Here is a 113,945-nt window from a genome sequence, read left to right on the forward strand (position 1 = left end):
ACTAAATCATCACAATCGCGCAGCGCCGCCTGATGAGAGATGGTGGCGGGAAATTTAAAGCAGAAGCGGAAATCGTCATGCGTCATGTCGCGCCAGCGCTGCACCACCTCAGGTTTGGGCAGCGCATACAGCGTTGTATTTCCTTCTACACAGCCAAACAGACGCGCATAATCCTCCAGCGTATTCAGACCAAACTGTTTCCACTGCGGATGATGCCATTGCGGTAAACCAATACGAAGCGTCAAAACGGACTCCGGATGCAGGTTAAAAGATAAAGCAGACAAAGGATAACGGGCAAATGCCGATGAATTAGCCGCTTTGCAGCGGCTCTACTTATCCTGTCTGGCTTTTTCCATTATAATAGCTGCCTTTTTTGCGGCAGCATCTTCAGAGGTTACGCGCCCTGATGCTGTCTGGCAGCAGCGGCGAAGTTAAAAGGATACGTTATGCGTACAGAATATTGCGGACAGCTCAACCTGTCTCATGTGGGTCAGCAAGTTACTCTCTGCGGCTGGGTTAATCGCCGTCGCGATCTCGGCAGCCTGATTTTTATCGATATGCGTGACCGCGAAGGGATCGCTCAGGTGTTTTTTGATGCCGATCATCAGGAGGCTTTCCAGCTGGCGTCTGAGCTGCGCAACGAATTCTGCATCCAGATCACCGGTACGGTGCGCGCGCGTGAAGAGAAAAACCGCAACAGCGATATGGCGACCGGCGATATCGAAGTGTTTGCGCACGCGCTGACCATCATTAATCGCGCGGAACCGCTGCCGCTGGACTCCAACCAGGTTAACAGCGAAGAAGCGCGTCTGACCTATCGTTACCTTGACCTGCGTCGTCCGGAAATGGCACAGCGCCTGAAAACGCGTGCAAAAATCACCAGCTTTGTTCGCCGCTTTATGGACAGCGAAGGTTTCCTGGACATTGAAACGCCGATGCTGACCAAAGCGACACCGGAAGGTGCGCGCGACTATCTGGTGCCAAGCCGCGTGCACAAAGGTAAGTTCTATGCGCTGCCACAGTCCCCGCAGCTGTTTAAACAGCTGCTGATGATGTCCGGCTTTGATCGCTACTACCAGATTGTAAAATGCTTCCGCGATGAAGATCTGCGCGCCGATCGTCAGCCTGAATTTACGCAAATCGACGTTGAAACCTCCTTTATGAGCGCTGAAGAAGTGCGGGAGAAGATGGAGCGGCTGATCCGCGAACTCTGGCTTGATGTCAAAGGCGTTGATCTTGGTGACTTCCCGCTGATGACGTTTGCGGAAGCGATGAACCGCTACGGCTCAGATAAACCCGATCTGCGTAACCCGATGGAGCTGGTAGACGTTGCCGATCTGCTGAAAGACGTAGAGTTTAAGGTGTTCTCCGGTCCGGCGAACGACGCCAAAGGACGGGTCGCCGCGCTGCGCGTACCGGGTGGTGCGACGCTGACGCGTAAGCAGATTGATGAATATACGAAGTTTGTTGAGATTTATGGCGCGCGTGGCCTGGCATGGATGAAAATCAACGCCCGCGCCAGTGGCGCTGAAGGCGTGCAGAGTCCGGTGGCAAAATTCCTGACGCCAGAGATCGTGGAAGCGATTCTGGACCGCACTGCGGCACAGGATGGCGATCTGATCTTCTTTGGTGCCGATCGCGCTAAAGTTGTGGCAGATGCGCTGGGTGCACTGCGCCTGAAGGCAGGCCGCGATCTGCAGATCACCGATGAGAAAGCCTGGGCACCGCTCTGGGTCATCGATTTTCCGATGTTTGAAGAGGATGACGAAGGCGGGCTGGCAGCGATGCACCATCCGTTTACCTCGCCGAAATCGCTTACGGCTGAACAGCTGGCAGCTGACCCGACGCAGGCAGTGGCTAACGCCTACGACATGGTGATCAATGGCTACGAAGTGGGCGGCGGCTCCGTGCGTATCCACAACGGCACAATGCAGCAGACCGTGTTCAGCATCCTGGGCATTACTGCGGAAGAACAGCAGGAGAAGTTTGGCTTCCTGCTGAATGCGCTCAAATATGGTACGCCGCCACACGCCGGTCTGGCGTTTGGTCTTGATCGTCTGACTATGCTGCTCACCGGCACCGATAATATTCGTGACGTGATCGCTTTCCCGAAAACCACGGCGGCAGCCTGTATGATGACGGAAGCACCGAGCCATGCAAATCCAGCTGCCCTGAGCGATCTGGGCATCCAGATTGTGGCGAAGAAAGAAAAGCCAGAGCAGCAGTAATGGGCTATAAACATCCGGTATCGGTGCTGGTGGTCATATTTGCGCGAGATACCGGCCGGGTGTTGATGCTGCAGCGGCGCGATGATCCCTGCTTCTGGCAGTCGGTCACCGGCAGTCTGGAGCCGGGTGAGAGTCCGGCTCAGGCTGCGGCACGTGAAGTGGCGGAAGAGCTGGCAATTGATATCTGCGCCGAAGGGCTGCGGCTTGATGACTGTCAGCGGCAGATTGAATTTGAGATCTTTCCCCATTTTCGTCACCGCTATGCGCCAGAAGTCACGCATAACCGCGAGCACTGGTTCCGGCTGGCGCTGCCGGCAGAACGGATGCCGCTGCTGAGTGAGCACCTGGCTGCCCGCTGGCTGATGCCAGAAGAGGCCGCAGTGTTGACCAAATCCTGGAGCAATCGTCAGGCGATTGAAGAGTTTATCTGAATGACCGCCGCCGCGTGTTTTCCGGTGGCGACCAGGGTAAATTCCACACATTCGACGAAGCGTATGTCCTTCGTCCAACTATCGTGTGCTGTTTAATCAAACCGCACCGCTAATATTGAGCAGTCAGGCATTATCGGCGCAGCGTGATTGTTCGCCGGCGTCGCCACCGCAGCGTATTGCAGTGGGTGGATGGCGCTGCCGGGGACAAGAGCGCAAGCCAGATAGCCTGCATCCTGTAAAAGATCGGAGAAAATGTAAGATGGCTGGTCACAGTAAATGGGCGAACACAAAACATCGCAAGGCAGCGCAGGACGCCAAGCGCGGTAAAATCTTCACTAAAATCATTCGCGAGCTGGTCACTGCTGCGAAACTCGGCGGCGGTGATGCGGGCTCCAACCCGCGTCTGCGCGCAGCGATGGATAAAGCGCTCTCCAATAACATGACGCGCGATACCATGAACCGCGCCATTGCCCGCGGCGTTGGCGGTGAAGATGATTCCAACATGGAAACCATCATTTATGAAGGCTACGGTCCGGGTGGCTCTGCGGTAATGATCGAATGCCTGAGTGACAACCGTAATCGTACCGTGGGTGAAGTGCGCCACGCCTTTACTAAAACCGGCGGTAACCTGGGCACTGACGGCTCGGTCTCCTATCTGTTCAGCAAAAAAGGAGTGATCTCCTTTGCGCCAGGTCAGGATGAAGACGCAGTGATGGAAGCGGCGCTGGAAGCGGGTGCGGAAGACGTGGTGAGCTATGATGACGGTGCCATTGATGTCTTCACTGCCTGGGAAGAGCTGGGCAGCGTGCGCGATGCGCTGGAAGCAGGTGGCCTGAAAGCTGACAGCGCTGAAGTCTCCATGATCCCGTCAACCAAAGCGGAACTGGATGCGGAAACCGCGCCAAAACTGCTGCGGCTGATCGATATGCTGGAAGATTGCGACGACGTGCAGGAGGTGTATCACAACGGTGAGATCTCTGACGAGGTGGCGGAAACGCTGTAATGGCGTGGTTATCTTTCCGGCAACCGGAGGTGCGTTGTGGCGATTATTCTCGGGATTGACCCCGGCTCGCGCATTACCGGTTACGGCGTGATCCGCCAGACCGGGCGTCAGCTGAGCTACCTTGGCAGCGGCTGTATCCGCACTAACGTGACCGATCTGCCGGGACGCTTAAAGCTGATTTACGCCGGCGTCTGCGAAATCATTACGCAGTTTTCGCCTGACTACTTTGCGATTGAGCAGGTGTTCATGGCGAAAAATGCCGACTCAGCACTGAAACTTGGCCAGGCCCGCGGCGCAGCGATTGTGGCCGCGGTCAATGCCGATTTGCCGGTGTTTGAATATGCGGCGCGGCAGGTCAAACAGACCGTTACCGGAACCGGCGGGGCGGAAAAGAGCCAGGTGCAGCATATGGTCCGTACGCTGCTGAAACTGCCGGCTAATCCGCAGGCGGATGCAGCGGATGCGCTGGCTATCGCCATCACCCACTGTCACGTAAGCCAGAATGCGGCGCGCATGAGCGACAGCAAACTGGTGATGACGCGCGGGCGGCTGCGCTCGGGGTAAACTGCCATCAGACGTGCTAACAGGCTGGATATGCATCCAGCCTTTTTTATGTTATACATAGCCGCTATCACACGGCCAGCGGCTGCGCTGGCCTCAGGGAATACCCTGAACCGCTTACTCACAGATTAAGGAATTGCTCAGGTGATTGGTCGTTTACGAGGCAACATTCTGGAAAAACAGCCGCCGCTGGTGCTGCTTGAAGCACACGGCGTTGGCTATGAAGTGCATATGCCTATGACCTGCTTCTACGAGCTGCCGGACATCGCCCAGGAAGCGGTCATTTTTACCCATTTTGTGGTTCGTGAAGATGCCCAGCTGCTGTTTGGTTTCAACAGCAAGCAGGAGCGCGCGCTGTTTCGCGAGCTGATTAAAGTCAATGGCGTTGGCCCCAAGCTGGCGCTGGCGATCCTTTCAGGCATGTCAGCGCAGCAGTTTGTTACTGCCGTTGAGCGTGAAGAGGTCGCTTCGCTGGTGAAGCTGCCGGGTGTCGGCAAGAAAACCGCTGAGCGTCTGGTGGTTGAAATGAAAGATCGCTTCAAAGGCATGCATGGCGATCTCTTCGGCGGCGACTCTGCCTTCACGCTGACCACGCCAGCTGCCGCGCCGGAGGGCAATGACGCCGAAGCGGAAGCCGTTGCTGCTCTGGTGGCGCTGGGATATAAACCGCAGGAAGCCAGCCGCATGATCAGCAAGGTGGGCAAACCTGACGCAGACTGCGAAACCCTGATCCGCGAAGCGCTGCGTGCAGCTATCTGAGGTAATACATGATTGAAGCCGATCGCCTGGTCTCGGGCAGTTCATATAATGAAGAAGAGAGCCTGGATCGTGCTATTCGCCCGAAGCTGCTCGCGGAATATGTCGGTCAGCCGCAGGTGCGCGAACAGATGGAGATCTTCATTCAGGCGGCAAAGCTGCGCGGCGATGCACTTGATCATCTGCTGATTTTCGGCCCGCCGGGGCTGGGGAAAACCACGCTGGCGAATATCGTGGCGAATGAGATGGGCGTGAATCTGCGCACCACCTCAGGACCGGTGCTGGAGAAAGCAGGCGATCTGGCGGCCATGCTCACTAACCTTGAACCGCATGACGTACTGTTTATCGATGAGATCCACCGTCTCTCCCCGGTAGTGGAAGAGGTGCTCTATCCGGCGATGGAAGATTATCAGCTGGATATTATGATCGGTGAGGGGCCGGCCGCCCGCTCGATCAAGCTCGATCTGCCGCCGTTTACCCTGATTGGTGCCACAACGCGCGCGGGGTCGCTGACCTCACCGCTGCGCGATCGTTTCGGCATTGTTCAGCGGCTTGAGTTCTACAATGTGCCGGATCTGCAGCATATTGTCAGCCGCAGCGCGGCCTGTCTCGGCCTGACGCTGAGCGAAGAGGGCGCGCTGGAAGTGGCCCGTCGCGCACGCGGAACCCCGCGTATTGCCAATCGCCTGCTGCGACGCGTGCGTGATTTTGCCGATGTCCGCGCCGCAGGTAACATGAGCGGTGACGTGGCGGCCAGCGCGCTGGATATGCTGAACGTCGATACGCAGGGTTTTGATTACATGGACCGCAAGCTGCTGCTGGCGATTATCGACAAATTTATGGGCGGTCCGGTGGGGCTGGATAATCTGGCGGCGGCAATAGGCGAAGAGCGCGAAACGATTGAAGATGTTATAGAGCCTTTCCTGATCCAGCAGGGCTTTATTCAGCGTACGCCGCGCGGACGCATGGCAACGCAGCACGCTTACCGGCACTTTGATATCGTGCGCGAAGAGTAGTTTTCAGCACGCTGGCAGACAAAAACGGGCACCTCAGGTGCCCGTTTTGCATGGCTGAACGGATAACTCAGACAGCCGGTTTTTTTATCATGCTCAGTATAAACAGCACGGCGGCGCAGAGCACCACAGAAGGGCCGGCAGGGGTATCATAAGTGGCAGAGAACGTCAGGCCACCGGTTACCGCAATCAGCCCGGCAAGGGTCGCGTAGCCTGCCATCTGCTCCGGGGAGCGGGAAAAGCGGCGCGCGGTTGCAGCAGGAATGATCAGCAGCGAGGTAATGATCAGCGCGCCGACAAACTTCATTGCGACGCCAATCGTCAGGGCGGTTACCAGCATCAGCATCAGCCGCGTACGCTGAATATTAACGCCGTCCACCTGAGCCAGCTCCGGACTGATAGTCATAGAGAGCAGGGCGCGCCACTGCCAGGCCATCACTGCCAGCACCACAGCCACGCCGCCGCTCATCAGCCAGAGATCGTCCGGCGTAATGGCCAGCAGATCGCCAAACAGATAGGCCATCAGGTCAACGCGCACACCCTGCATCAGGCTGACCACGACCAGCCCAAGCGAAAGCGCGCTGTGCGCCATGATCCCTAATAGCGTATCAATGGCCAGATGCGGACGACGTTCGAGCCAGACCAGGCCGAGTGCCAGGCAGATCGTGACCAGGATAACAGCGTAGTAGGGGTTAACATTCAGCAGCAGGCCAAAAGCCACGCCCAGCAATGAGGCGTGTGCCAGGGTATCGCCGAAATATGACATGCGACGCCAGACCACAAACGAGCCGAGCGGTCCGGCTGCCAGCGCCAGCAGTGCGCCGCCGAGCCAGCCGGGAAGTAACAGTTCAATCATGACGGGCTGTTTCCTTTGCGTAAAACGATACGTCCCTGTAAATCGTGACGATGGTTGTGCTGATGGCGGTAAATGGCCAGCTGCTGTGCGCCGCGCGGACCAAACATGGCAATAAACTCAGGATGCTGTGACACCGCTTCCGGCGTACCAGAGCAGCAGATATGGTGATTAAGGCACAGCACTTCGTCAGTTTTCGCCATCACCAGATGCAAATCGTGCGACACCATCAGGACACCACAGTTAAGTTCGCGTCGCAGCTGATCGATCAGATCGTAAAGCGCCACCTGACCATTTACATCAACGCCCTGGGTGGGTTCATCCAGCACCAGCAGCTGCGGCTGGTTCAGCAGAGCACGCGCCAGCAGTACGCGCTGCGTTTCACCGCCTGAAAGTTTCTGCAGCGGTGCCTGCAGCAAGTGCCCGGCCTGCACCCGTTTAAGCGCGGGCAGAATATCGGCACGCTTGCTGCCGCGCGTAAGACGCATAAAGCGTTCCACAGTGACCGGCAGCGTGGGATCGATATGCAACTTTTGCGGCACATAGCCAATACGCAGTGCCGGCGCACGCTGCACGCTGCCCCGGTCCGGTGTAAGCAAGCCTAAAACCGTACGCACCAGCGTTGATTTACCGGCACCGTTAGGACCCAGCAGCGTCAGAATTTTGCCAGGCTGAAGCGTCAGCGAGATGCCCGCCAGCACAGTGCGCTGGGCAAAGGTCACTGAAATATTGTCAAGTGTAACAAGAGAAGACATGTTATTTACGGGTTGCATTGAAATTAGAATGTTATAATATCACATTCCATCACACAGTCACGATGGAATGACGCATTATGTTACACAATAAGCAGCGCCTGTTTTTTACCCTTTCTGCCGCCACCCTTTTATCCTCGCTGGCGCTTCCGGCGCACTCAGCGGTCGTCGCCTCAATCAAACCGTTAGGATTTATCGCAGCGGCGATTTCAGAAGGCATTACGCCTGTTGAAGTATTGCTGCCGGATGGTGCATCAGAACATGATTATTCATTGCGCCCTTCTGATGTAAAACGCATTAAAAACGCGGACTTAGTTATCTGGATTGGGCCTGAAATGGAGGCTTTCCTGACTAAGCCGGCCGCCGCTCTGCCCGCCAGTAAAAACCTGGAAATTGCCGCATTGCCGGCGGTCAAATCTCAGCTGATTCGGGGCGGAGAAGATGAGGATGAGCATGAAGAAAGCCACGCCTCAGATAAGTCTGAAGAACAGGACTCCTCTCATACTCACCATCATCACGGTGAATATAACATGCACCTGTGGATGTCACCGAAGATTGCGCAGGAATCCGCTGTTGCAATCCACGGAAAATTATTGGAACTTATGCCCGAAAGCAAAGCCAAACTTGACGCCAATCTGCAGCAGTTTGAAGCAGCACTGGCCGAGACGGACAAACACATTGGCGCGCAGCTTGCGCCGGTGCGGAACAAGGGTTATTTCGTTTTTCACGACGCGTATAGCTATTTTGAGAAACACTACGGGTTGTCCCCCGCGGGACATTTTACCGTCAATCCTGAAATCCAGCCTGGCGCTCAGCGTTTACATCAAATACGAACACAGTTGGTTGAGCAAAAAGCCGTATGCGTTTTTGCTGAGCCACAATTCAGGCCGGCGGTCATCGATGCCGTGTCACGTGGCACCAGCGTACGAAAAGGCACGCTGGATCCATTAGGCATGGGGATCAGCTTAACCAAAGACAGTTATGTGAAATTCCTCTCACAGCTGTCAAGCCAGTATGCGAGCTGCCTGAATGGAGCATAGAGGAAAAGATAAAAGTGCAGCAGATAGCCCGCTCTGTCGCCCTCGCATTTAATAATTTGCCGCGCCCCCACCGCGTTATGCTGGGGTCATTAACCGTCGTCACACTGGCCGTCGCTGTCTGGCGGCCGTATGTTTATCATCCCCGTGACGTTGCGCCGGTTGTCAAAGAGATTGCGCTGGATAAAAACCCGCTGCGCACTTTGCTGCCGGAAGCCAGCGAGCCTATTGATCAAACCACGGCTGAACCTGAAGAGGATTTGCCGGCGGACGACATCGACAAAGATGTGCCTGATAATCCCGATCAGCATGATTATACCATTTCATCTGGCGATACTTTAAGCAGCGCACTGAATCAGTATGGCATCGATCTCAGTGATATCACCGCGCTGGTCGCCAGTGATAAAGCGCTGCGCAATCTGCAGGTGGGCCAGCAGCTGAGCTGGACGCTGGATGCAGAAGGGCAGCTGCAGGCATTTAGCTGGGAAATTAACCGTCGCGAAACCCGCACCTATGCGCGTCAGCCAAATGGCAGCTTCAGCATGCAGCAGGAGATGCAGAAAGGTGAATGGCAGAATAGCGTGCTGAAGGGGGAAGTGCGCGGCAGCTTTGCTGCCAGTGCGCAGCGAGCCGGCCTGAGCAGCGCTGAAACCAGCAATGTCATCAAAGCGATGCAGTGGCAAATGGATTTCCGCAAGCTGCGCTCGGGTGATGAATTCAGCGTGCTGATGTCGCGTGAGATGCTGGATGGCAAAAGCGCACAGAGCCAGCTCCTGGGCGTGCGTCTTCGCAGTGGCGGTAAAGATTATTACGCTTTCCGTGCCGAAGACGGCAAGTTCTACGATCGCAGCGGTTCAGGTCTGGCGCGAGGCTTTATGCGCTTTCCAACGGTTAAGCAGTATCGTGTCTCCTCAAACTTCAACCCGCGCCGCCTTAATCCGGTAACCGGCCGCATCTCACCCCATAAAGGTGTCGACTTTGCACTGCCGGTGGGAACGCCGGTGCTGGCAGTCGGCGACGGTGAGGTGGTAGTGGCTAAAAACGGCGGCGCCGCTGGCAACTACGTGGCGATTCGTCACGGCCGGCAGTATATGACGCGCTATATGCACCTCAGCCGCGCACTGGTGAAGCCCGGGCAGAAAGTCAAACGTGGCGATCGCATCGCGCTTTCGGGTAATACCGGGCGCTCAACCGGTCCTCACCTGCATTATGAAGTGTGGATTAATAATCAGGCCGTTAACCCGCTGACGGCGAAAATGCCGCGTATGGAAGGGTTGACCGGAAAAGATCGCAGCACGTATCTTGCGCAGGTGAAAACCTGGCTGCCTCAGCTGGCGCTTTAGACACCCGGCAGATGCCTGAAAGTAAAACCGACGATTAATGCGTCGGTTTTTTGCTTTCAGGCGCGTGAAGATTGCAAAAATAGCTGCCGTCACTATTATTGAGCCGTCATTGTCAGAGGCGAGTGCATGGAAACCCGAAAAAAAAATAACAGCGAGTTTATTCCCGTTTTTCAACGTTCTTTTTTAAAACCTAAATACTGGGGAAGCTGGCTGGCAGTTGGTGCGCTGGCGGGTATGGCAATGCTGCCACCACGCCTGCGTGACCCGGTGCTGGGTGGCTTAGGCACCTTTGCCGGTAAGCTGGCAAAAAGTGCGCGGCGTCGTGCGCTGATCAATCTCTATTACTGCTTGCCGGAACTGAGTGAAGCGCAGCGCGAAGAGATTGCTGACCGCATGTTTGCCACTGCGCCGCAGGCGATGGCCATGATGGCAGAACTCGGTATGCGTAATCCGGAGCGGGTGCGCCAGCGGGTCGAGTGGCACGGCCGTGAAATCATTACTGAGTTGCAGAACAACAAAGAGAATGTGATCTTCCTGGTGCCGCACGGCTGGGCCGTGGATATTCCCGCCATGCTGCTGGCCTCAGAAGGGCAGATGATGGCAGCGATGTTCCACAATCAGAGCGATCCGCTGATGGATTATCTATGGAACACCGTACGCCGCCGGTTTGGTGGTCGTATGCATGCGCGCAACGACGGAATTAAACCCTTTATTGCCTCCGTACGTCAGGGCTACTACGGCTACTATCTGCCGGATCAGGATCACGGTGCTGAGCACAGCGAATTTGTCGATTTCTTTGCAACCTACAAAGCGACGCTGCCGGCAGTGGGACGGCTGATGAAAGTCTGCCGGGCGCGGGTAGTGCCGCTGTTTCCGGTATACAACAGTAAAACGCACCGTCTGGAGATCTACGTACGACCGCCGATGGACGATCTCATGGATGCGGATGACACCACGCTGGCACGGCGCATGAATGAAGAAGTGGAGATTTTTGTGCGGCCGCATCCGGAGCAATATACCTGGATCCTGAAGCTGCTGAAAACGCGTAAAGAAGGCGATATTGAGCCTTACCGGCGCAAAGATCTCTATCCGCGTAAATAGTGCTGCGTGCTGCCGCTACCCTTTGTGCATAGCGGCAGCGCGATTTATGCCATCTCTTCGACCTTGCTGAGCCGCTTGCGCTCACGCAGAAACAGCGTAACCAGCGCAAACCACAGCAAACCTGCAATAAAGTTCAGCGTACTGAACCACGGTGTACCGCCGTGAAAATAGCCCGCTTTCGCCAGTTCAATGCCCGCCGCCAGCGTCAGGATGCTGATCATGCCCAGCATGGCAGCAATACTGCCTTTGCCTTCACTGCTGGCGTAAAGCGTCAGGCGATAGAGACCAGCGTTAACCATGCCAGCCCCGAACGCGTAGAGACTGAGCCCGGCCGTTAACAGCAGGTAAGTGTGGCTGTTCATCAGGTTTGCAATCAGCGCTATGCTCAGTCCGATCAGAATAGGCCAGGCGGCAAATTTCACCGGCTGTTCAATCGGCACGCGACCCGCCAGCTTGCCCAGCGTCAGATTGCCGGCAATCATGGCCAGAAATACCGGCAGCTGGAGCAGGGCGTAGTGCAGGCGTGACAGGCCTTCATCGTGCATCAGGATCACCGGTGACAGCGCGACCCACGTCAGAATGGGGATAAACACCAGCCCGATAGCAAAAGAGCCGTACATCACCTGCTTATCACGGGCCAGCCGGCCATAGCCGCGTGCCAGCACTGGCAGCGCCACTGAACGACTGCGATCGCCAGCCGTCTCCGGCATGATGCGCCACAGCAAAATGAACGCTACCACGCTGCAGATCGCAAACAGCCAGAACATACTGCGCCAGCTGCCTGCGGTCAGCCACGCTGCTCCCGCCAGTGGACCGGCCAGCGGCGCCAGCAGCGCCACATTGGCCATCAGTGCCATCACCCGCACCGCGAGCGCCTCTTCAAACGCTTCCTGGACCGCCGCATAGCTGACGGCGCCAATAAAGCAAAGGCTGATACCCTGAATGAAGCGCAGCGTGACAAACTGTTCAATCGTGCTGACCCAGGTGGTAAGGATGCAGGCCAGCACAAAAAACAGGATGCCGGAGAGCAGCACCGGGCGCCGGCCATACTTATCGGAGAGCGGACCCAGCAGCCACTGCAGCACCACGCCGCCCATCAGATAGGCGGTAAGCGAAGTAGAGACCCACTGCGGACCGACGGCAAACTCCTCCGTGACCAGCAGCATGCCGGGCTGGATCATGTCATGCGCGATATAAGTGGCGAATTCAAACAGAACCAGCGCCAGTGGAAAAAGCAGCGTGCGTCCGGTTAACCGGGCAATAGGTTGGTAGCGGGCCATCAAGCCTCCCTGAAAATGCAAAATAAAACGCGACCGCCAGAGCAGTCGCGTTTGTCCATTTTTACAGCCGCTACGCGTAACGCGTCAGCGTTAGTCGACGCGCAGCACGCGGCTGGTGTTAGTGGTACCGGTAGCACCCATTACATCGCCCTGCGTGACAATCACCAGGTCACCAGAGACAAGGAAACCTTTATCACGCAGCAGATTTACTGCGTCATGGGCAGCAGCCACACCGTCATTGTTGCTGTCAAAATAGACGGGTGTCACGCCGCGATAGAGTGCGGTCAGGTTCAGCGTGCGTTCATGGCGCGACATCGCAAAAATCGGCAGGCCTGACGTGATACGCGACGTCATCAGCGCAGTACGGCCTGATTCTGTCATGGTAATAATGGCAGAAACACCCTGCAGATGGTTTGCCGCATACATGGCGGACATCGCAATGGCTTCTTCGACGTTATCAAACTGTACGTCCAGACGATGTTTAGAGACGTTTACGCTGGGGATCTTTTCAGCGCCGAGGCAGACCTTCGCCATCGCAGACACGGTCTCTGCCGGATATTGCCCGGCTGCGGTTTCCGCTGACAGCATGACGGCGTCAGTACCATCCAGCACGGCGTTAGCCACATCCATGACTTCCGCACGGGTTGGCATCGGATTGGTGATCATCGATTCCATCATCTGCGTCGCGGTAATGATGGTGCGGTTCAGCTGACGGGCGCGACGGATCAGCGCTTTCTGAATACCAACCAGTTCCGGATCGCCAATTTCAACGCCCAGATCGCCGCGTGCTACCATGACGACGTCAGAGGCGAGAATAATATCATCCATTGCTTCCTGTGTCGCAACCGCTTCTGCACGCTCTACTTTTGCCACCAGCTTGGCATCACAGCCGGCATCGCGAGCCAGACGACGGGCGTAGTTCATGTCTTCGCCATTGCGCGGGAATGACACCGCCAGATAATCAACGCCGATTTTTGCCGCCGTCACGATATCCAGCTTATCTTTCTCGGTCAGGGCTTCAGCAGAGAGGCCGCCGCCCAGCTTGTTAATACCTTTATTATTTGAGAGCGGACCACCGACGGTGACCTCAGTGAAGACTTTTACATCCTGTACGTCCAGCACCTTCAGCTGCACGCGACCATCGTCGAGCAGCAGGATATCGCCCGGCACAACATCTTCCGGCAGTCCTTTGTAATCGATGCCGACTTTCTCTTTATCGCCTTCACCTTTGCTCAGGTTGGCGTCCAGCAGAAAGCGATCGCCAACGCTGAGAAACACTTTTCCTTCTTTAAACGTAGAGACGCGGATTTTTGGTCCCTGCAGGTCGCCGAGGATCGCGACGTGACGACCCAGCTTGGCGGCTATCTGACGTACGCGATCGGCGCGCTGCTGGTGATCTTCTGGCGTGCCGTGAGAGAAGTTAAGGCGAACCACGTTAGCGCCTGCCGCGATGATTTTTTCAAGGTTATTGTCGCGATCTGTAGCCGGGCCGAGGGTGGTAACAATCTTGGTTCTTCTGAGACGACGTGACGGGGATTTTGAGATGAAAGCTGTAGGGCTGGTCATTCGGTGATCCTTTTATTCTATCTGATTGATGGGCATTAAATTTAAAATGCGCATGTCTCTGTTTGGCTAGTGATACTGCTTCCAGGGTGTTGACGCAAAAGGGCTTAACGTATTAACGCCAGGTAAACGCTTACACCTAAGGTACACCAAATGTCTGACCCTGTTAAGATAGGTCTGCTTTGTCAGCGTGCGGAATGGTTCAACCCGACAACAGCGGAGCGCTGAACCCCAACTTTTACCCTTCAGCGATTTCCTCATGCGTAATAAAACAGCAGTGTGTCACAGTAAATGGGCGTCTGAACAGCACGATTCTGACATGAAAGCGCTTACATCGCTGCTTTACAGGGTTTCAGCTTACTCAAAGCCAGGCTCTGTAATAATGCAGTCGCGCAGCGGCAGATAAGTGCGACGGTGAATTCTTTGTCATACTTCTGCAGACACCAGTCAGTGGTTTTCGATGTAAACCCTGTCAACGTGGCGCAAGGCAGTCAGTCATGCGATATCGCCATGAACACCGGGACACTGGCTTGTCCTGGCGCGGCGAAAAAAGTACATTGTGCCGTAAGAACATGACAATAAAGGTCCGGGATGGTGAGGATGCACATCCGGGAGATCCTGCAACGAGGAGAGGAAAATGGCGGTAACACAAACAGCCCAGGCATGCGATCTGGTGATTTTCGGTGCCAAAGGCGATCTTGCACGCCGTAAACTGTTGCCTTCGCTGTATCAGCTGGAGAAAGCTGGTCAGATCCACGAAACCACCCGCATCATCGGGGTAGGCCGTGCAGAGTGGGATAAAGCAGCCTATACCAAAGTGGTGCGCGAGGCGCTGGAAACCTTCATGAAGGAAAAAATCGACGAAGCGCTGTGGGATAAGCTCAGCGGTCGTCTCGATTTCTGTAACCTCGATGTGAATGATACGTCGCATTTTACCAAACTGGGCAAAATGCTTGATCAAAAAGAGCGCGTGACCATCAACTACTTTGCCATGCCGCCGAGCACCTTTGGGGCAATCTGTGAAGGTCTGGGTGCGGCGAAGCTGAACGCAAAACCTGCCCGCGTGGTAATGGAAAAGCCGCTGGGCACCTCGCTGGAAACCTCACGCGAAATCAACGATAGCGTGGGTAAATTCTTTGATGAGAGCCAGGTATTCCGTATTGACCACTATCTGGGTAAAGAGACAGTACTGAACCTGCTGGCGCTGCGCTTTGCTAACTCAATCTTTGTGAATAACTGGGATAACCGCACCATCGACCACGTGCAGATCACCGTGGCTGAAGAGGTGGGCATTGAAGGCCGCTGGGGTTACTTTGATAAAGCGGGCCAGATGCGCGATATGATTCAGAATCACCTGCTGCAGGTGCTGACCATGATTGCCATGTCACCGCCCTCCGATCTCACTGCGGATGCCATTCGCGATGAAAAAGTAAAAGTGCTGCGTTCACTGCGCCGGATTGATCAAACCAACGTGCGTGAAAAAACCGTACGCGGTCAGTACACAGCAGGTTTCGTGCAGGGTAAAAAAGTACCGGGCTATCTGGAAGAAGAGGGCGCCAATAAGCAGAGCGCAACCGAGACTTTCGTTGCTATCCGGGTAGATATCGATAACTGGCGCTGGGCGGGGGTCCCGTTTTATCTGCGCACCGGCAAGCGCCTGCCTTCTAAATGCTCTGAGGTTGTCGTCTATTTCAAGAATCCGGAGATGAACCTGTTTAAAGACTCCTATTCTGAACTGCCGCAGAACAAACTCACTATTCGTCTGCAGCCGGATGAAGGCGTGGATATCGAAATTCTTAACAAAGTGCCAGGGCTGGACCACAAGCATAAGCTACAGACCACCAAGCTGGATCTGAGCTATTCGGAAACGTTCAACCAGTCACATCTGGCAGATGCCTATGAACGCCTGCTGCTGGAATCGATGCGCGGCATTCAGGCGCTGTTTGTACGCCGCGATGAGGTAGAAGCCGCCTGGACCTGGGTAGACTCCATTATCGAAGCCTGGAACGCGGATGGCGACGCCTCTAAACCGTATCAGGCGGGCACCTGGGGACCGGTGGCCTCCGTTGCCATGATCACCCGTGACGGCCGTTCATGGAATGAATTTAGCGAGTAATCGCTCGCTGCATTAAGCCGATTTTCATGATCAGCTGATACCCCTGCAATGCAGGGGTATTTTTTTGCGCCGCATGCAGTAATGCCTGTCAGTGACGGGCAGGTACCACAGAAGCATTGCCACAGGGGGCGTCATAGACGCAGAGCAGCGTTATCTTGTATGGTAGAGCGCTAATGACGCTAACGCAGCCGGCGGGGCTGCGGTGACAGGAAAACCGCATGAAAAACTGGAAGATAAGTGCAGAGCAGGTGCTGAGCACCGGGCCGGTCGTGCCGGTTATTGTCGTGAACCAGCCTGAACACGCTGTGCCGATGGCAAAAGCGCTGGTCGCTGGCGGGATCCGGGTGCTGGAAGTAACGCTGCGTACGCCGGTCGCGATGGATGCGCTGCGCGCCATTATTTGTGAAGTACCGGAAGCGATTGTGGGCGCCGGTACGGTTATCAATACGCAGCAGCTGAAAGAGGTCACGGACGCGGGCGCGCAGTTTGTGATAAGCCCGGGGCTGACTGAATCGCTGCTCAGAGCCGCCACAGAGGGGCCGGTACCGCTGATCCCGGGGATCAGCACCGTATCAGAGCTGATGATGGGTATGGATCATGGCCTGCGTGAGTTCAAGTTCTTTCCGGCTGAAGCTAACGGCGGCGTCAGGGCGCTTTCCGCGCTCGCCGGACCCTTTCCGCAGGTACGGTTTTGTCCAACCGGCGGCATTTCACCGGCAAACTATCGTGACTATCTGGCGCTGAAAAGCGTGCTTTGCATTGGCGGATCGTGGCTGGTGCCGGATGACGCGCTTCAGCAGGGCGACTGGGCGCGGATTACGCAGCTGGCGCGTGACGCAATCGCAGGTGCGCGGTAGCCCCGGATGCAGTATCTGGCAGCAGGCATATGGCCTGCTGCCAGCGCTGTCAGCCTTCGGCGGTTATCGCTGCCGCACTGGCGACGGCGCGCGCCACCGCCTCTTCCGTGCTCTCTCCGGTTGCCAGCGCGACGCCCAAACGGCGCTGGCCGCTGATTACCGGTTTACCAAACAGGCGAAGCTGCAGACCTGCGCCCAGCGCGGCATCAACGTGTGCAAAGCGCACATCCTGACTCTCCAGCCGGGGCAGGATCACGGCCGATGCCGCCGGGCCATACTGGCGGATGCTGCCGACTGGCAGGCCGAGAAACGCGCGCACGTGCAGAGCGAACTCAGAGAGATCCTGAGAAATAAGCGTCACCATGCCGGTATCGTGCGGGCGCGGCGACACTTCGCTGAACACCACGTCATCACCACACACAAACAGCTCAACGCCAAACAGGCCATATCCGCCCAGCGCGTTTACCACGCTGGCGGCGATCTCCTGCGCCCGCGCGAGAGCAGCGGGGCTCATCTGCTGCGGCTGCCAGGATTCGCGGTAATCGCCATCCTCCTGCCGGTGTCCAATCGGCGCGCAGAAGTGGATACCGTCAACGGCGCTGACCGTCAGCAGCGTAATTTCAAAATCAAATCTGACCACGCCTTCAACAATGACCCGACCCGCGCCGGCCCGGCCGCCCTGCTGGGCATAGTCCCACGCCTGCTGCAGTGCGTCCGCGCTGCGAATAAAGCTCTGACCTTTGCCGGATGAACTCATCACCGGCTTAACGATGCAGGGAAACCCTATCGCTTCCGCTGCAGCAAAAAAGTGCGCCTGGCTGTCGGCAAACTGATAGCGTGAGGTGGGCAGGTTCAGTTCTTCAGCGGCCAGGCGACGGATCCCCTCCCGGTTCATGGTCAGGCGTGCGGCGCGTGCGGTCGGCACCACTTTCTGCCCCCGGGCTTCAAGCTCAACCAGCGTATCGGTGGCAATCGCTTCAATTTCCGGCACTACATAGTGCGGCTGTTCACGGGCGATCAGATCAGCCAGCGCCTCGCCATCCAGCATATTGATTACGTGGCTGCGATGCGCAACCTGCATCGCCGGCGCGTCGGCATAGCGATCGACGGCGATCACTTCCACACCCAAACGCTGGCACTCCAGCGCCACCTCTTTACCCAGCTCACCTGAACCCAGCAGCATAACGCGCGTGGCCCCGTGGCGCAGCGCCGTTCCGAGAGTTGTCATACCTGTCACCTTAGCAGTCAAAAAAAGCGCCAGCAGTATATACGAAAACGTTTGCGTCCTCACGTTTCGCGTTCGTAAAGATTTTCCGTACTTTGCCCGCTCTGACATTTTCTGACGCAGGTTGCGCCAGGATAAAACGGACTAACTTAAACGGGAGTTAAACAATGAATCAGTGGCTGCAGCAGCTTCAGACGGTTCTGGCAAAAAAAGAGGGCGACAGAAAAGCGTCCGGGCTGGGTGACCTCCTGGGACCTGGCGCACTGGGCGGGCTGGCAGGCCTGCTGGCGGGCAGCAAATCGTCACGTAAGCTACTGACCAAATTTGGCGGCAAGGCGCTGCTGCTGGGCGGCGGTGCGGCGGCCGGTGCGCTGTTATGGAATAAATATAAAGATCGTATTCGCACCGCGTATCAGCCTGCATCCGGCACTGACGGGCAGCAGACGCCGCCTGACCAGCGTGCAGAGCGACTTATCACTGCGCTGGTCTTTGCCGCGAAAAGCGATGGCCATATCGATGAGGCTGAACAGGCTGCGATCGAGAAAAATATTCAGCAGGCGGGCTACGGCGCGCAGGCAGAGCGGGTGATTAAGCAGGCAATCGCGCGCCCGCTCGATCCACAGTGGCTCGCGGCCGGGGTAAAAAATGAAGAGGAGGCGCTGGAACTCTACGTGCTCAGCTGCGCTGCTATTGATGTTGACCATTTTATGGAGCGCAGCTATCTCGCCGCGCTGGGTGATGCGCTGGCTATTCCGCAGGATGTGCGTGACGGGGTGCAGCGGGATATCGCTGCAGAATCTGCTGGCTGACAGGCTTAATGCCGCTGCGTCTGCGCCAGCTCTGGCATTCCCGCCTGATTGGTGCCACGCTTGCATAAAACGATTTCTCAGGGAGAAACCGCGTTATGAAACAGCCGCAGGCAAAAAAAATTCCACATGTCATGACGTTGCATGGCGAAACACGCACTGATGATTATTTCTGGCTGCGCGATGACGATCGTGAAGACCCCAGTGTGCTGTCCTATCTGCAGGAGGAGAACCGCTACGGCAGGGCAATGATGGCGTCTCAAAATGCACTGCAGGATAAGGTGCTGAAAGAGATTGTTGATCGTATTCCGGGCCAGGATTACTCCGTGCCTTATACGAAAAATGGCTTTCGCTATCAGCGCCGCTATGAAGCCGGCAACGAATATGCAGCCTTCTATCGTCAGCCGGTTGAAAGCGGAGCGGAGGCAGCCTGGCAGCTGCTGCTTGACGGTAACATGCGCGCCGCGCACAGTGACTTTTACACCATGGGATCGCTGGATATCAGCCCTGATAATCAGGTTATGGCGCTGGCAGAAGATTTTTTATCGCGCCGCCAGTATGGTATTCGCTTTCGTAATCTGCAGAGCGGCAGCTGGTATCCTGAAGTACTGCATAACGCGTCATCCAGCGTCGCGTGGGCAAACGACTCGCGTACGCTTTACTATGTGCGCAAACATCCCAAAACGCTGCTGGCTTACCAGATATGGCGCCATGAACTGGGCCATCCGCAGAGTGACGACCAGCTGGTGTATGAAGAGAAGGATGAGAGCTTCCATCTCAGCGTACATAAAACCACGTCAGAGCACTTTATACTTATTGCGCTGTTCAGTACCACCACCAGTGAGATCCTGCTGCTGGATGCAGAATATCCTGATGCGCAGCCCCAGGTGTTCTGCCCGCGCCGGCGCGATCACGAGTACAGCATCGATCACTACAATCACAATTTTTATATCCGCTCAAACCGCGACGGCAAAAACTTCGGTCTCTATCGCAGCGCCTGGCTGGCGGAGCAGCGCTGGGAAACCCTCATCCCTGCCCGCGAACATGTGGTGCTGGAAGACTTCCAGCTGTTTCGCAGCTGGCTGGTGGTGGAAGAGCGTCAGCGCGGCGTCAGCACGTTGCGGCAGATCAACCGGGCCAGCGGCGAGAGCTATGGTATCGCGTTTGACGATCCCGCCTATGTGACCTGGCTGGCGTTTAATCCCACGCCGGAGAGCGATACGCTGCGCTACGGTTACTCCTCGATGACCACTCCCGATACGCTGTTTGAGCTGAATATGGAGACCGGAGAGCGGCGGATCCTCAAACAGACGCCGATACCGGGATTTGATCCGGATGAGTATAAAAGTGAGCACCAGTGGATCAAAACGCGCGACGGCACCGAAGTGCCGGTATCGCTGGTTTATCACCGTAACTATTTCCAGCGCGGTAAAAATCCGCTGCTGGTCTATGGCTATGGCGCCTACGGCAGCACGATGGAAGCGGGTTTCAGTGCCAGTCGCGTCAGCCTGCTGCAGCGCGGTTTTATCTATGCCATTGTGCACGTACGTGGAGGAGGCGAGCTGGGGCAGCAGTGGTATGACAGTGGTCGTCTGATGCATAAGATGAACAGCTTCACTGATTTTATCGATGTGACGCAGGGGCTGGTGGCCAAAGGCTATGGCGATCCGCAGCGGCTCTATGCCATGGGCGGTAGCGCTGGCGGGCTGCTGATGGGCGCGGTTGTCAATATGGCGCCGGATCTGTTCCACGGCGTGGTGGCGCAGGTGCCGTTTGTGGATGTGGTGACCACCATGCTGGATCCGACCATTCCGTTAACCACCGGTGAGTATGATGAGTGGGGTAACCCGGAACAGCCCGACGCTTATCACTATATCAGTCGTTACAGTCCGTACGATAATGTGACCGCGCAGGCGTATCCGCATCTGCTGGTCACTACCGGACTGCACGACTCGCAGGTGCAGTACTGGGAACCTGCCAAATGGGTAGCAAAACTGCGCGAACATAAAACCAGCGACACGCTGTTACTGCTCTGTACCGACATGGACTCCGGCCACGGCGGTAAATCAGGACGCTTTAAATCCTATGAGGGTGTTGCGCAGGAGTTTACGTTCCTGATTGCGCTGGCGCAGGGCAGCCTGCCGGATCGGATTGATTACTGATCGTCTTTGACATATTTGCGCAGCGCCTGCCGCAGCGGCGGGCGCAGGTCGCGTACATTTTCCAGTACCCAGCGCAGATAGCCCGGATCGCGGCGTGCAATCGCGCTGATACTCTGCCCGCGGTATTTACCAAACGGGAAGAGATCGCCGGACACCGCAGCCGGTTCGGTGCGGCTGACCATCTCTGCCGGACTCCAGCCGGAAATCTCCATAATACGGATCAGCAGTGCGGCGGTGACATAGCAGTCATAAAGTGCGCGGTGTGCATGCAGGTCAGCAGGCGGCGTCACCTCAAGTTTCAGGCTGTGCCGCAGCGCCTGATTACCATACTTAATACCGGGCCACAGTTTGCGCGCCAGCGTCATGGTGCAGATCCATTCGCCGGGCATGGCGGGCAGCATGCGGCGGTCAAAGCTGGCGTTATGCGCCACATAGTGCAGACTGCCGTGATAGCGGCTGATGATCGCTTCTATCGGAGGTTTATCTGCCACCATGGCTTCAGTAATGCGGTGCACCATCATTGCCTGCCGGCTGATAGGGCGATCCGGACAGACCAGATCGCTCATCGGATTAACAATCTGCCCGTCAATGACATCCACTGAGGCGACTTCAACCACGCCGCCCTGCAGGCCGCAGGTTTCTGTATCTATCACGCGTAACATAAATTATTTCTGCTTAGGTTCGTAGGGCAGGCGGGAAAGGCTGAGCGAAGCCTGACGATAGTGCATCAGGCGCTGGCGGAACCAGTCGCGCATCGCTTCCGGCTGCTCGCGCTCAACCATCTCCGCCACGACCGGCATATTGTAGCGCTCTTTAAACGCGACGCCTGCTGCCGCCAGCTCAACGTTGACTTTGTCTTTCTCTTCCTGCGACAGCTGTGCAAGATTATAACGCATGCTTTTCTCCTGATAATCAGCGGCAAAAATAATAGTTTCATGCAGCAGGATCAAGGGCAACCGGATCGCACTGCAGGTCTCGACACGCTGAATCCGGCGGCGTATCCTGCTGCCACATCAGCGGCAGCGCCGGAAAACCCGCCGGGTAGTCCGTTAGTCTGCCGTGTCAGTAAAGATGAAATGAGGTCAATATTTTGCTGAAAAAAGTGATCCCAGCCTGCATGCTGCTGGCGCTCTGCAGCCAGGCGCTGGCGGGTGAAATTATTACGGTCAGTCGTTTTGAAATTGGTAAGGCAAAGTGGCCCTTCACGCGTGAAGAAGTCATGCTGACCTGTGAAAAAGATGGCGCGCTGTTTGCTATCAATCCCAGCACGCTGCTGCAGTACCCGCTGAATGAAAAAGCGCTGGCGCGCGCCGATGCCGGGCAGGGCACGCTGCAGTCGATTAGTACTATTCTGGCAGATGATAAAGCGCACCCTGGCAGCAAAATGTCACTACAGCCGATTATCGATCGTGCGCAGCAGCTGTGCGCTAATTAAAAGAGGGCTGACGCTGCAGCTCAAAAGCGTTGCGTGCGTCTGGTAGTGCCAGCGCGATCACAGAGTTGGCAGCTTTCCGGCTCACGTCAGGCAGCTTGCTGGACAATGTTCGCCGTTGAACTACCTTTAAATGGCAAGGCACCTCGCCTGCAAAAATGCCAACTTTTAGCGCACGGCTCACTACGAGCCATTTCCCTGGACCCGATACAGGAATCGTATTGGGTCTTTTTTTAATTGTTTGTTTTTAAAGGTTATTTTTAGCCTTATGTGAAAGCAGCCGCCGTGTGTCCGAAAGTTTTATATCCGGCTTAAACCATCACATATTCCTGCCCGCGTGAATCCGGATATTTTTGACCCTCAACATGTTCTGCTTCTGTCTATGCGCCTGGATGGCATCCGGAAATAAGCATCCGGCTTTCTTCAACCCCGGCGGACTGAAGAGTAAACGCTGTTGTCAGACGCGTTATTCACGGTCTTTTTCAGTGATATCAGCCAGGCTGACACTGGCTGCTTCCGGTGGCAGCAATAAGGGCAGGGCCAGTATATGTCCTGTTTTACTCTGAATGACGAAAAGGTGATTTACCTGACTTCGCTGAAAGTCATTCTGGAAATATCCTCCCTTCTCCGGCCGGTCAGCGTTCGCCAGCCACGCCCCTATGTGAAGTGCGATAGCTTTCAGAGCAGGGAAGCTTTCAGGCGTTATCCTTAACCGCAGGGACAGGCATACGCGTTGATTCAGCCGGTTCCGCTTCAGCACATCTTCACTTCTTCCGCGACAGCCTCTCTGAAAACATGCATGAGCAGCGAGCATAACGCGGCCGCTATCATCAGCTTGTGTGCTTCTCATCGCTGTAACTCATTATTCTGCACTATGCTTATCCCTGACGATTTGCGCTGTATTGAGTGCCCACAGGGTATAAAATCAAAGCCAGCACCTTATAACTAACGTGAAAATAGAATCATGGAGGGCAATCCAGCGTGAGTATGGATAACTCAAACCAAAAAAATAAGGCAGTAATACATCTTGGCGCTGAGCAGATTGTCATAGAGCGCAGATACCGCGCCCTTGGCACCATAAATGATGCCTTAATTGCAGTATGGTTTCTGATTGGCAGCATCTTTTTCTTTTACGATTCACTTATGACAGATGGCACCTGGCTTTTTGTGGCCGGCAGCCTTCAGTTGCTTCTGCGCCCGGTGATAACGCTTGCTGAGCTAATACACGTGAAAAGGTCTTATAACAGGCAGCGGAACTAAATAACATTATCGTTAGCCCCGCCCCCCCATCCACGGGGTGCCTGCCTGCTTTGTCTCTGCTGGTGTAATAAGCGCACAGTGCGTGCGTTCCCATCCGGTGTGCAGCAGCGGTTCAGGCGGTAAAGTAAACTATCAAAGGCAAAAGTACTTCTGTATGCTCTGTATCTCCGATAGACAGGGTAGATTTTCTTTTGCCCCAAATTAGCTTTAGGCTATTCTGATTTCCCTGCTTTTACTAAACGTGTTAAAAAAATAAACCCAGGTTTACATTTATGATATATGACTGCTTTTTATACTATGACGAAGATATGCTGCTGGAGTTAAGACTTAACACTCTTTATGACTATGTTGATAAATTTGTGATAGTAGAGTCGTTGTATACCTTTACGGGTGTTCGGAGAGAAAAGCTTCATTTTAATATAGAAAAATTTAGCCGATTCAAAGATAAAATAATTTATGTTGTCAATGATGCGGTTCCAAAAATCCATCATCAAAGTTTCCATTCGAATGGCTCATTCGTAGAAGCTGGCACTTCCGATCCGTGGGAGAACGAAACTACTGCACGTAACGCCATTATGAAAGGATTAACTGAAGCCGACAATCAGGACATAATTATGGTGTCAGATGTCGATGAAATACCACGTCCTTCTGCATTGCAGTGCTTCAGCCATCGGCATCTTTGTACTGTGCTTCATCAAAATTTTTACAACTATAAATTTAATGTGCAGGTACTGAATGAGGATGGCTCTCCGCGCCTCTGTACACTTCCCAAAATGACAACGCTGAAAAACCTGAAAGGTTTTTTTCGTAGCCAGCCAGACATGCTGCGTAATGTAAAGCGTAAAGGAACACCTGTTCGTGATAGCTGGTGGCGCTGGCAGCTGCTTAAAATTTTTACACGTACAGTGAGTGATGCAGGCTGGCACTTTTCCTGGGTCATGACTGATGAACGCATCAGTGAAAAGATGTCTACTATTTCGCATACCGAGCATAATGTTCCGGAGTTCAATAACCCGGACCATATACGACGCTGTGTTGAGCAAAACGTTGATATCTGGAATCGCTCACGAAAAATGGTTGTCAGGCCAGTAACTTCAGCTTATATGCCTGAATGGTTAGTGCTGAACCAGAAGCGGTTTATGGATTATATAAAGCCTGTCTGACGCAAAATGAAAAAGCCTGGAAACTTGCGAACTGAGGTAAACAGGCTATGCTTAAAGCGTACTATCTCAATGCGCCGCATCTAACGACGGACTGTTTGTTAATCACTGACGATCAACAGGCGCACCAATTCAGGGCTCTGCTTTGGCAGGGCCTTTCCTTTACTAGCTGCTGACTGAAAAGTGCAGTCAGCAGCCGGCAAGACTCTCACTCCAGCAGATAAATACCCGCAACGAGTGTGCCAACAGAAATAATGTGCAGTAGCTCAGTCATGGTTCGCCCTCCTGGATATGTACAGATGAAGTCAAGGACGGATATCACAGTTCGTCAAATTTAATCATTGTGGGTGATTATTTTAAAGCAGCGTAATGACTGTGCGTTTTGTCTGAATTCAGCATTGCGCCGGTTATCTTAGCAAGCCGCTAACTGATTAAGTTCAGAGAATAAAGTGAGTTTTGTTTAGCGTGTGTGCTGAATAGCATTGCTCCCGCTACCCGTTTTTAGGTCTGTTTGCTCTTAAAAATGCAGCAAAACTCTTTTTTTGTACTATATTGTTATGGCAAAGGGTGAGTTTTGTAAAAAACAACGCTGCATCCTCAATAACAAACAGACAGGCCGCGAAAGGCCGTTTTAAACTAAAGGATATAAAAATTATTTCAGTTTCAATCTCTATGCGTTGCCCTCACTGCCTGGGCTCGCAGTATCGTAAATCCGCCTTTGACGTTTCTGAGAAGAATCCGGCGGGTGCTAAGTGCATATTCTGTAAAACAGCGATGATTGCCCTTAACCCGGCGGCGATGAACACGTTAGCTAAGCTTAAAATGAATAACGAAGTGCTTCACAGATAACGGATCTCTGTCATGCAAAAGGCCACCTTCGGGTGGCCTTTTTTATGCTGGTGTACTGCGGTAAGCCCAATCAAGACTACAAAATAATCCAGTGCCGGGCAGGCGTTCAGGCCTCAGGCTGTCCTGCCGGGCCCTTACTCATCGGTCCCCCGGGCACCGGACGCTCCATCGGCGGAGCGGGGCGGCCATCAGGACCAATCGGACGTTCCGGTTGCTGACAACCTACCAGCATCAGCAGGCTGGCAGAGATAATCATGCCACTAAAAAACAGCTTCATTCATACACTCCCTGATTAACAGGCAACCTGGCGTTGCACATTAACTCTGGCTGATAAAATGCAATCTGTCGTTAGCGCCTGGCTTAATTTCACTGCCCGGTAAAACCGATCAGGCCCGGATTTCTTGTCTCAGGCGTTGCCGTGCATGGCGTCATCGCTTCTGTTGCCTATACTTAGGTTCTTAATGACAGGAGGCAAGCATGTTCAAACATAACAGTAATGAAGAGCGCAAACATGAGGGTGATGTAGCCAAAGGATTGCCTGAAGCGGCACCCTCTGCCGGAAACGCGTATGAAGAGGACGATCATCCGGTTCAGGACGCACCAGACGAGCATGGCGAAATTCCCCGTACGCGTGATAGTAGTGAAGATGAAAAGAAAGATCCCTGGGAAGATAAAGGGAAATAACGCGTAGACGCCAAATAAGCAGGGTGTGACATTTATCTTTTTTTCTGCGGCTGGCGCACATATCCCTCAGGCCGCCGCAGTATGTCAGACAGGTAAGCCTATACTGAAAATACCCAACCCAGGGTCAGGAGGTAAATATGTCAGAACGTCCAGATGATCTTCAGCCTATCCCCGATGATGGACAGGCACCCGGTGCAGATGAGGATTTGCCCATGGATGATGGCGCAGTGCCCAATGATGACGCCATTCCTGCGGGTGATACGCGCAGAATTTAATCGGGATACATTTACCACTCAGTTGACCCCGTCTGGCCTGGCGCTGCACGGGGTTTTTTATGAATAGGGTCAACAGGCTGGACTGCTTATCCGTAAAGAGTAAAGCCGCGCCATACAGCCTGAAATGATATAAAATGCATCTGGCTTTTTATATTTCAGGACAAATTAGTAATGGCAGATACACACTATTTACTCTGGGTGATGACAGGGACGCTAACGATTCTCAGCCTGTTTATTGGCGCCATTGTCGGACAGGCGAAAACCCGCCGGCTGGGTATGATGACCTTTACCGGTCTCTGGGCATTTTTTATGCTGGCCATATTTCTGATCACCCGTTAACCCACTATCAGCAGATGCACCAGCCGGGCCAGCGACTCCAGCAGCAACAGGCTGCCGGCCACCAGCACAATCAACACCATGATAAACTGCTTACGGCCTTTCATGCTGTGCTCTCCACGGGCAACGCCATACCGGCATTACACTATGCCGGTTAGGGTAAACTGGCGTTAAACCATCAGAATATGAGCCGCAGCCTGCTAACGAAATAGCCGGCCGTCACGTACCAGCTCGCGCGGATAGCTGTTTTTAATGCGGTTGCCCACTTTTTTAGCCAGCCCAAGGGGCTGCTGCTGCCAGGTGACGATCACCTCATCCCGGGCAGGTAGCGTCTCCGGATGAATATCCTGCCCGCGATACCAGCTCTCCGCCTCTGTTTCATTCAGCGCAAACGTCAGCGCTTCGTCAGGCTGCACCAGCGCCATGACCGCTTCGTGCTGCCAGCGGTAGCCTTTGGGAAAGGTTTCAGCCAGTTTCAGGCCGATGCGTGAAAAACGCACCTTATTCAGCCACTGCTCTGCGCTGGCCGGAAACAGCCACAGCTCTTTGTCCCGCTGCCAGAGTGTCAGGTTCTCATCCCACTGCAGGCCCACCTTAGCGGCCGCCTGCATCACCTCTGCGCTGAATTTACGGCTGGCGGGCGTAAACGGCAGCTTGCCGAGTTTATAGCCTGGCGCCGGCAGGGCCGGCACGCTGGCGGTTTTACGCAGACGCGCAACAAAGAATCCTTCGCTGTCAAAGCAGTGCGGAAAGACGTGCAGATAGCCTTCCGGCGTCAGGGCCGCCTCTGCGCCGGCAAACAAATCCTGCAGCGGCAGGATCTCTGTGGCGTCAGGATAGCGTGCCAGTAACCAGGCTATTACCTGCTGATTCTCAATTGTGTTGAGGGTACAGGTTGAGTAGATCAGCACGCCGCCGGGCCTGAGCGCGTGAAAAGCGCTGTCGATGAGATCGCGCTGGGTAGCCGCAATCGCCTCTGTGCTGGCCAGCGTCCAGTTGCGCAGTGCATCTGCATCTTTACGCACGACGCCTTCACCAGAGCAGGGTGCATCGAGCAGGATGGCGTCAAACTGTTCCGGCAGCGCTGCGCCAAACACCCGGCCATCGAAATGCGTCAGCGCCACGTTGCTGACGCCGCAGCGGCTGATATTGGCATGCAGCACTTTGACCCGGCTGGCGGAGTATTCATTGGCAAGGATCGCGCCGCGATTATGCATCAGCGCCGCCAGTTGCGTGGTTTTGGACCCTGGTGCGGCCGCCATATCCATGACCTGCTGTGCTTCCGGCGCGGCAGCAAACAGCGCCGTAACCGGCAGCATAGAACTCGCTTCCTGAATGTAGAACAGACCGCTGAGATGTTCCGCTACGCTGCCAAGCGGCAGGCTCTCATCATCGCGCTCGATCCAGAATCCTTCTGCGCACCAGGGTACCGGCGTCAGACGCCAGCCGTAATGTGCCGTGCGGGCAAGAAAATCAGCCACGCTGATTTTCAGCGTGTTAACACGCAGGCTTTTGCGCAGCGGCTGCTGGCTGATGGCGAGAAAGCGTTGCAGTTCAGCTTCGTCGGTGAGACTGGCACGCATAAGGGTGATGAACTCTTCAGGAAAACGACTGGACACAACAATTTACCGCGCTAAAAAATGATGCGCGCAGTGTAACACGCGCAAAGAGAACGGGCAGCCTGCTGGCTGCCCGGTTGGTTAACGGGGGGCCGGGATTGCCGTACCCCATTCACGCCACGCTTTCGGCGCCTCATCCTGCAGCAGGAAGTGCTTGTTGGCGCCTGCCTGCGGTGCCAGCGGTACGGTAGGCGGAGTAGCGAACTGAATGCCACCGCGAATAAACTGCTGGAAGGTGCCGGTTTTCACCACGCCGCCAATCAGGCCAAAATCGAGGTTATAGCCGGATGCCAGCCAGAACACCGAATTATTCCGCACCAGGTGCTGATACTTTTTACTGATGCGCAGCGCAATCTGCACCCGATCGGCCATATTACCCAGCGAGGTGCCGGTGACCGTACCGACCTCAACGCCACGGAACAGCACCGGCGTGCCCAGCGAGAGCGAGCCTGCCTCGGCGGCATCGACATAAATGTTCAGGCCGTTCAGGTAACGCGAGTCAGTGATCGTGCTTTCCTGCAGTTCAAAGCTGCGCGCCATCGCACCTTTGCCGGGATCAACGTTCACATAAGGCTGCAGAATTGTCTCCAGATGGTTGACGCCTGCTGCAGAAATTTCCGGCGATACCACTGAGAAACGGCTGCCCGTGCGGGCAAAGTCCTGCACATATTCCGGATAGAGCACAGCTTTGGCGACCACCTGATTGTTATCCTGACTCAGCGCCAGCGATTCTACCTGACCGACATTGATACCGAGATAGCGAACCGGCATGCCTGCCGCCAGCTTGCTGCCGTCATAAGTGTGCAGGGTAATCTGGCTGCCCACGGCGCGCGCTGCGGTTTCTGACGCGTACAGCACGCGCTTAACGCCTTTTTTCGCCTGCGCACCGGTCAGATTGTCAAAACTGATTGCTCCTTTCAGCGCCCGGTTAATTGGCGACGCCTGTACGGTCAGACCGCTACCGTTAAGCTGCACTTTGGCACCGCCTTCAGCCCAGAATACGCTTTCGCTGGTCAGCAGCTTGCGATACTGCGGCTGAATATGCACTGAGATATCAAACGCGTCTGCACGCGGCACCACATCGACCACTTCACCGACTTCAAACTTGCGGTAGAGCACCACCGAACCCGCCTGGACATCTGGCAGGCTGGTTGCCGTCAGCGTAAGGGTGGCTGGCGGCTGGTCGCCGGTGATCCCTTCCGCCGCCCGCTCGGCGTCTGCATAGAGCGGATAGCGGCTGGAGGCTTTACCTTTAGCGCCGGGATCGAGTCGAATACCGCCATCCACCCATTCACGTGCGCTGGCACCCAGCACCTGCATGCCGTCGAGGCCAAATTTCACGTTCAGGCGGCTGTTGACAATAAACTTACTGTCAGCGTGCACCAGCTGGCGATATTCAGGGTTAATCGCGACGACAAAATTGATGCCGTTTTCATCCAGTTTGCGTGAGATCACCTGACCAATCTTCATGCCATAGATCACGACCGGCTGGCCGGCATCAATACCGTAGGTTTCCGGCGCGCTGAGCTGTACGGTCAGGACATCCGGTTTCTGCAGCAGCGTTTCACTGGCGGGCAGCACGCTGAAATGGTCCTGCGGCTCGCCGTCGCCGGGCACCAGCTCCAGCGTGTTACCGGTGAGCAGGCTGCTCAGGCTGGTGTCAGTGAGGCTGAGTTTCGGTGCGCGCATCTCAATACGTGTACCGCTGCGCATCAGGCCGGTAACTGACGGATCAATGGTCAGTTCCCCCGAAACTTTACCACCAGGCAACAGCGTAAGTTTGGTCAGTGTGCCTACTTCCAGCCCCTGATAAATCAAAGGCGTACTGTTGGCTTTAAGGTTGTTACCATCAGGCAGTTCAAGATTAATCAGCACGCCGCGCTGGCTGTGTGCAAGATCCGGATAGAGCTGATAGTTCTGCTCGCTCTCAGCCGGGTCGCCTTTTTCCGGGGAATCAAAGGCGATAGCGCCGTTCACCAGCGCGGCCAGGCTCTCAAGCTTCACTTTTGCACCGCTCAGGCTGACATCGGCATCAATACCGGAAACGTTCCAGAAGCGGCTCTGCTTTTTGATCAGGTTGATAAAACGCCGCTCAATCAGCACATCAATCGTGACGCCATCGGTATTGCCATTAAGGCTGTAATCATAGACGTGTCCCACCGGAATCTTGCGGTAGTAGACCAGCGAGCCGGTATTAAGCGAACCCAGGTCAGGCGCATGCAGATGGATGAGCAGCTCGCCGGTATTGACCCGGTATTTGGGCTGCGTATCAAGCGCGGTGAAATGGTCGCGCTCTTTGCCATCGCCAGGCATCATACCGATGTAGTTACCGCCCACGAGCGCATCCAGTCCGGAGACGCCAGCGAGAGAAGCTTTTGGCGTCACCAGCCAGAATTGCGTATTTTCACGCAGTGCATCACGCATATCGCTTTTGATACTCGCTTTGATGCGAATGCTGCGGTAATCATCGCTCAGCTCAATGCCCTGCACGGTACCGACTTCCACACCCTGATAGCGAATCGGCGTGCGGCCCGGCACAATGCCGTCTGCCGTCTGGAAGTTGATGGTAATCGTTGTCCCGCGCTCCTGATAGTTGGTCCACAAAAGCCAGCTGGCAATCAGCAGGGCGATAATGGGCAAAAGCCAGAATGGCGACAACTTACGTTTATTACGTACGGTTGCGCTAGTCGGTGTAGTCGGCGTTTCCTGTTGCATGTGCATCCCAGATCAGGCGGCTATCCAGCCACTCAACAGCCATAATAGTCAGGATTACCGCTGCGCCGAAGTAAAACGCGGCAGGTCCCATGGTAAAAGCCAGTAGCTGATCGCGATTGACCAGCGACATCGTTAAAGCAATAACAAACAGATCCAGCATCGACCAGCGTCCTACCCAGGTCACCACGCGCAGCAGCCGGATGCGGGTTTTCAGCCCCTGCTCACATTTGAAGTGAATGCTGAGCAGCAGCGTCAGCATTACCAGTACTTTTGTGAAAGGCACCAGAATACTGGCGATAAACACCACCGCCGCGATGGGGATATTGCCCGAGCCGAGCCCAAGAATACCGGAAAAAATAGTGTCTTCGCGCCGCGAGCCGTTTACAAATACCACGGAAATTGGCAGCAGATTGGCGGGGATCAGCATGACAATTGATGCGATTAATGCCGCCCAGGACTTTTGCAGGCTGTGGCGGCGGCGAAAATCAAGCGGCGTATGACAACGCGTACAGCGGCCGCGCGCATCGGGCATCCCGGTGTGGTGACAGTTCAGACAGACCTGCCAGCGCTCCGGCGGTGCAGTGGGCGTGTCCTGCGGATAGTAATGCTCCCAGAGTTCTTCCACGTTAAGATGAATAATGGTGAGCAGGCTCAGTACGGTTAAGGCCACGTAAGCGGCCAGTCCATAGCCCAGCGCCAGCGAGGCGTAATCCTGAACTTTGATCGAGGCTACGCCAATGCCGACCAGATAAATATCCAGCATCACCCACTCCTTTAGCCGCTCAAGCATCAGCAGCACCGGGCGCAGATTCATGCCCAGCCGGTTGCCGATCCACAGGTAGCTGATGCCGGCAACCAGCGTAACCGGAGCACCAATGGTGCAAAAAGCGACCATAGCGGCCGTAAGCACGTTGCCCTGTTGCGCCATCTGCAATACGCCTTCCAGCAGACTGGCGTTAATGCGCATGCCAAGCAGACGAATTTCAACCAGCGGCAGGCTGAAAGCAAAAGGCATCAGCACCAGCATTGTGACTGCCATTGCGGTCAGACGCCGCATTGACCAGTCGCGGCCGTTCTGGATTTTGGCATGACAGCGCGGGCAATAGGCAGTTTGATGCGATTTCACATCCGGTAAGGAAAAAAGGGTATCGCATTGGGGGCAACGCTGATAACGTGCGTGGGGCAAGCTCTGGCTGATAGCGTGAATTTTCATAAGTGACGCGAGTGGCCCATCATTCGTTACGGTTGCCGGCAGTCTGAACAGAACATGCAGCCTGCACTATCTTGTGGTACGAGATCAGTCTCAATCATAGCGTGCTAAGGGTATAGCAACTTATTCAATGATTCACCTTGTTGGGCTGGATTATTAGTGCTTATTTTAACGACTGAGGGAAAACTGACACCTCTCAGTGATGAATTATGGTTGATCAATGAACAAAAAAGCCTTTTACGAGGATCTAAATCGTGATGCCCGGGCGCTGCTGGCGGGCGAAACTTCTTTCCTGGCCGCGCTGGCTAACTGCAGTGCGCTGCTGTTTGAGCGTCTGGAAGGGGTTAACTGGGCAGGCTTTTACCTGCTGACGGAAGAGAATACGCTGGTACTGGGTCCGTTCCAGGGCAAAATTGCCTGCGTGCGCATTCCGGTGGGTAAAGGGGTGTGCGGCACGGCAATGGCAGAAGGGCGTGTCCAGCGCGTGGATGATGTGCACGCGTTCCCTGGCCATATCGCCTGTGATGCCGCCAGCAACGCAGAAATCGTGATTCCTCTGAAAGTGAAGGGTCTTCTGGCAGGCGTTCTTGATATCGACAGTACACTTCATTCCCGCTTTGATAGTGAGGATGAAGCAGGGCTGGTAGCCCTTGCCGACGGGCTGTGTGAGGTGCTGGCGAACAGCAACATCGAAAAATTTATTGCGCTGTCGCATAGCTAATCGTCTGGATTGCATGGCATTTGGCGATGTTGTCATTATAATGTCGCCTGTTCATGCCCTCTCTGGTCGGCAAATCCGTTGTAATCAGGAAATTTCATGGAAAATCAACCTAAGTTGAATAGCAGTAAAGAAGTCATCGCCTTTCTGGCGGAACGTTTTCCGCACTGCTTTAGCGCCGAAGGTGAAGCGCGTCCGCTCAAAATCGGTATCTTTCAGGATCTGGTCGAGCGCGTTCAGGGCGAAAATAGTCCGAGCAAAACGCAGCTGCGTTCAGCTCTGCGTCTTTATACCTCCAGCTGGCGTTATCTTTACGGTATCAAAGCAGGTGCAACACGTGTGGATCTTGATGGCAACGCCTGTGGCGTGCTGGATGAGCAGCACGTAGAGCATGCGCGTAAGCAGCTGGAAGAGGCAAAGGCACGCGTTCAGGCGCAGCGTGAGCAGCAGCGGGCGAAAAAGCGCGAAGCGGGAGAAGAGAGTGCAGAGCGTCGTCCGCGTAAGCCAGCACCGCGTAAAGCGGCTGAAGGCGATGCGCCGCGTAAGCCACGCCCTCAGACGCCACGCACCGGTGCTGCAGAACGCAACGCCGCGCCACGTCCGCCGCGGGCAAAACCCGTTACCGACACCTCAGCTTTGCAGCCAGGTCAGACTATTAAAGTCACAGCAGGCAAAAGTGCTATGGACGCTACCATTCTTGAAATTACTAAAGATGGCGTTCGGGTACAGCTTGCTTCCGGCCTGGCAATGATTGTGCGCGCAGAACACTTGCAGTTCTGAAACGGAGGCCCGACCCTGGCATGAACAGCTTTTTTAAGATCGGTATGATCGCGGGCCTGCTGCTGGCAGGCCCGTCCGTTGCCGCAGATAACATTACGCGTGCAGACCAGATCCCGCAGTTACACGAAGAAGCCCAGCATCCCACCGTCAGCGAGCGGGTTACATCGCGCTTTACCCGCTCTCACTACCGCCAGTTCGATCTGAATCAGGACTTCTCAGCAAAAATTTTTGATCGCTATCTGAATCTGCTGGATTACAGCCATAATGTGCTGCTGGCATCTGACGTTGCGCAATATGCGGATAAAAAAACCACGCTCGGCGATGAGCTGCGCAGCGGTAAGCTGAACCTGTTTTACGATCTTTATAACCTGGCGCAAAAACGCCGTTTTGAGCGCTATCAATACGCGCTAACGGTACTGGATCGTCCGCTGAATTTCAGCGGCAATGATTCCATTGATATTGACCGCGCAAAGGCGCCCTGGCCAAAAAGCACCGCAGAGCTGAACGCGCTCTGGGATGCCAAAGTGAAATATGATGAGCTCAGCCTGAAGCTGGCGGGCAAAGATGACAAAGAGATCCGTGAAACGCTGACTAAGCGTTATAACTTTGCCATCCGCCGCCTGGCTCAGAGCAACAGCGAAGATGTATTCCAGCTGGCAATGACCGCCTTTGCTCATGAGATCGACCCCCACACCAACTACCTCTCCCCGCGCAATACTGAACAGTTCAACACTGAGATGAGCCTGTCGCTTGAGGGGATTGGCGCCGTGCTGCAGATGGATGATGACTATACGGTTATCAACTCTATGGTTGCTGGCGGTCCGGCGGCAAAAAGCAAATCGATTACCGTTGGCGATCGCATCGTCGGGGTAGGTCAGCCGGGTAAACCCGTTGAAGACGTCATCGGCTGGCGTCTTGATGATGTGGTTTCAAAAATCAAGGGACCAAAAGGCAGCAAAGTGCGCCTTGAGATCCTGCCTGCCGGTAAAGGCACCAAAACCCGGACCGTCACGCTCACGCGTGAAAAAATCCGTCTGGAAGATCGCGCGGTAAAAGGCACGGTGCATAACGTTGGCAAAGAAAAAGTCGGCGTGCTGGATATTCCGGGTTTCTATGTTGGTCTGACTGACGATGTCAAAGTACAGCTGCAGAAACTGCAAAAGCAAAACGTTGACAGCGTGGTTATCGACCTGCGGACCAATGGCGGCGGTGCACTGACTGAAGCCGTGTCACTCTCCGGCCTCTTCATTCCGGGCGGCCCGGTGGTGCAGGTCAGAGATAACAATGGCCGGGTGCGTGAAGACAGCGATACCGACGGCATTGTTTACTATAAAGGTCCGCTGGTGGTACTGGTTGATCGGTTCAGTGCGTCAGCCTCGGAAATTTTTGCTGCGGCAATGCAGGATTATGGCCGGGCGCTGATTGTCGGCGAACCAACCTTTGGCAAGGGAACCGTACAGCAGTATCGTTCTCTGAACCGCATCTACGATCAAATGCTGCGTCCGGAATGGCCTGCGCTGGGGTCGGTACAATATACCATCCAGAAATTTTATCGTATTAACGGTGGCAGTACGCAGCGCAAAGGTGTCACTCCTGATTTGCTGATGCCGACCGGCGTTGAAGCAGCAGAGACCGGCGAAAAATTTGAAGATAACGCACTGCCGTGGGACAGCATCAATGCGGCGACGTATACCAAAACCGGTGATATCACCGCGCTGGTGCCGAAGCTGACGCAGTCCCATGCCGATCGCATTGCGCAGGATCGCGAGTTCCAGTACATCATGAAAGATATTGCGCGTTTCAATGCGATGAAAGACAAGCGTAACATCGTGTCGCTCAACCTGGCTCAGCGTGAAAAAGAGAGCCATGAAGAGGATGCGCTGCGCCTGGAGCGGATTAACGCGCGCTATCAGATGGAAGGTAAAAAACCGCTGAAAAATCTCGAAGCGCTGCCGAAGGATTATAAAGAGCCCGATCCTTATCTGGACGAGACCGTAAAAATTGCCAACGATCTGGCGCAGCTGGCGGCTTCTCAGCCTGCTGCCACTCCGGCAAAGTAATCCTGAAGCTGGTCACAAAACACCGCTACGGCGGTGTTTTTTTTTGCACTATACTCGCTAAATAAGTGGTCTGAGCAGTCTGTAAATGACCGTCAGAGTGGAATGTAAAGTTTTGTTTTTTTAGGCACTTAAAGATTAAGGTCGCTTGAAAAGCCGCGTAATGAACATAGGATATATATCCGCGTACAAGCGCGTGCACAACTGAGGAAGAATAACATTTATGATGCGTATTGCTCTTTTCCTGATCACCAACCTGGCGGTGATGTTGGTATTCGGACTCATTCTGAGTCTGACAGGAATCCAGTCAAGCAGTGTTCAGGGCCTGATGATTATGGCGGGTCTGTTTGGCTTTGGCGGTGCGTTTGTTTCACTGCTGATGTCCAAATGGATGGCGCTGCGCTCCGTGGGCGGGGAGGTAATTACGCAGCCCCGCAATGAGACCGAGCGCTGGCTGATGGAGACCGTGGGTCGCCAGGCGCAGCAGGCTGGCATTGCGATGCCGCAGGTGGCCATTTATCACGCGCCCGATATTAATGCCTTTGCGACCGGCGCCCGCCGCGACGCCTCGCTGGTCGCGGTGTCAACCGGCCTGCTGCAGAACATGAGCCGCGATGAAGCCGAAGCCGTACTGGCGCACGAGATCGCGCATATCGCTAACGGAGATATGGTCACCATGACCCTGATTCAGGGCATTGTGAACACCTTTGTTATCTTTATCTCGCGCATTATTGCGCAGGTTGCGTCGGGCTTTCTGTCCGGTAACCGCGATGGCGAAGAGAGCAGCAACGGTAATCCGCTGGTCTACTTTGCGGTTGCAACGGTGCTGGAACTGCTCTTTGGCATTCTCGCCAGCATTATTACGATGTGGTTCTCACGCCACCGTGAGTTTCATGCTGATGCAGGATCGGCAAAACTGGTTGGCCGCGAGAAAATGATCGCCGCGCTGCAGCGTCTGAAAACCAGCTACGAGCCGCAGGAGCCAGGCAGTATGATGGCGTTCTGCATCAACGGTAAAAACAAGTCGTTCAGTGAGCTGTTTATGTCTCACCCGCCGCTTGATAAGCGTATCGAAGCGCTGCGCAGCGGGCAGTATCTGAAATAACCCGGACTGACGGAAAAAAGGCATCACTGCGGTGATGCCTTTTTTATTGGCACACGAAGAGCCTCAGGCCGCTGGCGCACGCGACTGGGTCAGCCGCACCAGACTTATCGCAGCGGCAACGGAAGCAAAGCCTCCGGCAAGGATCAAAGAGGCGTGCGTGCCGTTATCGCTGAACAGGTTGAACATCAAAGCCACCAGTGCGGCACCGGCGCTTTGTCCTGTCAGACGCGCGGTGCCCAGCATCCCGCTGGCACCGCCGCTGCGGCTGCGCGGGGCGGAAGAGATAATAGTGTGATTATTAGGCGACTGAAACAGGCCAAAACCGGCACCGCACAGCATCATACGCCAGATAATATCCGCATCAGCAGGCTGCGCCGGAAGCATGGCCAGCAGAAACAGCCCGGCGGCAAACAGCGCCAGTCCCAGCCCGCCCAGCAAGCCTGCGTGATATTTCTCAATCAAACGTCCGGCAGCCGGCGCCATCACCATTGTTGCCAGCGGCCACGGCGTCAGCAGCAGACCGGTTGCCACTTCATCCCGGCCAAGCACATTCTGCAGATAAAACGGCAGCGAAACCATGGCCAGCATCTGCGCACAGAAAGAGCAGACAGAGGTGCCAATGGAGAGCGAGAACAGGGGCAGACGCAGCAGATCAACCGGTAACAATGGCACCGTCATGGTCAGCTGACGACGCACAAAGACAATCCCGATAATGAGCAGCGCCGCCAGCTCGGCCACGATCAGACTGGCGGGCTGCCCCTGCGAAAAGCCGCTCAATGCGGTGATAAGCAGTCCGAAAAACAGCGCGTTCATTACCGCGCTCGGAATATCAAATTTCTGCTGGCGCGCTTTTTGCGGATTATCGGGCAGGAACCGCAGCGCCAGCCAGAGCGCCGCAAGCCCAAACGGGATATTGATTAAAAACAGCCACTGCCAGCTGGCTACGGCAAGAATAGCTGCGGCAACTGTGGGACCGGCGGCGCTGGAAACAGCAACAATGAGGGAATTGATCGCCATACCGCGTCCGAGAAAGCGCTGCGGATAAATAATGCGGATCAGCGCGGTGTTAACGCTCATCAGCGCGGCGCCGCCAAATCCCTGCAGCACACGCGCCACAGTCAGCGTGGTCAGTGTGGAGGAGAGGGCACAGAACAGCGACGTTGCGATAAACAGGATAAGCCCGGCCTGATAGATACGGCGGTATCCCAGCATATCCCCCAGAAAGGAGAGCGACAGCAGGGAGGTCACAATAGCGATCTGGTACGCGTTGACTATCCAGATTGACTCAGCCGGGCTGGCGCTGAGATCGCGGGCAATTGTTGGCAGCGCTACGTTAGCGATAGCACCATCCAGCACCGCCATCATAATACCCAGCGCAATGGTTATGATGGCGCCATAGCGCTGCGGCAGCGGAAGTCCATCCTGAGGGGCAATTGAAGGCATAATAGTGATAAGTAAAGGAAGTGAATATCATCATGCTAATCAATTCAGCGACAGAAAGCATCGGCACAGGTGTGAAAAACACGCATTCGCTGATGCCGGCGTGAGAGAAATGAAAACGGGCTCACGCTGAGCCCGACAGGATTACTGGTTATCAATGACCTCACCGCTTTTTTTCAGCAGCGGGCAGGCCGTTACACCGACAATGCCGCTATCAGTATGCAGATACCGGGCGGTCATGACACCGCGTGCGGTCAGATAGTTACATTCCAGGCCAAGACCCGCTGCTTTTTCAGCGCTGCCGGTCAGTACACCATAGCCAGTGAAGAGCAGGGCCAGCCACAGCAGTGCGAACAGCATGACCAGACGAATAAAGTATTTCATTATTAACTCCCGAAATTGAAAATGCGCCGCTTCCGTTTGGCTATAAGCGCGACAGGCGTACCATGCCGTGCTTTGCCCGCCAATACGATCGGAGATAGCTGAAAGCGCTGTGGCAGGCAAAATCTGCTTTTGCCGCAGAAGATATCTTTTCCTGACGCAACAGGTAGAATTAGCGCCGTTAAAACTTTACCGATCGTCACCTGAGGCCGTTATGAACGAATTAGCCGCAAACTCCAGCCCGCTACTGCACTATGGTATCGTGGCACTCATTATTCTTGTGGCCTTTATCATCTGGTTTTTTGTTAATCGCGCCAGCGTGCGTGCCAGCGAGCATCTGCAGCTGCTGGAGACACTGGTTGAAGAGCAGAAAAAACAGACCGCGCTGCTGCAACGTATTGCGAAGGCGCAGGGAGAAACGTCGTCTGCTGTACAGGATGACGAGGGCACTGCCTCACGCGATTTTATCCGGCTGATCCCGGAACGCTGATTGTAAACACGGAGAGAGCATGAGCCGCAGAAATCCCTGGTACGACGCTTCAAAAGCACATCATACGCCTGACGGATTTTGCAATCCCGAAGGTGAGCTGCGTCAGCCCGGTGATTTACAGCGCTGGCGTCGTGAACGTAAAGCGCAGCATCTCCCGCCGCCGCCTGCAAACGGCTATGCGGATTTCAGCGCGCGCTGGTATCAGCCCGCCGATCTGAGCGGTAGTGACGATCGCATCTGGTGGCTGGGCCACGCTGCGCTGCTGCTGCGCCTGAAGCAGCGCTATATCCTGATCGATCCGGCATTATCGCCGCGCGCTTCGCCGTTGCCCTTTGCCGGTCCTGAACGTCAGATACCTTCGCCGCTTGATGTGACACAGCTGCCGCGGCTCGACTATGTGCTGATTTCGCATAACCACTATGATCATCTTGATCGGGTCACGATAAAGCGCCTGTTGCGCTGCTTTCCTGAGGTGCAGATAAGGGTTCCGCTTGGTCTGGGCGCATGGTGCCGGAAGCGGGGCGCCCGCAACGTAACCGAGATGGACTGGTGGGAGTCTGCGAATAATCAGGAGCTGAGCATCACTGCCGTACCGGCGCGCCACTGGAGTATGCGCACGCTGTGGGATCGCAATCGCTCACTTTGGTGCGGCTGGGTAATTCGCTGCGGCACCCTCAACTTCTGGTTTTCCGGCGACAGCGGTTACAGTGATAACCTGCTGCAGATTACGCAGCGGCTTGGGCCATTTAACCTTGCTGCCTTGCCGGTTGGCGCGTATGCACCAGAATGGTTCATGCGCAGCCAGCATATGAACCCTCAGCAAGCGGTAACCTTATGGCAACATGCCGGGCATCCATTAACCATACCTATACACTGGGGCGTTTATGAACTGGCTGATGAAGCGCTGGATGCGCCTCCTGCTGAACTGATGCGTGCGCTGGCCGCCGCTGAAACGCCTCTGGCCAGGCGTTTCAGCCCGTGGCGGGTGGGGGAAAGCCGGACACTGTCAGATGTTGTATAAGATTTTTCTGAGCGGCAATGCATATCCTGTACAGTTTTTTTAACCTGTGCAGATCCGTAGCCTTATAAAAATAACAGATAAGTTCAGCAGGTTAATGCTTATATCCGGAGCGGACCGATAATAACTTTCCCGGTTTTGGTGCAAAAGCGTTTTATAACCTGTACTCCGCAGGCTTAATTGTACACACTGTGTATTGAGAGAAGCAGGCGCTGTTATTTTACAAGGCAGAGATAAATACTTTCTCTCTGCCATAATAATGCAACATGTTTAACGTCGTGTCTGGCGCTTAACACAAATCTCCGTGCTGCCGCTGCGCTTGACGTTGTTGCAGAAAAGCGCTAATCATCAAGGGTTTTGTGCAGCATTGCCCGTTTGTGACCTCTATTTCAGGGCTGCAGAATGGGTCTCCCCGATAATAATGTGCGGCAAGTCGACCACTGTTTAAAAATGCCTTGCCATTATTTAGCGGATATGTGATAACCATCAGCGGGTCAAACGAGGTACAGTTCTGTTTATGCATGGCATCTTCAGTAAAGAAGTTTTGAGTAAAGACGTTGACGTTGAATACCGCTTCCTTGCCGAACCTTAAATTAGTGCCTCATTCAGTAACGTCTCTGTTTTCTCTGCAATACTGCCTTCGGGCAAAATAAACATTTAAAGGAATTTGCAAAATGGCAAAGATTAAAGGTCAGGTTAAGTGGTTTAACGAGTCTAAAGGTTTTGGTTTTATTACTCCTGCTGACGGCAGCAAAGATGTGTTCGTACACTTCTCTGCTATCCAGGGTAATGGTTTCAAAACTCTGGCTGAAGGCCAGCAGGTTGAGTTTGAAATTCAGGATGGCCAGAAAGGTCCTGCAGCGGTTAACGTTACCGCTATCTGATTTTCTGCTCAGCCCGGGTCACTGTACCTGCTGAAACGAATCGTAAGCCCTGCTCTCCGAGCGGGGCTTTTCTTTATGCTTTTTGTTACTTCTGCTTCAGGGTAAACTGCGCCGCTTATTGTTGAACCGGAGTTTGTTATGTCCCTGATCTGTCCCCTGTGTCGCCAGCCATTAACCCAGCAGGCGGGCGCGTTTCGCTGTGACGCTGGTCATCAGTTTGATCAGGCCAGAGAAGGGTATGTCAATCTGCTGCCGGTGCAGCACAAAGGGTCGCGAGAGCCGGGTGACAGCCTGGAGATGCTGCAGGCGCGCCGCGCTTTCCTGGATGCAGGCCACTACCAGCCGCTACGCGATCGCGTGGCAGCAATACTGGCACAACGGCTGACATTGCCTGCGGCTCAGATTCTGGATATTGGCTGCGGTGAAGGGTATTACACCAGCGCCATGGCCAGCGCGCTGCCAGACGCTCAGCTCTTTGGGCTGGATGTCGCCAAACCGGCAATCCGCATGGCGGCAAAGCGCTATGCGCAGGTACGGTTTTGCGTGGCCTCCAGCCAGCGGCTGCCGTTTGCCAGTGCCGTACTCGATGCGGTGGTGCGCATCTATGCGCCCTGTAATGAAGAGGAGCTTAGCCGCGTGGTAAAACCAGGCGGTTATCTGCTGACCGTTACGCCAGGTCCGCACCATCTGCAGCAGTTTAAGGCGCTAATCTATTCGCAGGTGCAGCTGCATGCTGCAGAAGAGAAAACCTATACCGGCTTTACGCTGTGTGAGTCGCAGTCTCTCAGCTATGGCCTGACGCTAAGCGGTGCTGAAGCAGTGAGCCTGCTGCAGATGACTCCCTTTGCCTGGCGTGCGACGGAAACGGTATGGCAAACGCTGGCAGAGGCAGAATCGTTCCTCTGCGACGCTGACTTTACGCTTTCGCTGTGGCAGCGCGATTAGCGGGCAGTGAGGAGCGTACGCCAGATACGCTCCAGATCATCCAGCGTATTGACCGCAATCATCAGCCGCCGTCGCTCCAGCTGTAGCAGCAGAACCCCCTCCTGCGAAAGATTAATCGCGGCAATGCGTGCATAGCGGATCCAGATTCCGTTATCAAACAGCCCTTCCTGCTTCAGCAGCAGCACCGGACGGCGCAGCCAGCATAACCAGAATGTCAGTGCACAAAGCACCATAATCAGCGTTGTCGTCAGCGGCGACCCCGCATTGCTGACATTTTTCCACAGCAGAATCAGCAGCAGTCCGATAAAAATGGCGCTATCGGGCAGGTGACGTCGTCGCAGTGCGACCCGCAACAGGGTAACGCCTTTACGGCGCGGCAACACCGCTTCATGGTAAATGGCAAACAACAGCAGAGCGGCAATGCAGAGTATCAGCAGCAGATCGGTCAGCGCCATCATAGTTCCTCTTCACACTGCCTGTGTCATGCGTCTGGCCTGAAAGCGGCCTACAGTCCCAGCAGGCCAATCCAGTAACCAATTATGCCGATAACAAAGAAGCCGATGATGATCCAGAGCGCATTGACTTTGCGGCGCAGCAGCCACATACAGCCGAATGTCAGCAGCAGCGGGATCAGGCCTGGCATAAGCTGATCGAGAATAGACTGAACGGTGGTGACCGTGGTTTTACCGGTCTGATCGGTGATGCGGGAGACCACCAGCGGCACATTAACGTGCGTCCACTTATTGACCAGAGCGCCCATCACAAACAGGCCGAGTATCGATGCGCCTTCGGTAAGCTTCTGCAGAAAACCGCCGCCCATATCGCTGACAATATCAACGCCTTTGCGATAGCCATAGGCAACGCCATAATAGCGGGTCAGCAGGCGGGCAACGTTAAACAGCACAAAAAACAGCAGCGGACCCAGCAGGCTGCCGCTCATGGCAATACCCGCACCAAGCGCGGCAAATACCGGCCGTACGGTGCCCCAGAAGATGGGGTCGCCCACGCCTGCCAGCGGGCCCATCAGGCCCACCTTTAATCCGTTAATGGCGCCATCGTCAATTGCGGCACCGTTTGCCCGCTGCTCCTCCATTGCCATAGTGACGCCCAGTACCGGCGCGGCTACATAGGGATGCGTATTGAAAAACTCCAGATGACGCCTGATCGCCTGTTTACGTGCGTCGTCGTTTTCCGGATAGAGGCGACGGATCACCGGTACCATAGAAAAGCAGAAACCGAGCGCCTGCATGCGTTCAAAGTTCCATGATCCCTGAAGCAGATTAGAACGTATGAACACGGCGCGCACATCACCGGAAGTGAGCTTTTTCGCTATTCGCGTGCTGTCAACCATAGTGGCACCTGTTCCTAGTCAAGTTCGTTATCAAGGTCGTTTTGCGTCGCGCCTGCCGGCGCTGCGCCTGTGACCCGGTTATATTTCGGGGCGAGCTGGATATACAGAATGGCCATCACCACGCCGATAACGCCCAGTGCGACCAGATTGAAATCAGTAAACGCGGCGGTGACAAACCCAAGATAGAAGAACGGCATCAGATAGCCGGCGCGCATCATATTGATGACCATCGCGTATCCCACAACCACAATCATGCCGCCGGCAATATTCAGGCCGTTTGTGACTACGTCCGGAATGGAACTCAGCAGCGTGTGCACGGCGCTGGTGCCGACAGAGATAGCGACTATCAGTGCAGGTATAGCAATGCGCATCGCCTGCAGCAGCAGGGCGGAGACATGGATCCAGGAGATGGCGGTGAGGTTGCCTTTTTCGGCCGCTTTATCTGCCGCATGCTGAAATGCCACGGTCAGCGTTCGCACAATGATGGTCAGCACCTGACCCGCCGCCGCCAGCGGTATCGCCAGCGCAATACCGGCACCGACGCTTTGCCCGCCGGCAATGACCAGAATGGTGGATATGATGGAGGCGAGGGCCGCATCGGGAGCTACCGCCGCTCCGATATTCATCCAGCCCAGCGCGATCATCTCCAGCGTACCGCCGATAATAATGCCGGTTTTCATGTCACCCAGCACGGCGCCAATCAGGGTGCAGGCGACCAGCGGACGGTGAAACTGAAATTCATCCAGGATAGATCCCATACCGGCAATACAGGCCACGATAAATATCAGTACAATCTGTAGCGTGGTTATTTCCATTTTGCATCTCCTCAGCACACTCAGGATGCCCGCTATGGTTACCGGGCGGCAGCAAATCAGGCAGTGACCTTCGCAATCAGGTCCATCATAGTGAGTTTTTGATCGGTAGACACTTTGCGCACCTCAAGCTCAATACCGCGGGCGTTGAGCTGACGAAAGGCCGCAATATCCTTCTCATCCACTGAAACCGCATTAGTAACCTGCGTTTTACCCTGGCGAAATGCCATGCCGCCGATATTCACACTGGTGATATTCACGCCCTGCGCCACAACGCGCTCAACGTCGGTGGGATTGGTAAACAGCAACATAACGCGTTCGCCAGCATATTTAGGGTTGTTCCAGACGCGGATCATTTTTGCAATATCGACCACGTGCGCGGTAACGCCTGGCGGCGCTACCTGAGTTAGCAGGGTTTTGCGCACATGATCGTTTGCCACTTCATCACTGATCACGATGATGCGGCTGACGCCGGTCTCTTTGGTCCAGCGGGTCGCTACCTGACCATGAATCAGACGATCGTCTATGCGTGCCAGCCCGATTTTCATATGCTGCCCAGGCGCCAGCGGCGGCGCAGCAGGCTTAACCGGTGCTGCAACAGAGGAGACAGAGGTTGCCTTTAGTGCTTTGACGCCTTGCCGGCCGGCCTCGGTCGCGACCTGCACCAGCGCCGCCAGTTCAGGGTCGTCATCGCGGGCCATCAGCGTTTCGACCAGCATCGGAATATTGACGCCGGCAATAACCTCCTGATCCGGGCGATCCGTGACGAGGCGGCTGGCGGCATTAAACGGGCTGCCTCCCCATGTATCAACCAGAAACAGTACGCCCTGTGCGGTATCAAGTTCTGCCAGCCGGCCGCGATACTTATCCATCAGCGTTTCGGCATTTTCACCGGGTGCAAAATCGATACAGGCCACATTGTGCTGTTCGCCCAGCAGCATCTCTGCTGTTTTCAGGAGCGGCTCTGCTGCCCAGCCGTGTGTACCAATGACTATTGCGATGGTCACCTGCTACCTCCGTTTACAACGAAACCCTGTCAGTAAAGGGCGTTAACAGGGATAAAGATGCGGCCGGACTCGTCAGGCAGGGTAAGCATGAGCCGCTACGATAAAGGTCTGAGCATTTATCAATTTGCGTTAATGTCGCCGTTTATTTTAGTTAGCGAAAGAAGAAAGAGTGTGACGCCTGTCGGTTATCTGAGGTAACAGCGGCCTGGCGGACTTTTTTATGCCATTTTTATGCGCCAGCGCAGTTATTTGTAAATGTAAGAAAATTTTTTGATCTTGTTGAGGTAACTGATACATTAACTTTCTGTTTATTATTCAGGAGTACCGGGCTCAAGCTCACCTTTATGGACCGTCACCGACGTCGCTTCTTATCCTTACTGTGCCAGCCGGCCCAGATCGCCATGCCGTTCAGCGTTATTTCGCCCCCGACTATTCAGCTGTCTCACTTACCGGTGCAGACTGATTTTCGCGCGTCTACTTTATTAGCAAGGAGTCACTGATGGAGTTTCTCTTGGATCCCTCGATCTGGGCGGGGCTGTTAACGCTGATCGTGCTGGAAATTGTGCTGGGTATTGATAACCTGGTCTTTATCGCCATTCTTGCTGACAAACTCCCGCCAAAGCAACGCGATAAAGCGCGACTGATTGGTCTGTCGCTGGCACTGGTAATGCGCCTCGGCCTGCTTTCACTAATTTCGTGGATGGTCACGCTGACCCGTCCGCTGTTCAGCGTGATGGATTTCAGCTTTTCCGGCCGCGATCTGATCCTGCTGTTTGGTGGCCTGTTCCTGCTTTTCAAGGCCACGATGGAGCTGCATGAGCGCCTGGAAAATAAAGGGATGGAGCAGCAGGGTAATCGCAACTATGCCAGCTTCTGGGCGGTAGTTGCACAGATTGTGGTGCTGGATGCCGTCTTCTCGCTGGATGCCGTTATAACTGCAGTCGGTATGGTTAATCACCTGCCGGTGATGATGACGGCGGTAGTGATCGCAATGGGTATGATGCTGCTGGCGTCAAAACCGCTGACTAATTTTGTCAACGCGCATCCGACGGTCGTAGTGCTCTGTCTGAGCTTCCTGCTGATGATCGGCTTGTCGCTGGTAGCGGAAGGGTTCGGTTTCCATATCCCGAAAGGTTATCTCTATGCGGCGATTGGTTTCTCAATTTTGATTGAGCTGTTTAACCAGATCGCCCGTCGCAACTTTATGCGCCATCAGGCGCGTCGCCCGATGCGTGAGCGGACGGCAGAGGCTATTTTACGTCTGATGGGCGGTCGCAATCGTCAGCAGCAGCCTTCACAGGATGATCATACGCTGAATAACGCCATGCCGCAGGAAGCGTTTAAAGATGAAGAGCGTTTTATGATCAACGGCGTACTGACGCTGTCGCAGCGCTCAATTCGCAGCATCATGACGCCGCGTGGCGATATTTCGTGGGTTGATGTGACGCGCCCGCTGGATGAGATCCGCATGCAGCTGCTGGATACGCCACACAGCCTGTTTCCGGTGTGCCGCGGTGAGCTGGATGAGATTATCGGCGTGGTGCGTGCGAAGGAGCTGCTGGTGGCGCTGGAACACGGTATGGATGTAACCACGTTCGCATCTGGCTCACCGGCAATTATTGTACCTGAGACGCTGGATCCCATTAATCTGCTGGGCGTGCTGCGCCGGGCGAAAGGCAGTTTTGTCATTGTGACCAATGAATTTGGTATGGTACAGGGGCTGATTACGCCGCTGGACGTACTTGAAGCGATTGCCGGTGAATTTCCGGATGAAGATGAGACGCCGGATGTGATCGCCGATGGTGATGGCTGGCTGGTCAAGGGCGGCACCGACCTGCACTCGCTGCAGCAGCTGCTCGACTATCATGAACTGGTCAAACAGGAAGACGATCACGCTTCGCTGGCGGGTCTGCTGATTGAGCAGAAAGGTCAGCTGCCGCAGCCCGGTGAAGTGATTGATCTGCCGCCGCTGCACTTTGAAATTGTTGAAGCGACGGATTACCGTATCGACCTGGTACGGGTGACCAGAGATGCGCCTCACGATGAAGATGAAGAAAACGCGTAATTACGCGTGACTATGCTGACAGGGCCGTCATCGCGACGGCCCTTTTTTATGCTTCTGTTTCCTGATGCCGGGCCAGCCATGCCGGAAAATCTTCAATTGGCATGGGGCGCGCATAAAAATAACCCTGCAGATGATCTACCCCGCGCTCACGCAGATAGGAGGCCTGTTCAGCGGTCTCTACGCCTTCGGCCACCAGCGCAATCTTCAGGCGCTGCGCCAGTGAAATCACCATATCGGTTACCGTGGCGTTAATGGCATCAGTGCCAATAGCCGCCGTAAAAATCTTATCAATTTTCAATACATCGGGCTGCAGATCCTTCAGGTAGGCCAGCGAACTGTGTCCGGTGCCGAAATCGTCTATCGCCAGACGCACCCCAATGTTGTGCAACTGCGCCACGACCGACTGATCGATAACCGGCAAGGCGTCACGCTCTGTCAGCTCAACCACCAGCTGCGGATGCGGATTAGCGGGCCACCATATCTGCTGCAGATCTTCCACAATGGCGCGATCGTGAAAATGGCTGGCGGCGACGTTAATCGCAATATGGAACGCGCTGCTTTGCGGCAGCTGTGGCAGCGCCTCTACGGCCCGGGCAATCACAAAGCGGGTCAGGGGAGCGATCAGGTTTTGCCGTTCCGCCAGTGGGATAAAGACATCCGGCGCAATCCATCCCTGACGCGGATTATGCCAGCGCAGCAAAAGCTCAATACCTTCACACTGTTCGCTGCGGGCATTGATCAGCGGCTGACAGTAAACCATAAATTCACTGGCGGTGATCCCGTAGCTGATCTGCCAGCTGAGGCTCATACGATTGGCCGTGGCCAGCCAGACAATATAGCCAATCAGCAGGCTCAGCATCATTGCCAGCGGCAGCTGGGAAGGCAGCGTATTTAACGCCAGACGCGCAGGTGAGGGACCATAAAGTGTAATGGTGAACGGGTAGCGTAATGATGCCTGATCGTAAGCGACTTCATCTTCTGAGGGCACCGTATGTTCAATCATCGGATTACCATACTCAAGGCTCTGACCGCCAACGTTGAAAATAGCCCGCTCTACCCACGGCAGCTGAGGCTCAAGCAGATAATTGCTCATCAGTTCAACATTCACCACCTGCAGTAAGCCATCGCGATTATCCAGCGACTTTGGCGTCCACAGCAGCAGCACCGGCGAGCCTTTAAGCAGGTAATCATCTGTAGTCAGCAGCATACGCTGATTATTGAGCGCCAGCTCCGGGTAGGTCTGACTAAAAGAGATATCGCGTGCACCATAGATACTGGAGCAGTAGATAGTGTCGTTTTGCACCAGCAGCACCGTGCGCACCGTCTGCAGTGCAGCGATCTTTTCGATCAGCGGATAACGCACCAGCGAACAGGGCAGGCCCACCAGCCCCAGCGTATTATTGGCAGAAACATCCAGCGGTGAGAACATACGATCAAACCGCTCAATGGCGCGGCTGGCAAAGTTAAGCGACTGTTGCTCAATACGTGACTTCTCTTCGATATAACGAAAAGCCAGAGTCAGGATCAAAACCAGCGTCGCGATCACTAACGCAATAAGCAGCCGCTTACGGCGAAATTGACCCACAAATTGCTGGGGAATGAGCATCAGTAACCACCTTGTTAAGACACAGATCAGGAGCAAATTAACGTGAAGGTTATCGGCACAGGGACGGCCAGGTTTAGCGCTGCCCGGTAAAAAAGAGGGCAATAAAAAAACGCGGCCTGCCGGATCCGCGCAGGAAAATTACAATATCTGGTTTGGCAACGCCGAGGTAGGTAAAAAAGCAGAAATTAGTATGAGTGCGCTAAATGTAATCAGCGCACTCCGGATAAACATCAGTCACATTGTACTTTGATGGCCAGACCGCCCCGCGAGGTTTCGCGATATTTAGCGTTCATGTCTTTCCCGGTTTCGTACATGGTCTCAATCACTTTATCCAGCGAGACGCGCGGGGCGCTGGTGCGGCGCAGCGCCATGCGCGCCGCGTTGATGGCTTTGACCGACGCAATAGCATTGCGCTCGATACACGGCACCTGTACCTGGCCGGCAACCGGATCGCAGGTCAGACCCAGGTTATGCTCCATGCCAATTTCTGCCGCCACGCACACCTGTTCCGGGCTGGCACCCAGCAGTTCCGCCAGACCCGCTGCCGCCATAGAGCAGGCGACGCCAACTTCGCCCTGACAGCCTACCTCGGCACCAGAGATTGAGGCGTTCATTTTATAGAGAATGCCGATAGCGCCTGACGCGAGAAAATAACGAATGAAGATATCGGGCGTGACGCTTTCGATAAAGTGATCGTAATAGGCAAGCACCGCCGGCACGATGCCGCAGGCACCGTTAGTAGGCGCCGTGACCACGCGTCCGCCTGCGGCATTCTCTTCGTTTACCGCCAGGGCAAACATGTTGACCCAGTCAATCACGTTCATCGGATCGTTAGAGTGCTTGGTCGAAGAGACCAGCAGGCGGCGTAAAGAGGCGGCACGGCGCGGCACGCGCAGCGGCCCCGGCAGTACGCCTTCGGTGTTCAGGCCACGGTCAATGCACGCCTGCATGGTCTGCCAGACGTCGGTAAAATAGTGAGTAATCTCTTCACGGCTATGCAGCGCCAGCTCATTTTGCATCACCAGTCCTGACAGCGACATCCCCGTCTCACTGCAGTGGCTGAGCAACTCTTTTGCGGAGTGAAATGCATAAGGCACAGAGACTTCATCCAGTACCGGCTGACCAAAATGCGCCTCATCAACGATAAACCCGCCGCCAATGGAGTAGTAGGTTTTCGTCAGGATCAGCAGATCCCCGGCAAATGCATACAGCGTCATGCCGTTTTCATGTAGCGAAAGGTTTTCACTGCGGAATACCATTCCGCCTTCACGCGGGAAATCCACCTCATGTGCGCCTTTAGCCAGCAGCAGGCGCTCACGCGTTTCTGTGTCTTTGATAAACGCCGGGATCGCATCAATATCCACGGTAGCAGGTTCATAACCCGCCAGGCCCATAATGATAGCGATATCCGTATGATGCCCTTTACCCGTCAGCGAGAGAGAGCCATACACATCCACCGCTACGCGTGTGACATCCTGCAGTTTGCCCTGCTCAGCCAGCAGATCAACAAACTGTTTGCCCGCTTTCATCGGGCCTACGGTATGTGAACTGGATGGGCCGATGCCCACTTTGAACATGTCAAAAACACTAATCAACGGTGACGCTCCTCACAAATACGGGTTTCTGCGGCCTGAGCCGTAATTGCGGCTAATAGTAATCGCCACGGCGGGCGAAAGAACAGCTTTTCGCATGAAATAATCTAATTATAAACCGCAGAAATAGTTATCTGGCCATACCTTTGTGAAGTGGATCGATTTTTCAGCCAGGAGTTTGCAGACAGGATTCAGGGCAGCGCAATCTGCTGACCGAGTGCGCGGATAATGCCGGCCGTCATGCCCCAGATAAAATAATCGTTATACCAGGAGAGCCAGATCCGGTGCTGCTGCTGGCCGCGATACAAAGTCAGAGGATGATAGCGTGCCAGATGCAGTGCTTCCCGCAGTGGCATAGTAAATGCGCTTTCTACTTCATCCGGGTTTAGCCGGAGCGGCATGGCTGGCAGGATACCGACTACCGGCGTTACGGCAAAGCCGGTACTGCTGGTGACTGCCGGCAGTACACCGGCGATCCTCACCTGATGAGGATCGATGCCCACTTCTTCCTGCGCTTCACGCAGGGCGGTACAGATCAGTGAGGTATCGCTGGCATCCTGCATGCCGCCCGGAAATGCAACCTGGCCGGCATGTTTGCGCAGCAGCGCCGAGCGTCGCGTCAGCAGCAGTGCCGGCTCGGCGCTATTGATAATCGGCACCAGCACTGCCGCATGACGTCCGGCAGGGGCCGGCAGGCGCGCGGGGCGCGGGGGCTGCAGCATAAAACGCGTCAAAAACTGGCTGAGTTCGGCCGTCATTTTACTTCTCGTCGCTAAGGCTGGGCAGAATGCGGTTAACCTTATGGAAGGTCTCTTCATACTCAGATTGCAGCTCGCTGTCGGCCACCAGTCCGCCGCCTGCCGCGCAGTAGAGGGTATTGTCTTCCGCGATCAGTGTACGGATGGTAATACTGCTGTCCATCCGGCCACACAGACTGATATAGCCGATGCTGCCGCACCAGGCGTTCCGGCGATGCGGCTCCAGCTCTTCGATAATCTCCATCGCGCGGATTTTGGGCGCCCCGGTGATTGAGCCTCCCGGGAAGCAGGCGCGCAGCAGGTCGGTAGCGCGTAAAGCATCAGGCAGGCGGGCCCGCACGGTGCTCACCAGATGATGCACTGCCGGAAACGGTTCAACCACAAACAGTTCCGGGACGCTAACGCTGCCAGGTTCAGCGACCCGTCCAATATCATTACGCATCAGATCAACAATCATCAGGTTCTCAGCGCGATCTTTAGCCGAGTGCGCCAGTTTCTCTGCCTGCAGACGATCGGCCTCCTGCTCTGCCAGGCGCGGCAGCGTGCCTTTGATCGGGCGCGTTTCAATGACGTTTTGCTGCAGCGAGAGAAAGCGTTCCGGCGACAGGCTGAGCAGCGCGCTGTCCGGCAGACGCAGAAACGCGCTAAAGGGCGCGCGATTGGCGCGCGTAAGGCGCAGAAACGCCTGCCACTCATCTCCGCTATAGTGTGCTTCGAAACGCTGGGCAAGGTTGACCTGATAGCAGTCGCCCGCCTGAATATACGCCTGTACGGCATTAAAGCGGGCTGCGTAGGCCTCACGCGTGAGGTTAGATCGCCACGCGCTGGTTAAGCGAAACGCCCGCGGCGGCGGAAGCGCCTGCGCCTGCAGCCAGCGCCAGCGCGCGTCAGCATCGCTGAGAGAAACCAGCGTGAGCCGCTGCAGGTGGTGATCGGCAATCAGCGCCCAGTCATACAGGCCCACCGCCATGTCAGGTGTCTGCAGATCCTGCTGCGCTACATCCGGCAGCCGTTCAAACCGGCGTCCGAGATCGTAACCAAACAGGCCAAGCGCACCGCCCTGAAAAGGCAGATCGGGGTGGAAAGCGGGCTGCAGGTCCAGCCGGTCAATCTGTCGCTGCAGCAGCTGCAGCGGGTCCTCTTCAGAGCGCCGCATGCCGGTGCCATCATCAATTTCAGTATACCTGCCGCGCGTGGTCAGCGTGACGCGCGGATCGGCAGTCAGGATATCAAAACGGTTATCCGCGTGATCGGCCTGACCTGAGGTCAGCAGCATGGCCCACGGGCGATGCGCGAGCGTGGCAAAGCGGCTCAGCAGGGCATCGGGGGTATAGGTAAGCGTGAGGGTTTTTGCGATCATGAGTTCAGCAGCATTCAACAGGCAGAGGCGTAGCCTGACATATTTTTTTGCCACTGGCACCTGTTTGTTCCACGTGGGATAATGCCCGTCCGATTTAATCTGGAGTAACGTATGTTTACAGGGCTTCCGGCACTATCTCATGAGCAACAGCAGCAGGCGGTTGAGCGAATTCAGGAACTGATGGCGGGGGGTATGTCCAGCGGACAGGCGATTGCGCAGGTGGCACAGGAAATTCGCGAAACCTTTACGGGTGAGGCAATTCGGGCACGCTTCGACGATGAAGATGAGAACGAATAGTGCCCGTGCCGCTTAACGTGCGGCAATAATCTTTATTTCGACTTTATATTGCGGGTTCATCAGCCCGGCCTGTACGGTGCAGCGTACTGGCGCATTGCCAGGCGACACCCACGCATCCCAGGCACGATTCATTGCAGCAAAATCCGCTTTATCAACCAGAAAAATGGTGGCGTCAAGAATGTTGCTTTTATCTGAGCCGGCGCGCGCCAGAATACGGTCAATCACCGCCAGCGCGTTGGCCGTCTGCGCCTCTGCATCGGCATCCAGGTTTTCCGGTACGCTGGTATAGTAAATCGTATTGTCATGTATCACGGCTTCAGACATACGATGTTCGGGATCGATACGCGTAATAGACATGCTTTTCTCCTCTGTTTTTTTGCTGCGCCAGCCTGCCATAACCGGGCCGGGATGTCATCTGTTGTGGTCGCGTCTGCCGAATCCTGACATAATTACAGTAGTTTTCAGGTAACAGGTGAGGATGTGTGGCAGACGATTTTGCAGCCGATGGCGCGCTAGCGCAGGCAATTCCCGGTTTTAAACCGCGCGCAGCGCAGCATGAAATGGCGAAGGCGGTTACAGCCGCCGTCACGCATAGCGGAGAGCTGGTGGTGGAGGCGGGCACCGGAACCGGTAAAACGTATGCCTATCTGGCGCCTGCATTACGCGCAAAGAAGAAGGTTATTGTTTCTACCGGATCAAAAGCGCTGCAGGATCAGCTCTATAATCGTGATTTGCCCACCATTGCCCGGGCGCTGAAGTTCAGCGGAAAAACCGCGCTGCTAAAAGGCCGGTCTAACTACCTCTGTCTCGAACGTATGGAGCAGCAAAATCAGAGCGGCGGCGACCTTACCGTTCAGGCGCTGGGCGATCTTATCCACGTGCGCAGCTGGTCATCAGAGACAAAAGATGGCGATATCAGCAACTGCGCTGGCGTTGCCGAAGACAGTCCCATCTGGCCCTATGTGACCAGCACCAATGACAACTGTCTTGGCAGTGACTGTCCGCTCTATAAAGAGTGTTTTGTCGTGAAAGCACGCAAAAAAGCGATGGATGCTGACGTTGTGGTGGTCAATCATCACCTGTTTCTGGCCGATCTGGTGGTGAAAGAGGGGGGTTTCGGCGAGCTGATCCCGGAAGCGGACGTGATGATCTTCGACGAGGCGCATCAGCTGCCTGATATCGCCAGCCAGTATTTTGGTCAGCAGCTCTCCAGCCGCCAGCTGCAGGATCTCGCCAAAGATATCATTCTTGCCTATCGCACCGAGGTGCGCGATGTGCAGCAGCTGCAAAAATCTGCCGATCGGCTGGCGCAGTGCGCGCAGGATTTTCGTTTGACGCTTGGCGAACCCGGCTTTCGCGGTAATCTGCGCGATCTGCTCAGTGACAATAACGTTATGCGCATGTTCACCCTGCTGGATGATGCGCTTGAACTCTGTTACGACGTCATTAAACTCTCTCTGGGGCGATCGGCGCTGCTGGACGCAGCTTTTGAGCGTGCGGCGCTCTATCGCACCCGCCTGAAACGACTGCGCGCCATCAGCGAACCCGGTTTCAGCTACTGGTATGAATGTACCAGCCGGCACTTTACGCTGGCGCTGACGCCGCTTTCAGTCGCGGAACGCTTTCGTGAGGTGATGGATACACGTAAAGCGGCGTGGGTGTTTACTTCTGCCACGCTGGCGGTGAATGAACAGGTCGGGCACTTCGCCAGTCGTCTTGGTGTTGAGCAGGCGCAGACGCTGATCCTCGACAGTCCGTTTGATTACGCCCGGCAGGCGCTCCTGTGTGTGCCGCGCAATATGCCGGAGCCAAATGCGCCCGGCGGAGCCCGGCAGCTGGCGCGGATGATGAAGCCGCTGATTGATGCTAATAAAGGGCGCTGCTTTTTTCTCTGCACTTCACACAAAATGATGCGTGAACTGGCGGCCGAGTTTCGTGCGTCAATGACTCTGCCGGTGCTGCTGCAGGGCGAGACCAGTAAAGGGCAGCTGCTGAAGCAGTTTCTGGAGGCGGGCAACGCGCTGCTGGTCGCGACCAGCAGCTTCTGGGAAGGTGTCGACGTCCGCGGCGATGCTCTGTCGCTGGTGATTATTGATAAACTGCCGTTTACCTCGCCAGACGATCCGCTGCTGAAAGCGCGCATGGAGGATTGCCGGCTGCGCGGTGGCGATCCGTTCAGTGATGTGCAGCTGCCGGATGCGGTGATCACCCTTAAGCAGGGGGTCGGGCGTTTGATCCGCGACACCGCCGATCGCGGCGTACTGGTGATTTGCGATCAGCGTCTGGTTTCACGTCCCTACGGCGAACTCTTTCTCAACAGTCTGCCACCCACGCCGCGTACCCGCGATCTGGCGCGCGCGATCGACTTTGTCCGGCAGGCAGAGGAACACTAATTTATGCCGCTTTGTGATAAGATGCGCGCCATTTTGATTCTCTGAGGTTGTTATGTCCGCCCGAATTTTAGCACTGGACACGGCGACAGAAGCCTGTTCTGCCGCGCTGCTGAATCAGCAGCAGATCGATGCCCGTTTTGAAATTGCCCCGCGCGATCACACGCAACGTATTTTGCCGCTGGTGCAGTCGCTGCTGCAGGCGCAGCAGCTGGAACTGACCGCGCTGGACGCGCTGGCGTTTGGGCGCGGACCGGGCAGTTTTACCGGTGTTCGCATTGGTATTGGCATTGCGCAGGGACTGGCACTGGGGGCAGATTTACCCATGATTGGCGTCTCTTCGCTGGCAACAATGGCGCAGGGTGCCTGGCGGCTGACCGGAGCCACGCGTGTACTGGTGGCGATTGATGCACGCATGGGCGAAGTCTACTGGGCTGAATATCAGCGTGATGAAGCGGGCCACTGGCACGGTGCTGAAAGTGAAGCAGTGCTGAAGCCAGAGGCTGCCGCCGCCCGTATCGCCGCGCTGAGCGGTGAGTGGGCGACCGCAGGCACCGGCTGGCAGGCCTGGCCTGAGCTGATGACCACGCCGGGCGCAACCCTGCTGGCAACGTCCGTTACGCTGCCTGCGGCTGAAGATATGCTGCCGCTGGCACTGCAGGCGTGGCAGCGTGGGGAGAGCGTAGCGGTTGAGCATGCAGAGCCGGTTTACCTGCGTAACGAAGTGGCGTGGAAAAAGTTGCCCGGACGCTGAGCCGCTACGCAACTTATTTTTGCACCTCCAGTCTAAATTAAAAATTACAGGAGATGTGCTTATGCCAGGTTATCGTGCTGGAATCGCTGGTAGCGTACTGGCGTGTGTGTTGCTGCTAAGCGGCTGCGTCAGCGTACCCGATTCTATTAAAGGCAGCTCGGCGCTTCCGCAGCAGGATTTACTGCGCGTGATGAATGCCCCCCAGCTTTATGTCGGCCAGGAGTCGCGTTTTGGCGGTAAAGTAGTACGCGTTACTAATCTTAACGGACTGACGCGACTGGAAATAGCCACGCAGCCGCTGGATGACAGCGCCCGGCCCCGGCTGGGTGCTGCCTCAATCGGACGGATATACGCCGATATCAACGGATTTGTTGATCCGGTCGATTTGAGTAACCAATATATTACGGTGCTGGGTACGATAAAGGGCACCGAGAAAGGTGAGATTGGCAAGGCCAGTTATAACTTTGTTGTAATTGATGTGCGTGGCTATCAGCGCTGGCACCTTACTCAGCAGGTTATGACGCCACCTCAGCCGATCGATCCCTGGATCGGGTATGGTCCGTCGCGGCATCATCCCGGTTACTGGGGGCCAAACCCTTACTGGGGGATGAACCTGGGGGGGCCGGCTCAGGTACAGACTATCCTGACTGAATAGCCGCTGCATACTTTTCCGGCCCGGTTGCGGTGCACGCAGCCGGGCTTTTTTATTGGGCGCGTAACCGGCGCGCGAAATTTAGTGATGGGCTTCGCAACCTGAAAATGCCGCGACCGGCAAACTGGTACAATCAGTTAAAGTATTGTTAACAACACTGATTGCAGAGGCGGCGATGGCTACGCAACAAGAATATCGGGGTGACTCTTTGACGAAAGTTTGGCTGAAACGCTATCCGCCAGATGTGCCAGCAGAAATAAATGCCGACCGCTATCCCTCTCTGGTCGATCTCTTTGAACATGCGGTATTGCATTATGCTGACAACGTTGCATTCATCAATATGGGTCAGCCGCTGACCTATCGCCAGCTTGACGCGCAGAGCCGGGACTTCGCCGCCTGGCTGCAACAGGGGCTGGGACTGCAGCAGGGCGATCGCGTAGCGCTGATGATGCCTAATCTGCTGCAATATCCGGTGGCGCTGTTTGGTGTGCTGCGTGCCGGTATGGTGGTGGTGAATGTGAACCCGCTCTATACCCCGCGCGAGCTGAAGCATCAACTCAACGACAGCGGTGCCAGCGCGATTGTTATCGTCTCCAATTTTGCCCACACGCTGGAAAAGGTCGTGGCAGATACGGCAGTTAAGCATGTCATGCTGACGCGTATGGGCGATCACCTGGCACCGGTCAAAGCAACGCTGGTGAACTTCGTCGTCAAATATATCAAAAAGCTGGTGCCGAAATACCATTTGCCTGGCGCGGTGCCGCTGCGGCATGCGCTGCAGCAGGGCGCACGTATGGCTTATCAGCGCCCGGCGTTAAGTAATAATGATCTGGCCTTTCTGCAGTACACCGGCGGCACCACCGGCGTTGCTAAAGGTGCAATGCTGACCCATGGCAACATGCAGGCCAATCTGGAGCAGACAAAAGCCACCTATGGCAAACTGCTGCGTGCCGGGCAGGAGCATGTGGTGACGGCGCTGCCGCTTTACCATATTTTTGCGCTGACGGTTAACTGCCTGCTGTTCCTTGATCTCGGTGGCACTAATCTGCTGATTACTAATCCGCGCGACATTCCAGGGTTCGTTAAAGAGCTGGCTAAATTCCCGTTTACCGCCATCACCGGCGTGAATACGCTGTTCAACGCGCTGCTCAATGACGAAAACTTTAACAAACTCGACTTCTCCACGCTGCGGCTCTCAGCTGGCGGAGGTATGTCAGTTCAGAAAGCCGTCGCCGAGCGCTGGGAAAAGCTCACCGGGCATTATCTGCTTGAAGGCTACGGCCTTACCGAATGCTCCCCGCTGGTGTCGGTTAACCCTTATGACATTACCTGTCATACCGGCAGTATTGGCCTGCCGGTGCCCTCTACCGATGTACGGATTATTGACGATCAGGATAACGAAGTGACGCCGGGCGAGCCGGGCGAGCTTTGCATTCGCGGCCCGCAGGTGATGGCGGGCTACTGGCAGCGTCCTGACGCCACGCTGGAAGTGCTGAAAAATGGCTGGCTGCATACTGGCGATATTGTTACCGTGGACAGCGAGGGGTTCATCCGGATTGTCGATCGTAAAAAAGATATGATTCTGGTTTCCGGCTTCAATGTCTATCCTAACGAAATCGAAGATGTGCTGATGCAGCATCCAAAAATCCGTGAAGCCGCTGCGATTGGCGTACCAAGCGAACTCTCCGGTGAAGCGGTGAAGGTCTGTATTGTTAAAAAAGATCCTGCACTTACCAAAGAAGAGGTGCTGGATCACTGCCGGCGTCAGCTGACCGGCTACAAAGTGCCGAAAATCATTGAATTTCGTGAAGAGCTGCCAAAGACAAACGTGGGCAAAATTTTACGGCGTGAACTGCGCGATGAGGCGAAGCGGGAAGGGCAATAAGGTTGCCGCGCTTCCACAGGTTAACGCCGGCAACGACCGGCGTTTTTATTGCTTTTAACATGGAGCGCTGCGCGGGGTTTGCGCAGCGGGAATAAATACGTGAATTACACCCTGATCGACCAAGACCACCAGCTGGCTGAAGTGTGCCGCCTGGCTCGCCAGCATGATGCTGTTGCTCTGGATACTGAATTTGTACGCACCCGGACTTACTATCCTCAGCTTGGGCTGATTCAGCTGTTTGATGGTGAACAACTGGTGCTGATCGATCCACTGCCGATTGGTGACTGGGCGCCGTTTATCGCTTTGCTGCAGGACGTGCAGGTGACGAAATTTCTGCACGCCGGTGGCGAAGATCTGGAAGTCTTTCTGCATCGCTTTGGTTGCCTGCCGCAGCCGATGATCGATACCCAGATCCTGGCCGCTTTTTCCGGTCAGCCGCTCTCCTGGGGCTTTGCGGCCATGGTGAATCACTTTAACCAGATCGAACTGGATAAAAGTGAGGCCCGCACCGACTGGCTCGCGCGCCCGCTGACCGAGCGCCAGTGTCAGTATGCCGCAGCGGATGTTGCGTACCTGCTGCCGATTGCTCGTCAGCTGATGACGCAGACTGACGCCGCCGGCAATATGCATGCAGCACTGAGCGAGTGCGACATGCTGTGTCAGCGTCGGCTGGACATCGTGCAGCCTGAGGAAGCGTGGCGCGATATCACCAACGCCTGGCAGCTGCGCCCGCGCCAGCTGGCGGCACTGCAGCGCCTGGCAGCATGGCGTCTGAAAGTGGCGCGTCAGAAAGATATGGCGGTTAACTTTGTAGTGCGTGAAGAGAATCTGTGGAAAGTGGCTCGCTATCTGCCTGGCAGCCTCGGTGAACTGGATCATCTTGGACTCAACGGCCATGAAATCCGCTTTCACGGTAAAGCGATGATTGAGCTGGTGGCGGATGCGCTGGTACAGGATGAGGCAACGCTGCCGGCGCCGCTGCCCAATCTCATTGAGCACCCGCACTATAAGCAGGTCTTTAAAGCGATTAAAGCGCTGGTACAGCAGGTAAGCGAAGAGACAGGGTACAGTCAGGAACTGCTGGCATCACGCCGCCAGATCAATCAGGTTCTCAGCATATACTGGGGGCTGAAATCAGCAAACCGCACACCCGAACTGCTGAATGGCTGGCGTGGTGAGCTGCTGAAGCCGGGGATCGATCAGATTCTGCAGGCGCTGTAAAACCGCGACTTTCCCCTGCGTTACTACGCAGGGGAAACGCTGCGATCTGCTCCACTCATTTCGGGGCGTCTTCCGTTTCCGGCAGCGTCACGTTCAGCTCCAGAATCGAAATATCGTCGCCTTTCTGATCGAGCTGTACGGTCACCATATCGGGATCGATTTTGACATACTTGCAGATCACTTCCAGGATATCGCGTTTAAGCTGAGGCAAATAGTGGGGCTCACTGTCGCCCCTCCTGCGTTCAGCGACGATAATCTGCAGCCGCTCCTTGGCTATATTGGCTGTGCTCTTTTTACGGGATAAAAAGAAATCGAGTAAGGCCATTGGTTATCCCCCGAACAGGCGTTTCAGGAAACCCTTCTTCTCTTCTTCAATAAAGCGGAAGGGGCGTTCTTCGCCAAGCAGGCGTTCTACGGTATCAGCATAAGCTTTACCGGCGTCAGAATTGGTGTCGAGGATCACCGGTTCGCCCTGGTTTGAGGCGCGCAGCACAGACTGATCTTCCGGGATAACACCCACCAGCGGAATACGCAGGATTTCCAGCACATCTTCCATGCTCAGCATATCGCCACGGGTGACACGGCCCGGATTGTAGCGGGTCAGCAGCAGATGCTCTTTGACCGGATCCTGGCTGTTTTCAGCCCGGCGGGACTTAGAGGAGATAATGCCCAGAATGCGGTCAGAGTCACGTACGGATGAGACTTCCGGGTTGGTTGTGATGATCGCTTCATCCGCGAAATAGAGCGCCATCAGCGCGCCGGTTTCGATGCCGGCCGGGGAGTCACAGACGATAAAATCGAACTCCATAGCGGCTAAATCGTTCAGCACTTTCTCGACGCCTTCGCGCGTCAGAGCATCTTTATCACGCGTCTGCGAGGCCGGCAGAATATAGAGCTGCTCGGTGCGTTTATCGCGGATCAGCGCCTGATTCAGGGTCGCATCGCCCTGAATAACGTTAACAAAGTCGTACACGACGCGACGTTCACAGCCCATAATCAAATCAAGATTACGCAGACCGATATCAAAGTCGATAACAACGGTTTTTTTGCCCTTTTGCGCTAACCCTGTCGCGATGGCCGCGCTTGACGTGGTCTTGCCAACGCCCCCTTTGCCCGATGTTACTACAATAATGCGTGCCATAAATGTTGATTTCCTTAACGAAAGAAAAGGGGCCTAATTAAGTGTCTGGATGGTAAGCGCGCCCTCTTTCAGACAGAGGCGCGCCGCTTTACCAAAAAATTCCGCCGGAATCTGATCCATGATCCAGTACTCACCGGCAATTGAGACCAGCTCAGCAGCAAGGTGAGTACAAAAAATCTGGCAGTCGCGATCGCCGCTGGCACCTGCCAGCGCCCGACCGCGCATCATGCCGTATATGTGAATATTGCCATCGGCCACCAGTTCTGCCCCGGCGCTGACGCTGCTGGTGACAATCAGATCGGCGTTACGGGCATAAATCTGCTGACCGGAACGCACTGGTGTATTCACCACGCGCGTTTTGTTAATGCTCTCGGTAACAACCGCAGGTGCAGCAACTTCTTCTGCAGGCGGTGCTTCAGCCGTTTTGCGATTCTCTTTACCTTCAGACAGCACCGGTAAACCCGCGCGGGCCACCATTTTTTTCTGGGCGTCATCTTTGCAACCGCTAACGCCAACAATACGCAGTCCGGTCGCGCTGATCGCCTGCTGCATCTGCTTCCAGTTAATATCCCCGGAGAGCGCTGAGATGTTCAGGACAACCGGTGCGTTCTGTAAAAACGCCGGCGCCTGATCGATTTTCTCCTGCAGCGCCTGACGAATCACATCGGGTTGTGAATGGTGCAGATGAACAACTGACAGGGTAAAACTGCTTCCCTTGAATTCGATTGGCGATTGCGGCATCTGTCCTGGCTCAGTCCTGTTTTTTTGACCTGAAAATGAACGTCGATAAAATCGCCATTAACATCCCCGGGTCAATATTCGAAGTTCTGCAAGCATGTTATAGTTACTGTAATATTCAGGCAAGTGACGCTAACAGTTAATTCGAGTAAAAAATATGTTTTGTGTGATCTATAGAAGCCCGCAACGAGACCAGACTTATCTTTATGTAGAAAAAAAGGACGATTTTTCCCGCGTGCCGGAAGCGCTGCTTAAAGGGTTTGGCAAGCCACAGTTGGCGATGGTGCTGTCGCTGGACAAGCGTGAGAGGCTGGCCAACGCAGACATTGAAAAGGTAAAGCAGGGACTGCGTGAGCAGGGTTATTATTTGCAGATCCCCCCACCTGTAGAAAGTTTGCTCAACGTCCATCTTGAGCAGGGTAAAGAAGTTTAATTCAGATTCATCTGTAAAAAATATAGCCTGTAAATATATTCAGTGTTCAGTGATTAATTAATTGCCCATGTCCGGTTTTGTCATGGGCAATTAATATTTGTTTGCCCGCCATCGTAAGAAAGATAAATCTCTTTTGACAATTTCTGTTACACCTGTCGCGATAACCGTTAATATTATTATCACTGGCGCCCCGTTCCGGCCGCTACTCACAGAGCCTCTGCCATGCTGGCAGAGTGCAAACATAACTCAGGCAGGTGAAAAATATGTATCAGCATCGTAACTGGCAGGGTGCTCTGCTGGATTTTCCGGTCAGCAAAGTGGTGTGCGTAGGCAGTAATTATGCAAAACATATTAAAGAGATGGGCAGCGCAACCCCGGACGAGCCGGTCCTGTTCATTAAACCTGAGACAGCCTTATGCGATTTGCGGCAGCCGCTCTCTATTCCCGCCGCGCTGGGTGATGTGCATCATGAGGTAGAACTCGCCGTCCTGATTGGCGCGACGCTAAAGCAGGCAAGCGAAGAGCATGTAGCGAAAGCGATTGCGGGTTATGGGGTAGCGCTGGACCTTACGCTGCGCGACCTGCAGGCAAGCTTTAAAAAAGCGGGCCAGCCGTGGGAGCGCGCGAAAGGGTTTGATAATGCCTGCCCGCTTTCCGGTTTTATTCCGGTCAATGACTACACGGGCGATCCGCAAAACAGTGAACTGAAGCTGGTAGTGAACGGGGAGGTGCGTCAGCACGGCTCCACGTCTGACATGATCCATAAAATCAAGCCGCTTATCGCCTATATGAGCCAGTTTTTTACGCTGCGCGCAGGCGATGTGATTCTGACCGGCACGCCAGAGGGCGTGGGTCCGCTGCGTTCAGGTGACAAACTTGAGATATCGCTGGCGGGTCACGGTATCAGCACGCGCGTGCTGTAATACTTGCATCACCGCATCTTAACCTTTATAAGGTGCGGTTTTGCTGAACAACCCGGACCGTAATGATGAGTGACCAACCTTTCTGGCAGACCAAACGTCTGGAACAAATGGACGACGCTGAGTGGGAATCGCTGTGTGACGGCTGCGGACAGTGCTGTCTGAATAAGCTGCAGGACGCAGATACTGATGAAATCTATTTTACTAATGTCGCCTGCAACCAGCTGAATATTAAAACCTGCCAGTGCCGTAATTATGAACGCCGGTTTGAATATGAAGAAGATTGTATCAAGCTCACGCGTGAAAACCTTACAACGTTTAACTGGCTGCCGCGCACCTGCGCCTACCGGCTGCTTGGTGAAGGCAAAGCGCTGCCTGCCTGGCATCCGCTGCTGGCAGGATCAAAAAAAGCGATGCATGCCCAGCGGATCTCTGTGCGCTACATCGCTGTACGGGAGAGTGAAGTACGCGACTGGGAAGATCACATTATCGACCGTCCCGATCGCAATGGCTGATTCTCCGTCCGTCAGCGACCAAACAGGTTGCGCGGACGCGGCCTGAAGAGCTGAGCCACGAGCACGACCATGGCCACCAGCAGGTAGGCGGCAAAAATGGCGATCATCCACTGCGGCATGCTCCAGCCAAGAAATGTCCAGCCGCGCTCAGCGCAGTCGCCACTGGCAACAAACACTGCAGGCAGCCATTTGTCCAGTGGCAGCCATGCCGGAAAGCGTGCGGCAAAGTCGCAGGTGACAAACGGGTTGGGGTGCAGCTGCAGCATGGTGTGCTCCCAGGATAAGCGCAGGCCCTCAGCGGCACTGTAAATCCAGATGGCAAGACTGGCCCAGCGCAGCGGAGTTTGCGGCGCAATCGCACCCACTACCCCTGCTGCCATTACGCCAAACAGGGCGCATCGCTCATAGATACACATCACGCAGGGCTTAAGCCCCATCCCATGCTGGAAGAACAGCGCCACCAGCTCCAGTGCCAGCGCGGTGAATGCCAGCAGCAGCCAGGCGCCACGCCCGCGCGAGCAGAGATTCAGATATCGCAACATAGTGGATTTTCCTTAGCTATCAGTGCCTGGCAGTGTAAACCAAAAGCCCGACGCTGCCAGCCTGCAATCCGGAATTCAGCGATAAAAATGACGCAGATCGTTTACGCAGCAGATTGTTTCCCCCGTCAGCCGTTTGTGCGGCACAGGGCAGGTGAAAGCATTCAGCCGCATGCTGAAATTTGCGCCAGGCCATGCTTTTAATCCACCTGCAGACTATTTCCGCTATAGCCCCTCTGGTATGATGAGTGTAATGACGATAAAGAACGCAATGAGAACGTAACGCTATGGTTATCAAGGCGCAGAGCCCTGCAGGATTCGCAGAAGAGTACATAATTGAGAGTATCTGGAACAGCCGTTTCCCCCCCGGGTCGATCCTGCCTGCTGAACGTGAATTGTCTGAGCTAATTGGCGTTACCCGTACCACCCTGCGCGAAGTGCTGCAGCGTCTTGCTCGTGATGGCTGGCTGACCATTCAGCATGGCAAGCCAACGCGCGTAAATGATTTCTGGGAAACGTCCGGGCTTAATATCCTTGAGACGCTGGCCCGGCTCGATCACGACAGCGTGCCGCAGCTGATTGATAATCTGCTGTCGGTACGCAGCAATATCGCGTCTATTTTTATCAGCCGTGCGCTGCGTCATCATCCGGAAAAAGCCCGCGAAGTGCTGGAGAGTGCGCTGCATGAGCAGGATCAGGCGGATGCCTATGCTGAACTCGATTATCGGGTATTCCGCGGTCTGGCGTTTGCTTCCGGTAACCCGATTTATGGTCTGATCCTCAACGGACTGAAGGGGCTTTATACGCGGGTCGGACGCCACTATTTCTCTAACCCTGAAGCGCGTGAACTGGCGCACCGTTTTTATCAGCAGCTGGCAGATATGTGTACGCAGCAGCCGACGCAGGAACAGGTCGTTGAGTGCGTGCGGGTATATGGCCGCCGCAGCGGAGAGATCTGGCACAGTATGCAGAAAAACCTGCCAGACGATCTCGGCAGCAAGCGCTAAAAAAAACCGGACTATTCAGTCCGGTTTTTTCATGCTCAGAGTCCGGGCGCCCGCGGCGGACAGCGGTCGAGCAACTCTATGCTGCCATCTTCATTCTGCTGTTCAAGATGAATATCAAATCCCCAAAGCCGGTGAACATGTTTCAGCACATCGCGCCGGCTTTTATCCAGCGGCGCACGCTGCTGAGGAACATAGCGCAGCGTTAGCGACCGGTCACCGCGCAAATCTACGTTGTAGACCTGAATGTTGGGCTCCAGATTGCTGAGGTTATACTGGGCAGACAGCTGCTGGCGAATCGCGCGATAGCCCGCCTCATCATGAATCGCCGCAATTTCCAGGTAGTTATTACGATCGTCATCCATAACAGTGAACAGGCGGAAATCGCGCATCACTTTTGGCGACAGGAACTGGCTGATAAAACTCTCATCTTTAAACTCGCGCATCGCAAAATGCAGCGTTTTAAGCCAGTCCGAGCCAGCGATATCGGGGAACCAGTGGCGGTCTTCTTCTGTTGGCGACTGGCAGATGCGTTTGATGTCCTGGAACATAGCAAAGCCCAGGGCATAAGGGTTGATGCCGTTATACCACTGGCTGTTATAAGGTGGCTGATAGATAACGTTGGTGTGGCTGTGCAAAAACTCCATCATAAAACGTTCTGATACTTTGCCCTCATCGTAGAGATGATTGAGGATCGTATAGTGCCAGAAGGTTGCCCAGCCTTCGTTCATTACCTGCGTCTGTTTCTGCGGATAGAAATACTGGCTTACTTTACGCACGATGCGCAGCACTTCACGCTGCCAGGGCTCCAGCAAGGGGGCATTTTTTTCCATGAAGTAGAGCAGATTTTCCTGCGGCTCAGAGGGATAGCGCGCCGCTTCAACGTGTGACGCCTCTTTCTCTTTACGCGGCAGCGTACGCCATAGCGTATTTACCTGGCTCTGCAGATACTCTTCGCGACTCTTTTGCCGCGCTTTCTCTTCCTGCAGTGAAATTTTTTGCGGGCGCTTATAGCGGTCAACGCCATAGTTCATTAAGGCGTGGCAGGAGTCCACCAGACGCTCAACCTCTTCGACGCCAAAGCGCTCCTCGCAGTCGGCAATATAGTTACGGGCAAACAGCAGGTAATCGACGATCGAACTCGCATCGGTCCAGCTGCGGAACAGATAGTTATTTTTGAAGAAAGAGTTGTGTCCGTAGCAGGCATGAGCCATGACCAGCGCCTGCATGGTCATTGTATTCTCTTCCATCAGATAGGCGATACAGGGGTTAGAATTGATGACGATCTCATAAGCGAGCCCCTGCTGCCCATGCTTATAGCGCTGCTCGGTTTCGATAAACTTTTTACCGAAAGACCAGTGAGCATAATTAATGGGCATTCCTACGCTGGAGTAGGCATCCATCATCTGCTCGGATGTGATGACTTCAATCTGATGCGGATAGGTATCAAGACCGTAGCTTTTCGCTACGCGGTCAATTTCAGCCAGGTAGACATCAAGCAGCTCAAATGTCCAGTCGGGCCCGTCACTGAGTCGTTTACTGCTACGGGTTGGCTCGTCAAACATTGTCGTCATAGCGCACCTCTGTTTTGCAGGCGGCAGGAAGACCCTGCCACACGGGTGAAGGCTTCGTCCTGAGAAAGAGCGCCCAAAAACTGAGCGAACAGATCAAGGATAGTTCACTGTCTCGCATCCGATAACGTAACTCAAACGATTTTTTTGGCAGAAAATCATCCGGATAGCGTAATCCCATCGCGGCCTAAGATATTAATCCGGCTCCAAATGAAATGGCAGAATAATAAACTAAAAAAATAGCCCGCGGACAGCAGTGGGTGATTCTGCTGAAAAAGGGAAAAAGCCCTGATTTTTTTCTAACAAAGCGCTCCGGTTAGCGCATCAGAAGCGGTAAAACTCTGATCTTTGCCATCGGAAAGGATTTAAGTGTGCAGAATGTTAAAAAAGATGTGAAATAGCCGGGTAAAATCTAAGATAAACAGAGCAGCCTGATTATTCTGACTCAGATGCTCATACCAGTTAATTATGCTTTTGTCTCGAGGGGCCTATGCGTGTCGTGATTCTGGGAAGTGGGGTGGTGGGAGTGGCAAGCGCCTGGTATCTGGCGCAGGCCGGACATGAGGTCACCGTCATCGATCGTCAGCCTGCCGCCGCGCTGGAAACCAGTGCCGGCAACGCCGGTCAGATCTCTCCTGGCTATGCGGCGCCCTGGGCCGCGCCGGGCGTGCCGTTAAAGGCGATTAAATGGATGTTTCAGCGCCATGCGCCGCTGGCGATGCGGCCGGACGGCAGCCGGTTCCAGCTTGAGTGGATGTGGCAGATGCTGCGCAATTGCGATATGCGCCACTATCAGGAAAACAAAGCCCGTATGGTGCGTATTGCTGAATACAGCCGCGACTGCCTGAAAACGCTGCGCGCTGAAACCGGCATTGCCTATGAAGAGCGGCAGGGCGGAACCCTGCAGCTGTTTCGTACGCAGCAGCAGTTCGACAGCGCCAGCAAAGATATTGCCGTGCTGAAAGAGGCAGGCGTGCCTTATGAGCTGCTGCAGGCTCATGAGCTGCAGCGTGCCGAGCCGGCGCTGGCCGCCACCGCGCACAAGCTGACCGGTGGCCTGCGGTTGCCCAATGATGAAACCGGCGATTGCCAGCTCTTTACTCAACGCCTGGCAGAAATGGCGATGGCGGCAGGCGTCACGTTTCGCTTTAATACGCCGGTCGATCAGCTGCTGCGGGAAGGTAACCGCATCTATGGTGTGAAGTGCGGTGATGAAGTGATCAAAGCAGATGCTTACGTAGTGGCATTTGGCTCCTATTCGACCTCGCTGCTGAAAGATATCCTCGCGATCCCGGTCTACCCGCTCAAAGGGTATTCGCTGACTATTCCGGTAAAAGAGGCTGACGCCGCGCCGCGCTCCACCATACTGGATGAAACGTATAAAGTGGCGGTGACCCGCTTTGATAACCGTATCCGGGTGGGCGGCATGGCAGAGATTGTCGGTTTTAACACCAAACTGTTGCCGGCACGACGGGAAACGCTGGAGATGGTCGTGCGCGATCTCTATCCTGAAGGCGGATTTATCGAACAAGCCTCTTTCTGGACGGGGCTGCGTCCGATGACGCCAGACGGTACGCCGATTGTGGGTCGTACCCCGCTGACCAATCTCTATCTCAATACCGGACACGGTACGCTGGGATGGACCATGGCCTGTGGTTCCGGTCAGCTACTGGCTGATATTGTATCGGGTCAGAAACCCGCGATTGCCGCAGACGATCTCTCTGTATTGCGCTATCTGCCGGGTTTTGCCTCGCACGCATCGCCTTTACGCCGCGCGGATATCGCACGCTAACACTCACGGAGAGTTAACACTATGTCACGTCCTGTGCGCGCGTCGGTTAACCGACAGGCGCTGCGTCATAACCTGTCTGTGGTGCGTCAGGCAGCGCCGCAGTCACACGTATGGTCAGTGGTCAAAGCCAACGCTTACGGGCACGGGATTGCCCGCGTCTGGCAGTCGCTGGAGAGCACCGACGGTTTTGCGTTACTCAACATTGAAGAGGCTATTCTGCTGCGCGAGCAGGGATGGAAAAAACCTATTCTGCTGCTGGAGGGGTTTTTTCACGCCGACGATCTGAAGCTTATCGATCGCTACCGGCTGACCACCAGCGTGCACAGTAACTGGCAAATTAACGCTCTGGCGACCGCACAGCTCTCCGCCCCCGTGGATGTGTATCTGAAAATGAACAGCGGTATGAACCGGCTCGGTTTTCGCCCTGAACAGGTGCATAACGTCTGGCAAAAACTGCGCGCGCTGCCGGGGGTAGGTGAAATCACGCTGATGGCACATTTCGCTGATGCCGATAATCCGGAGGGAATAGCAGAGCCACTGCAGCGCATTGAACAGGCGGCTGAAGGCCTGAGCTGTCCGCGTTCGCTCGCCAACTCCGCCGCCACGCTGTGGCATCCGCTCACACATCATGACTGGGTGCGTCCGGGGATCATTCTGTATGGCGCTTCGCCCAGCGGTCGCTGGCAGGATATCGCCGGTACCGGGCTGCAGCCGGTTATGACGCTGAGCAGTGAAATTATTGGTGTGCAGCAGCTGACAGCGGGCGATGGCGTCGGCTATGGCTATCGCTACCGGGCCAGCGGACCTCAGCGGATTGGCGTTGTTGCCTGTGGTTATGCTGATGGTTATCCGCGCCATGCTCCTACCGGCACGCCCATATCCGTGGGCGGCGTGCGCACCCGCACGCTGGGAACGGTGTCGATGGATATGATGATGATCGATCTTGAACCCTGTCCGCAGGCGGGTATTGGTACCGCCGTTGAGCTGTGGGGTAATGACGTGAAGATTGATGAGGTCGCAGCAGCGGCCGGCACGGTAGGGTATGAGCTGATGTGCGCGCTCGCCCCGCGCGTGCCGGTTGAGGTTATTTAAGCGCGGTTACGCTGCCGCGTATCTTACGGCTGCAGCGCCAGGCAGTGAGTGCCAGCGCTGCCCCCGTCAGCATCATCAGGGCCAGTGACGATTTTTCTGCAATCGGCAGAGCCACGATTGCCATGCTGCCGCCAGCGCCTCCCGCCATCTGAATAAACCCCTGTAGCGCCGAGGCTACGCCCGCCTGCTGCTGATAGGGTTCCAGCGCATAGCTGGTAGCCGGGCCAACGGTAAAGGCGAGGCCTGCAACTGACACCGCCACCGGGATCATATAGAGCGCCCAGTGATACTGCCATTCAGCAGGCAGAAGGTGAACGCCCGCCAGCAGCAGTATTGCTCCCAGCAGCATCGTGATAAAACCCATAGCCAGACAAAATGGCCGGCCCGCTTTGCGGATTGTTTTATTCACGAAGGCGCTGACCACCATGATCCAGAAGCCGTTGGCACCAAAAGCAAACGAAAACTGCAGCGGCGTCAGGCCACCTTCGGTCATCAGCACATGCGGTGCCAGAGAGACGTAGGTCAGCACCATACCCAGAGCGCCTGCATTGGCAAACGCAAACGCAAGAAAGCGTGGCTGGCGCAGAATTGCGCCATATTGTGCCAGCGGAAGCCCTTTCACACGCAGCGTATCTGCCGGCCGGGTTTCCGGTAAGGCCACTATCACCAGCAGGCCGATCGCCAGCGCATAGCTGCACAGGAACCAGAAGGGCGCACGCCAGCCATAGGCTTCTGCCAGAAGGCCGCCCAGCAGCGGCGCCAGCGCCGGTACAATGTTCAGCGCACCATTAAGGAAACCGTAAGCACGTGCCGCCTCATCGCCGCTCAGGCGATCGCGTACGCCGCTGAATGCCACTACCGCGCTGCAGCAGACGCCGCAGCCCTGAATAACACGTGCGAGGAAAAACACCGGCCAGAGCGTGGCGGTAGCGGCCACGGCGCTGCCTGCGATATAGAGCAACAGGCCGATCAGCGCCACGGGCTTGCGGCCAAAATTGTCCACCAGCGGGCCGGTCACCAGCTGACCCATGCCCATAATCAGCAGGAACAGCGGGATGGTAAGCTGGATCAGGCTGACCGGGGCGTTAAGGCCTTCGGCAATCTGCGGCAGAACAGGCAGGTAGAGATCAATACCCAGCGGAGCCAGCAGCACCAGGCTCAGCAGAAGAAGCGTAAATTTTTGCATGAGGAACCAGAAACGTCCTGTTAAACAGGCGAGAAGGGTAATGACTCTGCGGGTAAAAAGAAAGCGCTAAAGTGAAAAGGCGATGCCTGCCGCCGGACGGCAGGCATCGCACAGACAGCGGTCAGTAGGCGCCGTCGCGACGCAGTACTACGCCTGCGGTTTTAAACAGAATGGCAATATCAGTCCACAGCGCCCAGTTTTTTACATACCAGGAATCAAAATAGACGCGGGTGTCATAATCGATATCATTACGGCCGCTTACCTGCCACAAACCGGTCATACCAGGCTTGGCCATCAGGTAGTAGTCAACGTCACCGGCATAGCGTTCCAGTTCAGCTTCGATAACCGGACGCGGTCCGACCAGGCTCATCTCTCCGCGGATCACGTTCCAGAGCTGCGGAAGCTCATCAAGGCTGGTTTTGCGCAGAAAGCCGCCGATGCGGGTAACACGCGGATCGTTTTTCAGCTTGAAGTCACGATCCCATTCTGCCCGCGCCTCCTCGCTGGTTGCCAGCAGCGCCTGCAGGACGTCCTGTGAATTTGTTACCATGGAGCGAAACTTCAGGCATTTGAACTTTGCTCCATCCTGGCCGACGCGCTCGTGACCATAAATAGCATTGCCGCCATCGCGTTTTACCATCCAGCAGAGCAGACCAAATACCGGAGAAAGAAACAGCAGCAGCAGTGAGGCCACCACAATATCAAAGGTGCGTTTCAGGAAACGCGATGAGCGCTTGGCCAGATTATTGCTGACGCGCAGAATCATCACTTCATGGCTGAAGATAAAAGACATATCGGTACCGTAAAGCGGTACGCCCCGCAGCGTCGGGATCACTGAGATAGAGCGGCATTTCATTTTGGAGAGAAACTTCAGCCAGTGATCGCGTACCGCCTGCTGTTCATATTCGGTCGCCACGATAAACTGCGTGTTATCGCGATCCATGGTCTGCCAGTTAATGTCTTTACGGGTGATAACCGGCACGCCATTGAGTTTGGCCGGATTGTTTTCATCATCCAGTGAGATAAACGCCTGCACGTTATAGCCCAGAATCTCTTCGCTCTGCAGCGCGGCATAGGCTTCCAGCGCATTTTTGCCTGAGCCAATAATAATGGTCTCTTTCTGCCACTGTCCTGCACGGCTGATTGCCCGTTTTACCAGGGCACGCATCAGCGGCAGCAGCAGCAGTGCCCAGCTCCAGCTGAATACCCAGACCATGCGTGAGAAATCCCATTTGGAAAAGGCAATCAGCGCTAAATCCAGCAGTGAAAATACAAACAGCGTCCTGATAATCTCTTTAAGCTCAAACCAGAAAGGTTTGCGGTAGGTGTAGTGTCGCATCCGGACCCAGAACCAGGCGGTGCAGAGTACCGAGAGGCCAAGCTGCGCAATAAACCGGTACTCAATCTGCTGCGGCGGAATAAAGCTGTCCAGCTCTCCCCAGATGCCCTGGACGGTGGCCGCCGATAAAAACAGCGCCAGATTAAGTGCGATAAGATCGGACAGACTTAATGCGACTTTAGCAATGAGGTTTTTTCGCAGGCCGCTCCACGAACGGCTTGCGTCATTCATTACAATTGTACTTGCCATAACACCCGCTCTCTTTTCTTAAGTAAAAGATGGCCTGACCAGAATCAAGTACGCGCTCAGGACTACCGGCTGACTTGCAAAATAACCTTTGCTATCAACACAATAATCATTGGTGATCTCTTAAGCGCTGCACGGCAAGGGCCGGATAAGACGTGATATAGGTCACGAAAACAGCAGCAACGTTTACGAGTATGCAAGAGGAATCTGACAGAGTTAATATGGAATTACTCTTAAAAGGGAATTATTGAGCGGAGGGACTATCAGTTATGTTATTGAAAACACTCAGTTGGTGATGAAAAAACGGGCAAAAACAGCGTTTTTTTTCGGCAACTTTTAGGAATCACCGCCATACGCAGGGGTATGACGGTGCGGTGATATCAGGCAGGGCGGGTAAGTACCCAGCGATCCTGTTCTTTGTCATAGTGACCAATTTTTAAATCCACCGGCTCGCCATCGATCCACGCCGGCACGCTGGTCTCCTGATCCCAGCCATCAAGCTGATAGCTCAGGCCCGGGTTGGTCTGGCAGGGGATTGAAACGGTATCCGGTTTATCGCCTCCCATCTCCGCATCAACAATTTCATAGCGACCAATTTTAACTACCGTTCCCATTTTTTGCTCCCGTTTGCTGACTGATAACTAAAATCATAGTCGCTGCTGACCGCTTCAGGTGCCCTAAAACCTCGGATTATTCTCGCTCTTCGCTGACCCGTACGCCGATTTTCATGATTTTGTTATCCTCTTTTTCCGCCACGGTCCACGTCAGCTGCTTCCACTCCACCTGATCGCCGACCACCGGCGTGCTGCCGAGCAGGCTCATGACCAGCTGGCCCAGCGACTGCTGATCGTTTGTTTCATTATCCAGTTCCAGACCATAAATCTGCGCCACATCCCGCAGGCGCGCATCGGCGTCGAGAATAAAATCGCCAAAAAAGCGCTGGTCAAGTGCGACAGGCGGCGTCTGGCTGAACATTTTGCCCAGCGCCGGTAAATCACGCTCCCGGCCTATCACGCACAGCACATCGCCCTCTTTCAACCGGGTAGCGCCGCTGGGATGCATCAATGTGTTGTCGCGGAAAAGCGCTGCAATGCGCGTTTCTCGCGGCATTTTGAGATCGCGCAGCGCGGCACCTACACACCATTTATCAGCATTCAGCTGGTAAATAAACTGCTCCCACGGGTTTTCCGGATGGATATCAAGTCCGATACGGCTGACAGGAGAAGCCAGCGGCGGCACGACCACTCTGGCACGTTTTGCTGCGTAGCCCAGCGATGTTCCCTGCAGCATCAGTGAGACCAGCACCACAAAGAAAGCGATATTAAAATAGAGTCTGGCGTTCTCCAGCCCTGCCATCATCGGAAACACGGCAAGAATAATTGGCACGGCGCCGCGCAGGCCAACCCAGCTGATAAAAATACGCTCACGTCCGGTAAACCCTTTAAAAGGCAGCAGCCCGACCAGCACCGAAAGCGGGCGGGCGACCAGAATCAGCCAGAGCGAGAGGATCATGGCCGGCAGAGCGATATGCCACAAATCGGAGGGCGTCACCAGCAGCCCCAGCACAATAAACATGCCGATTTGACTAAGCCATGCCATGCCATCAAACGTTTGCAGAATACCGTGGCGGTTGCGAATAGGGCTGTTGCCCAGTAAAAAGCCACACAAGTAGACCGCGAGGATCCCGCTGCCCTCCATTACCGTGGTCAGAGCGAACACAATAATGCCACCGCTAAGCGCCAGCAGCGGATAAAGCCCCTGCGCCAGACTGATGCGGTTAACCAGCTGCTGCAGCGCCCAGCCACCGCCGAGGCCAAAGACAATGCCCAGACCAAACTGCTGCACCAGATGTACCACAAACATCCAGCTAAGGCCGCTCTGACCCTGCTGGATCATATCAATCAGCGTGATGGTCAGAAACACTGCCATCGGGTCGTTGCTGCCTGATTCAATCTCCAGCGTAGAACTGACGCGTTCATTAAGGCCTTTATCGCCCAGCAGGGAAAAAACCGCTGCGGCGTCCGTTGAGCCGATGATGGCGCCAATCAAAAATCCCTGCATCATATCGAGCTTAAAAAGCCAGGCTGCGATTAAACCGGTCAGGCCGGCGGTGATCATGACGCCTATCGTTGCCAGCGACAGCGCCGGGCCGAGCGCAACTTTCAGCGAGCTGGCTTTAGTGCGCATACCGCCATCCAGCAGAATCACCGCCAGGGCAAGGTTGGAGACCAGGTAGGCCACCGGATAGTTATCAAAAGCGATGCCGCCAATGCCATCCACGCCGGTCAGCATACCGAGCGCAAGGAAGATCACCAGAATGGGAATGCCAAGACGTGAGGAAAACGAGCTCAGTAAAATGCTTGCAGCAACCAGCACGGAACCAATGATAAAAAGACTGTAAATCATGCTGGTATTCAATAGTATTCTCCTGCAACCGGGCCAAAACCGACAGGCACGAACAATTCGTACCAATAAGTGCAAAAGATAATGCCTTATCAACGGCTTGTCAGCGCTTAATTTCCTGTTTTTTGTTTATACGAGCTATGATGACATTAAACTGGAAAATCCTGCAACCAGCGGGGCGTTTAGCGGTTAAAGAAGTCGTAATCAGACATAAAAAAGCCGGTCAGTGACCGGCTTGTGATTCAGGCCTCAGCAGCCTGTTTGTGGAAAAGCTCCCGGAATACCGGATAAATATCTTCAGGCTCACGAATATGCTGAATCGCAAAATTGTCAAACATGGCCTGCAGATGTTCATATTCCCGCCACAGCGTCTGATGCGCGCGCCGGGTGATCTCGATATAGCTGTAATAGCGTACAACCGGCAGAATATGTTTCGCCAGAATCTCATGGCACAGTGGCGAATCATCTGCCCAGTTATCCCCGTCCGACGCCTGCGCTGCGTAAATGTTCCACTGTGACGGGTCGTAGCGCTCTTTAACCACCTCATCCATCAGTTTCAGCGCACTGGAAACAATGGTGCCGCCGGTTTCCTGCGAGTAGAAAAACTCCTGTTCATCTACCTCTTTAGCCTGCGTGTGATGACGGATATAGACCACTTCAACGTTTTTATATGTGCGGCTCAGAAACAGATAAAGCAGAATATAAAACCGTTTAGCCATATCTTTCGTGGCCTGATCCATAGAGCCGGACACATCCATAAGGCAGAACATCACTGCCTGACTCGAGGGTTCAGGACGCTTTTCAAAGTTTTTATAGCGCAGATCAAAGGTGTCGATAAACGGCACCCGTTCAATACGCGCCCGCAGGTCAGCAATCTCCTGCCGCAGCCTCTCTTCTTCAAGCAGCTGTGCAGGTTCACTGGTTTCAACCTCATGCAGAGCCGCTTCCAGCTCATGCAGCATGCGGCGCTTGCCTGCTGTCATGGCCGTACGCCGGGCAAGCGAGTTTTGCAGTGAACGGACCACGCTGATGTTGGCCGGGACGCCGTTTGAGGTAAAGCCGGCGCGATGCGTTTTAAACTCATTGAGCTGACGGTGCTGATTTTTGCGCAGATTCGGCAGCGCCAGGTCTTCAAACAGCAAATCGAGATATTCATCTTTCGATATCTGAAAGACAAATTCATCCTGACCTTCACCATCCTGACTGGCGTTGCCCTGACCGCTGCCGCTGCCGCCTGCACCGCCCTGAGGCCGCTCTACACGGTCATTCTGTACAAAGTGATCGTTGCCGGGATGAACACGGTGGCGGCTGCCGCCGCGGCCCTGATGAAAAACAGGTTCATTGATGTCATCAATGGGAATCGACACCGACTCACCACTCTCTGTGTCGGTAACCGAACGCTTGTTGATGGCCTCGGAAATCGACTGCTTGATTTGCGACTTATAACGGCGCAGAAAGCGCTGCCGGTTGACCGCACTCTTGTTTTTACCGTTCAGACGCCGATCGATAAAATAGGCCATGGTTTCCCCTCAACTGCAGTGTAAGCCAGGCCGGAAAGGGTTCTCCGGCCTGATTAACGGCGAGCCAGGCGCCGCGCTTACGGATCGATTATGACGATTTACGCACGCGGAGATACCATTCGCAGAGCAGACGTACCTGCTTGCGGGTATAGCCTTTCTCCATCATACGGTCGACAAAATCATCATGTTTTTTCTGCTCATCGGTAGACGTTTTGGTGTTAAACGAGATAACCGGCAGCAGCTCCTCAGTATTGGAGAACATTTTTTTCTCAATGACCGTGCGCAGTTTCTCATAGCTGGTCCAGTTTGGATTGCGACCACTATTTTGCGCCCGGGCGCGAAGCACAAAGTTAACGATCTCATTACGGAAATCTTTTGGATTACTGATACCGGCCGGCTTTTCGATTTTTTCCAGCTCCGCATTAAGCGACTCACGGTCAAACAGTTGCCCGGTATCCGGATCGCGATACTCCTGATCCTGAATCCAGAAGTCAGCATAAGTGACATAGCGGTCAAAGATATTCTGGCCATATTCAGAATAGGACTCCAGATAGGCCGTCTGAATCTCTTTGCCGATGAACTCAGCATATTTCGGGATTAGATATCCTTTCAGATGCTCCAGATACTTTTCAGCCTGATCCTGCGGAAACTGCTCGCGTTCAATCTGCTGCTCCAGTACGTAAAAGAGATGAACCGGGTTAGCAGCAACTTCAGTGTGATCGAAGTTGAACACGCGCGACAGAATCTTGAAGGCAAAACGGGTTGAAAGGCCATTCATCCCTTCGTCAACGCCTGCGTAATCGTGATACTCCTGCCAGGATTTCGCCTTGGGATCGGTATCTTTCAGGCTTTCACCATCATAAACCCGCATCTTAGAGTAGATGCTGGAGTTTTCCGGCTCTTTCATTCGCGACAGGATCGTGAAGCGTGCCAGCGTTTCAAGTGTGCCAGGGGCGCAGGGCGCGGTGGTGAGATCGCTGTGGTTAAGCAGTTTCTCGTAAATTTTAATCTCTTCTGATACGCGCAGGCAGTAAGGCACCTTGACGATATAAACACGGTCGAGGAAGGCTTCATTATTCTTGTTGTTACGGAAGGTAACCCACTCCGATTCGTTGGAGTGCGCCAGAATAATGCCGTTGAAGGGCAGCGCAGAAATGCCTTCGGTGCCGTTGTAATTGCCTTCCTGCGTAGCGGTCAGCAGTGGATGCAGCACCTTGATCGGCGCTTTGAACATCTCCACAAATTCCATGATGCCCTGGTTTGCACGGCAGAGTGCGCCAGAATACCCATAGGCGTCAGGATCGTTTTGCGCATGATTTTCCAGCTTGCGAATATCGACTTTACCGACCAGCGCAGAGATATCCTGGTTATTTTCATCACCAGGTTCAGTTTTAGCGATAGCCAGCTGCTCCAGAATAGATGGCCACACTTTTACCACTTTAAACCGGGTAATATCGCCGCCAAATTCATGCAGACGTTTTGCTGCCCACGGCGACATAATGGTGCCGAGGTAGCGCCGCGGTACGCCATACTCTTTCTCCAGAATATTGGCATCTTCCTGCGGGTTAAAGAGACAGAGCGGATGATCGTTAACCGGACTGCGTTCACCATCGGCGCTCAGTACATAGATAGGCACGCGCTGCATCAGCGCTTTTAAACGTTCGGCAAGAGAAGATTTACCGCCACCTACCGGGCCAAGTAAATAGAGGATCTGCTTTTTCTCTTCCAGGCCCTGCGCCGCGTGTTTCAGGTAGGAGACGATCTGTTCAATCGCTTCCTCCATACCGTAAAACTCTTCAAACGCCGGATAACGGCCAATGACACGATTCGAGAAAATACGGGAAAGGCGTGGCTCCTGAGCGGTATCAACCATAACGGGCTCACCAATAGCCGTTAACAGTCGTTCTGCCGCATTGGCGTATGCACTGCGATCCTGCTTACAGATAGTAAGAAATTCCTGCAGTGTGAACTCTTCGTCCTTGGCAGCTTCATAACGCTGACGATAGTGATCGAATATATTCATAGCGATGCCCGTCCTGTTAGAATTGTTGGGAACAATAAGCGTAACCTTACAAACAGTGGTGCCAACCTCTCATTTTTAAGGATATAAATCTCTCTGCTTCTCTATTGTTATGAGCGTGTATCGGATAAAGATCAAGTAGTAAGTGGCGCAGGATTAAACGATTAGCGCTCAAAAAACGCGCAAATTTCCGCAGATTGTTTTAACTCAAACTTGTTTTGCAAAATATTTGCCTGTGAGGACGGGACACGACCTGTAAAGATGCCAACATCTCTGTCCGGCATACGGTGCGTAAATTTCTGCAAGATGTGAAGAGTGGCAGAATTAGTCAGCCAGGCGGATACGGCGTCAGGTTAAGCGGTGGCATACATTAAGCCGGCGTGACAAAACAGTAAGCCTGAGGGTGACGCACGCGTGCCGGAATGCGGGATAGCCGCTCTCTGCCTGATGGCTTGCAACTGCATGTTTGAACGGATTATTTCTGCCAGTCATCCACTAAATTCTGACCGGGCAGCGGCGACAATGAGGCTGCGTTGTTTACCCGCACCAGCCTGCCTGGCCCGCTACTGTACCGCTGTGTCGCTTTCACTTCCTGATTAACCCGGTTAACAGCAGATTGTCCCCGTTGCAAAATATTCGCTAGACTGCAAAAGCAATGAGTGACTTAACAGGCAAACTACATAGTGAACACATTTAAACTTTCTGCATTTATGCTGCTTTCTCCTGCGCTGGTGAGCGCATTTGCAGCCCACGCTGATCCGCTGTCGCTGGGCGCCTCTGTTATCTATGCTCAATCACCTTATCGTGGCGGACAGGATCGTTATCTGCCCGTACCGGTGATTAACTATGAGGGTGAAAACTTCTGGTTTCGCAGTCTGCAGGGCGGCTATTACCTGTGGAAAGATCCGCAGAATCAGCTGTCACTGACGCTGCTCGGTTCGCCGCAGCAGTATGACCCGGATGATAACGATCTTGGCGACATGAAATCCCTGGACAAGCGTCGTATGACCCTGATGGCGGGCGGCACCTACCGCCATGTCGCGCAGTGGGGGATCCTCCGCACGGCGTTACTGGGTGATGTGCTGAATAACAGTAATGGCATCATCTGGGATCTCACCTATCTGTACCGCTTTGAATTCGGCGCATTCAGCCTGACACCCGGTATTGGCGCCCTGTGGAACAGTGCAAATCAAAACCGTTACTACTATGGCGTTTCTTCGCATGAGAGTGCCCGCAGCGGTATTGCACAATACCGGCCGGATGACAGCTGGTCGCCTTATGTGGAGCTGAATGCCAGCTACCAGCTTAGTCAGAACTGGAACGCCAGCTTTTCCGGGCGCTACACGCGTTTTGATGATGAAATCAAAGATAGCCCGATGGTGGATAAAAATGGCCAGGTCACGCTCTGGACCGGCCTCAGTTACAGTTTCTGATGCACTTTCGCAACGCCTGATATCAGGCGTTGTTTTTTTATAGCTCTACAGCGCAGGAGGGATGATGAAAAACGTCTGGATCAACGATGCTTCACTGCCCGCTATCGGGCAGGGCACCTGGTATATGGGGGAAAACCCCTCGCTGCGTGGTCAGGAGATCGCGGCGCTGCAGGCGGGGCTTGCGGCCGGTTTGCAGGTGATAGATACGGCAGAAATGTACGCCGACGGGGAAGCTGAGAGAGTGGTGGGTGAGGCGCTGCAGGGGCGGCGTGACAGCGCCTGGCTGGTGTCAAAAGCCTATCCGTGGAACGCCGGTGAAGCTGATATCACCGGGGCGTGTGAACGCAGCCTGCAGCGACTTAACACCGATTATCTCGATCTTTACCTGCTGCACTGGCGCGGTAATATTCCGCTGGAAGAGACTATTCGCGGTATGGAGAAGCTGGTGGCGCAGGGAAAAATACGCAGCTGGGGCGTCTCAAATTTTGACAGCGACGATATGGAAGAGCTGTGGGAAGAGCAGGGCGGCTTCTCCTGCGCGACTAACCAGGTGCTGTATCATCTCGCATCCCGCGGGATTGAGCATGAGCTGCTGCCGCTCTGCCAGCAGCGCGCGATGCCGGTGATGGCCTATTGTCCGCTGGCCCAGGCGGGGCGGCTGCGGCAGGCGCTGTTTGATAACGCCCAGCTGCTGGAACTCGCCCGGCATAAGCAGATTAGCGTGGCCCAGCTGCTGCTCAGCTGGGCGATCCGGCATGACGGCGTCATGGCGATCCCTAAAGCGGGAAGCGTTGCACACGTCCAGGAAAACGCTGCGGCGCTGAACGTTACGCTCAGTGCCGACGATCTCGCGTTACTCGATCAGCTCTTTCCTGCTCCGCAGCAGCGCGTACCGCTGGATGTGGTTTAAGCGGGTTTAACGCCGCGCACGCGCAGGGTTGTCCCCAGGCGGGCAGGGGTTTCGCCCGCGCTTTTCAGTGGCTTATTTATGCGCGCCGTTTCCACACAGACCATGGTTTTATAACCGTCATTTGGCATGTCCGCCATGCTGCAGGAGAGTTCCGGACCCGGATTCCAGGTGACAACGTCACTTTGATAATGGTGATAAACCTCAATCTGCCGGCTGCCGCCGCTATCTTTGATTACGCTGCATTCGTCAGGCGCGGTATAAATGCGATCGATTCGCCCCGGATAGCGCTGCACGCCATCGCTGTTTTCGCCCGGTGAGTTATCTGCCACTTTATCAATAAAGGTATGTCCCAGACCGCTTACGGCTGTGCCGGCAATGTCGGTCACGCTGAAATAAGCATGCAGTGCAGCTGTCGCCTCAAAATCGCCCCAGGCTTCGAGTTCGATCTCGCACTGCTCTGCCAGCCGGAAACGTGCCAGCAGCGTAAAATCATGAGGCCAGAGCTTTTTCGTCTGGCTGTTACTTTCCAGCGTAAATGTCAGCATAACGGCGTCTTCATTTTCATCGTGTGCCGTCAGCGTCCATGGCTGGGTGCGGGCAAACCCATGCGCCGGTTCGCCGGCAGGACCAAACCACGGCCAGCAAATCGGCACGCCGCCGCGAATCGCTTTACCTGTCCTGAATGCACTTTTATCACTCAGCCAGATAACAGGTTGCTGACCGCTGGGCTGCCAGGCGAGCAGATGTGCGCCCTGAAGCGCGATAGCCGCACGAACTTTTGGATGACTGATAACCACTACCGGCAGATCGTCCTGCTGACGCAAAGACAAATAAGGGGTTATTTGCTCAGTCACAGGCAATGTAAAAAGCGTATTTGGCATCGTTCAGCCTCTGTTTGTCTGGTCGAAAAAAAAGGGCGACCGAAGTCACCCTTATCTGTATAGCCTGGTTACTTATTTAGCAGCAACCAGCGCAATCAGGTCGAGAACCTTGTTGGAATAACCGGTTTCGTTATCGTACCAGGAAACCAGTTTTACAAAGTTGTCATTCAGCGCAATACCAGCTTTGGCATCAAACACTGAGGTCAGCACTTCGCCGTTGAAGTCTGTAGAAACCACGTCATCTTCAACATAGCCCAGCACATCTTTCATTTCGCCTTCTGAAGCTGCTTTGATAGCTTCACAGATTTCTTTGTAAGTTGCTGCTTTTTCCAGACGAACGGTCAGGTCAACCACAGAGACGTTAGGCGTAGGTACACGGAAAGCCATACCGGTCAGTTTGCCGTTCAGCTCTGGCAGTACTTTGCCCACTGCTTTTGCTGCGCCGGTAGAAGATGGGATGATGTTCTGTGCTGCACCGCGGCCGCCGCGCCAGTCTTTGTGTGACGGGCCATCCACAGTTTTCTGGGTAGCAGTGGTAGCGTGCACGGTGGTCATCAGGCCTTCAACGATACCGAATTTGTCGTTGATGACTTTTGCCAGTGGTGCCAGGCAGTTGGTGGTGCAGGATGCGTTAGACACGATATCCTGACCCGCATACTTATCAAAGTTTGCACCGCGTACGAACATCGGGGTGTCATCTTTAGATGGGCCGGTCAGAACCACTTTCTTCGCGCCAGCAGAGATATGTTTACGCGCGGTTTCGTCAGTCAGGAAGATCCCGGTTGCTTCAGCAACAACGTCAACGCCTGCTTCGTCCCACTTCAGGTTAGCCGGGTCTTTCTCAGCGGTAACACGGATTTTCTTACCGTTAACAATCAGCGCGCCATCCTGTACTTCTACGGTGCCGTCGAAACGACCATGCGTAGAATCGTATTTCAGCATGTAAGCCATGTAATCGGCGTCGAGCAGGTCGTTGATCGCAACGATTTCGATGTCTGAACGCTGCTGAGCAGCACGGAAAACGATGCGACCGATACGGCCAAAACCGTTGATACCTACTTTGATAGTCATATATTCCACCAGCTATTTGTTAGTGAATAAAAGGTTGACTGTAAAATTACAAAAACCTTACCAGGCGTCAAGCGGAATCGTGTCAATTGTTGCGACAGGTCAATTCCAATGCCAGGAATAATCTGTAATGCAACCGCTTGCGCACCTGTTTTACAGCGCGTCTATCTTACGCTGATTAGCGTGTGAAAAGGGAAGTTTGTCACAAAGAGTGATCGTCATCACAAAACCACGCTGCAGCAGCCAGAGCAGAAAAGTTCGCACAAAAAAAACGGCGGGCAATGTTGTCCGTTTGTTAGAATAGTAGCTGATTTCTACAGAAAGATACTCTGGAAGCAAAAATGGCAAAAGATACCGCATCTGAAGCAAAAATCGGCCAGCTGTCGGAAATGCAGCGTTACGTCACGCAGCATCGGGGTACGGAGCCACCCTTTACCGGCGCGCTGTTACACAACAAACAGGATGGCATTTATCACTGTCTGGTCTGTCAGGCGCCGCTGTTTCTGTCAGAGAGCAAATATGATTCGGGCTGTGGCTGGCCAAGTTTCTACCAGCCGGTCAACGATGAGGCGATACGTTACCTGGAAGATGACTCGCACGGCATGCATCGGGTTGAGATCCGCTGCGGCAGCTGTGACGCGCATCTGGGTCATGTGTTTCCGGATGGGCCGCAGCCCAGCGGTGAGCGTTACTGCGTTAATTCCGCTTCGCTGAGCTTTACTGACGAGCAGGGCAAACAGCAGGAGGGATAGGATGAATCAGGAACTGAATGCGATGCTGGATGCGATGACGCCTGAGATTTATGAACGACTGGCAACCGCAGTTGAGACGGGTAAATGGCCTGATGGCGTTGCGTTAACGCAGGAGCAACGCGAGCACTGTTTACAGCTGGTCATGCTGTGGCAGGCGCGTCATAACGAGTCGCCGCAGCATATGAGCATTGCCAAAGGTGGCGATATCGTGACGAAGTCTAAAAAGCAATTGAAAGAAGAGTTCGGCATTGAGCCGGATGTCACGCGCATCAATCTGCACTAAGAAAACAGGCTGGTATTCCAGCCTGTTCTTCAGATTATTTCCGCACCCTGCGCCTGCATTTGCGTTAGCGCTATCTCACTGTCTTCCGGACTGAGATTCACGCCACGGCAGCCCTCTTTAACGACCTGAACGTGATAACCGAGCTCCAGCGCATCCAGCACGCTATATTTCACGCAGTAGTCGGTTGCAATTCCCAGCATAACCAGATGCGTGATGTCGCGTTCGCGCAGCCAGTTATCCAGCTCAGTTTTGCGCCGGTGTCCGTTATCAAAAAAGGCGCTGTAGCTGTCCACGTCGACATCGCCGCCTTTATGAAATACGGCGTCAATCAGTGAGCGATCAAGATCGGGATGGAAATCGGCACCCGGACTGTTTTCAATACCGTGGTCCGGCCACCAGATCTGCGCCAGCCCGTTGAGCTCACCCAGCGTATAGACAGGCTCGCCGGATACTGAGGCAAAGCTGCCGTGATTGGCCGGATGCCAGTCCTGCAGGGCCACGACACATTCGCCGCGCTGGCGAAACTCACGTGCATAGCGGTTTGCCACCGCTACGGTCTCATCACCTTCGCGCACGGCCATCGGCCCGCCGGGGCAAAAGTCATTCTGGATATCGATAATTATCAATGCCCGCTTCATATCATTTTGCTCCGTTCAATCCTCAGTCAGTTCGCCACGTAAGTTCTGCTGCATTCTGGCACGAATTTCCTCAGGGCTAAGATCCTGACTTAATAAATAGTGCAGTTTTGTTAACGTGGCCTCAACGGTAAGATCAAAACCGCTGATCACGCCGGCATGCTCCAGCGCATTACCGGTGGCATAGCCGCCCATATTCACTTTGCCGGACATGCACTGCGTCAGATTAACCACAATGATACCGCGCTGGCTCGCCTGCTGAAGCTCATGCAGGAACTCAGCGTTTTGCGGCGCATTGCCCACTCCGTAAGAGCGCAAAATCAGCGCTTTAACCGGCTGGCGCAGGAAGTTGCGTACTACATCTGCAGAAATACCCGGATAAATGGTTACCACACCAATAGGCTGCGGTGTGATGGGATGAACCACCAGCTGGCCTGTCTGCTGTGGCGCGGGAGGCGTATTCAGACGACGGATATGAATACCCGCTTCCAGCAGCGGCGGGAGATTAGGTGAGGCGAAAGCGTTAAAACCGTCGGCGTGCGCTTTTGTGGTACGGTTGCCGCGGAACAGCGTGTTATTGAAAAACAGTGCCACTTCATTAATCGGATAGTTAGCCGCGACATAAAGGGAATTCAGCAAATTTTGCTGACCATCAGAGCGCAGTTCCGCCAGCGGGATCTGCGAGCCGGTAACGATGACCGGTTTCGCCAGATTTTCCAGCATAAAAGAGAGGGCTGATGCGGTGAAAGCCATGGTATCGGTTCCATGCAGAATAACAAAACCGTCATAAGCGTCATAATTCTGGCGGATATCATCTGCAATCGCCTGCCAGTCCTGCGGCGTCATATCGGAAGAGTCGATAAGTGGCGCATATTCGTGAATTGTAAAATCCGGCATCTCCGGCCGGTGGAACTCAGGCATGTTGGCCAGCTGCTGCTGAAGATGGCCTGATACCGGTACATAGCCCTGCGCGGAGCGCTGCATCCCGATAGTACCGCCCGTGTAGGCTACATAGATATTTTTCTTTTGCATGAGTGTACTCAGACTTGCCGTAAAACGCGCAGTATAAGGGGATTGGCAGGGAAAAGCAGCCCGACCAGCGGCCGGGCTGTAAAATTAGCGAACGCTGCCGCAATTCAGACAAAAGGCGTAACGATTTTGCGGATCGTTGAGCTTACCGAGCAGGCCGGGCTGCGCCTGCATGGCACTTACAACCTCCTGCACCGGCGCGGGCAGCCAGATTTTCAGCGCGTCAGGCAGTACTGCCTGCGCCGAAGCGTTCATCTGGTTGAGCAACAGATCGAGCATACCTGGCTCATCCTGATACCAGTTGAGCGATGGCTGCGTTACTTTGGCCAGAGAGGCTGCTTTGGCGACGGCGTCGTCAAAATCACCCAGCGCATCAACCAGACCATTATTTTTGGCGTCACTGCCGGTCCAGACATGACCCTGTGCGATAGCATCAATCTGCTCAGGTGTCTTGTGGCGGGAAGCGGCGACCAGTCCGATAAAATTGCGATAGCCATTCTCAATCGTCAGCTGCATCAGCTGTTGTACCTCTGCAGGCAGCGTTTTGGTCGCAGCCACATCGGCAAGCGGCGAGGTGGCTACGCCGTCCGTGTGCACGCCAATAGCATCCAGACTGTTTTCTACCGTATTGATGACACCAAAGATGCCGATAGAGCCGGTCAGAGTAGAGGGCGCGGCGATGATGTAATCTGCCGGCGTTGAAATCCAGTAACCGCCTGATGCGGCCATGCCACCCATAGAAACCACTACCGGCTTACCGGCTTCATGCGCGGCGGCGAGCTCTTCACGAATGGTTTCCGATGCGGTGACGCTGCCGCCCGGGCTGTTTACCCGCAGGACGATAGCTTTAACTGCAGGATCCAGGCGCGCTTCGCGGATCTGTGCGGCTGTGGTATCACCGCCAACGTTGCCCGCGCTCTCTTCACCGTCCATGATTGCGCCGCTGGCGAGGATCACCGCGATGTTGCCTTTCTGCTGCGCCGGCTGTTTCAGACGGTAGTCATAAATGCTGACATAGCGGTAGTCGTTATTTGCTTTGTCCCAGCCAAATGTTTTAGCCAGCGCCTGGTCGGCGGCTGCGCGTGAACTCAGTGCATCCACCAGTTTGTTATTCAGCGCATATTTAGCCGTGTCGCCCTGGACGGCCTCCAGTCCACTGATAACGCCTGCCGCGCCGGGAAAGAGCTGCTCTGGCGTAATCTGGCGGTTGGCCGACACCGTATTCAGATAGTTTTGCCATAGCTGAGTGATCCAGCGGCTATCCGCATCACGCGCATCCGGGGACATGTTGTCACGCAGGAAAGGTTCAACGGCTGACTTGTAAGTCCCTACGCGAAAAACGTGCGATGACACCTTCAGTTTTTCCAGCAGGGTTTTGTAATAGAGTCCGTTGGTCGCAAACCCGTGCAGATCAACCGTGCCCTGCGGCGAAAGCCAGATCTTATTGGCGAAGCTGGCCAGGTAATATTGCGCCTGACTGTAGCTGTCACCCAGCGCATAGACCGGTTTCCCGCTATCACGAAACTCCCGCAGCGCTTTGCCGACATACTGCAGGGAAGGCTGATCGCCACCGGCAAAATCGCGCAGATCCAGAACGATACCGGTAATATTGCTGTCAGTTTTCGCCTGGCGAATGGCGTCAACCACATCAAACAAGGAGTTTTCCTGCAGGCGATCGCTGTTTGCGCCCAGCAGCTGGCGGCTGATCCGGCTCAGACGGTTACTCACCGAAGGTTTATCCACTAGCATACCGCTGAGATCGACTTTTAACGCGCCCTGCTGGACCGGTTCACTGTTGCCTGCGCTCGACAGCTGCAGCCAGATGCCGACACCGGCCAGAATCAGCACAATGAGAAACAGATTAAGGATAAATTCCCGGATAAAATTCAGAACCCGCCAGCTCCAGCGGAACAGACCGGCAATAATTCGCCACAATGTGCGCATAAACTCTCCATATTCACGTAGCCAGGGCCGGCAGCAGGTGCGCGTACCCCGATATCGGCATCATCCTAAAGAGCAGCGGCTGAAAAGTCAGCAGGAATTCGCACCAGACTGTTACAAAAGATCGCGCTGTGCCAGGATTAGCACATCATCAGAAGGCACAGGAGAACCCTTATGGATGCACTGGAGTTATTGACCAATCGCCGCTCAGCTTCACGGCTGACTGAACCCGCTCCGGCAGGAGAGGTGTTGCAGAATATTCTGCATGCCGGTATGCGGGCACCCGATCACGGTACGCTGCGCCCGTGGCGTTTCGTCATTGCAGAGAATGAGGGGCGGGATCGGCTAAGCCGCGTACTGGAGCAGGCTGCCCGTGATAGCGCGCTGGAAGAAAAAGCCATTGCGAAAGCGGCGGCAGCGCCGTTTCGTGCCCCGATGGTGATAACCGTGATTGCCGACTACAAACCCTCTGAAAAAGTGCCACAGTGGGAGCAGGTTGTCTCTGCTGGCTGTGCCGTCATGGCGATGCAGATGGCCGCGCTGGCGCAAGGGTATAACGGCATCTGGCGCAGTGGCCCATGGACCGATCACCCTCACGTGCGGGCGGCTTTTAACTGCAAGGAAAAAGATGCGATTGTGGGGTTTCTCTATCTCGGCACGCCGCAGCTTAAAGCCAGCACCACGGTGGTCGCACCGGATACTGCAGAATTTGTCTCCTGGTTTTGATTCTTCCGCCTGCAATTTGACAGAATTGCAGGCGTCATGCGCAAAAACGCCGCATCCGTGCAGAGAAAGCTTACCTGCAGCAAGCCGCCAGGCTACCATCGCGTCATCATTTCCGTTAAAGCTGAAAGAAAGGATTTGCGCCTTCCATGCGTTTATTTATTGCTGAAAAACCGAGTCTGGCGCGCGCCATCGCAGAGGTGCTGCCAAAGCCGCATCGCCGCGGAGAGGGCTATATCGCCTGCGGCAACGATCAGGTTGTGACATGGTGCGTCGGGCATTTACTGGAGCAGGCGCAGCCTGACAGCTACGACAGCCGCTATGCCCGCTGGAATCTGGCCGATCTGCCTATTATTCCTGAAAAGTGGCGTCTGCAGCCGCGTCCCTCGGTAGCAAAACAGCTAAAGGCTATAGAAGGATTACTGCAGCAGGCCAGCGAAATTGTGCACGCCGGCGATCCGGATCGTGAAGGTCAGCTGCTGGTGGATGAGGTGCTGGATTATCTGCAGCTGCCGGCCGGGAAGCGCCAGCGGGTACAGCGCTGCCTGATCAACGATCTTAATCCGGCGGCCGTTGAACGTGCAGTCAGCCGGCTGCGGGAAAACCGCGAATTTATCCCGCTCTGCGTCTCAGCGCTGGCGCGTTCACGTGCTGACTGGCTGTATGGCATCAACATGACGCGCGCCTGGACCCTGCTTGGACGCAATGCCGGCTATGATGGCGTCTTATCGGTAGGGCGTGTGCAGACGCCGGTGCTCGGGCTGGTAGTCAGACGGGATGAAGAAATTGAGCACTTTGTACCCAAAGACTATTTTGAAGTGAAAGCGCATATCGTTACGCCGAAGGAGGAGCGCTTTGTTGCCAGCTGGGTGCCGAGCGACGCCTGCGAACCCTGGCAGGATGAAGAGGGGCGTGTCCTGCACCGGCCGCTGGCAGAGCACGTGCTGGCACGTATCCAGGGGCAGCCCGCACAGGTTACCGGCTATAACGACAGGCGTGAATCGGAAACCGCGCCGCTGCCGTTTTCGCTCTCCAGCCTCCAGATTGAGGCAGCAAAACGTTACGGGCTCAGCGCACAGAGCGTGCTGGACTGCTGCCAGCGCCTCTATGAGACGCATAAGCTTATTACCTATCCGCGTTCGGATAGCCGCTATTTACCCGATGAGCACTATGCCGGTCGTCATGCCGTACTGAAAGCGATCGCTGTCCACCAGCCCGATCTGACGCCGCCTGCTGACTTCAATGCGGAACAGAAAAACCGCTGCTGGGACGATAAAAAGGTTGATGCACACCATGCCATCATTCCTACCGCGCGTACCAGCAAAGTGGCACTGAGCGATAACGAAGCCCGAATCTATGCGCTGATTGCCCGGCAGTATCTGATGCAGTTCTGCCCGGATGCGCAATTCCGCAAATGCGTTATCGATCTGGAAATCGGGGGTGGCAAATTTGTGGCAAAAGCACGTTTCCTGGCGGAAGCGGGATGGCGGGCGCTGCTCGGGAACAAGGAGCGCGATGAGGAAAATGACGGCACGCCGCTGCCTGTAGTCAGTAAAGGCGATACGCTGCTGTGCGAGCGCGGTGAGCTACTGGAAAAGCAGACCCAGCCGCCACGGCCGTTCACTGATGCCACGCTCTTATCCGCCATGACGGGCATTGCGCGCTTTGTGCAGGATAAAGAATTAAAGAAAGTGCTGCGCGCGACCGATGGTTTAGGGACGGAGGCCACGCGGGCCGGCATTATCGAGCTGCTTTTTCGCCGGACTTTCCTGGTGAAAAAAGGTCGCTATATCCACTCAACAGAGGCGGGCAGAGCCCTGATCCACGCGCTGCCCGAGATGGCGGCGCGTCCGGATATGACGGCGCAGTGGGAGTCAACCCTGACGCGTATCAGCGAAAAAAGCTGCCGCTATGATGAGTTTATGCAGCCGCTGGTATCCACGCTGACCACGCTGATTGGAGAGGCGCGGCAACGGCCTTCTTTGCAGGCATTTAAAGGGCTGGCCGCCGCCTCGCCGGCGCGCAGTAAAGCAAAAAAACAGCGGCGAAAACCAAAGGAGACGCAATGAGCAGGTATACAACGGTAACGGTGCTGGCGCTGCTGGTTTGCAGCAGTGCAGCGCTGGCAAACCGGATGCCGGAGCCGGCACGTACGGGTAATACTGATGTGGTGGTGGATATGCCGGCAGAGGTCTGGACGCAGGGCCAGAATCGTCAGCAGAACAGCTGCCTTCAGTGCTGCATTTATGAAAATCGCAGCTATTCAGAAGGCGCAGTGGTCAAGGCCGAAGGGGTACTGCTGCAGTGCTCACGGGATGAAAAGGTACTGGGCACCAATCCGCTGCTCTGGAAAATCATTAAATAGGTAAGCGTGGCGCCCGGGCGCCACGCTCAGCGTTTACAGTTCGAACGTTGCCCAGACGGGCGCATGGTCAGACGGCTTCTCCATGCCGCGGATGGCATAATCGATACCGGCATCGACGCAGCGTGCAGCCAGCGGCTGGCTGGCCAGCAGCAGATCGATGCGCAGCCCGCGGTTATCATCAAATCCGCGCGAGCGGTAGTCAAACCAGGAAAACCGATCGTGGGTCGTCGGATTTCTGGCGCGCCAGGTATCCACCAGTCCCCACTGCAGCAGCCGATCCATCCACTCACGTTCTTCCGGCAGAAACGAGCATTTTCCGGTACGCAACCAGCGTTTGCGGCTCTCTTCACCGATCCCGATATCCAGGTCGGTGGCGCTGATATTCATGTCACCCATGATCAGCACCGGCTTGTCAGCGGCGGTGTGCTGCACCAGATAGTTCTGCAGATCGCGGTAAAACTTCTCTTTGGCCGGGAATTTAAGCGGATGGTCACGGCTTTCGCCCTGCGGAAAATAGCCGTTGATAACCGTGATGTTACCTGACGGACCCGGCACCTCGGCCATAATCAGCCGCCGCTGGGCGTCATCGTCATCGCCCGGAAAACCGCGCATGACCCGTACCGGCGCGGTTTTGGTCAGTAGCGCTACGCCGTAGTGCCCTTTTTGTCCATGATAGTTGACGTGATAGCCGAGCTGGCTGACCGCTTCAAGCGGGAACATCTCATCATGAACCTTGGTTTCCTGCAGGCCGATTACGTCAGGCTGATGCTGTTCCACCAGCGCGGCCAGCTGATGAGGGCGTGCACGCAACCCGTTGATGTTAAATGAAACAAATTTCATATCGCTGCCATTTTAATAACCTGTATGCGGCGCGATGGTAACGATTTTCAGGCAAAAAGTCATGCCCGAACGAAAGCTGGCAGTGGAGTAACAGAAAAGGGCAGGGTAAGGCTATCAGGGGAAGAGCGTACAGAACAGAGGATGGTGGCGGGAGAAGGATTCGAACCTTCGAAGTCGATGACGGCAGATTTACAGTCTGCTCCCTTTGGCCGCTCGGGAATCCCGCCTGGGATATAAAGCTCAGATTCAGGCACTGCAGAGTGATTCAGATGGTGGCGGGAGAAGGATTCGAACCTTCGAAGTCGATGACGGCAGATTTACAGTCTGCTCCCTTTGGCCGCTCGGGAATCCCGCCACTTGCCTGAATCTTTGTGCCTGAAGGCGGGGCGCATCATACCAAATGCGTTCCGCCTGTAAAGCACTGGATGTAAAAATAAAACCTGTTTGCCCGTTTTTTATGCGCAGCGCTGAAGAGTTAGACAATTCAGCGCGCTGGCACGCAAACGTCGCGCTTAAAGAATGATCGTACGGTTTCCATAAACAAACACGCGCTGACCGAGCACTTTATAGAGCGCGCGACTCAGCACATTTTTTTCCACATCGCGTCCGGCGCGCATCATCTCTTCTGCGGTATAGCTGTGATCCACGTTGATGACATCCTGCATGATGATCGGGCCTTCATCCAGGTTGTCATTCACATAGTGCGCCGTTGCGCCAATAATTTTAACGCCGCGTTCATACGCCTGATGATACGGACGTGCGCCGATAAAAGCGGGCAGGAACGAGTGATGAATATTGATGATCTGGTTAGGGTAGCGCTGGACAAAGGCGGGCGTCAGCACGCGCATATATTTTGCCAGCACGACGTAATCAGGCTGATAGCGGTCGATCTCTTCCGCCATGCGGTTGTCGTGCTCTTCGCGCGTCTTGCCTTCATGGCTGACCAGCACAAAAGGAATATCAAAGCGTTCTACCAGCGAGCGCAGCGTATCGTGATTTCCGATCACCGCCGCAATCTCCATATCCAGACCGCCAAACGCGCTTTTCATCAGCAGGTCACCCAGGCAGTGCGCCTCTTTTGTGACCAGAATAACAACGCGGCGGCGACCGGCAGTGTGCAGCTCACGTACGGATCCGGCAGGCAGGGCGCTATCCAGATCGGCCAGCAGCGTATTGTCGTTAAAAATGCCTTCCAGCTCGGTACGCATGAAAAAGCGGCCGGTACGGTGATCAACAAACTCATTGTTTTGCACAATGTTGAGTTCATGCTTGTAGCAAATGTTGGTGATCTTGGCGATCAGACCTTTGGCATCAGGGCAAATGGTCCGTAAAACTTTTCGTTGCAGTGTTTGCGCTTGCATCTCAATCAAGGTCCTGTCAAAGCGATAAGGGTATTACCATTGCGGCGGAGCGGGTATCAGCCACAACATTTTTTGTATTTTTTGCCAGAGCCGCAGGGGCAGCGATCGTTACGCCCGATTGCCGGCACTGTTCCATCGACATAGTACCAGCGACCCTCCTCCCGAAGAAAGCGTGAACGCTCGCTGATCGCTGACTCGTGCGCTTTTTCGCGGTAGCGCGCAAAAAAGGTCACAAAGGCTTCGTTCTCATGGATGCCATGATTACAACAGGTTACATTTAGTCCGAGCCAGGTGGTACCGGCAAAACTTTCAGATAAACGCGCCGTCAGATCGGCACTGCGCTGGCTGGCGTGCCAGGTATCTGTCAGATAAACTGCATTACCTGTGGCGTAGGCGGTATAGCGGGAGCGCATCAGCTGTTCAGCACTGAGTGGAATGGCATCGCCGTTTAAAAAGGGCTGACAACATAAGCTATACTGCTTTCCGCTGCAGCAGGGGCACTTTTCGGACACATCATCTCCTGAGAGTGGTTAACGTTATCATAAGCGTGCGCTATGGTAGCCGACTGCGTGGCATGATGCTACGTACCAGCAGCATCAGAGGTAAGATGAGAAAGGTCAAAATTGGACTGGCTCTGGGATCGGGCGCAGCAAAAGGCTGGGCGCATATTGGCGTCATCAATGCACTGGAGCATGCCGGTATCGAAATTGATGTAGTAGCCGGCTGTTCAGTAGGTGCGCTGGTGGGGGCGGCCTACACCAATGGTCACCTGGCAAAAATGGAAAAGTGGGTCAGCGCGTTTCGCTACTGGGACGTGATCCGCCTGATGGATCTTTCCTGGCAGCGCGGAGGATTGTTACGCGGCGATCGCGTTTTCAGCCACATTCGTCAGCTTATTCCACATGACCAGATTGAAGGCGGTTTGAAACCTTTTGGCGTGGTTGCCACAAACCTGAGCACCGGACGTGAACTCTGGCTGACTGAAGGCGATCTGCATCAGGCCGTGCGCGCTTCCTGTAGTATGCCAGGCTTATTACCACCCGTTGGCTACAATGGATACTGGCTGGTAGATGGTGCTGTGGTGAATCCGGTACCCATCTCTCTGACCCGGGCGCTCGGCGCAGACATTGTTATTGCAGTCGATCTTCAGCATGATGCGCATCTGATGCAGCAGGATCTGCTGTCAGTGACGCCGGAAAACGGTGACGATGTGGCAGAGGCGCTTTCGTGGGGCAAAAAATTGCGTCAGCGTCTGATGGGGTTTACACGCCATCGTGCGGCACAGACGCCCGGCGCAATGGAGATCATGTCGACGTCAATTCAGGTGCTGGAAAACCGGCTTAAACGTAACCGCATGGCGGGCGATCCGCCGGATGTGCTGATTCAGCCGTTTTGTCCGCAGATTTCAACGCTGGATTTTCATCGTGCTGAAGAGGCTATGGCTGCCGGTAAGGCGGCCGTAGAGAAAAAAATGGATGAACTATTACCGCTGGTCCGTAGCAGATAGTCAGTTGTTCATTCAGGGGGGTTGTCGCTGATGACAATAATTAAAGGCGCAACTGCATTTTATGAACCACTATTGCAATATCTGGTACGCAGGGGGAGAGAATGGAAAAACCACTACTCGGCAAAAAGATACTCATTGTCGAAGATGAGGTCGTTTTCCGTTCATTGCTGGAAAATGTACTAATCAGCCTGGGGGCAACAGCCCTGGAGGCAGGTGATGGGCTGGAAGGCCTCGACATTCTGTCGGCGCACCACGCCGATCTGGTGATTTGCGATCTGGAAATGCCCCGGATGGGCGGCATTCCTTTTGTTGAGCATCTGCGCAGTCACGGTAATACGGTGCCTGTTCTGGTGATATCAGCCACCCAGAACATGGCGGATATCGCGCATGTTTTGCGGCTTGGCGTGCAGGACGTGTTATTAAAACCGCTGAAAAATATCGAACGCTTCCGTGAAGCCGTTTTTGAGTGTCTTTATCCCTCAATGTTCACCTCCAAAGTGGAGGAGGATGAGCAGCTGTTTCAGGACTGGGATGCGCTGGCACGCGATCCAATCGCCGCGGCAAAATTGCTGAAACAGCTGCAACCGCCGGTTCAGCAAACTATTGCGCACTGCCGCATCAATTACCGACAGTTGACCATGGCGGAACAGCCAGGACTGGTGCTCGATATCGCTGCGCTTTCTGATAAAGATCTCGCTTTTTACTGCCTCGATGTAACCCGGGCAGGCGATAACGGCGTGCTGGCTGCTCTGCTGCTGCGGGCTCTGTTCAACGGTTTGCTGCAGGAGCAGCTATCCGGACAGCATCATCGGTTGCCGGAACTCAACGGCCTGCTGCGTCAGGTGAATATGCTGCTGCGTCAGGCAAACCTGACCGGGCAATTTCCGCTTTTAGTGGGGTATTACCATCGCGAATTGCGTAAATTGATTCTGGTATCAGCAGGTCTTAATGCAACGCTGCATCTGGAAAACAACCAGCTGCAGTTAAACAGCGGTGTGCCGCTGGGAACGATGGGGGGCACCCATCTCAATCAAATTTCACAGCATACTGATGCCTGGCAATGCCATGTCTGGGGCGCCGGAGGCAGGCTTCGTCTGATGTTATCGAGCGAAGAATAAGCAGTTAAACAGCGGGTTAAATCAGTTAAGCAACAGCGCCAGACCTATCCTTTACATTTGGGTAAAAGTCTTAAATTCCATGGATTAAGTTTATCCAGGATAATTCCGCCTGATACTAACTGATATACTCATTTCGTTTTTTAAACCGACATATCAAGTATTAACTTGAGCGGCCTATTAAGAGAGGTATTTGATGTCTGCCTATAAGTCAAAAGTAAAAAAAGCGGTAATCCCGGTTGCAGGTTTAGGTACGCGTATGCTGCCAGCGACCAAAGCTATTCCAAAAGAGATGTTACCGCTGGTCGATAAGCCGTTGATCCAGTATGTCGTAAATGAGTGTATTGCCGCGGGCATTAATGAAATTGTGCTGGTTACGCACTCTTCTAAAAACTCAATCGAAAACCACTTTGATACCAGTTTTGAACTGGAAGCCATGCTGGAGAAGCGTGTCAAGCGTCAGCTGCTGGATGAAATCCAGTCTATCTGCCCGCCACACGTTACCATTATGCAGGTGCGTCAGGGTATCGCTAAAGGCCTGGGCCATGCGGTGATGTGTGCACATCCGCTGGTAGGCGATGAGCCGGTAGCGGTCATTCTGCCAGACGTTATCATCGACGAATATGAGTCAAACCCGACCAAAGACAACCTGGCAGAGATGCTGGCGCGTTTTGAAGAAACCGGTCACAGCCAGATCATGGTTGAGCCAGTTGCAGACGTGACGGCATACGGTGTGGTTGACTGCAAAGGTGCCGAGCTGAGCGCGGGCCAGAGTGCACCTATGGTGGGTGTGGTTGAGAAGCCAAAAGCGAATGAAGCGCCTTCTAACCTCGCGGTAGTGGGTCGTTATGTTCTCTCTGCTGACATCTGGCCTCTGCTGGCAAAAACCCCTCCGGGCGCAGGCGGCGAAGTTCAGCTGACCGACTCTATCGCTATGCTGATGGAAAAAGAGACTGTAGAAGCCTATCACCTGACTGGCGTGAGCCATGACTGTGGTAACAAGCTGGGTTACATGCAGGCTTTTGTTGAGTACGGCGTACGTCACCCGGTGCTGGGCAAAGATTTTGCACAGTGGCTGGACAACGCGGTAGGCAATAAAAAGTAATTCATTAAGCACAGGATAATTTAATGAAAGTCACTGTATTTGGTATCGGCTATGTCGGTCTGGTTCAGGCTGCGGTGTTGGCCGAAGTCGGACATGACGTTCTCTGCATTGATGTCGACGCAAACAAAGTCGAAAACCTGAAAAAAGGTGTGATCCCGATTTTCGAACCGGGTCTGACACCGCTGGTGATGTCCAATTATGAATCGGGCCGCCTGAAATTCAGTACTGACGCCAAAGAGGGCGTCAATCACGGTGTGATGCAATTTATTGCTGTTGGTACACCGCCTGACGAAGATGGTTCTGCCGATCTGAAATATGTGACCGCGGTAGCGCGTACCATTGCAGAACACATGAACGATCACAAAGTCGTTATCGATAAATCAACGGTGCCGGTTGGCACGGCCGATCGCGTACGCAGTGTGATGCAGGATACGCTGAAACAGCGTGGTGCCAGCGTTGCTTTTGATGTGGTTTCCAATCCGGAATTCCTCAAAGAGGGTGCGGCAGTTAATGACTGCATGCGACCAGAGCGTATTGTCGTCGGTACTGATAATGATGATGTCGTGGAACTGCTGCGCGAGCTCTATGAGCCGTTCAACCGTAACCACGATCGTATGATCCTGATGGATATCCGCAGTGCAGAGCTGACAAAATATGCGGCAAACTGCATGCTGGCGACCAAAATCAGCTTTATGAACGAGATTTCTAATCTTGCTGAGCTGCTGGGTGCCGACGTGGAGAAAGTCCGTCAGGGTATCGGTTCTGATTCCCGTATCGGCTATCACTTTATCTATCCTGGCTGCGGCTACGGCGGTTCCTGCTTCCCGAAAGATGTGCAGGCGCTGATCCGTACAGCAGAGTCTATTGGCTACCAGCCGCGCCTGCTGCAGGCGGTGGAAGAGGTCAATGACGCGCAGAAAAACAAGCTACCTGCCTTTATCAAGCGCCATTTTGGTAACGATCTGCGTGGTAAAACGTTTGCACTGTGGGGTCTGGCGTTTAAGCCAAACACCGACGATATGCGTGAAGCCTCCAGCCGTGTGCTGATGGAAGCGTTATGGGAAGCGGGCGCGTCGGTTCAGGCTTACGATCCGGAAGCGATGGAAGAAGCGCAGCGCATTTATGGTCATCGTGACGATCTGAAACTCACCGGGACTAAAGAAGCGGCGCTGCAGGGCGCTGATGGTCTGGTTATCTGTACCGAGTGGCAGAATTTCCGGGCACCTGATTTTGACGTAATTAAAAATGCGCTAAAACAACCCGTGATTTTTGATGGCCGTAACCTGTATGATCCAGAGCGTATCAGCAAACGCGGTTTCGTTTATTATGCAATCGGCCGCGGAGCGTCTATTCAAATTGCGTAATAAATGAGGGATGTATGAATTTTCTGGTTACCGGCGCAGCAGGATTTATCGGTTTTCACGTAAGCCAGCGTTTGCTCGCTGCCGGTCACCAGGTTGTCGGTATCGATAACCTGAATGACTATTATGATGTCAGCCTGAAACAGGCTCGCCTCGATCAGATTTTACCGCATCCCGCATTTACTTTTATTAAAATGGACCTGGCCGACCGCCAGGCCATTTCTTCTCTGTTTGAACAGCACGCGTTTGAGCGTGTTATCCATCTGGCCGCACAGGCGGGTGTGCGTTACTCTATTGATAACCCGCACGCTTATGCAGATGCCAACCTTATCGGTCATCTGAATATTCTGGAAGGCTGCCGTCATCATAAGATTGGCCACCTTCTGTATGCATCCTCAAGCTCTGTTTACGGGCTGAATCGCAAAATGCCGTTCTCCACCGATGACACCGTTGATCATCCGGTTTCTCTCTATGCGGCCACTAAAAAAGCCAACGAACTGATGTCGCATACTTACTCGCACCTTTATCAGCTGCCGACGACCGGACTGCGTTTCTTTACGGTTTATGGTCCATGGGGCCGGCCCGATATGGCGCTGTTTAAATTCACCCGTGCCATGCTGGCAGGTGAGGCGATCGACGTTTACAACCGCGGTGAGATGACGCGCGACTTTACCTATATAGACGATATCGCAGAGGCCATTGTTCGCCTGCAGGCGGTTGTGCCGCAGCCTGACAGCGCATGGAGCGTAGAGCAAGGTTCACCCGCCAGCAGCTCTGCGCCTTATCGGGTATATAATATTGGCAACAGTCAGCCCACGCGCCTGATGACCTATATTGAGTCGCTTGAAAAAGCGCTGGGCATTGAGGCGCAGAAAAACATGCTGCCTATGCAGCCTGGCGATGTTCTGGGCACCAGCGCAGATACGCAGCCTCTCTATGACGCTATTAATTTCCGGCCTCAGACCAGCGTAGAGCAGGGCGTCCAGCAGTTTGTCGACTGGTATCGCGATTTTTATCAGAAATAAGCCCGTAAAAAAGGAAGCCGCGGGCTTCCTTTTTTTTACCTGGCGAAACGGATACTGCAGTAAAAGTGCAGGCAGTAAAAACGAAGCACGCCGGATTTACAGCAGGAAATCGTCCAGCTGTTTACCCTCTTCAATCGCTTTTTTAATGACAGCAGGCGTGCGTCCCTGACCGGTCCATGTGCGGTTTTCACCATTTTCATCCACATAGCTGTACTTAGCGGGACGAGCAGCACGACGTGCTTTGGTTACCGTTTTATTTTCTGATAACGCGTTCAGCAGTTCATTAGGATCGATACCGTCAGCCAGCAACATTTCACGATACTGTTCCAGTTTGCGGCTGCGTTCCGCATTCTCAGCCTGAGCATGACTCTCTTCTTCACGACGCTCATTAACCACTACGTCAAGTTTTTCCAGCATCTCTTCCAGTGTTTCCAGAGAGCATTCGCGAGCCTGAGCACGCAATGTACGGATATTATTAAGGATTTTAAGTGCTTCGCTCATTGTTCTTATCTCAGAATATAAAAAAGGAGTGGTTAAGCCGTTCCATAATAGTGTCGGGAATATATAACTGCAATAGAGAAGCCTGAGTGATGACATTTATTTATTGTTTGGTTATTTCAGCAGAGTTAATTATTCATAGCTGAGCTGCATAAATTATCCACGATATGTCACGCTGCGTGATAGCTATTCCATTTTACTGAATTAATTTAACCGCTATTAGTGTTTTAACCGCAGCGCGCCGGCATTGATTTTCAGCAGCAGCAGCCTGGCTTTCTGCTGCGGTAAACCCTGCACGTTGTGAGGTGCTCTGCGACAATACATTTGTGTTAAACTGCTGCACCCTGAATTTAGTATCCCTGGAGAGACTGGTAAGTGGCTCAACTCTATTTCTATTACTCGGCGATGAATGCGGGAAAATCTACCGCACTGCTGCAATCTTCTTATAACTATCAGGAGCGCGGCATGCGTACCCTGGTCTATACCGCAGAGATAGACGATAGATTTGGTGCCGGCGTGGTCAGCTCACGAATCGGGCTCTCTTCGCCCGCCTGTCTGTATAATGACAAAACAGAACTGGCGGAGGCGATAGCAGAAGAACATGCGCGCCAGCCCGTACACTGCGTGCTGGTGGATGAAAGCCAGTTCCTGACGCGTGAGCAGGTTTATGCGCTCTCTGATGTCGCAGACAATCTTGATATTCCGGTTCTCTGCTACGGCCTGCGCACTGACTTCCGCGGTGAGCTGTTCACCGGCAGCCAGTACCTTCTTGCCTGGGCCGATAAACTGGTGGAGCTTAAAACAATTTGCCACTGCGGCCGTAAAGCCAGTATGGTGCTGCGCCTTGACGGGGAGGGCAGACCGTTTAGCGAAGGGGAGCAGGTCGTAATTGGTGGTAACGAGCGTTATATATCTGTATGCCGGAAACATTACAAGCAGGCGATTAATCTGGGCACGCGCGACGCCATATATGGTGCTAATCCGCCGCCGCTTTAATTGGCCAGCCATAAAAAAACCCGCCGCAGCGGGTTTTTTATTTTCAGCAGGTTACGCTTTCTTTACTTTTTTTTCCCGCGCGGCAGGCTGGAGTTCACAGATTTCTGCAGAAGGCACGTCCGTTTCTGAATAATCACGTCCGTAGAACGTATCCAGCATAATCTGTTTTAGCTCAGCAATTAATGGATAGCGTGGGTTGGCACCGGTGCACTGATCGTCAAAAGCATCTTCAGCCAGCTTATCAACCTTCGCCAGAAAGTCTGCTTCCTGCACACCCGCTTCGCGAATAGAGGCAGGAATACCGAGTTGCACTTTCATTTCATCCAGCCATGCAAGCAGTTTTTCAATTTTTTGCGCCGTACGGTCACCGGGCTGAGTCAGGCCGAGGTGGTCAGCAATCTCCCCATAGCGGCGCCGCGCCTGCGGCCTGTCATACTGACTAAAGGCTGTCTGTTTCGTCGGGTTATCATTGGCGTTATAGCGAATGACGTTACCAATAAGCAGGGCGTTTGCCAGCCCGTGCGGGATATGGAACTCTGAGCCAAGCTTATGGGCCATAGAGTGGCATACCCCAAGGAAAGCGTTGGCAAAAGCGATGCCGGCGATAGTGGCTGCGTTATGAACCCGTTCACGTGCGACCGGGTTTTTAGCACCATCGCGATAGCTGGCGGGCAGGTTCTCTTTGAGCAGTTTCAGTGCCTGCAGCGCCTGTCCATCGGAATACTCATTGGCAAGCACTGAGACATAGGCCTCCAGCGCATGCGTCACTGCATCAAGGCCGCCAAAGGCGCAGAGCGAGCGCGGCATATCCATCACCAGGTTGGCATCCACAATGGCCATATCCGGCGTTAATGCGTAATCTGCCAGCGGATATTTTTGCCCGGTGGCGTCATCGGTGACAACGGCAAAAGGTGTAACTTCTGAACCCGTGCCTGACGTTGTGGTAATGGCGACCATGCGGGCTTTCACGCCCATTTTCGGGAAGGTATAAATACGCTTGCGGATATCCATGAAACGCAGCGCCAGCTCTTCAAAATGTGTTTCCGGATGCTCATACATCACCCACATGATTTTTGCCGCATCCATCGGCGAGCCGCCGCCCAGCGCAATAATCACGTCGGGCCGGAAACTGTGCATCTGCTCGGCGCCCTTGCGGACAATGCTCAGGGTCGGGTCAGCTTCCACCTCAAAGAATATCTCAGTTTCGATACCCTGTGACTTCAGCACCCGTGTAACCTGATCGGCATAGCCGTTATTAAACAAAAAGCGATCGGTAACGATAAACGCACGTTTAGCACCCTCAGCCGCCACCTCTTCCAGCGCAATCGGAAGGGAGCCGCGGCGAAAGTAAATAGACTTCGGTAACTTATGCCACAACATATTTTCTGCTCGCTTAGCCACAGTTTTTTTATTGATCAGATGTTTGGGGCCGACGTTTTCAGAGATAGAGTTGCCTCCCCAGGAGCCGCAGCCCAGCGTCAGAGAAGGCGCCAGTTTAAAGTTATACAGGTCGCCGATGCCGCCCTGCGAGGCCGGGGTGTTGATCAAAATGCGGGCGGTCTTCATCTTGTCGCCAAAATAGTGGATCCGCCCGGACTCATTATCCTGATCGGTGTAGAGGCAGGAGGTATGGCCAATGCCGCCCATAGCGACCAGTTTCTCAGCTTTTTCTACCGCATCCGTAAAATCTTTTGCACGATACATCGCCAGCGTTGGTGAGAGCTTTTCATGCGCAAAAGGTTCCGATTCATCAACGGCTGAAACCTCACCGATTAAAATTTTGGTACTCTGCGGGACGCTGATGCCGGCAAGCGCAGCAATGTTGCAGGCGGGCTGTCCCACAATTGCCGCGTTCAGCGCGCCATTTTTCAGCAGGATGCTCTGTACTGCACTCAGTTCATGACCCTGCAGCAGATAGCCGCCGTGGCTGGCAAAGCGTTCACGGACCGCGTCATAGACCGCATCAACAATAATGACCGACTGTTCAGAGGCACAAATAACGCCGTTATCAAACGTTTTCGACATCAAAATTGAGGCGACCGCCCGTTTAATATCGGCCGTTTCGTCAATGACCACCGGCGTATTGCCAGCGCCAACGCCGATAGCCGGTTTACCCGAGCTGTAAGCCGCTTTAACCATCCCCGGGCCGCCTGTCGCCAGAATCAGATTAATATCCGGATGATGCATCAGCTGGTTAGAAAGCTCGACCGAAGGCGCGTCGATCCAGCCGATAATATCCCGGGGGGCACCTGCCGCGACAGCCGCCTGCAGCACAATATCGGCGGCTTTATTGGTGGCATCTTTTGCGCGCGGATGCGGAGAAAAGATAATGCCGTTACGGGTTTTCAGGCTGATAAGCGCCTTGAAAATAGCGGTGGAGGTTGGGTTGGTAGTAGGGACTATACCGCAGATAAGGCCAATGGGTTCGGCAATGGTAATGGTGCCAAAGGTGTCATCGCTTGCCAGCACGCCACAGGTTTTCTCATCCTTGTAAGCGTTGTAGATATATTCTGAAGCAAAATGATTTTTGATTACTTTATCTTCAACGATACCCATGCCCGATTCCGCTACCGCCATTTTGGCTAGCGGAATGCGGGCATCTGCCGCCGCCAGCGCCGCGGCGCGAAAGATTGCATCAACCTGTTCCTGATTAAAACTGGCAAATTCACGCTGCGCGCGTTTTACGCGTTCAACCAGTGCATTGAGTTCGGCAACATTGGTTACGGCCATAATACTCTCCTGAGGAAGTTAAACTTTTTTAGTAAACAGGCCAGCGCAGAGAAAGAAATCAGCTAAGGTTTGACTGTGGCTGGCCTGGCTGTTTAGTAAAAAGGTCTGACGTGAATAATTTACTGCCCCCAGCGTAGCGCTGCTGGAAGGGCATAATCATGATGCAGATCAAGGGATGCTGCAGGGGAATAGTGGCCAGCTAGATCGTTTACCACTAAAGGTAGCGTTTTTTAGACGCTGCCGTTCTGCAGGCCTAATCAGACACAGACAGATTTTTATGCCATAGCTGTAGCGGACATATAGCAGATATTTCTGCCATTACGGCTGTTTTTCAGCAGACATATGCACTACATTAAGCGCGTTTTTTTGACTTTTTCAGGAGCCTGTTGTGACCCCCGTGCTACTCGATCTCTCCGGCTACATAAAATTTTTTGTTGGCCTGTTTGCGCTGGTGAATCCGGTAGGCATTATTCCGGTTTTCATCAGCATGACCAGCTATCAGGCGGCGGCTGAACGCAATAAAACCAACCTTACAGCTAACCTTGCAGTCGCTATTATTCTCTGGACGTCACTGTTTCTTGGGGATGGCATCCTGCATCTTTTTGGTATTTCAATCGACTCATTCCGTATTGCAGGCGGCATACTGGTTGTCACCATTGCCATGTCTATGATCAGCGGCAAGCTGGGCGAAGATAAGCAAAACAAGCAGGAAAAATCAGAAACGGCTATTCGTGAAAGTATTGGTGTAGTGCCGCTGGCGCTGCCACTTATGGCAGGACCGGGCGCGATCAGTTCCACGATAGTCTGGAGCTCACGCTATCATAGCTGGCTTAATTTGCTGGGTTTTACGGTGGCTATTGCAGTATTCGCCTTTTGCTGCTGGCTGTTGTTCAGAGCGGCGCCATTAATGGTGCGGGTATTAGGTCAGACCGGCATTAACGTTATTACCCGTATTATGGGCTTATTATTGATGGCATTGGGTATTGAATTTGTCGTTACCGGTATTAAAGCTATTTTTCCGGGTTTACTAAATTAATTCAGACTTGATTTTAGCCAAAAAAGATCTTTATGAACCAAAAGGGTGCATCACGTGGTGCGGGTGCACTCTTTTGGTGAAATTATTTGCCATTCTACTTTTACGGTATTTTTTATCACTTTCGCTACTTCTCTCCCTCCTTCCGCGTAATGTCCGCTTTTTATTGTGATAATTGTCACAGGTTTACCTGCTGCTAAATGGTTTTTTAATGTGATTAGCTGTGCCTGATCTGGCAGAGAGTCGCTGAATATCCCGCCCTGAAGTAAAAACACCCTATATTTGCTTAGAAGCGTGTTGATATTTAATAAGTGAGTGCATAATCGCCAGAAATGCATTTATTTTCTTATTTTTCAGTTTCTTAACTAATATTTAGCGGTAAAAATTAACGCTTTCAACGTTATCCCGGACGTGATAAAAGAGAAATGGTTAACATTTTTCTGCATTGGCTTTGGCGCAATGGGATAGCTTCTGATAATTTCTGGCACTCTCTGGATTTTTATCGCTCTTTCAGCAGATGTGTACGCTTTTTGCTTATTAACACGCTGGTGAAGCCGCGGGCCGCAGTTATACCGGTAGAAAATTTCAGGAGCCGGGCGCTGTACTTATTCACTATCAAAAATATTGTGTGAGTCGCCAGCAGACATCTGCGCCCGCTGGCGGCTTATCGAGGTAACCCGGAAGGGTGCAGGGGTCTGCGTCCGACAGAGACGACGATCGCCCGGTTAACGGGATAAGTCAGGCGATATAGCGCACTGACGACAATAATAAAACTGGAGCATAACAATGAACAACATCACGAAAAAAAATCTGATTGCTGCCGGCGTTCTGGCGGCAATTTCCTCTCTGGCAGGGAATGCCGCGCTGGCTGCAACGGTACCGGCTGGCGTTGAGCTTGCCGCTAAACAGGAGCTGGTACGCGGTAACGGTGACGAAGTGCAGTCGCTCGATCCGCATAAAATTGAGGGTGTTCCGGAAGACAATATTGCCCGCGATCTCTATGAAGGCCTCATCGTCAGCGATGCCAGCGGCAAACCGGTTCCGGGCGTGGCGGAGAGCTGGGAAAACAAAGATTTTAAAGTCTGGACTTTCCACCTGCGTAAAAATGCTAAATGGTCTAACGGTGAGCCGGTCACTGCACAGGATTTCGTCTATAGCTGGCAGCGCCTGGTGGATCCGAAAACGGCATCACCTTACGCCAGCTATCCGCAGTATGGCCACATAGCTAACGTTGATGAGATTATTGCCGGTAAAAAACCGACCTCTGAACTGGGCGTAAAAGCGCTGGATGATCATACGCTGGAAGTTACACTGAGCCAGCCGGTGCCTTATTTTTATAAACTGCTGATTAATGCTGTGATGTCACCGGTCTATAAGCCTGCCATTGAGAAGTCGGGCGATCAGTGGACACAGCCGCAGAACTGGGTGGGTAACGGCGCATTTAAACTGGAGGCGCACGTTATTAACGAGCGCGTCACGCTGGTACGTAATCCGCAATACTGGGATAACGAACATACCGTACTCAACAAAGTCACTTTCCTGCCAATCAACTCGGAAGTCAGCGATGTGAACCGCTATTTTTCTGAAAATGGCAGCGATATCACCTATAACAACATGCCGATTGAGCTGTTCAAAAAGCTGCAGCGCGATAACGGCAAAGAGCTGATGGTAAAACCCTATCTCTGCACCTATTACTATGAAATCAATAACCAGAAAGCACCTTTTACCGATGCCCGCGTACGTACCGCGCTGAAGCTGGGTCTGGATCGCGACATCATGGTGAATAAGGTACTGGCACAGGGCCAGCTGCCCGCCTATAGCTATACACCGCCGGCAACCGATGGCATGGAACTGCTGCCGCCGGACTGGTTTAAATGGGATCAGAACAAGCGTAATGAAGAAGCTAAAAAACTGCTGGCGGAAGCAGGCTACACCGCAGATAAGCCGCTGACGTTTAATCTGCTGTACAACACCTCAGACCTGCATAAAAAGCTGGCTATCGCGGCTTCTTCAATCTGGAAAAAGAATCTCGGCGTTAATATTAAGCTGGAGAATCAGGAGTGGAAAACCTTCCTCGATACCCGTCATCAGGGCAACTACGACGTTTCACGTGCGGCCTGGTGTGCAGACTATAACGAACCGACTTCCTTCCTGAACACCATGCTGTCAGACAGCAGCAGTAATACCGCGCACTATAAGAGCGCTGATTTTGACAAAGTGATCCATGACGCCGTCAAAGCTGCCGATGAAAAAGCACGCGTGGCTGATTACCAGCAGGCAGAGCAGATTCTGGATAAAGACAGCGCCATTGTGCCGGTCTATTACTATGTTAACGCCCGTCTGGTTAAGCCTTATGTAGGCGGCTATACCGGTAACGATCCGCTGGATAAAACGCTGGATAAGAACCTGTACATCATCAAGCACTAATAGCACACAGGCTATCGACAGTGGCGGTGCTGCGGCGCCGCTTTTTTGACTTTGTGAAGCAACAGCCTGGCAGGTATGGCAATGTTAAAATTTATTCTGCGTCGGCTTCTGGAAGCGATTCCGACGCTCTTTATTCTGATCACCATTTCGTTCTTTATGATGCGTTTAGCACCGGGTAGTCCGTTTACCGGTGAGCGCACGCTGTCACCTGAGGTGATGGCTAACATTGAAGCCAAATATCACCTCAACGATCCCATCGGCAAACAGTACCTCAGCTATCTGGTCCAGCTGGCGCACGGCGATTTCGGGCCCTCATTCAAATATAAAGACTATTCAGTTAACTATCTGGTAGGGCATGCCTTTCCGGTCTCCGCGAAGCTGGGGCTGGCAGCCTTTTTCCTTGCAGTGATTCTGGGGGTAACCGCCGGCGTGATCGCGGCGCTAAAGCAGAACAGTTTGTGGGACTATGCCGTCATGGGGGTGGCGATGACCGGCATTGTTATCCCGAGCTTTGTCGTGGCGCCGCTGCTGGTTCTGATCTTTGCCATTACGCTGCGCTGGCTACCGGGCGGTGGCTGGAACGGCGGGCAGTGGAATTACATGCTGCTGCCGATGGTGGCGCTTTCGCTGGCTTATATCGCCAGTATCGCCCGTATCACGCGCGGTTCAATGATTGAAGTCATGCACTCAAACTTCATCCGTACGGCGCGGGCAAAAGGGTTGCCGCTGCGCCGTATCGTACTGCGTCATGCGCTGAAGCCTGCGCTATTGCCGGTGCTCTCCTATATGGGGCCAGCCTTTGTCGGCATCATCACCGGTTCAATGGTAATTGAGTCTATTTACGGCCTGCCCGGTATCGGTCAGCTGTTTGTTAACGGAGCGCTAAACCGCGACTACTCACTGGTGATGAGCCTGACGATTCTGGTTGGCGTGCTGACTATTCTGTTCAATGCGATCGTTGATGTGCTCTACGCCGTTATTGATCCAAAGATTCGCTATTAAGGGTGGAGCACGCTCATGATGTTAAGCAAAAAAAACAGTGACGTGGTGGATGCCTTCAGTGAAAAGCTGGAGGTGGAGGGGCGCAGTCTGTGGCAGGATGCACGCCGACGCTTTATTCACAACCGCGCGGCGCTGATCAGCCTGCTGGTATTGTTGCTGATTGCCCTGTTTGTAGTGTTTGCACCGATGCTGGCGCAGTTTAACTATGATGATACCGACTGGGCAATGATGTCGTCGCCGCCGGATAGTGTCTCAGGTCACTGGTTTGGTACCGACTCCTCCGGACGCGATCTGCTGGTGCGGGTGGCGATTGGCGGTCGTATTTCGCTGATGGTGGGTATCGCGTCCGCACTGATAGCGGTGCTGGTGGGCACGCTCTATGGCTCTCTGGCGGGCTATCTCGGCGGCAGGATCGACTCAGTGATGATGCGTATTCTGGAAATCCTCAACTCCTTTCCGTTTATGTTTTTTGTGATCCTGCTGGTGACCTTTTTCGGCCGCAATATTCTGCTGATTTTCGTGGCTATCGGTATGGTCTCCTGGCTCGACATGGCGCGTATTGTGCGGGGTCAGACGCTGGGGCTAAAACGTAAAGAGTTTATCGAGGCGGCTCAGGTAGGGGGCGTCTCCACGGCCAGTATTGTGCTGCGCCACATTGTACCCAACGTGCTGGGCGTGGTGGTGGTCTATGCCTCACTGCTGGTACCCAGCATGATTCTGTTTGAATCCTTCCTGAGTTTCCTGGGACTGGGTACGCAGGAGCCGCTCAGTAGCTGGGGCGCGCTGCTGAGTGACGGAGCAAACTCTATGGAAGTCTCTCCGTGGCTGCTGATGTTCCCGGCCGGCTTTCTGGTCGTCACGCTGTTCTGTTTTAATTTTATCGGCGATGGCCTGCGTGATGCCCTCGATCCGAAAGATCGCTAAGGAGTTTCCCGATGAGTTTTGAAACCACAACGCCAGCGCGTGCTGTGCCGGCGGGAAGCCCGGAACTGCTGCTGAATGTGCAGGATCTGCGCGTAACCTTCACAACGCATGACGGCGACGTTACCGCCGTAAACGATCTCAACTTCTCTCTGCGTGCCGGGGAAACCCTTGGCATTGTAGGCGAGTCAGGCTCCGGCAAATCGCAGACGGCGTTTGCCCTGATGGGGCTGCTGGCAAAGAATGGCCGCATTGGCGGATCGGCACGGTTTAACGGACAGGAGATCCTGAATCTGCCCGAGGGCAAGCTGAATAAGCTGCGCGCGGAGCAGATTGCCATGATCTTTCAGGACCCCATGACCTCTCTGAATCCCTATATGCGGGTAGGGGAGCAGCTGATGGAAGTTCTCCAGCTGCATAAGGGCATGAACAAGGCGCAGGCGTTTGAAGAGTCGGTACGTATGCTTGATGCGGTGAAGATGCCGGAAGCACGAAAGCGCATGAAGATGTATCCGCACGAATTTTCAGGCGGTATGCGCCAGCGTGTGATGATCGCCATGGCGCTGATGTGTCGTCCGAAGCTGCTGATTGCCGATGAGCCCACCACCGCGCTGGATGTGACGGTCCAGGCGCAGATCATGACGCTGCTTAATGAACTGAAGCGCGAATTCAACACCGCTATCATTATGATCACGCACGATCTTGGCGTGGTGGCCGGGATCTGCGACAAAGTGCTGGTGATGTATGCCGGACGGACCATGGAGTATGGCCGCGCCCGCGATGTGTTTTATCAGCCGGCACATCCATACTCTATCGGCCTGCTGAATGCGGTACCGCGGCTTGATGCAGAGGGCGAGTCACTGACGACCATTCCCGGTAATCCGCCTAACCTGCTGCGGTTGCCGCAGGGCTGTCCGTTCCAGCCACGCTGCGCCTGGGCAATGGAGGTATGCGCCGCGCCACCGCCGCTGGAGCCTTTTGCCGACGGACGCCTGCGTGCCTGCTTCAAACCGGTGGAGGAGCTGGTATGAGCACCGTTGCGGAAGAGAAAAAAGTGCTGCTGGAGATAGCCGATCTCAAAGTGCATTTTGAAATTAAAGATGGCAAACAGTGGTTCTGGCAGCCGCCTAAAACGCTGAAAGCGGTAGATGGCGTCAGCCTGCGGCTGTATGAGGGCGAAACGCTGGGCGTAGTAGGCGAGTCAGGCTGCGGTAAATCGACGCTGGCGCGCGCTATTATCGGGCTGGTAAAAGCCACCGAAGGGCGCGTCGCCTGGCTGGGACGCGATCTGCTGGGGCAGAGTGCGGAAGAGTGGCGTCAGGCGCGCAGTGATATTCAGATGATTTTCCAGGACCCGCTGGCGTCACTGAACCCGCGTATGACTATCGGCGATATCATTGCTGAACCGCTGCGCACCTATTATCCAAAGATGCCGCGTCAGGAAGTCAAAGATAAAGTCAAAGCGATGATGATGAAAGTCGGCCTGCTGCCGAATCTTATCAACCGCTATCCGCATGAGTTTTCAGGTGGCCAGTGTCAGCGTATCGGCATCGCGCGCGCACTGATCCTGGAGCCGAAGCTGATTATCTGTGATGAGCCGGTCTCGGCGCTGGATGTCTCTATCCAGGCGCAGGTGGTGAATCTGCTGCAGAAACTGCAGCGCGAGATGGGGCTGTCGCTGATCTTCATTGCGCACGATCTGGCGGTGGTGAAACATATCTCCGATCGCGTGCTGGTGATGTATCTGGGCCACGCCGTTGAGCTGGGCACCTATGATGCGGTGTACAACAATCCGCAGCATCCCTATACCCGGGCGCTGATGTCAGCGGTACCGATTCCCGATCCGGATCTGGAGAAAAATAAGCAGATCCAGCTACTGGACGGGGAGTTGCCTTCGCCGATCAATCCGCCTTCAGGCTGCGTGTTTCGTACCCGCTGTCCGATTGCCGGACCGGAATGTGCCAAAACCCGACCGCTGCTGGAGGGCAGTTTCCGCCATGCGGTATCCTGCCTGAAAGTGGATCCGCTTTGACACCCGTGAGCAGGCGGTAAACAGCAAAACGCCGGGCAAAAGCCCGGCGTTTTTATGTCTGACTTATTCGCGCCAGAGAATATGGCAGAGCTTATGATCTTTCTCACGGCACAGCAGCACGCGTGCAAATACATCCGTGACAGGCTCGCCGTCAGCTTCACCCAGACCAATCACAACTTCAGAGAAAAAGTCGGGGTTTAAATCAAAATCAACGTGTTCCTGCCAGTCTTCAGAGGGATCAAACAGCTCTGCGCCGCCACGCTCTTCAAACTGCAGGTTAAACAGAATAATATCAGCCGGATCGAGGTTATCGCCTGCCAGCTCAAGAAAAATATCGTAGGCCTGCTCCAGCGTTTCATCATCGGTCAGGCGGTTGTCTAAATCCATGGTCATGTGCTTATCCTGCGGCGGTAATCTTTCCGCTCGTTTTACAGTAATGGACTAAAGAAGTAAAACAGTCGTTCAACGATGCGCTGCCACCAGGCACGTTTCGCCCAGCGCGCATTATCCAGCAGGCGCGATCGCGCAATATAGTCATCCTGCACGGTAGCGAGATCGCTGCCAAAGCCGTCATCATCCACCACCAGGGTGATCTCAAAGTTGAGCCAGAGGCTGCGCATATCCAGGTTCACCGTGCCCACCAGGCTGAGCTGTCCATCAACCAGCACGCTTTTGGTATGCAGCAGGCCATCTTCAAACTGATAGATTTTGACGCCTGCTTCAAGCAGTTCCGTAAAGAACGCGCGGCTGGCCCAGCCAACCAGCAGCGAATCGTTGTGACGCGGCACGATAATGCTGACCTCAACGCCACGCAGCGCAGCCGTGCAGATAGCGTGCAGCAGATCGTCGCTGGGAACAAAATAGGGCGTGGTCATGATCAGCTGCTCACGCGCGGAATAGACCGCGGTCAGCAGCGCCTGGTGGATCATATCTTCGGGAAAACCCGGTCCGGAAGCGATAACCTGAATAGTGTGGCCGCTCTCCTGCTCAAACGGCATGATATTACCGTCCGGGGCCGGTGGCAGAATACGCTTGCCGGTCTCAATTTCCCAGTCGCAGGCGTAAACGATCCCCATTGTGGTAGCAACCGGGCCTTCCATACGCGCCATCAGGTCGATCCACTGCCCGACACCGGCATCCTGTTTAAAGAATCGCGGATCGACAAGGTTCATGCTGCCGGTATAAGCAATGTAATTGTCGATGAGCACGACTTTGCGATGCTGACGCAGATCCATACGCCGCAGAAAGACACGCAGCAGGCTGACCTGCAGCGCCTCAACGACATCGATCCCGGCGTTGCGCATCATATTTGCCCACGGACTGCGGAAAAAAGCAACGCTGCCGGCTGAATCGAGCATCAGACGGCAGTGTACACCCCGGCGAGAGGCCGCCATCAGCGACTCCGCCACATCGTCAGCCAGGCCGCCCGGCTGCCAGATGTAGAACACCATTTCGATATTATGCCGCGCCAGCTGAATATCACGGATCAGCGCCTGCATCACTTCATCGCTGCTGGTCAGCAGCTGCAGCTGATTGCCTTTGACGCCCGCGATCCCCTGACGATGACGGCAGAGGTCAAACAGCGAACGTGCAACGTCGCTGTGTTCTGTGGCAAAGATATGCCGGCACTGTCTCAGGTCGGTGAGCCATTTAGCCGTGGAGGGCCACATGGTACGGGCGCGCTCAGCCCGGCGCTTGCCAAGATGCAGCTCGCCAAACGAGAGATAGGCGATAATACCGACCAGCGGCAGGATATAGATGATAAGCAGCCAGGCCATTGCTGAGGTCACTGCGCGACGTTTCATCAGAATACGCAGCGTTACACCCGCAATCAGCAGCCAGTAGCCAAACAGCAGTAACCAACTGATCAGGGTATAAAAGGTGGTCATTGAGTGGACATCCTGTTCGCGCATTTATAGGCAAAGTTTACGTGTTGATGCGCTGCAGCGAAACCTTAATCTGTTGCGGGGGTTATCGATAAAGGTTTCGAATTGGCATTTCTGTGCAGATCACTATAATGCGTGCCGAAATATGCCGGACTGAGAGAGTGTCATGAGACGAAGCAGAAATGAAGTGGCCCGCTGGAGAATGTTGCGTCAGGTGCATCGCCGCCGTGCACGCTGGCTGGAGGGGCAGTCGCGTCGCTATAAGCGCATTCATGCTATTCGTCACCAGGTCGCGCAGCAGCAGCGTCGTTCAATTCTGTTTATTACACAGAATCTGTAAAGCTGACGCGGCTACGTATATTAATGGCCGCGCAGCACTAACGTGATGTTAACGAGCTGGGCTGCTGCTGCCAGTACTATCAGCATGACAATCTGCTGGCGCGCCTGAAGCCAGCCCTGCTGGCGCCAGATCCAGAGCGCACGGCCGGTAAGCAGCAGCGCAACCAGCAGCAGCAGCAGTGACAACATCACTGATTAAAACACCCGCTTAAATGGCTTAACGGTGACTTTCTCGTAAACGCCGGCGGCGATATACGGATCGTCCTGAGCCCAGGATTGCGCCGCCTCCAGCGAATCAAACTCCGCGACAATGGCCGAGCCGCTAAAGCCGGCGGGGCCTGGATCATTGCTGTCGACCACCGGTAGCGGCCCTGCAACAATCAGTCGTCCCTCATCCTGCAGCAGCTGCAGACGAGCAAGGTGCGCAGGGCGCACGCTATTGCGTTTTTCCAGTGAATCTGCGGTATCTTCCGCGTAGATGAGGTAAAGCACGTTGGGATACTCCCGTTAGACTGGCCGAAATTGCGAGACACGTTAAGGCATCCCCCGGCAGAGTGCAAACGAAACCTCAGGGCAATCGGCGCCAGCGCAAGCGGGGTTAAAAAAAACAGGGAAACAGGGCACTTTTACGCTGCTTATTGAAACTGATTGCTATTTGCATTTAAACTCATCTTCTCACTCAATGACCACAGCTGCTATGACGACATTGACTACGCCTTTTCCGGCCCGTACGCCTGTTTCACTGATCCTCTCCGTGGTGCTGCACGGGTCCGTTATTGCCGGCATCCTCTATGCCTCGTTGCATCAGTCACGTGAATTGCCTGCCGCGCCTCAGCCCATCGCCATCACCATGGTCGCACCTGAGGTGCAGCCGGAACCTGCGCCTGCTGTGGTAGCGCCGGCACCCCAGCCGGAGCCAGAACCCGAACCGCAGGCCGTGCCCGAGCCGCCAAAAGCGGAACCGGTGCCGATTGCAAAACCGGAGCCAAAGCCAAAACCCAGGCCGAAACCAAAACCAAAACCGAAGACAGAGAAAAAACCGGATCCGGCACCCCGTAAGCCGGCTCCCGACCGGGCCGATCCGTTTAAGCAG

111 protein-coding genes, 2 tRNA genes and 1 pseudogene (2 of these 114 cut by a window edge) are annotated in these 113,945 nt (G+C 54.4%); 63 read left to right on the plus strand and 51 right to left on the minus strand.

From position 1 onward, the window contains the following. Nucleotides 1-245, minus strand: partial view of a DUF72 domain-containing protein gene (locus B3041_RS07510; RefSeq protein ID WP_292971035.1) — the beginning only. The gene continues 577 nt to the left of window position 1, outside the view; 245 of the gene's 822 nt are visible here — the first part of the coding sequence; its start codon is at nt 243-245; its stop codon lies beyond the left edge, outside the window. 201 nt (nt 246-446) lie between these two features. Here B3041_RS07510 and aspS point away from each other — a divergent pair, with 201 nt between their 5' ends. The 6 genes from aspS to ruvB all read left to right on the plus strand — a co-directional run bounded on the left by aspS (nt 447) and on the right by ruvB (nt 5,995). After that, nucleotides 447-2,228, plus strand: coding sequence for an aspartate--tRNA ligase (aspS, locus tag B3041_RS07515; RefSeq protein ID WP_065649100.1), 1,782 nt, complete (start codon nt 447-449; stop codon nt 2,226-2,228). Beyond that, the gene (nudB, locus tag B3041_RS07520; protein WP_292971039.1) at nt 2,228-2,659 is read left to right on the plus strand and encodes a dihydroneopterin triphosphate diphosphatase; all 432 of its coding nucleotides are present in this window, start codon (nt 2,228-2,230) and stop codon (nt 2,657-2,659) included. The genes aspS and nudB overlap by 1 nt, the downstream gene beginning before the upstream one ends. 259 nt (nt 2,660-2,918) lie before the next feature. Continuing rightward, the gene (locus B3041_RS07525; RefSeq protein ID WP_065649102.1) at nt 2,919-3,662 is read left to right on the plus strand and encodes a YebC/PmpR family DNA-binding transcriptional regulator; all 744 of its coding nucleotides are present in this window, start codon (nt 2,919-2,921) and stop codon (nt 3,660-3,662) included. A gap of 36 nt (nt 3,663-3,698) precedes the next feature. Further along, entirely contained in the window at nt 3,699-4,226 is a 528-nt protein-coding gene (gene ruvC, locus B3041_RS07530; RefSeq protein ID WP_039384890.1) for a crossover junction endodeoxyribonuclease RuvC, read from the plus strand. A 141-nt stretch (nt 4,227-4,367) separates the two neighbouring features. Then, nucleotides 4,368-4,982, plus strand: a complete 615-nt coding sequence (gene ruvA, locus B3041_RS07535) for a Holliday junction branch migration protein RuvA (RefSeq protein ID WP_065649103.1) — start codon at nt 4,368-4,370, stop codon at nt 4,980-4,982. Between the two features lie 8 nt (nt 4,983-4,990). Beyond that, complete coding sequence (gene ruvB / locus B3041_RS07540; RefSeq protein ID WP_065649104.1) at nt 4,991-5,995, plus strand: Holliday junction branch migration DNA helicase RuvB; 1,005 nt, start codon at nt 4,991-4,993, stop codon at nt 5,993-5,995. A 67-nt stretch (nt 5,996-6,062) separates the two neighbouring features. Here the strand turns inward: ruvB and znuB are convergent, their stop codons facing one another. Both znuB and znuC read right to left on the minus strand, forming a co-directional pair. Next, nucleotides 6,063-6,848, minus strand: coding sequence for a zinc ABC transporter permease subunit ZnuB (gene znuB / locus B3041_RS07545; RefSeq protein WP_065649105.1), 786 nt, complete (start codon nt 6,846-6,848; stop codon nt 6,063-6,065). Further along, nucleotides 6,845-7,600: a zinc ABC transporter ATP-binding protein ZnuC gene (gene znuC, locus B3041_RS07550; protein ID WP_292971070.1), complete on the minus strand. Its 756-nt coding sequence runs from the start codon at nt 7,598-7,600 to the stop codon at nt 6,845-6,847. Before znuC ends, znuB begins: the two co-directional genes overlap by 4 nt. A gap of 77 nt (nt 7,601-7,677) precedes the next feature. Here znuC and znuA point away from each other — a divergent pair, with 77 nt between their 5' ends. From znuA to lpxM, 3 genes are all read left to right on the plus strand, one after another. Then, nucleotides 7,678-8,637: a zinc ABC transporter substrate-binding protein ZnuA gene (gene znuA / locus B3041_RS07555; protein ID WP_292971072.1), complete on the plus strand. Its 960-nt coding sequence runs from the start codon at nt 7,678-7,680 to the stop codon at nt 8,635-8,637. Between the two features lie 14 nt (nt 8,638-8,651). After that, nucleotides 8,652-9,977, plus strand: coding sequence for a murein DD-endopeptidase MepM (mepM, locus tag B3041_RS07560; RefSeq protein ID WP_292971074.1), 1,326 nt, complete (start codon nt 8,652-8,654; stop codon nt 9,975-9,977). A gap of 126 nt (nt 9,978-10,103) precedes the next feature. Further along, nucleotides 10,104-11,078 carry a lauroyl-Kdo(2)-lipid IV(A) myristoyltransferase gene (lpxM, locus tag B3041_RS07565; RefSeq protein ID WP_292971077.1) on the plus strand — a complete coding sequence of 325 codons (975 nt, stop codon included), beginning with the start codon at nt 10,104-10,106 and terminating at the stop codon, nt 11,076-11,078. Between the two features lie 44 nt (nt 11,079-11,122). On the opposite strand, the gene B3041_RS07570 is transcribed toward lpxM, so the two are convergent. Together B3041_RS07570 and pyk are read right to left on the minus strand one after the other, a co-directional pair. Then, nucleotides 11,123-12,358, minus strand: coding sequence for an MFS transporter (locus tag B3041_RS07570; RefSeq protein WP_065649110.1), 1,236 nt, complete (start codon nt 12,356-12,358; stop codon nt 11,123-11,125). Nucleotides 12,359-12,448: 90 nt separating this feature from the next. Then, nucleotides 12,449-13,924, minus strand: a complete 1,476-nt coding sequence (pyk, locus tag B3041_RS07575) for a pyruvate kinase (protein ID WP_065649111.1) — start codon at nt 13,922-13,924, stop codon at nt 12,449-12,451. Between the two features lie 634 nt (nt 13,925-14,558). Between pyk and zwf the strand changes: the two genes are divergently transcribed. Further along, a complete protein-coding gene (zwf, locus tag B3041_RS07580) occupies nt 14,559-16,037 on the plus strand; it encodes a glucose-6-phosphate dehydrogenase (RefSeq protein ID WP_065649112.1) in 1,479 nt (492 codons plus the stop codon). Nucleotides 16,038-16,255: 218 nt separating this feature from the next. Next, nucleotides 16,256-16,894: a bifunctional 4-hydroxy-2-oxoglutarate aldolase/2-dehydro-3-deoxy-phosphogluconate aldolase gene (locus B3041_RS07585; RefSeq protein WP_292971083.1), complete on the plus strand. Its 639-nt coding sequence runs from the start codon at nt 16,256-16,258 to the stop codon at nt 16,892-16,894. Nucleotides 16,895-16,943: 49 nt separating this feature from the next. On the opposite strand, the gene purT is transcribed toward B3041_RS07585, so the two are convergent. Continuing rightward, a complete protein-coding gene (gene purT / locus B3041_RS07590; protein ID WP_292971086.1) occupies nt 16,944-18,122 on the minus strand; it encodes a formate-dependent phosphoribosylglycinamide formyltransferase in 1,179 nt (392 codons plus the stop codon). A 164-nt stretch (nt 18,123-18,286) separates the two neighbouring features. Here purT and B3041_RS07595 point away from each other — a divergent pair, with 164 nt between their 5' ends. Beyond that, nucleotides 18,287-18,928, plus strand: a complete 642-nt coding sequence (locus tag B3041_RS07595) for a tellurite resistance TerB family protein (RefSeq protein ID WP_292971089.1) — start codon at nt 18,287-18,289, stop codon at nt 18,926-18,928. A gap of 95 nt (nt 18,929-19,023) precedes the next feature. Then, a complete protein-coding gene (locus B3041_RS07600) occupies nt 19,024-21,087 on the plus strand; it encodes a prolyl oligopeptidase family serine peptidase (RefSeq protein WP_065649116.1) in 2,064 nt (687 codons plus the stop codon). Here the strand turns inward: B3041_RS07600 and exoX are convergent. Both exoX and B3041_RS07610 read right to left on the minus strand, forming a co-directional pair. Continuing rightward, complete coding sequence (exoX, locus tag B3041_RS07605; RefSeq protein WP_292971092.1) at nt 21,081-21,749, minus strand: exodeoxyribonuclease X; 669 nt, start codon at nt 21,747-21,749, stop codon at nt 21,081-21,083. The two genes, B3041_RS07600 and exoX, sit on opposite strands and share 7 nt — an antisense overlap. Before the next feature lie 3 nt (nt 21,750-21,752). Beyond that, nucleotides 21,753-21,983 (minus strand): DNA polymerase III subunit theta, encoded by a 231-nt coding sequence (locus B3041_RS07610; RefSeq protein ID WP_065650458.1) that lies wholly within the window; start codon nt 21,981-21,983, stop codon nt 21,753-21,755. A gap of 191 nt (nt 21,984-22,174) precedes the next feature. Here B3041_RS07610 and B3041_RS07615 point away from each other — a divergent pair, with 191 nt between their 5' ends. After that, nucleotides 22,175-22,522, plus strand: coding sequence for a YebY family protein (locus B3041_RS07615; RefSeq protein ID WP_065649118.1), 348 nt, complete (start codon nt 22,175-22,177; stop codon nt 22,520-22,522). Nucleotides 22,523-22,985: 463 nt separating this feature from the next. Here B3041_RS07615 and B3041_RS07620 read toward each other — a convergent pair whose 3' ends face one another. Then, nucleotides 22,986-23,369 carry a hypothetical protein gene (locus B3041_RS07620; protein ID WP_292971095.1) on the minus strand — a complete coding sequence of 128 codons (384 nt, stop codon included), beginning with the start codon at nt 23,367-23,369 and terminating at the stop codon, nt 22,986-22,988. 137 nt (nt 23,370-23,506) lie between these two features. On the opposite strand from B3041_RS07620, the gene B3041_RS07625 reads away from it, so the two are divergent. From B3041_RS07625 to B3041_RS07635, 3 genes are all read left to right on the plus strand, one after another. After that, nucleotides 23,507-23,779 carry a YrhK family protein gene (locus B3041_RS07625; RefSeq protein ID WP_292972395.1) on the plus strand — a complete coding sequence of 91 codons (273 nt, stop codon included), beginning with the start codon at nt 23,507-23,509 and terminating at the stop codon, nt 23,777-23,779. Nucleotides 23,780-24,051: 272 nt separating this feature from the next. Further along, nucleotides 24,052-24,942 carry a benzoate transporter gene (locus tag B3041_RS07630; protein WP_065649121.1) on the plus strand — a complete coding sequence of 297 codons (891 nt, stop codon included), beginning with the start codon at nt 24,052-24,054 and terminating at the stop codon, nt 24,940-24,942. A gap of 669 nt (nt 24,943-25,611) precedes the next feature. Beyond that, a complete protein-coding gene (locus tag B3041_RS07635) occupies nt 25,612-25,788 on the plus strand; it encodes a hypothetical protein (protein WP_240484898.1) in 177 nt (58 codons plus the stop codon). 106 nt (nt 25,789-25,894) lie between these two features. Here B3041_RS07635 and B3041_RS07640 read toward each other — a convergent pair whose 3' ends face one another. Continuing rightward, nucleotides 25,895-26,065: a hypothetical protein gene (locus tag B3041_RS07640; RefSeq protein WP_292971099.1), complete on the minus strand. Its 171-nt coding sequence runs from the start codon at nt 26,063-26,065 to the stop codon at nt 25,895-25,897. Nucleotides 26,066-26,265: 200 nt separating this feature from the next. Here B3041_RS07640 and B3041_RS07645 point away from each other — a divergent pair, with 200 nt between their 5' ends. The 3 genes from B3041_RS07645 (at nt 26,266) to B3041_RS07655 (ending at nt 27,086) form a co-directional block, all read left to right on the plus strand. Next, nucleotides 26,266-26,472 (plus strand): hypothetical protein, encoded by a 207-nt coding sequence (locus B3041_RS07645; RefSeq protein ID WP_039384852.1) that lies wholly within the window; start codon nt 26,266-26,268, stop codon nt 26,470-26,472. A gap of 137 nt (nt 26,473-26,609) precedes the next feature. Further along, nucleotides 26,610-26,747, plus strand: coding sequence for a hypothetical protein (locus B3041_RS07650; protein WP_167350673.1), 138 nt, complete (start codon nt 26,610-26,612; stop codon nt 26,745-26,747). Nucleotides 26,748-26,918: 171 nt separating this feature from the next. Continuing rightward, nucleotides 26,919-27,086, plus strand: a complete 168-nt coding sequence (locus tag B3041_RS07655; RefSeq protein ID WP_166713891.1) for a hypothetical protein — start codon at nt 26,919-26,921, stop codon at nt 27,084-27,086. A gap of 197 nt (nt 27,087-27,283) precedes the next feature. Here B3041_RS07655 and rsmF read toward each other — a convergent pair whose 3' ends face one another. From rsmF to yebS, 3 genes are all read right to left on the minus strand, one after another. Beyond that, nucleotides 27,284-28,708, minus strand: a complete 1,425-nt coding sequence (gene rsmF, locus B3041_RS07660) for a 16S rRNA (cytosine(1407)-C(5))-methyltransferase RsmF (protein WP_065649122.1) — start codon at nt 28,706-28,708, stop codon at nt 27,284-27,286. Nucleotides 28,709-28,783: 75 nt separating this feature from the next. Beyond that, nucleotides 28,784-31,417, minus strand: coding sequence for a PqiB family protein (locus tag B3041_RS07665; RefSeq protein ID WP_065649123.1), 2,634 nt, complete (start codon nt 31,415-31,417; stop codon nt 28,784-28,786). Then, complete coding sequence (yebS, locus tag B3041_RS07670; RefSeq protein WP_065649124.1) at nt 31,386-32,630, minus strand: membrane integrity lipid transport subunit YebS; 1,245 nt, start codon at nt 32,628-32,630, stop codon at nt 31,386-31,388. Before yebS ends, B3041_RS07665 begins: the two co-directional genes overlap by 32 nt. A gap of 217 nt (nt 32,631-32,847) precedes the next feature. On the opposite strand from yebS, the gene B3041_RS07675 reads away from it, so the two are divergent. From B3041_RS07675 to htpX, 4 genes are all read left to right on the plus strand, one after another. Then, nucleotides 32,848-33,348: a GAF domain-containing protein gene (locus B3041_RS07675; protein ID WP_065649125.1), complete on the plus strand. Its 501-nt coding sequence runs from the start codon at nt 32,848-32,850 to the stop codon at nt 33,346-33,348. A 96-nt stretch (nt 33,349-33,444) separates the two neighbouring features. Continuing rightward, complete coding sequence (proQ, locus tag B3041_RS07680; RefSeq protein WP_065649126.1) at nt 33,445-34,125, plus strand: RNA chaperone ProQ; 681 nt, start codon at nt 33,445-33,447, stop codon at nt 34,123-34,125. Between the two features lie 20 nt (nt 34,126-34,145). Further along, on the plus strand, nt 34,146-36,185 hold the full coding sequence (prc, locus tag B3041_RS07685) for a carboxy terminal-processing peptidase (RefSeq protein ID WP_065649127.1): 2,040 nt from the start codon (nt 34,146-34,148) through the stop codon (nt 36,183-36,185). 220 nt (nt 36,186-36,405) lie between these two features. Continuing rightward, the gene (htpX, locus tag B3041_RS07690; protein WP_065649128.1) at nt 36,406-37,287 is read left to right on the plus strand and encodes a protease HtpX; all 882 of its coding nucleotides are present in this window, start codon (nt 36,406-36,408) and stop codon (nt 37,285-37,287) included. Between the two features lie 63 nt (nt 37,288-37,350). On the opposite strand, the gene B3041_RS07695 is transcribed toward htpX, so the two are convergent. Both B3041_RS07695 and B3041_RS07700 read right to left on the minus strand, forming a co-directional pair. Then, a complete protein-coding gene (locus tag B3041_RS07695) occupies nt 37,351-38,730 on the minus strand; it encodes an MFS transporter (RefSeq protein WP_065649129.1) in 1,380 nt (459 codons plus the stop codon). A 141-nt stretch (nt 38,731-38,871) separates the two neighbouring features. Further along, nucleotides 38,872-39,111, minus strand: a complete 240-nt coding sequence (locus B3041_RS07700) for a YobH family protein (RefSeq protein WP_065649130.1) — start codon at nt 39,109-39,111, stop codon at nt 38,872-38,874. Between the two features lie 211 nt (nt 39,112-39,322). Between B3041_RS07700 and B3041_RS07705 the strand changes: the two genes are divergently transcribed. From B3041_RS07705 to rlmA, 5 genes and pseudogenes are all read left to right on the plus strand, one after another. Further along, nucleotides 39,323-39,598, plus strand: coding sequence for a YebO family protein (locus B3041_RS07705; RefSeq protein ID WP_292971115.1), 276 nt, complete (start codon nt 39,323-39,325; stop codon nt 39,596-39,598). A 19-nt stretch (nt 39,599-39,617) separates the two neighbouring features. After that, the gene (locus tag B3041_RS07710; protein ID WP_065649132.1) at nt 39,618-40,619 is read left to right on the plus strand and encodes an MBL fold metallo-hydrolase; all 1,002 of its coding nucleotides are present in this window, start codon (nt 39,618-39,620) and stop codon (nt 40,617-40,619) included. A 514-nt stretch (nt 40,620-41,133) separates the two neighbouring features. Further along, nucleotides 41,134-41,269: pseudogene (locus B3041_RS16895) on the plus strand (DUF2627 domain-containing protein). A 21-nt stretch (nt 41,270-41,290) separates the two neighbouring features. Continuing rightward, nucleotides 41,291-41,500: a transcription antiterminator/RNA stability regulator CspE gene (gene cspE, locus B3041_RS07720; protein ID WP_021510024.1), complete on the plus strand. Its 210-nt coding sequence runs from the start codon at nt 41,291-41,293 to the stop codon at nt 41,498-41,500. A 138-nt stretch (nt 41,501-41,638) separates the two neighbouring features. Then, complete coding sequence (gene rlmA / locus B3041_RS07725) at nt 41,639-42,445, plus strand: 23S rRNA (guanine(745)-N(1))-methyltransferase (protein WP_292971152.1); 807 nt, start codon at nt 41,639-41,641, stop codon at nt 42,443-42,445. On the opposite strand, the gene B3041_RS07730 is transcribed toward rlmA, so the two are convergent. The 4 genes from B3041_RS07730 to manX are packed head-to-tail and all read right to left on the minus strand — an operon-like array spanning nt 42,442 to nt 45,615. Then, complete coding sequence (locus tag B3041_RS07730) at nt 42,442-42,900, minus strand: DUF986 family protein (protein ID WP_292972399.1); 459 nt, start codon at nt 42,898-42,900, stop codon at nt 42,442-42,444. The genes rlmA and B3041_RS07730 overlap by 4 nt on opposite strands. A gap of 50 nt (nt 42,901-42,950) precedes the next feature. Then, nucleotides 42,951-43,796: a PTS mannose transporter subunit IID gene (locus tag B3041_RS07735; RefSeq protein ID WP_065649135.1), complete on the minus strand. Its 846-nt coding sequence runs from the start codon at nt 43,794-43,796 to the stop codon at nt 42,951-42,953. Between the two features lie 14 nt (nt 43,797-43,810). Next, nucleotides 43,811-44,611, minus strand: coding sequence for a PTS mannose/fructose/sorbose transporter subunit IIC (locus B3041_RS07740; protein WP_065649136.1), 801 nt, complete (start codon nt 44,609-44,611; stop codon nt 43,811-43,813). 56 nt (nt 44,612-44,667) lie between these two features. Further along, nucleotides 44,668-45,615 (minus strand): PTS mannose transporter subunit IIAB, encoded by a 948-nt coding sequence (manX, locus tag B3041_RS07745; RefSeq protein ID WP_065649137.1) that lies wholly within the window; start codon nt 45,613-45,615, stop codon nt 44,668-44,670. 499 nt (nt 45,616-46,114) lie between these two features. On the opposite strand from manX, the gene B3041_RS07750 reads away from it, so the two are divergent. Then, nucleotides 46,115-47,680, plus strand: coding sequence for a TerC family protein (locus tag B3041_RS07750; RefSeq protein ID WP_292971158.1), 1,566 nt, complete (start codon nt 46,115-46,117; stop codon nt 47,678-47,680). 46 nt (nt 47,681-47,726) lie between these two features. Here B3041_RS07750 and B3041_RS07755 read toward each other — a convergent pair whose 3' ends face one another. From B3041_RS07755 to pabB, 4 genes are all read right to left on the minus strand, one after another. Beyond that, complete coding sequence (locus B3041_RS07755; protein WP_065649139.1) at nt 47,727-49,286, minus strand: EAL domain-containing protein; 1,560 nt, start codon at nt 49,284-49,286, stop codon at nt 47,727-47,729. A 230-nt stretch (nt 49,287-49,516) separates the two neighbouring features. After that, the gene (gene sdaA / locus B3041_RS07760; RefSeq protein WP_065649140.1) at nt 49,517-50,881 is read right to left on the minus strand and encodes an L-serine ammonia-lyase; all 1,365 of its coding nucleotides are present in this window, start codon (nt 50,879-50,881) and stop codon (nt 49,517-49,519) included. Between the two features lie 188 nt (nt 50,882-51,069). Continuing rightward, nucleotides 51,070-51,636, minus strand: a complete 567-nt coding sequence (locus tag B3041_RS07765; RefSeq protein WP_292971163.1) for a CoA pyrophosphatase — start codon at nt 51,634-51,636, stop codon at nt 51,070-51,072. Nucleotide 51,637: 1 nt separating this feature from the next. Beyond that, entirely contained in the window at nt 51,638-52,996 is a 1,359-nt protein-coding gene (gene pabB / locus B3041_RS07770) for an aminodeoxychorismate synthase component 1 (protein ID WP_292971166.1), read from the minus strand. Nucleotides 52,997-53,107: 111 nt separating this feature from the next. Between pabB and B3041_RS07775 the strand changes: the two genes are divergently transcribed. Further along, complete coding sequence (locus B3041_RS07775; RefSeq protein ID WP_065649143.1) at nt 53,108-53,293, plus strand: YoaH family protein; 186 nt, start codon at nt 53,108-53,110, stop codon at nt 53,291-53,293. 12 nt (nt 53,294-53,305) lie between these two features. On the opposite strand, the gene B3041_RS07780 is transcribed toward B3041_RS07775, so the two are convergent. After that, a complete protein-coding gene (locus B3041_RS07780; protein ID WP_065650459.1) occupies nt 53,306-53,650 on the minus strand; it encodes a RidA family protein in 345 nt (114 codons plus the stop codon). 125 nt (nt 53,651-53,775) lie between these two features. Here B3041_RS07780 and B3041_RS07785 point away from each other — a divergent pair, with 125 nt between their 5' ends. From B3041_RS07785 to rnd, 5 genes are all read left to right on the plus strand, one after another. Beyond that, nucleotides 53,776-55,686: an ATP-dependent DNA helicase gene (locus B3041_RS07785; protein WP_065649144.1), complete on the plus strand. Its 1,911-nt coding sequence runs from the start codon at nt 53,776-53,778 to the stop codon at nt 55,684-55,686. 52 nt (nt 55,687-55,738) lie between these two features. After that, the gene (gene tsaB, locus B3041_RS07790) at nt 55,739-56,437 is read left to right on the plus strand and encodes a tRNA (adenosine(37)-N6)-threonylcarbamoyltransferase complex dimerization subunit type 1 TsaB (protein WP_065649145.1); all 699 of its coding nucleotides are present in this window, start codon (nt 55,739-55,741) and stop codon (nt 56,435-56,437) included. A 61-nt stretch (nt 56,438-56,498) separates the two neighbouring features. Next, nucleotides 56,499-57,092, plus strand: a complete 594-nt coding sequence (locus B3041_RS07795) for a Slp family lipoprotein (RefSeq protein WP_065649146.1) — start codon at nt 56,499-56,501, stop codon at nt 57,090-57,092. Between the two features lie 205 nt (nt 57,093-57,297). Beyond that, complete coding sequence (fadD, locus tag B3041_RS07800) at nt 57,298-58,974, plus strand: long-chain-fatty-acid--CoA ligase FadD (RefSeq protein ID WP_139074185.1); 1,677 nt, start codon at nt 57,298-57,300, stop codon at nt 58,972-58,974. 99 nt (nt 58,975-59,073) lie between these two features. Beyond that, nucleotides 59,074-60,195 carry a ribonuclease D gene (gene rnd / locus B3041_RS07805; RefSeq protein WP_065650460.1) on the plus strand — a complete coding sequence of 374 codons (1,122 nt, stop codon included), beginning with the start codon at nt 59,074-59,076 and terminating at the stop codon, nt 60,193-60,195. Nucleotides 60,196-60,250: 55 nt separating this feature from the next. Here rnd and minE read toward each other — a convergent pair whose 3' ends face one another. Genes minE through minC form a run of 3 tightly spaced genes read right to left on the minus strand, consistent with a single transcriptional unit; the run spans nt 60,251 to nt 62,077 of the window. Beyond that, a complete protein-coding gene (gene minE, locus B3041_RS07810; RefSeq protein WP_039384731.1) occupies nt 60,251-60,520 on the minus strand; it encodes a cell division topological specificity factor MinE in 270 nt (89 codons plus the stop codon). A gap of 3 nt (nt 60,521-60,523) precedes the next feature. Continuing rightward, nucleotides 60,524-61,336 (minus strand): septum site-determining protein MinD, encoded by an 813-nt coding sequence (gene minD, locus B3041_RS07815; RefSeq protein ID WP_065649148.1) that lies wholly within the window; start codon nt 61,334-61,336, stop codon nt 60,524-60,526. Nucleotides 61,337-61,369: 33 nt separating this feature from the next. Then, on the minus strand, nt 61,370-62,077 hold the full coding sequence (gene minC / locus B3041_RS07820; RefSeq protein WP_065649149.1) for a septum site-determining protein MinC: 708 nt from the start codon (nt 62,075-62,077) through the stop codon (nt 61,370-61,372). 154 nt (nt 62,078-62,231) lie between these two features. Between minC and B3041_RS07825 the strand changes: the two genes are divergently transcribed. The 3 genes from B3041_RS07825 to B3041_RS07835 all read left to right on the plus strand — a co-directional run bounded on the left by B3041_RS07825 (nt 62,232) and on the right by B3041_RS07835 (nt 63,942). After that, nucleotides 62,232-62,507, plus strand: a complete 276-nt coding sequence (locus B3041_RS07825) for a YcgL domain-containing protein (RefSeq protein ID WP_065649150.1) — start codon at nt 62,232-62,234, stop codon at nt 62,505-62,507. A 263-nt stretch (nt 62,508-62,770) separates the two neighbouring features. Continuing rightward, nucleotides 62,771-63,430 carry a fumarylacetoacetate hydrolase family protein gene (locus B3041_RS07830; protein ID WP_065649151.1) on the plus strand — a complete coding sequence of 220 codons (660 nt, stop codon included), beginning with the start codon at nt 62,771-62,773 and terminating at the stop codon, nt 63,428-63,430. A gap of 65 nt (nt 63,431-63,495) precedes the next feature. Next, on the plus strand, nt 63,496-63,942 hold the full coding sequence (locus B3041_RS07835) for a YcgN family cysteine cluster protein (RefSeq protein WP_039384718.1): 447 nt from the start codon (nt 63,496-63,498) through the stop codon (nt 63,940-63,942). An 11-nt stretch (nt 63,943-63,953) separates the two neighbouring features. On the opposite strand, the gene dsbB is transcribed toward B3041_RS07835, so the two are convergent. Next, nucleotides 63,954-64,484 (minus strand): disulfide bond formation protein DsbB, encoded by a 531-nt coding sequence (gene dsbB, locus B3041_RS07840; RefSeq protein ID WP_065649152.1) that lies wholly within the window; start codon nt 64,482-64,484, stop codon nt 63,954-63,956. A gap of 284 nt (nt 64,485-64,768) precedes the next feature. Here dsbB and fadR point away from each other — a divergent pair, with 284 nt between their 5' ends. Beyond that, nucleotides 64,769-65,488 (plus strand): fatty acid metabolism transcriptional regulator FadR, encoded by a 720-nt coding sequence (gene fadR, locus B3041_RS07845; RefSeq protein WP_292971181.1) that lies wholly within the window; start codon nt 64,769-64,771, stop codon nt 65,486-65,488. A 35-nt stretch (nt 65,489-65,523) separates the two neighbouring features. On the opposite strand, the gene B3041_RS07850 is transcribed toward fadR, so the two are convergent. Next, a complete protein-coding gene (locus B3041_RS07850) occupies nt 65,524-67,059 on the minus strand; it encodes a SpoVR family protein (protein WP_065649154.1) in 1,536 nt (511 codons plus the stop codon). Nucleotides 67,060-67,546: 487 nt separating this feature from the next. Here B3041_RS07850 and B3041_RS07855 point away from each other — a divergent pair, with 487 nt between their 5' ends. After that, nucleotides 67,547-68,848, plus strand: coding sequence for a D-amino acid dehydrogenase (locus B3041_RS07855; RefSeq protein ID WP_292971184.1), 1,302 nt, complete (start codon nt 67,547-67,549; stop codon nt 68,846-68,848). 21 nt (nt 68,849-68,869) lie between these two features. Next, nucleotides 68,870-69,940 carry a catabolic alanine racemase DadX gene (gene dadX / locus B3041_RS07860; RefSeq protein ID WP_292971187.1) on the plus strand — a complete coding sequence of 357 codons (1,071 nt, stop codon included), beginning with the start codon at nt 68,870-68,872 and terminating at the stop codon, nt 69,938-69,940. On the opposite strand, the gene B3041_RS07865 is transcribed toward dadX, so the two are convergent. From B3041_RS07865 to yeaG, 6 genes are all read right to left on the minus strand, one after another. Then, on the minus strand, nt 69,933-71,126 hold the full coding sequence (locus B3041_RS07865; RefSeq protein WP_292971190.1) for a multidrug effflux MFS transporter: 1,194 nt from the start codon (nt 71,124-71,126) through the stop codon (nt 69,933-69,935). The genes dadX and B3041_RS07865 overlap by 8 nt on opposite strands. Before the next feature lie 121 nt (nt 71,127-71,247). After that, nucleotides 71,248-72,714 (minus strand): undecaprenyl-phosphate galactose phosphotransferase WbaP, encoded by a 1,467-nt coding sequence (gene wbaP, locus B3041_RS07870; RefSeq protein WP_065649158.1) that lies wholly within the window; start codon nt 72,712-72,714, stop codon nt 71,248-71,250. Nucleotides 72,715-73,091: 377 nt separating this feature from the next. Then, nucleotides 73,092-73,325 (minus strand): DUF1480 family protein, encoded by a 234-nt coding sequence (locus B3041_RS07875; RefSeq protein WP_065649159.1) that lies wholly within the window; start codon nt 73,323-73,325, stop codon nt 73,092-73,094. Nucleotides 73,326-73,401: 76 nt separating this feature from the next. Further along, nucleotides 73,402-75,129: a potassium/proton antiporter gene (locus B3041_RS07880; RefSeq protein WP_065649160.1), complete on the minus strand. Its 1,728-nt coding sequence runs from the start codon at nt 75,127-75,129 to the stop codon at nt 73,402-73,404. Nucleotides 75,130-75,356: 227 nt separating this feature from the next. Continuing rightward, a complete protein-coding gene (locus tag B3041_RS07885) occupies nt 75,357-76,634 on the minus strand; it encodes a YeaH/YhbH family protein (protein WP_292971194.1) in 1,278 nt (425 codons plus the stop codon). Between the two features lie 88 nt (nt 76,635-76,722). Beyond that, nucleotides 76,723-78,657 (minus strand): protein kinase YeaG, encoded by a 1,935-nt coding sequence (yeaG, locus tag B3041_RS07890; RefSeq protein WP_065649162.1) that lies wholly within the window; start codon nt 78,655-78,657, stop codon nt 76,723-76,725. Between the two features lie 680 nt (nt 78,658-79,337). Here yeaG and B3041_RS07895 point away from each other — a divergent pair. Next, nucleotides 79,338-80,087, plus strand: coding sequence for a MipA/OmpV family protein (locus B3041_RS07895; RefSeq protein WP_065649163.1), 750 nt, complete (start codon nt 79,338-79,340; stop codon nt 80,085-80,087). Between the two features lie 64 nt (nt 80,088-80,151). After that, nucleotides 80,152-80,997 (plus strand): aldo/keto reductase, encoded by an 846-nt coding sequence (locus tag B3041_RS07900; protein WP_292972406.1) that lies wholly within the window; start codon nt 80,152-80,154, stop codon nt 80,995-80,997. Here the strand turns inward: B3041_RS07900 and B3041_RS07905 are convergent. Together B3041_RS07905 and gapA are read right to left on the minus strand one after the other, a co-directional pair. Next, entirely contained in the window at nt 80,994-81,878 is an 885-nt protein-coding gene (locus tag B3041_RS07905; RefSeq protein ID WP_292971199.1) for a D-hexose-6-phosphate mutarotase, read from the minus strand. The two genes, B3041_RS07900 and B3041_RS07905, sit on opposite strands and share 4 nt — an antisense overlap. Nucleotides 81,879-81,950: 72 nt before the next feature. After that, nucleotides 81,951-82,949, minus strand: coding sequence for a glyceraldehyde-3-phosphate dehydrogenase (gene gapA, locus B3041_RS07910; RefSeq protein WP_065649166.1), 999 nt, complete (start codon nt 82,947-82,949; stop codon nt 81,951-81,953). Between the two features lie 338 nt (nt 82,950-83,287). Between gapA and msrB the strand changes: the two genes are divergently transcribed. Together msrB and B3041_RS07920 are read left to right on the plus strand one after the other, a co-directional pair. After that, nucleotides 83,288-83,698: a peptide-methionine (R)-S-oxide reductase MsrB gene (gene msrB / locus B3041_RS07915; protein ID WP_065649167.1), complete on the plus strand. Its 411-nt coding sequence runs from the start codon at nt 83,288-83,290 to the stop codon at nt 83,696-83,698. A 1-nt stretch (nt 83,699) separates the two neighbouring features. Next, nucleotides 83,700-83,981 carry a YeaC family protein gene (locus tag B3041_RS07920; protein WP_065649168.1) on the plus strand — a complete coding sequence of 94 codons (282 nt, stop codon included), beginning with the start codon at nt 83,700-83,702 and terminating at the stop codon, nt 83,979-83,981. Between the two features lie 29 nt (nt 83,982-84,010). On the opposite strand, the gene pncA is transcribed toward B3041_RS07920, so the two are convergent. The 3 genes from pncA to sppA all read right to left on the minus strand — a co-directional run bounded on the left by pncA (nt 84,011) and on the right by sppA (nt 87,589). Further along, entirely contained in the window at nt 84,011-84,619 is a 609-nt protein-coding gene (gene pncA, locus B3041_RS07925; RefSeq protein WP_065649169.1) for a bifunctional nicotinamidase/pyrazinamidase, read from the minus strand. Nucleotides 84,620-84,634: 15 nt separating this feature from the next. Further along, a complete protein-coding gene (gene ansA / locus B3041_RS07930) occupies nt 84,635-85,648 on the minus strand; it encodes an asparaginase (RefSeq protein ID WP_065649170.1) in 1,014 nt (337 codons plus the stop codon). An 84-nt stretch (nt 85,649-85,732) separates the two neighbouring features. Then, the gene (sppA, locus tag B3041_RS07935) at nt 85,733-87,589 is read right to left on the minus strand and encodes a signal peptide peptidase SppA (RefSeq protein WP_292971207.1); all 1,857 of its coding nucleotides are present in this window, start codon (nt 87,587-87,589) and stop codon (nt 85,733-85,735) included. A 171-nt stretch (nt 87,590-87,760) separates the two neighbouring features. Between sppA and B3041_RS07940 the strand changes: the two genes are divergently transcribed. From B3041_RS07940 to B3041_RS07950, 3 genes are all read left to right on the plus strand, one after another. Beyond that, a complete protein-coding gene (locus B3041_RS07940; RefSeq protein WP_065649172.1) occupies nt 87,761-88,312 on the plus strand; it encodes an NAD(P)H nitroreductase in 552 nt (183 codons plus the stop codon). A gap of 146 nt (nt 88,313-88,458) precedes the next feature. Beyond that, entirely contained in the window at nt 88,459-90,378 is a 1,920-nt protein-coding gene (locus tag B3041_RS07945) for a DNA topoisomerase III (protein WP_292971211.1), read from the plus strand. After that, nucleotides 90,375-90,674 carry a YnjH family protein gene (locus B3041_RS07950; RefSeq protein ID WP_292971214.1) on the plus strand — a complete coding sequence of 100 codons (300 nt, stop codon included), beginning with the start codon at nt 90,375-90,377 and terminating at the stop codon, nt 90,672-90,674. Before B3041_RS07945 ends, B3041_RS07950 begins: the two co-directional genes overlap by 4 nt. Nucleotides 90,675-90,707: 33 nt before the next feature. Here the strand turns inward: B3041_RS07950 and xthA are convergent, their stop codons facing one another. The 5 genes from xthA to B3041_RS07975 form a co-directional block, all read right to left on the minus strand. Continuing rightward, a complete protein-coding gene (gene xthA, locus B3041_RS07955; RefSeq protein WP_065649175.1) occupies nt 90,708-91,514 on the minus strand; it encodes an exodeoxyribonuclease III in 807 nt (268 codons plus the stop codon). Between the two features lie 142 nt (nt 91,515-91,656). Next, nucleotides 91,657-91,741: transfer RNA gene (locus B3041_RS07960), tRNA-Tyr, on the minus strand. Nucleotides 91,742-91,784: 43 nt separating this feature from the next. Beyond that, nucleotides 91,785-91,869: transfer RNA gene (locus B3041_RS07965), tRNA-Tyr, on the minus strand. A 157-nt stretch (nt 91,870-92,026) separates the two neighbouring features. Continuing rightward, on the minus strand, nt 92,027-92,875 hold the full coding sequence (gene purU, locus B3041_RS07970) for a formyltetrahydrofolate deformylase (protein ID WP_065649176.1): 849 nt from the start codon (nt 92,873-92,875) through the stop codon (nt 92,027-92,029). A 56-nt stretch (nt 92,876-92,931) separates the two neighbouring features. Continuing rightward, the gene (locus B3041_RS07975) at nt 92,932-93,387 is read right to left on the minus strand and encodes a YchJ family protein (RefSeq protein WP_065649177.1); all 456 of its coding nucleotides are present in this window, start codon (nt 93,385-93,387) and stop codon (nt 92,932-92,934) included. Between the two features lie 95 nt (nt 93,388-93,482). Between B3041_RS07975 and rssA the strand changes: the two genes are divergently transcribed. From rssA to B3041_RS08000, 5 genes are all read left to right on the plus strand, one after another. Next, nucleotides 93,483-94,382, plus strand: coding sequence for a patatin-like phospholipase RssA (gene rssA / locus B3041_RS07980; RefSeq protein WP_065649178.1), 900 nt, complete (start codon nt 93,483-93,485; stop codon nt 94,380-94,382). Between the two features lie 101 nt (nt 94,383-94,483). After that, the gene (rssB, locus tag B3041_RS07985) at nt 94,484-95,500 is read left to right on the plus strand and encodes a two-component system response regulator RssB (RefSeq protein ID WP_065649179.1); all 1,017 of its coding nucleotides are present in this window, start codon (nt 94,484-94,486) and stop codon (nt 95,498-95,500) included. A 193-nt stretch (nt 95,501-95,693) separates the two neighbouring features. Continuing rightward, nucleotides 95,694-96,602: a UTP--glucose-1-phosphate uridylyltransferase GalU gene (gene galU, locus B3041_RS07990; RefSeq protein WP_039384664.1), complete on the plus strand. Its 909-nt coding sequence runs from the start codon at nt 95,694-95,696 to the stop codon at nt 96,600-96,602. A gap of 23 nt (nt 96,603-96,625) precedes the next feature. After that, nucleotides 96,626-97,966 carry a UDP-glucose dehydrogenase family protein gene (locus B3041_RS07995; protein WP_065649180.1) on the plus strand — a complete coding sequence of 447 codons (1,341 nt, stop codon included), beginning with the start codon at nt 96,626-96,628 and terminating at the stop codon, nt 97,964-97,966. 14 nt (nt 97,967-97,980) lie between these two features. Next, entirely contained in the window at nt 97,981-98,988 is a 1,008-nt protein-coding gene (locus tag B3041_RS08000; protein ID WP_065649181.1) for an NAD-dependent epimerase, read from the plus strand. A gap of 96 nt (nt 98,989-99,084) precedes the next feature. Here the strand turns inward: B3041_RS08000 and hns are convergent, their stop codons facing one another. Beyond that, nucleotides 99,085-99,489: a histone-like nucleoid-structuring protein H-NS gene (hns, locus tag B3041_RS08005; RefSeq protein WP_065649182.1), complete on the minus strand. Its 405-nt coding sequence runs from the start codon at nt 99,487-99,489 to the stop codon at nt 99,085-99,087. A 372-nt stretch (nt 99,490-99,861) separates the two neighbouring features. Here hns and tdk point away from each other — a divergent pair, with 372 nt between their 5' ends. Then, on the plus strand, nt 99,862-100,482 hold the full coding sequence (gene tdk / locus B3041_RS08010; RefSeq protein WP_065649183.1) for a thymidine kinase: 621 nt from the start codon (nt 99,862-99,864) through the stop codon (nt 100,480-100,482). Between the two features lie 51 nt (nt 100,483-100,533). Here tdk and adhE read toward each other — a convergent pair whose 3' ends face one another. Beyond that, the gene (adhE, locus tag B3041_RS08015) at nt 100,534-103,212 is read right to left on the minus strand and encodes a bifunctional acetaldehyde-CoA/alcohol dehydrogenase (RefSeq protein ID WP_065649184.1); all 2,679 of its coding nucleotides are present in this window, start codon (nt 103,210-103,212) and stop codon (nt 100,534-100,536) included. 388 nt (nt 103,213-103,600) lie between these two features. Here adhE and B3041_RS08020 point away from each other — a divergent pair, with 388 nt between their 5' ends. The 6 genes from B3041_RS08020 to oppF all read left to right on the plus strand — a co-directional run bounded on the left by B3041_RS08020 (nt 103,601) and on the right by oppF (nt 110,627). Beyond that, nucleotides 103,601-104,248, plus strand: a complete 648-nt coding sequence (locus B3041_RS08020) for a YchE family NAAT transporter (RefSeq protein WP_065649185.1) — start codon at nt 103,601-103,603, stop codon at nt 104,246-104,248. Between the two features lie 783 nt (nt 104,249-105,031). Then, nucleotides 105,032-106,672, plus strand: a complete 1,641-nt coding sequence (gene oppA / locus B3041_RS08025) for an oligopeptide ABC transporter substrate-binding protein OppA (RefSeq protein WP_065649186.1) — start codon at nt 105,032-105,034, stop codon at nt 106,670-106,672. An 81-nt stretch (nt 106,673-106,753) separates the two neighbouring features. Further along, the gene (gene oppB / locus B3041_RS08030; protein WP_065649187.1) at nt 106,754-107,674 is read left to right on the plus strand and encodes an oligopeptide ABC transporter permease OppB; all 921 of its coding nucleotides are present in this window, start codon (nt 106,754-106,756) and stop codon (nt 107,672-107,674) included. Nucleotides 107,675-107,689: 15 nt separating this feature from the next. After that, nucleotides 107,690-108,598 (plus strand): oligopeptide ABC transporter permease OppC, encoded by a 909-nt coding sequence (oppC, locus tag B3041_RS08035; protein ID WP_292971236.1) that lies wholly within the window; start codon nt 107,690-107,692, stop codon nt 108,596-108,598. A gap of 11 nt (nt 108,599-108,609) precedes the next feature. Beyond that, nucleotides 108,610-109,626 (plus strand): ABC transporter ATP-binding protein, encoded by a 1,017-nt coding sequence (locus B3041_RS08040; RefSeq protein ID WP_065649189.1) that lies wholly within the window; start codon nt 108,610-108,612, stop codon nt 109,624-109,626. Continuing rightward, nucleotides 109,623-110,627: a murein tripeptide/oligopeptide ABC transporter ATP binding protein OppF gene (gene oppF, locus B3041_RS08045; RefSeq protein ID WP_065649190.1), complete on the plus strand. Its 1,005-nt coding sequence runs from the start codon at nt 109,623-109,625 to the stop codon at nt 110,625-110,627. Before B3041_RS08040 ends, oppF begins: the two co-directional genes overlap by 4 nt. A 63-nt stretch (nt 110,628-110,690) precedes the next feature. On the opposite strand, the gene B3041_RS08050 is transcribed toward oppF, so the two are convergent. After that, the gene (locus B3041_RS08050; protein WP_206099896.1) at nt 110,691-111,020 is read right to left on the minus strand and encodes an HI1450 family dsDNA-mimic protein; all 330 of its coding nucleotides are present in this window, start codon (nt 111,018-111,020) and stop codon (nt 110,691-110,693) included. A gap of 35 nt (nt 111,021-111,055) precedes the next feature. Continuing rightward, the gene (gene cls, locus B3041_RS08055) at nt 111,056-112,516 is read right to left on the minus strand and encodes a cardiolipin synthase (protein ID WP_039384637.1); all 1,461 of its coding nucleotides are present in this window, start codon (nt 112,514-112,516) and stop codon (nt 111,056-111,058) included. 163 nt (nt 112,517-112,679) lie between these two features. On the opposite strand from cls, the gene B3041_RS08060 reads away from it, so the two are divergent. After that, entirely contained in the window at nt 112,680-112,853 is a 174-nt protein-coding gene (locus tag B3041_RS08060; RefSeq protein WP_139074186.1) for a YciY family protein, read from the plus strand. A gap of 20 nt (nt 112,854-112,873) precedes the next feature. Here B3041_RS08060 and B3041_RS08065 read toward each other — a convergent pair whose 3' ends face one another. Together B3041_RS08065 and B3041_RS08070 are read right to left on the minus strand one after the other, a co-directional pair. Beyond that, nucleotides 112,874-113,044 carry a hypothetical protein gene (locus B3041_RS08065; RefSeq protein WP_167350663.1) on the minus strand — a complete coding sequence of 57 codons (171 nt, stop codon included), beginning with the start codon at nt 113,042-113,044 and terminating at the stop codon, nt 112,874-112,876. A gap of 3 nt (nt 113,045-113,047) precedes the next feature. Further along, complete coding sequence (locus B3041_RS08070) at nt 113,048-113,344, minus strand: YciI family protein (RefSeq protein WP_039384635.1); 297 nt, start codon at nt 113,342-113,344, stop codon at nt 113,048-113,050. A gap of 205 nt (nt 113,345-113,549) precedes the next feature. Here B3041_RS08070 and B3041_RS08075 point away from each other — a divergent pair, with 205 nt between their 5' ends. Further along, nucleotides 113,550-113,945 carry the 5' portion of an energy transducer TonB gene (locus tag B3041_RS08075; RefSeq protein WP_292971249.1) on the plus strand. 342 nt of this gene lie beyond the right edge of the window, so only the first 396 of its 738 coding nucleotides appear in the window; its start codon is at nt 113,550-113,552; the stop codon falls past the right edge of the window.

The organism is Pantoea sp. UBA4549, assembly GCF_002387285.1.
GTDB classification, from domain to species: Bacteria; Pseudomonadota; Gammaproteobacteria; order Enterobacterales; family Enterobacteriaceae; genus Pantoea; species Pantoea borealis.

What these genes read in the sequence shown, in the direction of transcription:
- aspS (WP_065649100.1), top strand. Translation starts at nt 447, where the DNA reads ATGCGTACAGAATATTGCGGACAGCTCAACCTGTCTCATGTGGGTCAG.
- nudB (WP_292971039.1), top strand. Translation starts at nt 2,228, where the DNA reads ATGGGCTATAAACATCCGGTATCGGTGCTGGTGGTCATATTTGCGCGA.
- B3041_RS07525 (WP_065649102.1), top strand. Translation starts at nt 2,919, where the DNA reads ATGGCTGGTCACAGTAAATGGGCGAACACAAAACATCGCAAGGCAGCG.
- ruvB (WP_065649104.1), top strand. Translation starts at nt 4,991, where the DNA reads ATGATTGAAGCCGATCGCCTGGTCTCGGGCAGTTCATATAATGAAGAA.
- znuB (WP_065649105.1), bottom strand. Translation starts at nt 6,848, where the DNA reads ATGATTGAACTGTTACTTCCCGGCTGGCTCGGCGGCGCACTGCTGGCG.
- znuC (WP_292971070.1), bottom strand. Translation starts at nt 7,600, where the DNA reads ATGTCTTCTCTTGTTACACTTGACAATATTTCAGTGACCTTTGCCCAG.
- znuA (WP_292971072.1), top strand. Translation starts at nt 7,678, where the DNA reads ATGTTACACAATAAGCAGCGCCTGTTTTTTACCCTTTCTGCCGCCACC.
- lpxM (WP_292971077.1), top strand. Translation starts at nt 10,104, where the DNA reads ATGGAAACCCGAAAAAAAAATAACAGCGAGTTTATTCCCGTTTTTCAA.
- B3041_RS07570 (WP_065649110.1), bottom strand. Translation starts at nt 12,358, where the DNA reads ATGGCCCGCTACCAACCTATTGCCCGGTTAACCGGACGCACGCTGCTT.
- pyk (WP_065649111.1), bottom strand. Translation starts at nt 13,924, where the DNA reads ATGACCAGCCCTACAGCTTTCATCTCAAAATCCCCGTCACGTCGTCTC.
- zwf (WP_065649112.1), top strand. Translation starts at nt 14,559, where the DNA reads ATGGCGGTAACACAAACAGCCCAGGCATGCGATCTGGTGATTTTCGGT.
- B3041_RS07585 (WP_292971083.1), top strand. Translation starts at nt 16,256, where the DNA reads ATGAAAAACTGGAAGATAAGTGCAGAGCAGGTGCTGAGCACCGGGCCG.
- purT (WP_292971086.1), bottom strand. Translation starts at nt 18,122, where the DNA reads ATGACAACTCTCGGAACGGCGCTGCGCCACGGGGCCACGCGCGTTATG.
- B3041_RS07595 (WP_292971089.1), top strand. Translation starts at nt 18,287, where the DNA reads ATGAATCAGTGGCTGCAGCAGCTTCAGACGGTTCTGGCAAAAAAAGAG.
- B3041_RS07600 (WP_065649116.1), top strand. Translation starts at nt 19,024, where the DNA reads ATGAAACAGCCGCAGGCAAAAAAAATTCCACATGTCATGACGTTGCAT.
- exoX (WP_292971092.1), bottom strand. Translation starts at nt 21,749, where the DNA reads ATGTTACGCGTGATAGATACAGAAACCTGCGGCCTGCAGGGCGGCGTG.
- B3041_RS07610 (WP_065650458.1), bottom strand. Translation starts at nt 21,983, where the DNA reads ATGCGTTATAATCTTGCACAGCTGTCGCAGGAAGAGAAAGACAAAGTC.
- B3041_RS07620 (WP_292971095.1), bottom strand. Translation starts at nt 23,369, where the DNA reads ATGAGAAGCACACAAGCTGATGATAGCGGCCGCGTTATGCTCGCTGCT.
- B3041_RS07625 (WP_292972395.1), top strand. Translation starts at nt 23,507, where the DNA reads ATGGATAACTCAAACCAAAAAAATAAGGCAGTAATACATCTTGGCGCT.
- B3041_RS07630 (WP_065649121.1), top strand. Translation starts at nt 24,052, where the DNA reads ATGATATATGACTGCTTTTTATACTATGACGAAGATATGCTGCTGGAG.
- B3041_RS07635 (WP_240484898.1), top strand. Translation starts at nt 25,612, where the DNA reads ATGCGTTGCCCTCACTGCCTGGGCTCGCAGTATCGTAAATCCGCCTTT.
- B3041_RS07640 (WP_292971099.1), bottom strand. Translation starts at nt 26,065, where the DNA reads ATGAAGCTGTTTTTTAGTGGCATGATTATCTCTGCCAGCCTGCTGATG.
- B3041_RS07645 (WP_039384852.1), top strand. Translation starts at nt 26,266, where the DNA reads ATGTTCAAACATAACAGTAATGAAGAGCGCAAACATGAGGGTGATGTA.
- B3041_RS07650 (WP_167350673.1), top strand. Translation starts at nt 26,610, where the DNA reads ATGTCAGAACGTCCAGATGATCTTCAGCCTATCCCCGATGATGGACAG.
- B3041_RS07655 (WP_166713891.1), top strand. Translation starts at nt 26,919, where the DNA reads ATGGCAGATACACACTATTTACTCTGGGTGATGACAGGGACGCTAACG.
- B3041_RS07665 (WP_065649123.1), bottom strand. Translation starts at nt 31,417, where the DNA reads ATGCAACAGGAAACGCCGACTACACCGACTAGCGCAACCGTACGTAAT.
- yebS (WP_065649124.1), bottom strand. Translation starts at nt 32,630, where the DNA reads ATGAAAATTCACGCTATCAGCCAGAGCTTGCCCCACGCACGTTATCAG.
- B3041_RS07675 (WP_065649125.1), top strand. Translation starts at nt 32,848, where the DNA reads ATGAACAAAAAAGCCTTTTACGAGGATCTAAATCGTGATGCCCGGGCG.
- proQ (WP_065649126.1), top strand. Translation starts at nt 33,445, where the DNA reads ATGGAAAATCAACCTAAGTTGAATAGCAGTAAAGAAGTCATCGCCTTT.
- prc (WP_065649127.1), top strand. Translation starts at nt 34,146, where the DNA reads ATGAACAGCTTTTTTAAGATCGGTATGATCGCGGGCCTGCTGCTGGCA.
- htpX (WP_065649128.1), top strand. Translation starts at nt 36,406, where the DNA reads ATGATGCGTATTGCTCTTTTCCTGATCACCAACCTGGCGGTGATGTTG.
- B3041_RS07695 (WP_065649129.1), bottom strand. Translation starts at nt 38,730, where the DNA reads ATGCCTTCAATTGCCCCTCAGGATGGACTTCCGCTGCCGCAGCGCTAT.
- B3041_RS07700 (WP_065649130.1), bottom strand. Translation starts at nt 39,111, where the DNA reads ATGAAATACTTTATTCGTCTGGTCATGCTGTTCGCACTGCTGTGGCTG.
- B3041_RS07705 (WP_292971115.1), top strand. Translation starts at nt 39,323, where the DNA reads ATGAACGAATTAGCCGCAAACTCCAGCCCGCTACTGCACTATGGTATC.
- B3041_RS07710 (WP_065649132.1), top strand. Translation starts at nt 39,618, where the DNA reads ATGAGCCGCAGAAATCCCTGGTACGACGCTTCAAAAGCACATCATACG.
- cspE (WP_021510024.1), top strand. Translation starts at nt 41,291, where the DNA reads ATGGCAAAGATTAAAGGTCAGGTTAAGTGGTTTAACGAGTCTAAAGGT.
- rlmA (WP_292971152.1), top strand. Translation starts at nt 41,639, where the DNA reads ATGTCCCTGATCTGTCCCCTGTGTCGCCAGCCATTAACCCAGCAGGCG.
- B3041_RS07730 (WP_292972399.1), bottom strand. Translation starts at nt 42,900, where the DNA reads ATGGCGCTGACCGATCTGCTGCTGATACTCTGCATTGCCGCTCTGCTG.
- B3041_RS07735 (WP_065649135.1), bottom strand. Translation starts at nt 43,796, where the DNA reads ATGGTTGACAGCACGCGAATAGCGAAAAAGCTCACTTCCGGTGATGTG.
- B3041_RS07740 (WP_065649136.1), bottom strand. Translation starts at nt 44,611, where the DNA reads ATGGAAATAACCACGCTACAGATTGTACTGATATTTATCGTGGCCTGT.
- B3041_RS07750 (WP_292971158.1), top strand. Translation starts at nt 46,115, where the DNA reads ATGGAGTTTCTCTTGGATCCCTCGATCTGGGCGGGGCTGTTAACGCTG.
- B3041_RS07755 (WP_065649139.1), bottom strand. Translation starts at nt 49,286, where the DNA reads ATGCTCATTCCCCAGCAATTTGTGGGTCAATTTCGCCGTAAGCGGCTG.
- B3041_RS07765 (WP_292971163.1), bottom strand. Translation starts at nt 51,636, where the DNA reads ATGACGGCCGAACTCAGCCAGTTTTTGACGCGTTTTATGCTGCAGCCC.
- pabB (WP_292971166.1), bottom strand. Translation starts at nt 52,996, where the DNA reads ATGATCGCAAAAACCCTCACGCTTACCTATACCCCCGATGCCCTGCTG.
- B3041_RS07775 (WP_065649143.1), top strand. Translation starts at nt 53,108, where the DNA reads ATGTTTACAGGGCTTCCGGCACTATCTCATGAGCAACAGCAGCAGGCG.
- B3041_RS07780 (WP_065650459.1), bottom strand. Translation starts at nt 53,650, where the DNA reads ATGTCTATTACGCGTATCGATCCCGAACATCGTATGTCTGAAGCCGTG.
- tsaB (WP_065649145.1), top strand. Translation starts at nt 55,739, where the DNA reads ATGTCCGCCCGAATTTTAGCACTGGACACGGCGACAGAAGCCTGTTCT.
- B3041_RS07795 (WP_065649146.1), top strand. Translation starts at nt 56,499, where the DNA reads ATGCCAGGTTATCGTGCTGGAATCGCTGGTAGCGTACTGGCGTGTGTG.
- minE (WP_039384731.1), bottom strand. Translation starts at nt 60,520, where the DNA reads ATGGCCTTACTCGATTTCTTTTTATCCCGTAAAAAGAGCACAGCCAAT.
- minD (WP_065649148.1), bottom strand. Translation starts at nt 61,336, where the DNA reads ATGGCACGCATTATTGTAGTAACATCGGGCAAAGGGGGCGTTGGCAAG.
- minC (WP_065649149.1), bottom strand. Translation starts at nt 62,077, where the DNA reads ATGCCGCAATCGCCAATCGAATTCAAGGGAAGCAGTTTTACCCTGTCA.
- B3041_RS07825 (WP_065649150.1), top strand. Translation starts at nt 62,232, where the DNA reads ATGTTTTGTGTGATCTATAGAAGCCCGCAACGAGACCAGACTTATCTT.
- B3041_RS07830 (WP_065649151.1), top strand. Translation starts at nt 62,771, where the DNA reads ATGTATCAGCATCGTAACTGGCAGGGTGCTCTGCTGGATTTTCCGGTC.
- B3041_RS07835 (WP_039384718.1), top strand. Translation starts at nt 63,496, where the DNA reads ATGAGTGACCAACCTTTCTGGCAGACCAAACGTCTGGAACAAATGGAC.
- dsbB (WP_065649152.1), bottom strand. Translation starts at nt 64,484, where the DNA reads ATGTTGCGATATCTGAATCTCTGCTCGCGCGGGCGTGGCGCCTGGCTG.
- fadR (WP_292971181.1), top strand. Translation starts at nt 64,769, where the DNA reads ATGGTTATCAAGGCGCAGAGCCCTGCAGGATTCGCAGAAGAGTACATA.
- B3041_RS07850 (WP_065649154.1), bottom strand. Translation starts at nt 67,059, where the DNA reads ATGACGACAATGTTTGACGAGCCAACCCGTAGCAGTAAACGACTCAGT.
- B3041_RS07855 (WP_292971184.1), top strand. Translation starts at nt 67,547, where the DNA reads ATGCGTGTCGTGATTCTGGGAAGTGGGGTGGTGGGAGTGGCAAGCGCC.
- dadX (WP_292971187.1), top strand. Translation starts at nt 68,870, where the DNA reads ATGTCACGTCCTGTGCGCGCGTCGGTTAACCGACAGGCGCTGCGTCAT.
- B3041_RS07865 (WP_292971190.1), bottom strand. Translation starts at nt 71,126, where the DNA reads ATGCAAAAATTTACGCTTCTTCTGCTGAGCCTGGTGCTGCTGGCTCCG.
- wbaP (WP_065649158.1), bottom strand. Translation starts at nt 72,714, where the DNA reads ATGGCAAGTACAATTGTAATGAATGACGCAAGCCGTTCGTGGAGCGGC.
- B3041_RS07875 (WP_065649159.1), bottom strand. Translation starts at nt 73,325, where the DNA reads ATGGGAACGGTAGTTAAAATTGGTCGCTATGAAATTGTTGATGCGGAG.
- B3041_RS07885 (WP_292971194.1), bottom strand. Translation starts at nt 76,634, where the DNA reads ATGGCCTATTTTATCGATCGGCGTCTGAACGGTAAAAACAAGAGTGCG.
- yeaG (WP_065649162.1), bottom strand. Translation starts at nt 78,657, where the DNA reads ATGAATATATTCGATCACTATCGTCAGCGTTATGAAGCTGCCAAGGAC.
- B3041_RS07900 (WP_292972406.1), top strand. Translation starts at nt 80,152, where the DNA reads ATGAAAAACGTCTGGATCAACGATGCTTCACTGCCCGCTATCGGGCAG.
- B3041_RS07905 (WP_292971199.1), bottom strand. Translation starts at nt 81,878, where the DNA reads ATGCCAAATACGCTTTTTACATTGCCTGTGACTGAGCAAATAACCCCT.
- gapA (WP_065649166.1), bottom strand. Translation starts at nt 82,949, where the DNA reads ATGACTATCAAAGTAGGTATCAACGGTTTTGGCCGTATCGGTCGCATC.
- msrB (WP_065649167.1), top strand. Translation starts at nt 83,288, where the DNA reads ATGGCAAAAGATACCGCATCTGAAGCAAAAATCGGCCAGCTGTCGGAA.
- B3041_RS07920 (WP_065649168.1), top strand. Translation starts at nt 83,700, where the DNA reads ATGAATCAGGAACTGAATGCGATGCTGGATGCGATGACGCCTGAGATT.
- pncA (WP_065649169.1), bottom strand. Translation starts at nt 84,619, where the DNA reads ATGAAGCGGGCATTGATAATTATCGATATCCAGAATGACTTTTGCCCC.
- ansA (WP_065649170.1), bottom strand. Translation starts at nt 85,648, where the DNA reads ATGCAAAAGAAAAATATCTATGTAGCCTACACGGGCGGTACTATCGGG.
- sppA (WP_292971207.1), bottom strand. Translation starts at nt 87,589, where the DNA reads ATGCGCACATTGTGGCGAATTATTGCCGGTCTGTTCCGCTGGAGCTGG.
- B3041_RS07940 (WP_065649172.1), top strand. Translation starts at nt 87,761, where the DNA reads ATGGATGCACTGGAGTTATTGACCAATCGCCGCTCAGCTTCACGGCTG.
- B3041_RS07945 (WP_292971211.1), top strand. Translation starts at nt 88,459, where the DNA reads ATGCGTTTATTTATTGCTGAAAAACCGAGTCTGGCGCGCGCCATCGCA.
- B3041_RS07950 (WP_292971214.1), top strand. Translation starts at nt 90,375, where the DNA reads ATGAGCAGGTATACAACGGTAACGGTGCTGGCGCTGCTGGTTTGCAGC.
- xthA (WP_065649175.1), bottom strand. Translation starts at nt 91,514, where the DNA reads ATGAAATTTGTTTCATTTAACATCAACGGGTTGCGTGCACGCCCTCAT.
- purU (WP_065649176.1), bottom strand. Translation starts at nt 92,875, where the DNA reads ATGCAAGCGCAAACACTGCAACGAAAAGTTTTACGGACCATTTGCCCT.
- rssA (WP_065649178.1), top strand. Translation starts at nt 93,483, where the DNA reads ATGAGAAAGGTCAAAATTGGACTGGCTCTGGGATCGGGCGCAGCAAAA.
- rssB (WP_065649179.1), top strand. Translation starts at nt 94,484, where the DNA reads ATGGAAAAACCACTACTCGGCAAAAAGATACTCATTGTCGAAGATGAG.
- galU (WP_039384664.1), top strand. Translation starts at nt 95,694, where the DNA reads ATGTCTGCCTATAAGTCAAAAGTAAAAAAAGCGGTAATCCCGGTTGCA.
- B3041_RS07995 (WP_065649180.1), top strand. Translation starts at nt 96,626, where the DNA reads ATGAAAGTCACTGTATTTGGTATCGGCTATGTCGGTCTGGTTCAGGCT.
- B3041_RS08000 (WP_065649181.1), top strand. Translation starts at nt 97,981, where the DNA reads ATGAATTTTCTGGTTACCGGCGCAGCAGGATTTATCGGTTTTCACGTA.
- hns (WP_065649182.1), bottom strand. Translation starts at nt 99,489, where the DNA reads ATGAGCGAAGCACTTAAAATCCTTAATAATATCCGTACATTGCGTGCT.
- adhE (WP_065649184.1), bottom strand. Translation starts at nt 103,212, where the DNA reads ATGGCCGTAACCAATGTTGCCGAACTCAATGCACTGGTTGAACGCGTA.
- oppA (WP_065649186.1), top strand. Translation starts at nt 105,032, where the DNA reads ATGAACAACATCACGAAAAAAAATCTGATTGCTGCCGGCGTTCTGGCG.
- oppB (WP_065649187.1), top strand. Translation starts at nt 106,754, where the DNA reads ATGTTAAAATTTATTCTGCGTCGGCTTCTGGAAGCGATTCCGACGCTC.
- oppC (WP_292971236.1), top strand. Translation starts at nt 107,690, where the DNA reads ATGATGTTAAGCAAAAAAAACAGTGACGTGGTGGATGCCTTCAGTGAA.
- B3041_RS08040 (WP_065649189.1), top strand. Translation starts at nt 108,610, where the DNA reads ATGAGTTTTGAAACCACAACGCCAGCGCGTGCTGTGCCGGCGGGAAGC.
- oppF (WP_065649190.1), top strand. Translation starts at nt 109,623, where the DNA reads ATGAGCACCGTTGCGGAAGAGAAAAAAGTGCTGCTGGAGATAGCCGAT.
- B3041_RS08050 (WP_206099896.1), bottom strand. Translation starts at nt 111,020, where the DNA reads ATGACCATGGATTTAGACAACCGCCTGACCGATGATGAAACGCTGGAG.
- cls (WP_039384637.1), bottom strand. Translation starts at nt 112,516, where the DNA reads ATGACCACCTTTTATACCCTGATCAGTTGGTTACTGCTGTTTGGCTAC.
- B3041_RS08060 (WP_139074186.1), top strand. Translation starts at nt 112,680, where the DNA reads ATGAGACGAAGCAGAAATGAAGTGGCCCGCTGGAGAATGTTGCGTCAG.